General features: G+C 69.0%; 95 protein-coding genes (2 of these 95 running past the window's edge). 24 read left to right on the top strand and 71 right to left on the bottom strand.

What is annotated here, in order from left to right; all coding sequences use genetic code 11:
- Positions 1-1,125: the 3' portion of a sensor histidine kinase gene (locus ACQZ13_RS14880; protein ID WP_431053248.1), read on the top strand. The gene continues 474 nt to the left of window position 1, outside the view; the window shows 1,125 of its 1,599 coding nt (coding positions 475-1,599); the start codon falls outside the window, past its left edge; it ends in the stop codon at positions 1,123-1,125.
- Here ACQZ13_RS14880 and ACQZ13_RS14875 read toward each other — a convergent pair.
- The 4 genes from ACQZ13_RS14875 to ACQZ13_RS14860 all read right to left on the bottom strand — a co-directional run bounded on the left by ACQZ13_RS14875 (position 1,094) and on the right by ACQZ13_RS14860 (position 10,337).
- On the bottom strand, positions 1,094-6,370 hold the full coding sequence (locus ACQZ13_RS14875) for a hypothetical protein (protein ID WP_431045651.1): 5,277 nt from the start codon (positions 6,368-6,370) through the stop codon (positions 1,094-1,096). The genes ACQZ13_RS14880 and ACQZ13_RS14875 overlap by 32 nt on opposite strands.
- Before the next feature lie 307 nt (positions 6,371-6,677).
- Positions 6,678-7,817 (bottom strand): hypothetical protein, encoded by a 1,140-nt coding sequence (locus ACQZ13_RS14870; RefSeq protein WP_431045649.1) that lies wholly within the window; start codon positions 7,815-7,817, stop codon positions 6,678-6,680.
- A 261-nt stretch (positions 7,818-8,078) separates the two neighbouring features.
- Positions 8,079-8,783 (bottom strand): hypothetical protein, encoded by a 705-nt coding sequence (locus tag ACQZ13_RS14865; protein ID WP_431045647.1) that lies wholly within the window; start codon positions 8,781-8,783, stop codon positions 8,079-8,081.
- 9 nt (positions 8,784-8,792) lie between these two features.
- A complete protein-coding gene (locus ACQZ13_RS14860) occupies positions 8,793-10,337 on the bottom strand; it encodes a helix-turn-helix domain-containing protein (RefSeq protein ID WP_431045645.1) in 1,545 nt (514 codons plus the stop codon).
- Between the two features lie 479 nt (positions 10,338-10,816).
- Here ACQZ13_RS14860 and ACQZ13_RS14855 point away from each other — a divergent pair, with 479 nt between their 5' ends.
- The 9 genes from ACQZ13_RS14855 (at position 10,817) to ACQZ13_RS14815 (ending at position 18,946) form a co-directional block, all read left to right on the top strand.
- The gene (locus ACQZ13_RS14855) at positions 10,817-11,536 is read left to right on the top strand and encodes a GNAT family N-acetyltransferase (RefSeq protein ID WP_431045643.1); all 720 of its coding nucleotides are present in this window, start codon (positions 10,817-10,819) and stop codon (positions 11,534-11,536) included.
- A 3-nt stretch (positions 11,537-11,539) separates the two neighbouring features.
- Positions 11,540-12,661, top strand: a complete 1,122-nt coding sequence (sctU, locus tag ACQZ13_RS14850) for a type III secretion system export apparatus subunit SctU (RefSeq protein ID WP_431045641.1) — start codon at positions 11,540-11,542, stop codon at positions 12,659-12,661.
- Positions 12,658-14,724: a type III secretion system export apparatus subunit SctV gene (sctV, locus tag ACQZ13_RS14845; RefSeq protein WP_431045639.1), complete on the top strand. Its 2,067-nt coding sequence runs from the start codon at positions 12,658-12,660 to the stop codon at positions 14,722-14,724. Before sctU ends, sctV begins: the two co-directional genes overlap by 4 nt.
- A gap of 62 nt (positions 14,725-14,786) precedes the next feature.
- A complete protein-coding gene (locus ACQZ13_RS14840; protein WP_431045637.1) occupies positions 14,787-15,587 on the top strand; it encodes a type III secretion HpaP family protein in 801 nt (266 codons plus the stop codon).
- The gene (locus tag ACQZ13_RS14835) at positions 15,584-16,708 is read left to right on the top strand and encodes a FliM/FliN family flagellar motor switch protein (protein WP_431045635.1); all 1,125 of its coding nucleotides are present in this window, start codon (positions 15,584-15,586) and stop codon (positions 16,706-16,708) included. The genes ACQZ13_RS14840 and ACQZ13_RS14835 overlap by 4 nt, the downstream gene beginning before the upstream one ends.
- Positions 16,686-17,345, top strand: a complete 660-nt coding sequence (gene sctR / locus ACQZ13_RS14830) for a type III secretion system export apparatus subunit SctR (protein WP_431045633.1) — start codon at positions 16,686-16,688, stop codon at positions 17,343-17,345. Before ACQZ13_RS14835 ends, sctR begins: the two co-directional genes overlap by 23 nt.
- Positions 17,346-17,355: 10 nt before the next feature.
- A complete protein-coding gene (gene sctS / locus ACQZ13_RS14825) occupies positions 17,356-17,619 on the top strand; it encodes a type III secretion system export apparatus subunit SctS (RefSeq protein ID WP_088404105.1) in 264 nt (87 codons plus the stop codon).
- On the top strand, positions 17,616-18,494 hold the full coding sequence (locus ACQZ13_RS14820) for a hypothetical protein (protein ID WP_431045631.1): 879 nt from the start codon (positions 17,616-17,618) through the stop codon (positions 18,492-18,494). The genes sctS and ACQZ13_RS14820 overlap by 4 nt, the downstream gene beginning before the upstream one ends.
- A complete protein-coding gene (locus tag ACQZ13_RS14815) occupies positions 18,491-18,946 on the top strand; it encodes a CesT family type III secretion system chaperone (protein ID WP_088404103.1) in 456 nt (151 codons plus the stop codon). The genes ACQZ13_RS14820 and ACQZ13_RS14815 overlap by 4 nt, the downstream gene beginning before the upstream one ends.
- Positions 18,947-19,154: 208 nt before the next feature.
- Here ACQZ13_RS14815 and ACQZ13_RS14810 read toward each other — a convergent pair whose 3' ends face one another.
- From ACQZ13_RS14810 to ACQZ13_RS14640, 35 genes are all read right to left on the bottom strand, one after another.
- On the bottom strand, positions 19,155-19,466 hold the full coding sequence (locus tag ACQZ13_RS14810; RefSeq protein ID WP_431045628.1) for a hypothetical protein: 312 nt from the start codon (positions 19,464-19,466) through the stop codon (positions 19,155-19,157).
- A gap of 13 nt (positions 19,467-19,479) precedes the next feature.
- Complete coding sequence (locus ACQZ13_RS14805; protein ID WP_431045626.1) at positions 19,480-23,952, bottom strand: polymorphic toxin-type HINT domain-containing protein; 4,473 nt, start codon at positions 23,950-23,952, stop codon at positions 19,480-19,482.
- Positions 23,953-23,975: 23 nt separating this feature from the next.
- Positions 23,976-28,922 (bottom strand): choice-of-anchor D domain-containing protein, encoded by a 4,947-nt coding sequence (locus ACQZ13_RS14800; RefSeq protein WP_431045624.1) that lies wholly within the window; start codon positions 28,920-28,922, stop codon positions 23,976-23,978.
- A 512-nt stretch (positions 28,923-29,434) separates the two neighbouring features.
- Complete coding sequence (locus tag ACQZ13_RS14795; RefSeq protein WP_431045622.1) at positions 29,435-29,956, bottom strand: hypothetical protein; 522 nt, start codon at positions 29,954-29,956, stop codon at positions 29,435-29,437.
- Complete coding sequence (locus tag ACQZ13_RS14790; RefSeq protein ID WP_431045620.1) at positions 29,953-30,666, bottom strand: hypothetical protein; 714 nt, start codon at positions 30,664-30,666, stop codon at positions 29,953-29,955. The genes ACQZ13_RS14795 and ACQZ13_RS14790 overlap by 4 nt, the downstream gene beginning before the upstream one ends.
- A complete protein-coding gene (locus ACQZ13_RS14785; protein ID WP_431045618.1) occupies positions 30,650-32,290 on the bottom strand; it encodes a GspE/PulE family protein in 1,641 nt (546 codons plus the stop codon). Before ACQZ13_RS14785 ends, ACQZ13_RS14790 begins: the two co-directional genes overlap by 17 nt.
- Before the next feature lie 114 nt (positions 32,291-32,404).
- Entirely contained in the window at positions 32,405-33,655 is a 1,251-nt protein-coding gene (locus ACQZ13_RS14780; RefSeq protein WP_431045616.1) for a type II secretion system F family protein, read from the bottom strand.
- A 20-nt stretch (positions 33,656-33,675) separates the two neighbouring features.
- On the bottom strand, positions 33,676-34,197 hold the full coding sequence (gene gspG / locus ACQZ13_RS14775) for a type II secretion system major pseudopilin GspG (protein WP_431045614.1): 522 nt from the start codon (positions 34,195-34,197) through the stop codon (positions 33,676-33,678).
- A gap of 14 nt (positions 34,198-34,211) precedes the next feature.
- Positions 34,212-34,673, bottom strand: a complete 462-nt coding sequence (locus tag ACQZ13_RS14770) for a type II secretion system protein (RefSeq protein ID WP_431045612.1) — start codon at positions 34,671-34,673, stop codon at positions 34,212-34,214.
- The gene (locus tag ACQZ13_RS14765; protein ID WP_431045610.1) at positions 34,660-35,043 is read right to left on the bottom strand and encodes a type II secretion system protein; all 384 of its coding nucleotides are present in this window, start codon (positions 35,041-35,043) and stop codon (positions 34,660-34,662) included. Before ACQZ13_RS14765 ends, ACQZ13_RS14770 begins: the two co-directional genes overlap by 14 nt.
- A 14-nt stretch (positions 35,044-35,057) precedes the next feature.
- Positions 35,058-35,618: a type II secretion system protein gene (locus ACQZ13_RS14760; protein ID WP_431045608.1), complete on the bottom strand. Its 561-nt coding sequence runs from the start codon at positions 35,616-35,618 to the stop codon at positions 35,058-35,060.
- A gap of 2 nt (positions 35,619-35,620) precedes the next feature.
- Positions 35,621-38,071 carry a secretin N-terminal domain-containing protein gene (locus tag ACQZ13_RS14755; RefSeq protein ID WP_431045606.1) on the bottom strand — a complete coding sequence of 817 codons (2,451 nt, stop codon included), beginning with the start codon at positions 38,069-38,071 and terminating at the stop codon, positions 35,621-35,623.
- Between the two features lie 12 nt (positions 38,072-38,083).
- Positions 38,084-38,701, bottom strand: a complete 618-nt coding sequence (locus ACQZ13_RS14750; protein ID WP_431045604.1) for a hypothetical protein — start codon at positions 38,699-38,701, stop codon at positions 38,084-38,086.
- A gap of 10 nt (positions 38,702-38,711) precedes the next feature.
- Positions 38,712-39,461: a hypothetical protein gene (locus ACQZ13_RS14745; protein ID WP_431045602.1), complete on the bottom strand. Its 750-nt coding sequence runs from the start codon at positions 39,459-39,461 to the stop codon at positions 38,712-38,714.
- Between the two features lie 412 nt (positions 39,462-39,873).
- Positions 39,874-40,215, bottom strand: a complete 342-nt coding sequence (locus ACQZ13_RS14740; RefSeq protein WP_431045600.1) for a hypothetical protein — start codon at positions 40,213-40,215, stop codon at positions 39,874-39,876.
- A gap of 14 nt (positions 40,216-40,229) precedes the next feature.
- A complete protein-coding gene (locus ACQZ13_RS14735) occupies positions 40,230-49,475 on the bottom strand; it encodes an Ig-like domain-containing protein (protein ID WP_431045598.1) in 9,246 nt (3,081 codons plus the stop codon).
- A gap of 302 nt (positions 49,476-49,777) precedes the next feature.
- Positions 49,778-50,629, bottom strand: coding sequence for a hypothetical protein (locus ACQZ13_RS14730; protein ID WP_431045596.1), 852 nt, complete (start codon positions 50,627-50,629; stop codon positions 49,778-49,780).
- Positions 50,629-50,838 carry an Imm1 family immunity protein gene (locus ACQZ13_RS14725; protein ID WP_431045594.1) on the bottom strand — a complete coding sequence of 70 codons (210 nt, stop codon included), beginning with the start codon at positions 50,836-50,838 and terminating at the stop codon, positions 50,629-50,631. Before ACQZ13_RS14725 ends, ACQZ13_RS14730 begins: the two co-directional genes overlap by 1 nt.
- A 2-nt stretch (positions 50,839-50,840) precedes the next feature.
- On the bottom strand, positions 50,841-51,374 hold the full coding sequence (locus tag ACQZ13_RS14720; RefSeq protein WP_431045592.1) for a hypothetical protein: 534 nt from the start codon (positions 51,372-51,374) through the stop codon (positions 50,841-50,843).
- Between the two features lie 73 nt (positions 51,375-51,447).
- Complete coding sequence (gene sctT, locus ACQZ13_RS14715) at positions 51,448-52,398, bottom strand: type III secretion system export apparatus subunit SctT (protein ID WP_431045590.1); 951 nt, start codon at positions 52,396-52,398, stop codon at positions 51,448-51,450.
- Positions 52,395-52,928, bottom strand: coding sequence for a hypothetical protein (locus ACQZ13_RS14710; protein WP_431045588.1), 534 nt, complete (start codon positions 52,926-52,928; stop codon positions 52,395-52,397). The genes sctT and ACQZ13_RS14710 overlap by 4 nt, the downstream gene beginning before the upstream one ends.
- 16 nt (positions 52,929-52,944) lie before the next feature.
- Positions 52,945-54,294, bottom strand: coding sequence for a type III secretion system ATPase SctN (gene sctN / locus ACQZ13_RS14705; RefSeq protein ID WP_431045586.1), 1,350 nt, complete (start codon positions 54,292-54,294; stop codon positions 52,945-52,947).
- A 66-nt stretch (positions 54,295-54,360) separates the two neighbouring features.
- Entirely contained in the window at positions 54,361-55,104 is a 744-nt protein-coding gene (sctL, locus tag ACQZ13_RS14700) for a type III secretion system stator protein SctL (protein ID WP_431045584.1), read from the bottom strand.
- Positions 55,098-55,739 carry a type III secretion protein HrpB4 gene (locus ACQZ13_RS14695; protein ID WP_431045582.1) on the bottom strand — a complete coding sequence of 214 codons (642 nt, stop codon included), beginning with the start codon at positions 55,737-55,739 and terminating at the stop codon, positions 55,098-55,100. Before ACQZ13_RS14695 ends, sctL begins: the two co-directional genes overlap by 7 nt.
- Complete coding sequence (sctJ, locus tag ACQZ13_RS14690; RefSeq protein ID WP_431045580.1) at positions 55,736-56,635, bottom strand: type III secretion system inner membrane ring lipoprotein SctJ; 900 nt, start codon at positions 56,633-56,635, stop codon at positions 55,736-55,738. Before sctJ ends, ACQZ13_RS14695 begins: the two co-directional genes overlap by 4 nt.
- Position 56,636: 1 nt before the next feature.
- Entirely contained in the window at positions 56,637-57,029 is a 393-nt protein-coding gene (locus ACQZ13_RS14685; protein ID WP_088404093.1) for a hypothetical protein, read from the bottom strand.
- A 9-nt stretch (positions 57,030-57,038) separates the two neighbouring features.
- A complete protein-coding gene (locus tag ACQZ13_RS14680; RefSeq protein WP_431045577.1) occupies positions 57,039-57,494 on the bottom strand; it encodes an HrpB1 family type III secretion system apparatus protein in 456 nt (151 codons plus the stop codon).
- A gap of 123 nt (positions 57,495-57,617) precedes the next feature.
- On the bottom strand, positions 57,618-58,865 hold the full coding sequence (locus ACQZ13_RS14675) for a hypothetical protein (protein WP_431045575.1): 1,248 nt from the start codon (positions 58,863-58,865) through the stop codon (positions 57,618-57,620).
- Positions 58,866-58,920: 55 nt separating this feature from the next.
- A complete protein-coding gene (locus ACQZ13_RS14670) occupies positions 58,921-59,136 on the bottom strand; it encodes a hypothetical protein (RefSeq protein WP_088404090.1) in 216 nt (71 codons plus the stop codon).
- Between the two features lie 69 nt (positions 59,137-59,205).
- The gene (locus tag ACQZ13_RS14665; protein WP_331613472.1) at positions 59,206-59,403 is read right to left on the bottom strand and encodes a hypothetical protein; all 198 of its coding nucleotides are present in this window, start codon (positions 59,401-59,403) and stop codon (positions 59,206-59,208) included.
- Positions 59,404-59,578: 175 nt separating this feature from the next.
- Positions 59,579-60,013 (bottom strand): hypothetical protein, encoded by a 435-nt coding sequence (locus ACQZ13_RS14660; RefSeq protein ID WP_088404089.1) that lies wholly within the window; start codon positions 60,011-60,013, stop codon positions 59,579-59,581.
- Positions 60,014-60,031: 18 nt separating this feature from the next.
- A complete protein-coding gene (locus ACQZ13_RS14655; RefSeq protein WP_297524110.1) occupies positions 60,032-60,295 on the bottom strand; it encodes a hypothetical protein in 264 nt (87 codons plus the stop codon).
- The gene (locus tag ACQZ13_RS14650; protein ID WP_431045574.1) at positions 60,295-61,359 is read right to left on the bottom strand and encodes a hypothetical protein; all 1,065 of its coding nucleotides are present in this window, start codon (positions 61,357-61,359) and stop codon (positions 60,295-60,297) included. Before ACQZ13_RS14650 ends, ACQZ13_RS14655 begins: the two co-directional genes overlap by 1 nt.
- A 60-nt stretch (positions 61,360-61,419) precedes the next feature.
- Positions 61,420-63,558: a type III secretion system outer membrane ring subunit SctC gene (sctC, locus tag ACQZ13_RS14645; protein ID WP_431045572.1), complete on the bottom strand. Its 2,139-nt coding sequence runs from the start codon at positions 63,556-63,558 to the stop codon at positions 61,420-61,422.
- 30 nt (positions 63,559-63,588) lie between these two features.
- Complete coding sequence (locus ACQZ13_RS14640) at positions 63,589-63,780, bottom strand: hypothetical protein (protein ID WP_431045570.1); 192 nt, start codon at positions 63,778-63,780, stop codon at positions 63,589-63,591.
- 415 nt (positions 63,781-64,195) lie between these two features.
- Here ACQZ13_RS14640 and ACQZ13_RS14635 point away from each other — a divergent pair, with 415 nt between their 5' ends.
- Both ACQZ13_RS14635 and ACQZ13_RS14630 read left to right on the top strand, forming a co-directional pair.
- Positions 64,196-65,020: a lytic transglycosylase domain-containing protein gene (locus tag ACQZ13_RS14635; protein WP_431053093.1), complete on the top strand. Its 825-nt coding sequence runs from the start codon at positions 64,196-64,198 to the stop codon at positions 65,018-65,020.
- 94 nt (positions 65,021-65,114) lie between these two features.
- Positions 65,115-65,813 carry a winged helix-turn-helix domain-containing protein gene (locus ACQZ13_RS14630; RefSeq protein ID WP_431053091.1) on the top strand — a complete coding sequence of 233 codons (699 nt, stop codon included), beginning with the start codon at positions 65,115-65,117 and terminating at the stop codon, positions 65,811-65,813.
- Between the two features lie 212 nt (positions 65,814-66,025).
- Here ACQZ13_RS14630 and ACQZ13_RS14625 read toward each other — a convergent pair whose 3' ends face one another.
- From ACQZ13_RS14625 to ACQZ13_RS14565, 13 genes are all read right to left on the bottom strand, one after another.
- Complete coding sequence (locus tag ACQZ13_RS14625) at positions 66,026-67,258, bottom strand: hypothetical protein (RefSeq protein WP_431053089.1); 1,233 nt, start codon at positions 67,256-67,258, stop codon at positions 66,026-66,028.
- Positions 67,259-67,327: 69 nt separating this feature from the next.
- Positions 67,328-69,958: an ATP-binding protein gene (locus ACQZ13_RS14620; protein WP_431053087.1), complete on the bottom strand. Its 2,631-nt coding sequence runs from the start codon at positions 69,956-69,958 to the stop codon at positions 67,328-67,330.
- A 397-nt stretch (positions 69,959-70,355) separates the two neighbouring features.
- Positions 70,356-71,264, bottom strand: coding sequence for a hypothetical protein (locus tag ACQZ13_RS14615; protein ID WP_431053085.1), 909 nt, complete (start codon positions 71,262-71,264; stop codon positions 70,356-70,358).
- Between the two features lie 94 nt (positions 71,265-71,358).
- A complete protein-coding gene (locus tag ACQZ13_RS14610; RefSeq protein ID WP_431053246.1) occupies positions 71,359-72,570 on the bottom strand; it encodes an ABC transporter substrate-binding protein in 1,212 nt (403 codons plus the stop codon).
- 149 nt (positions 72,571-72,719) lie between these two features.
- Positions 72,720-73,646 carry a carbohydrate kinase family protein gene (locus ACQZ13_RS14605; protein ID WP_431053083.1) on the bottom strand — a complete coding sequence of 309 codons (927 nt, stop codon included), beginning with the start codon at positions 73,644-73,646 and terminating at the stop codon, positions 72,720-72,722.
- On the bottom strand, positions 73,639-74,904 hold the full coding sequence (locus ACQZ13_RS14600; RefSeq protein ID WP_431053081.1) for an AGE family epimerase/isomerase: 1,266 nt from the start codon (positions 74,902-74,904) through the stop codon (positions 73,639-73,641). The genes ACQZ13_RS14605 and ACQZ13_RS14600 overlap by 8 nt, the downstream gene beginning before the upstream one ends.
- A 42-nt stretch (positions 74,905-74,946) precedes the next feature.
- Positions 74,947-75,936, bottom strand: a complete 990-nt coding sequence (locus ACQZ13_RS14595; protein ID WP_431053079.1) for a LacI family DNA-binding transcriptional regulator — start codon at positions 75,934-75,936, stop codon at positions 74,947-74,949.
- A 113-nt stretch (positions 75,937-76,049) separates the two neighbouring features.
- Entirely contained in the window at positions 76,050-76,658 is a 609-nt protein-coding gene (locus ACQZ13_RS14590; RefSeq protein ID WP_431053077.1) for a hypothetical protein, read from the bottom strand.
- Positions 76,655-77,434 (bottom strand): DeoR/GlpR family DNA-binding transcription regulator, encoded by a 780-nt coding sequence (locus tag ACQZ13_RS14585; RefSeq protein ID WP_431053075.1) that lies wholly within the window; start codon positions 77,432-77,434, stop codon positions 76,655-76,657. Before ACQZ13_RS14585 ends, ACQZ13_RS14590 begins: the two co-directional genes overlap by 4 nt.
- Before the next feature lie 111 nt (positions 77,435-77,545).
- The gene (locus ACQZ13_RS14580; protein ID WP_431053073.1) at positions 77,546-78,349 is read right to left on the bottom strand and encodes a hypothetical protein; all 804 of its coding nucleotides are present in this window, start codon (positions 78,347-78,349) and stop codon (positions 77,546-77,548) included.
- Positions 78,350-78,627: 278 nt separating this feature from the next.
- Entirely contained in the window at positions 78,628-79,098 is a 471-nt protein-coding gene (locus ACQZ13_RS14575) for a CesT family type III secretion system chaperone (protein ID WP_431053071.1), read from the bottom strand.
- An 83-nt stretch (positions 79,099-79,181) separates the two neighbouring features.
- Positions 79,182-80,186, bottom strand: coding sequence for a Bug family tripartite tricarboxylate transporter substrate binding protein (locus ACQZ13_RS14570; RefSeq protein ID WP_431053069.1), 1,005 nt, complete (start codon positions 80,184-80,186; stop codon positions 79,182-79,184).
- Positions 80,187-80,392: 206 nt separating this feature from the next.
- A complete protein-coding gene (locus ACQZ13_RS14565; protein ID WP_431053067.1) occupies positions 80,393-81,466 on the bottom strand; it encodes a tartrate dehydrogenase in 1,074 nt (357 codons plus the stop codon).
- Between the two features lie 165 nt (positions 81,467-81,631).
- Here ACQZ13_RS14565 and ACQZ13_RS14560 point away from each other — a divergent pair, with 165 nt between their 5' ends.
- Positions 81,632-82,576 (top strand): LysR substrate-binding domain-containing protein, encoded by a 945-nt coding sequence (locus ACQZ13_RS14560; RefSeq protein ID WP_431053065.1) that lies wholly within the window; start codon positions 81,632-81,634, stop codon positions 82,574-82,576.
- A 40-nt stretch (positions 82,577-82,616) separates the two neighbouring features.
- Here the strand turns inward: ACQZ13_RS14560 and ACQZ13_RS14555 are convergent, their stop codons facing one another.
- Entirely contained in the window at positions 82,617-82,979 is a 363-nt protein-coding gene (locus tag ACQZ13_RS14555) for a hypothetical protein (protein WP_431053063.1), read from the bottom strand.
- Positions 82,980-83,282: 303 nt separating this feature from the next.
- On the opposite strand from ACQZ13_RS14555, the gene ACQZ13_RS14550 reads away from it, so the two are divergent.
- Both ACQZ13_RS14550 and ACQZ13_RS14545 read left to right on the top strand, forming a co-directional pair.
- Positions 83,283-84,785, top strand: coding sequence for a serine hydrolase domain-containing protein (locus tag ACQZ13_RS14550; RefSeq protein WP_431053061.1), 1,503 nt, complete (start codon positions 83,283-83,285; stop codon positions 84,783-84,785).
- A 178-nt stretch (positions 84,786-84,963) separates the two neighbouring features.
- A complete protein-coding gene (locus ACQZ13_RS14545) occupies positions 84,964-85,164 on the top strand; it encodes a hypothetical protein (RefSeq protein ID WP_431053059.1) in 201 nt (66 codons plus the stop codon).
- Positions 85,165-85,208: 44 nt separating this feature from the next.
- Here ACQZ13_RS14545 and ACQZ13_RS14540 read toward each other — a convergent pair whose 3' ends face one another.
- The 3 genes from ACQZ13_RS14540 to ACQZ13_RS14530 all read right to left on the bottom strand — a co-directional run bounded on the left by ACQZ13_RS14540 (position 85,209) and on the right by ACQZ13_RS14530 (position 88,557).
- The gene (locus ACQZ13_RS14540; protein WP_431053057.1) at positions 85,209-86,318 is read right to left on the bottom strand and encodes an S-(hydroxymethyl)glutathione dehydrogenase/class III alcohol dehydrogenase; all 1,110 of its coding nucleotides are present in this window, start codon (positions 86,316-86,318) and stop codon (positions 85,209-85,211) included.
- Positions 86,319-86,417: 99 nt separating this feature from the next.
- Entirely contained in the window at positions 86,418-87,071 is a 654-nt protein-coding gene (locus ACQZ13_RS14535; protein WP_431053055.1) for a response regulator, read from the bottom strand.
- The gene (locus ACQZ13_RS14530) at positions 87,061-88,557 is read right to left on the bottom strand and encodes a sensor histidine kinase (protein ID WP_431053053.1); all 1,497 of its coding nucleotides are present in this window, start codon (positions 88,555-88,557) and stop codon (positions 87,061-87,063) included. Before ACQZ13_RS14530 ends, ACQZ13_RS14535 begins: the two co-directional genes overlap by 11 nt.
- Before the next feature lie 248 nt (positions 88,558-88,805).
- On the opposite strand from ACQZ13_RS14530, the gene ACQZ13_RS14525 reads away from it, so the two are divergent.
- The gene (locus tag ACQZ13_RS14525; protein WP_431053051.1) at positions 88,806-89,768 is read left to right on the top strand and encodes a hypothetical protein; all 963 of its coding nucleotides are present in this window, start codon (positions 88,806-88,808) and stop codon (positions 89,766-89,768) included.
- Positions 89,769-89,868: 100 nt separating this feature from the next.
- Here ACQZ13_RS14525 and ACQZ13_RS14520 read toward each other — a convergent pair whose 3' ends face one another.
- Positions 89,869-90,747: a c-type cytochrome gene (locus ACQZ13_RS14520; RefSeq protein WP_431053049.1), complete on the bottom strand. Its 879-nt coding sequence runs from the start codon at positions 90,745-90,747 to the stop codon at positions 89,869-89,871.
- A gap of 176 nt (positions 90,748-90,923) precedes the next feature.
- Here ACQZ13_RS14520 and ACQZ13_RS14515 point away from each other — a divergent pair, with 176 nt between their 5' ends.
- From ACQZ13_RS14515 to ACQZ13_RS14505, 3 genes are read left to right on the top strand one after another with little or no spacing between them, the layout of a single operon-like run.
- The gene (locus ACQZ13_RS14515; protein ID WP_431053047.1) at positions 90,924-91,298 is read left to right on the top strand and encodes a c-type cytochrome; all 375 of its coding nucleotides are present in this window, start codon (positions 90,924-90,926) and stop codon (positions 91,296-91,298) included.
- Between the two features lie 11 nt (positions 91,299-91,309).
- Entirely contained in the window at positions 91,310-92,365 is a 1,056-nt protein-coding gene (coxB, locus tag ACQZ13_RS14510) for a cytochrome c oxidase subunit II (RefSeq protein ID WP_431053045.1), read from the top strand.
- Entirely contained in the window at positions 92,362-94,860 is a 2,499-nt protein-coding gene (locus tag ACQZ13_RS14505; RefSeq protein ID WP_431053043.1) for a cbb3-type cytochrome c oxidase subunit I, read from the top strand. The genes coxB and ACQZ13_RS14505 overlap by 4 nt, the downstream gene beginning before the upstream one ends.
- Positions 94,861-94,971: 111 nt before the next feature.
- Here ACQZ13_RS14505 and ACQZ13_RS14500 read toward each other — a convergent pair whose 3' ends face one another.
- The gene (locus tag ACQZ13_RS14500; RefSeq protein ID WP_431053041.1) at positions 94,972-96,420 is read right to left on the bottom strand and encodes an NAD-dependent succinate-semialdehyde dehydrogenase; all 1,449 of its coding nucleotides are present in this window, start codon (positions 96,418-96,420) and stop codon (positions 94,972-94,974) included.
- A gap of 220 nt (positions 96,421-96,640) precedes the next feature.
- Between ACQZ13_RS14500 and ACQZ13_RS14495 the strand changes: the two genes are divergently transcribed.
- Together ACQZ13_RS14495 and ACQZ13_RS14490 are read left to right on the top strand one after the other, a co-directional pair.
- Positions 96,641-99,130, top strand: coding sequence for a mechanosensitive ion channel domain-containing protein (locus ACQZ13_RS14495; RefSeq protein ID WP_431053039.1), 2,490 nt, complete (start codon positions 96,641-96,643; stop codon positions 99,128-99,130).
- 74 nt (positions 99,131-99,204) lie between these two features.
- A complete protein-coding gene (locus tag ACQZ13_RS14490) occupies positions 99,205-99,843 on the top strand; it encodes a flavin reductase family protein (protein WP_431053244.1) in 639 nt (212 codons plus the stop codon).
- Between the two features lie 14 nt (positions 99,844-99,857).
- Here the strand turns inward: ACQZ13_RS14490 and ACQZ13_RS14485 are convergent, their stop codons facing one another.
- The 8 genes from ACQZ13_RS14485 to ACQZ13_RS14450 form a co-directional block, all read right to left on the bottom strand.
- Positions 99,858-100,955 carry a porin gene (locus ACQZ13_RS14485; protein WP_431053037.1) on the bottom strand — a complete coding sequence of 366 codons (1,098 nt, stop codon included), beginning with the start codon at positions 100,953-100,955 and terminating at the stop codon, positions 99,858-99,860.
- A gap of 156 nt (positions 100,956-101,111) precedes the next feature.
- A complete protein-coding gene (locus ACQZ13_RS14480; RefSeq protein WP_431053035.1) occupies positions 101,112-102,215 on the bottom strand; it encodes a Bug family tripartite tricarboxylate transporter substrate binding protein in 1,104 nt (367 codons plus the stop codon).
- Positions 102,216-102,343: 128 nt separating this feature from the next.
- Entirely contained in the window at positions 102,344-103,909 is a 1,566-nt protein-coding gene (locus ACQZ13_RS14475; RefSeq protein WP_431053033.1) for a sensor histidine kinase, read from the bottom strand.
- Positions 103,906-104,571 carry a response regulator gene (locus tag ACQZ13_RS14470; protein ID WP_431053031.1) on the bottom strand — a complete coding sequence of 222 codons (666 nt, stop codon included), beginning with the start codon at positions 104,569-104,571 and terminating at the stop codon, positions 103,906-103,908. The genes ACQZ13_RS14475 and ACQZ13_RS14470 overlap by 4 nt, the downstream gene beginning before the upstream one ends.
- A 73-nt stretch (positions 104,572-104,644) precedes the next feature.
- The gene (locus ACQZ13_RS14465; protein ID WP_431053029.1) at positions 104,645-104,812 is read right to left on the bottom strand and encodes a hypothetical protein; all 168 of its coding nucleotides are present in this window, start codon (positions 104,810-104,812) and stop codon (positions 104,645-104,647) included.
- Positions 104,802-105,218, bottom strand: coding sequence for a hypothetical protein (locus ACQZ13_RS14460; RefSeq protein ID WP_431053027.1), 417 nt, complete (start codon positions 105,216-105,218; stop codon positions 104,802-104,804). The genes ACQZ13_RS14465 and ACQZ13_RS14460 overlap by 11 nt, the downstream gene beginning before the upstream one ends.
- Before the next feature lie 192 nt (positions 105,219-105,410).
- On the bottom strand, positions 105,411-106,826 hold the full coding sequence (locus ACQZ13_RS14455; protein ID WP_431053026.1) for a DUF2325 domain-containing protein: 1,416 nt from the start codon (positions 106,824-106,826) through the stop codon (positions 105,411-105,413).
- Positions 106,827-106,914: 88 nt separating this feature from the next.
- Entirely contained in the window at positions 106,915-107,247 is a 333-nt protein-coding gene (locus ACQZ13_RS14450; protein ID WP_088404446.1) for a hypothetical protein, read from the bottom strand.
- Positions 107,248-107,602: 355 nt separating this feature from the next.
- Between ACQZ13_RS14450 and ACQZ13_RS14445 the strand changes: the two genes are divergently transcribed.
- On the top strand, positions 107,603-108,019 hold the full coding sequence (locus ACQZ13_RS14445; RefSeq protein WP_431053242.1) for an organic hydroperoxide resistance protein: 417 nt from the start codon (positions 107,603-107,605) through the stop codon (positions 108,017-108,019).
- A 134-nt stretch (positions 108,020-108,153) separates the two neighbouring features.
- Here the strand turns inward: ACQZ13_RS14445 and ACQZ13_RS14440 are convergent, their stop codons facing one another.
- Entirely contained in the window at positions 108,154-109,170 is a 1,017-nt protein-coding gene (locus ACQZ13_RS14440) for a penicillin-binding transpeptidase domain-containing protein (protein ID WP_431053024.1), read from the bottom strand.
- Positions 109,171-109,290: 120 nt separating this feature from the next.
- On the opposite strand from ACQZ13_RS14440, the gene ACQZ13_RS14435 reads away from it, so the two are divergent.
- Positions 109,291-110,199: an MBL fold metallo-hydrolase gene (locus ACQZ13_RS14435; protein ID WP_431053022.1), complete on the top strand. Its 909-nt coding sequence runs from the start codon at positions 109,291-109,293 to the stop codon at positions 110,197-110,199.
- Here the strand turns inward: ACQZ13_RS14435 and ACQZ13_RS14430 are convergent.
- From ACQZ13_RS14430 to ACQZ13_RS14415, 4 genes are all read right to left on the bottom strand, one after another.
- Positions 110,156-111,538: a heavy metal sensor histidine kinase gene (locus tag ACQZ13_RS14430; protein WP_431053020.1), complete on the bottom strand. Its 1,383-nt coding sequence runs from the start codon at positions 111,536-111,538 to the stop codon at positions 110,156-110,158. The genes ACQZ13_RS14435 and ACQZ13_RS14430 overlap by 44 nt on opposite strands.
- Positions 111,535-112,254, bottom strand: coding sequence for a heavy metal response regulator transcription factor (locus tag ACQZ13_RS14425; protein ID WP_431053018.1), 720 nt, complete (start codon positions 112,252-112,254; stop codon positions 111,535-111,537). Before ACQZ13_RS14425 ends, ACQZ13_RS14430 begins: the two co-directional genes overlap by 4 nt.
- Before the next feature lie 114 nt (positions 112,255-112,368).
- On the bottom strand, positions 112,369-112,752 hold the full coding sequence (locus ACQZ13_RS14420; RefSeq protein WP_431053016.1) for a CzcE family metal-binding protein: 384 nt from the start codon (positions 112,750-112,752) through the stop codon (positions 112,369-112,371).
- Between the two features lie 134 nt (positions 112,753-112,886).
- Positions 112,887-114,302 (bottom strand): MFS transporter, encoded by a 1,416-nt coding sequence (locus ACQZ13_RS14415; RefSeq protein ID WP_431053014.1) that lies wholly within the window; start codon positions 114,300-114,302, stop codon positions 112,887-112,889.
- 155 nt (positions 114,303-114,457) lie between these two features.
- Here ACQZ13_RS14415 and ACQZ13_RS14410 point away from each other — a divergent pair, with 155 nt between their 5' ends.
- Positions 114,458-115,343, top strand: partial view of a methyl-accepting chemotaxis protein gene (locus tag ACQZ13_RS14410; protein ID WP_431053012.1) — the 5' portion only. It continues 683 nt past the right edge of the window; only the first 886 of its 1,569 coding nucleotides appear in the window; it begins with the start codon at positions 114,458-114,460; its stop codon lies off the right edge, out of view.

Raw genomic sequence — 115,343 nt, 5'->3', positions numbered from 1 at the left:
CTGGGGGAGGCCCACGACCGGCTCGCCGGGCTCGACGCGACCGGCAACGCGCTGCGCGCGGCCTTGTGGTCCATCGCCATCGTGGCGCTGCTGTGCCTGGCGGCGGGGCTGATCGCCTTCGGCCTGATCACGCGCCCGCTGCGGCGGCTCGCAGAAGCCGTGCGCCGCTACGACATCGATGACAGCAACGACGGCAGCGACGCGTCGGCGACGGCGCCGGATCTGCTCGTCGACCAGCCATCGTCGGCCGCGCCGGGACGCGACGAGATCGCCGTGCTGCGCGCGGCGTTCTCGCAGATGGCCGCGCGCATCGGCGAACAATGGCGCCGGCTCTCCCGCCAGGACGAGCAGCGGCGCGAGATGGTGACCACGATCTCCCACGACCTGCGCACGCCGCTGTCCTCGCTGCACGGCTACCTCGAGACGCTGCTGCTCAAGGACGGTCAGCTCGACGCGGCCCAGCGCCGCCGCTACCTCGAGATCGCGATCGAGCAAAGCACCGCGGTGGGCGGTCTGGCGCGCTCGCTGTTCGAGCTCGCGCGGCTGGAGCAAGGGTTCGTGGAGCCGCAGTTCGAGTCGTTCCAGCTGACCGACCTGGTGCAGGACGTCTTCCAGAAGTTCGAGCTGATCGCCGCGCAGCGCGAGGTCACGCTGAGCGCGCAATTCGACGACGCGGTCCCGCCGGTGGAAGCGGACCTCGGACTGATCGAACGGGTCCTGACCAATCTGCTGGACAACGCGCTGCGTCACACGCCCGCAGGCGGCGAGGTGCGCGTGACGCTCGACAGGACCGCACCCTCCGCGCAGATGCCGGGCCACGCCACCGAGCAGAGGCTCTCACCGGCCGCCGCACAGGTGCGCGTGCGCCTCGCCGACACCGGCCCGGGCATCGACCCGGCGCGACGCGCGGACCTCTTCCAGCGCCCGTTCAACGTCGACGGTGCGCGCCGGGGCGGCGGCCTGGGCCTGCGCATCGTCCACCGCATCCTGGCCCTGCACGGCGCGGAGATCCGGCTGCTGGACGCGCCGGGCGCCGCGTTCGAGTTCGCCCTGCCGCAAGCCCTGACCCCGACGCCAGCCCCTGGCGCCGGCCTCACACCCGCACCGGCTGCGCATCGATCGTGATCAGGTCCCGCCCGCCGTGGGCGGTATTGATCTTCCCGCCTATCGTGATCTTGCCCCCGGCGAGGAGCTTCTCGGCCATGCCCTGCGGGCCGGCCTCCTTGTCCGCCGCCGACTTCGGCGTCGCGCGGAACTCGCCGGTGGCCGCCGACGCGTCCTTCGCGCGCTGATTCGACTCGTTGACGAACAGGCGGAAGGGCTGCCAGCTGGCCTCCGCCTCCACGTGCGCCGCGATCTGCTTGTGCAGGTCCTTGACCTGCGCCGCCGCCCCCGCGTCCGCGGGCGCCCCCGGGGCGGGCGGCCGCTCCAGCGCCTTGATCCGGTCCAGGCAGGCGTTGATCGTCTCCGCCGCCTCCGGCGTCAGGCACTTGCGCTCGATGAACAGCCGGTTGTTGCCCGGCGGCAGGTTGACCATCTGCTGGACGAAGCCCTTCAGCGCCTCGTCCCCGCCGCGCAGCACGCCGTCCGGACCGCGCTGGCCCAGCCGCGCCTGCCATTCGCCGCTCTCCTTGTTCACCAGCTTGATGAAGTCGTCCTGCACGGCGTACTCGCGGTGCTTGTAGGAGATGTTCGGCTTGACCTTGCCGTCTTCCGTGGTGATGCGGACGAAGCCGTTCTTGGCCTGGATCACCAGCTCCGTCTCCACGCCGACCTTGTGCCGCGCGAAGACGCCCACGTCGGGCTGGTTGTCGCGCTTGATGGTCGGATGCGACACGCCCACGCTGGCCGTCGCGCCCAGCGAGGTACGCGACCCGCTGCCGGCCTGCACCGTCTGCGTCGCGCCGGCTTCGTCCTTGGCCTTGCTACGGTTCATGAAGGTGTGCCGCAGCGCCACGCCCGCCGTGCCCGAGGCGCCGAAGCCCTTGCCCAGCTTGCCGCTGCCGCTGCCGTCGGCGCTGAGCGAGCCGTTGACCTGGTGCGACTTGCCCTCGTTCCAGCCGAAGGAGATGTCGCGGTAGTCGCCGACCTTGCCGACCATCTGCGCCCACATCTCGCCGCCGTTGGCGGGACGCGCCGGCGCGTTGCCCGGCCCGCCGGGGCCGTTCTGGGCGGCGAGCTCGAAGATCGAGTCCACCGTCTTCTCGCTCATGCGCTTCCAGCTGCCCTCGGGCGCCCGCATGGCCGCCGACTGCGCGGGCGTCAGCGAGGCCGTCAGCTCCTGGTGCTCCACGCCCGACTTGTTGGTGCGGATCATCAAGCCCTTGCTGAACAGGTGCGCGCCGCCCAGGCGCGCCATCGCCTGCACGTTGCCGCCCAGTTGACCCACCTGCGCGCCCACGCGCACGCCGCCGCCCAGCATCTCGGTCACCTTGGTCTCGTTGCCGAGGAAGATCACGCCGGTGTTGGAGGCCACGCCCGCCTTGAGCACCGCCGTGCGGCTGTGGTCGACGTTGAATTCGCCCACCGGCGTGACGCCGGTCGTCAAGCCGCCTATGCCGTCCACGCTGGCCACGCCGTAGCCGAACATGCCGCCCAGGCCGAACTTGCGCCCGTCGCTGTAGTCCGTCATGTCGCCCCCGGCGACGACGGTGACCAGCACCTTGCGCAGGATGTCCTGCCGGGCCTGCGGCGTGGCGGCATTGAAGTCGCGCTGCAGCTGGTCGAGCTCGCTGTCCATCGCGGCCTTGCCGCGCAGGACCTTCAGGTCCGTCTGCAGCGTCTCCACCGCCGTCGAGATCTGGGCCGCGGTCGCGGTCGGCGTCGCCTGCGGCATCGTGCCGGGCGCGCCGGACGCACTCAGCTGGCCTGCCTCCACCCAGTCGTTCAGCGTGCCGGGCAGCAGCGTCTTGTCCGCCTGCGCGGCGACGGCGGTGTCGATGAGGCGCTGGGTCAGCACGGGCGGCGCCACGGGCGGCGGCGCGGCCGCTCCCGGCGCCGGCGGCGGATTGGAGATCTCGTGGTTGACGCGGGTCACGGCCGCCTCGATCTCGGCCTTGCTCAGCCGCAGCCCCTGCGTCAGGTCGATCAGCGGATCGGCGCCCGGCGGCACCTTCGCGTGCCACGCATCCATCATCGCCAGCCGCATCACCGCGTCCGTGCGCTGGTCGACGGTCATGGCGCCGGCGTTGGCCCGCACGTCGTTCATCAGCAGCGTCTTGCTGCGGTCCAGCGCGCCCTTGAGCCGCTTGGCATGCTCGCCCGGCACGGTGCCGATCTCCGAGCCCAGCGGTCCCGCCTGCATCAGCGTCTTGAGCGGCGTCTTGTCCTTGCCCACCATGCGCCGCATCGAATCGCCCGGATGAAGCACGGCATCGATCTGCGTGCGGAGCGAGTTCGACACGCCGGGCCCGGCGACCTGCGTCTTGCAGGCGAGATCGATGTACCGGCAGAACTTGTGCAGCCGCTTGGCCATCAGGTGGAAGTCGGTGCCGGAGCCGCTTTCGGTGAAGCCGTTGCGCAGCGCGACGTAGGCGGGCTTCATCGCCGTGTTCACCTCCGGCGTACCCTGCGCGCGGTTCACGTTGTCCGCGGCGTAGAGGAAGGCCTGTGCGGGCAGCGTGGACCGGGGCTCCGGATCGCCGCGGCGCATCGTGCCGCGACGCTGGTTGCCGGTGCCCAGGCGCGCGGGGTCGACCAGCTTGGCGTGCTCGGCTTGCTTGGCCGCGGTGGCGCCGGCAGGCGGCGTCGTGATGGCGGTGCGGAAGTCGGCCTGCGTCTGGTTGCCGCCGACCTGCAGACCCTGCGCGAGCAAGGCGCTCTCGGCGCGCAGGCCGAGCTTGTAGTGCTCGACCGCGCGCTCGGCATGCTGGCGCGTCTGGAATGCGGTCAGCGCCGTGGCGTGGGCGGCCTGGGCCGCGGGGGTCGGCGTGGGGCCGAGTGCCGCCGGCATGGGAGCGGCCGGCGGCAGCGACAGGCCCTGCAGATCCATCAGGGCCTGCATGCCGCCGGACGTCGCGGCGAGCGCGCGTCTGGCCTCGTTGGCGAGCCGGGGCACCTCCGGCCCGGCCGGCGCCATCGTGACGCCGGCCAGCGGCGACTGTGCCGGGGCACGGGGAACGGTGCCCGACGGCGTCACACCGCCGCCGCCGTTCCAGAGCGCGTTGTAGACATGCGCGGCGACGACGGGATCGTCGGTGACCGTGCGCAGCGTCGTCGCGATCAGCAGCGCCTGCTCGTGACGCAGCGGATGGCCGTCGGGGCGGCCCGCCGGGTCGGGATTGGGATGGTTGAGCAGCGCCTGCGCCAGCGTCGTGCCGAGCGGCGTGGACTCGGTGGCGTGCGTCCCGCTCGCAAACATGCGGCCGACCTCGGACGAGAAGGCCTCGGCCTTGCCGAAGGCCGCGGGCGTCTCCGCGGGGCGTTTGGTCCGGATGGACGCGTCCGTCAGCAGATTCGCCGCGCCGCCGGCGGCGACCTTCACGTGCGCGTCGACCCGCTTCAGGGCGCCGTCGCTCAGCACCGTGTCGGTCGGTGTGCGGGCCGGTGGAACGCCGTTGTTGAACTTGGTCGGCGCCGTGCCGCTCGTGGAGCCGGTGATCGATCCCAGCGCGAAGTCGACCTTCACCGGCGCCATGCGCCGCTCCACCGCGGCCAGCGGCCGGCTCAGCAGGTTGTCCTTGGCCACGCCCACCCGCGTGCGCTCGTCCGGATGCGGCGGCGCGGGTTTGGGACGGATCTCCTCGCACAACGCGTCGATCGCGTGCTCGATCTGATGCTGCGCCTGGTCGGCGGCGGGCTTGAGCGCATCGCGCGCCCCGGCGCTGGTCTGCGCGGCGGCGTCGGCGTTGTCGGCCGCGGTGCGGTGTTGATCGCGCTGCAGATTGGCGGCGGTTTCGAGCGGCCCGCTGGCCGCCACGGCCTGCTGGCGCGCGATCAGGGCGGTGCGCTGAGTGTTGGCCTCGGTGAGCAGCTGTCCCACCACCCCCGCCTGCGTATTGAGGGCGGTCTGCGACAAGGTCCGATCGTTCAGGGCCTGCTGCAGCGCCCGGCTGTTCGGGGGCGGTGGCGACCCCGGGACTGGCTGCGGCATCGCGTTCTGCGCGGCGGTCACCGCCTGCTCGCAGTTCTGATGGTGGGTGTGCAGGTCGCCGCCGTTCTGCAGCCGCGCATCCGCCTGCGCATGGGCGTTGTCCGCCGCGGTGCTGATCGCCTGCTGCTTCGTCAGCGCGTCCCGATCCGTGGCGGCCGTGCGGGTGCGCTCCGCCGCCTCGGCCGTGGATTGGGCCAGCGTGCGATGGGCCTGCGTGGCGGCAGCGGCATCGGGCACGGCCGCTTGCGCCGCCGTGGCATGGGCCTGCAGGGCCGTCTGCTGGGGCGAGTTCGCGGCGGTCAGCGTGGTCAGGGTCGCGCTCGCGGTGTTGAGCCGCGTGACGGCCGCGTTGGCCGCCGTCAGCCGCTGCTGCGCAGCGTCATCCGCGGCGATGCCCGTGCGCTGGTTCGCCTGGGCGGTTGCGAGTTGCGTCCTGTGCGCGCCGATGGCGGTGTTGTTCTGGTCGCGTTGGGTCTGCGCCGTGGTGACCGCCTGACTCAAGGGCTGGAAGACCGCGTCGGCGGCATCGCGGGCCGCGGTCGCCGCCGCGATCCGCTGGTCGCGGGTGGGGCCGGGAGGAGGCCCGCCGGGGGCTGCGGGCTGCGCCGGCGGCGTCGGATCCGGCGGCGAGTTCTGTTCGCGTTGAAGGGCGCGTTGCGCGTTCTCCAGGGTCGTCCTTGCCGCGGCGAGGGCGGGATTGTTCTGGGCGTTGCGCACGGCGGCGTCGAGCCCGGGCGCCTGCGCCAGTGCGGTGTCCAGCGCGGTCTGGTGGCCGTCCACGGCCGTCTGGAGTCCGGGCAAGGCCGCGGAGGTCAGGCCGGCGAGCGTGTGCGCGGCGGTCTGCTCGTTCTGCCGGAGCGTCGCTTCGGCCGTTGCGGCCGTGGTCGCGGCGGTGCCGCGCTGCTGGAGATCCTGGATCGATTGCTGGCGCTTGCCGAGCGCGGCGTTGGCCGCAGCCTCGCCGTCGACGCGCGCCGCCACCTGGCCGTGCGCGCCGTGGGCTTGCGTCATCGCGGTCGCGATGTCAGGCAGCACAGGGGGCGTCTGGGGCTGTGCCTGCGTCTGCGCGGCGCCGGACCGCCCGAACAGGTTGATCCGCGGCCGCGGGGTCTGCCGGGTGGCCACGGTGCCTGTCGTCGTCGGGGCCAGGCCTTGCAGCGCGCCTTGCGGGGGCGCGTTCTGCGTCGTCGTGGCCTGCGTGCCGCCGGTGGTGGGCGGCGGCGTGGTCAGGGGCGGCGGCGGCAAGCCGCCGCGATTGCGCGCGAAGAACTGGACCATCGACCGTCCCCTGAATGTGTTTTTTCAACACTGTGGGACGCGGTCCGTTCGGGCTATCGCCGCGAGCCGAAGCGCTGGTCGATGAAGCGAAGTCCTTCGGGGAGGCGCTGGCGCGCCGAAGCTGGTTGACTGCCGAGTCCGCTGGCCCTCACCCCTGCCCTCTCCCGCAAGCGGGAGAGGGAGCAAGAAGGGAGCCATGCGGTGGGCTCGGTGCATTCTCACTCCCTCTCCCGCTTGCGGGAGAGGGCGGGGGTGAGGGCCAGCGGCGGTGGCAGGAATGAAGCAGCGACGGCTGCCGACGCTGCGGTCAGGTCCGGGGCGGCAGGTCGGTCAAGACCTCGCGCAGGCGGTGAATCGCCTGCTCGATCGTGGCAGCGGCCACGTCGGCGGCTTCGCGTTGATCCTCGAAGTGCCGTGCGCTGGTCTCGGCGCGCTGGTCCGCGTGGGCCGCGGCGCCGCGCCGCGCAGACCGGTTCTGGACCGCAGCCGCCTCGGCGCCCTGATGACGCATCAGGTCGTTGCGCCGCATCACCACGACGATGTGCTCCGCGTCGACCTCGCCGGCGCGCCGGCGCAGCTCGACCCGCTGCACCGCGATGGCCGCGCCGCAGTCCTGCGCCTGCCACTGCAGCCGCGCCCCGGGCGAGATGGCGGCCATCGCGTCGGCGTGCGCCTGGACGCTGCGCGCGTGGCGCGTCTGCTGTGCCGTGAACGCGTCGTGCGCGGCGTCGGTGTGGCCGATGTCCTCGACCACGCGCGCCGACGCGGCGACCGCGCGTCGGTGCTCGGAGAGCGCCGCCCGCGCATGCTCCAGTGCGGTCCCGGCCGCGCTGCCCAGCGAGGCCAGGGCCAGCGAATGCATGCGGGCGGTCCGGCTCAACGCGACCATCGCGTCGCGCAGCCGCATCTCCGTCTCCCGCGCCGCGTCGCGGCGCGCCAGCGCCGCCGCCTGAGCCTCCCGGTAGGCCCCAGTCGCCCGCGCCAGCGCGACAGCGTGCTCCGACAGCCCGGGAGAGCGCTTGCTCATCCGCTCCTCGCTGCGCCTCAGGCTCCCGATGGCGTCGTCCAGCGCGTCCTGGGCCCGGTTGCTCGCGGCCTGCCGCGCGGCCAGTTCAGTCCCGGCGGCGCCCAGCGTGGCCGTCACCTGCTGCTGGATCCCGAGGATCGCGGCCTCGCATTCGGCCTGTGCGGCTTCGGCGGCCAGCACCTGGTCCATGCGCAGCGGCAGCGCCTGACGGGCGTCCTGCATCGCCTCGATGGCGGCGGCCAGTTCCTTCACGCGCAAGGCCTTGCGGGCCTGCACCAATTGCGCCGCCTGTCGCGCACGCAGACGGGCGCTGACGGCCGGCTGCGGCGTGTTGGATGTAACAAAGAGACCCGCGGCGTCGTTCATCGCCAGGCCGCCCGATATCGGCAGCACCGGCACCCTCCCCTGGACATCGAACATCAACGTTCCTCCTGATACGTTTTCACACCACTGTGGATGGATTCGCATCGGAAGGTAACAGCGGAACGAAGCGTCCTTCGACCATGCGAAGGGGGCGCGCCGTCCCTTGATCCTGGCTCACGACAGGCCGCTGGCCCTCACCCCAGCCCTCTCCCGCAAGCGGGAGAGGGGGAAGAGGAGGCGACGCTGCGAGTGGACCCGGTCGGGCCCCCTCTCCCGCTTGCGGGAGAGGGTGGGGGTGAGGGCCAGCGGACGTGGCAGTCAACGGGTCTCCCCGTGCTGGGGAGTGCTCTCCCCGCCCGCATCGCCGGAGGATTGCTGGGGCGCGACGTCCAGCCAGCCCGCCGCGATCATCACGACCAGGGCGCCAATCGCCGCGAGCACCGCGCCCCAGCTGGCGATGCGCATGCGCGGCGAGCGGCCGACGCGTTCCATGGCCTCCGGCCGGACGCCGTCGATGCGCGCGGCGCTGCGACGCGGCTGGACGCGCGATTCGGGACCGACGATGCGGCCCGCGCCGTCGGCCGCATCGACGCCCTGCGCCCACACGTCGTCTTCGGGCGGCGCGGCTCGATGCGCCGACGACGCACCGCGGCGCGTCACCGGTCCGGGCAATCCGCGCTGAGGCGCCTTGCTCTTGCCACCGCCGCTTGCCGCCCGCGCACCCGCTTTCGCGGCGCTCTTCCCTGCGCTCTCAGACCCGTGGGCCGACGCCGTCTGCGCCGTCCCAGAGCTCACGTCGCGCGACGACTCGCCGGTGACGCGGTCCTCCTCCTCGTCCAGCAGATGGCGCGTCACCGCGCCCATCAGCCGGCTGGCGGAAGCCTGACGGCGACCGCTGGCCTCGTCGCGTCGACGTGCCGACGGATCGCCCGGCAGCGGCCGGACCTCGTCGGCGGATCCCGTGGAGGACGTCGACGCCGCCGCCGCGGGTCGCGTCGGCAGTCGAGGCGGATCGCCGCGCATGGCGCGGCCTCAGACGCCGTCGACGGAGAACTCGCGCCGGCTGGTCTCTGCGACCGCGGCGACGGCCACGATCCCTGCGCCCGCACCGCCGGCGACCGCCGCCGCCACCGTCGCGGCGATCGACGGCAGTTCCGCGAAGCTCGGCAGGCTCGCCGTGGCGCTGGGGGTCTCGCCGAACTGCTGGCGGTAGTTGTGCGCCAGCGTCGAGCGGTTGGCCATGCCCCAGCGCGCCGCGACCGCGAGCACGCTGTCCCGACCCGACATCTGCTGCAGCTCCGTCCGGATGCAGGCCATGCGCAGCTTGCGGATCACCTCGGCCGGGGTCAGGCCGAGGTTGGCGCGGAAGGCCATCTGCAGCGCGCGCTCGGTGACGTCGATCTCCGCGGCGATGCGGCGCACCGACAGCGCGCGGTCGTGCAGGTGGTCCAGGATGTATTGATAGGCGCGGCGATAGCGCGGCGGCAGTCGCAGCTGATCGGCGTCGGCCTGCTCGGCGCGTTCCTGCTGCTCCAGGAAGCGCGAGTACGGCACCCGGGTCAGCTCGAAGCGCAGCCGCGCCAGCGACAGCTGCGCATGCTGGCGATAGCAGCGCAGCGCGTCGGAGTGGCGGCCGTTCATCGCATGCAGCTTGGACGCGCAGTAGCGCAGCTCGATCGCATGGCGATGGTGGAGCTGGCGCGCATCGTCGATGGCCAGCGGTCCGAGGATGTCGTAGGCGGTGCGCGCCTGGCCGCGGTCCAGCAGCGCCAGCGCGGCCTCGACGCGCGCGCGTTCCTCCATCGGGGTCAGGCGGCGGTCGCGATACCAGCGCACGCCGTCGAAGAGGCCGTCCACGCCTTCCGCGCCGACCAGCGCCGGCTCATGCGCCACGAGCGCGAGCAGGAACTCCAGGCGCGCGACCACGCCCGGCAGCGCCGCCAGCGCGATCGCGGACGAGCGCAGCGCGCCGCGCACGTCGCGGTCGCGCGGCAGCTCCGCGGCGGCGACGTCGTCGTAGTGACGCAGCGCGCGGCAGACCTGCAGCTCCAGCTCGATCGCCGTCAGCAACGGCATCATCAGGCGCGGCGCCGAGCTCGTCTCGGCCAGCGCCATCGCGAAAGCCAGCGTGCGCGCGGCGCGGCGGTGCTCGCCCATGGACTGCATCGCCTGCGCCATGCCGGCCAGCGCCTCGACCCGCAGCGCCAGCGGCGCGTCGTCCGCATCGGCGATCACGTTGAAGGTCTCGGCCGCGCGACCGGGCTTGTTCAGGTGCAGGAACAGGAAGCCGCGGTCCATCGACGACAGCCAGCGCACCTGCGCGCGCGGCAGGCCTTCATACAGGCGCAGCTGCTTCTGGAAGAGTTCCTCGGCCTGCTCGTCGCGGCCCGCCACCAGCAGCGCCTGACCGAGCACCTGGCCCAGCGCCGCGAGCCGCTCGGGATCGCCGCCTGCCCCACGATCGAGCCGGCCCAGTCCGAGACGCAAGGCCTCCTGCACATCGCCGCGCGCGACCGCGTCGGCGACGTCCCCATCCTGTTCAACGAGTCTCAGACTGCCCAGGGTCAGCAACAACATGTGAACTCCTCTTCCATGCGTATCGAGTGCGTAGTCGGATACATCCGGATGCGTGTGAGCGTGCATTGATCACGGTTTCATCGCGGAGGCATCGCCCGCCGTGTTCGTTTCGGCGTTGGCTCATGCTAGGCAGACGACCGCTTCGGCAGCCTCATATCTTCACGATGACATCCTCAACAATCCTCAACACGAAGTGCCCGGAAGAGGGAGGGTCAGGGCTTGCGTACTTCCACGGCCGCTAGCCCTCACCCCCACCCTCTCCCGCGGTGCGGGAGAGGGAGCCACCCCAGTGCTCCTGCTCCGAATGGCTCGGTGCACTCTCACTCCCTCTCCCGCACTGCGGGAGAGGGCGGGGGTGAGGGCCAGCGGCAGTAGAAGTAAGACGGCCTCGATTTCGCCTCCGCGCAAATCGCTTCGCCCCCTCCTCGCCCGTCGTCATCGCCCGCAGGGACAGTGCGCCTCAACCCCGAGGAGCCCCCGTGTCCCTAGCCCTGCCGCTCGCCGAGAACCACGCCCCCGCGGCGTCCGCCCCGAACGCGGACGTCATCGCGCTGCGGCCCGCGACGACGCGGGACGCGGCCGCGGTCGCGGCGATCTACAACGCCTCGCTGCGCACCCAGCCTTATCAGCCCGAAGGCGTGAGCGAGGTCGAGGCCGCACGATGGCTCGCCGCGGAACTCGCGCTGGTCAAGGACAAGGACGCCGTGCGCCACACCAACTACGTCGGCCCCATGAGCGTGCCGATGGCCAGACTGCAGATCGAGCTGCACCAGTTCCACAGCCGCCCGATGATGGTCGCGACGCAGCGCGGCGAGACCGTGGGCTGGCTCGGTTCGCTGGGCCTGCACGACAGGCCCGGACTGGGCGGACTGTTCGAGCTCGCCTACTACGTCGCGCCGCGCTGGCGCGGGCGCGGCGTCGGCTCGCAGCTGATCCGGTACCTCGTCGACAACGCGCCGACATGGCGCGTGGACCGCCTGATGGCCATGGTCTGGAGCGACAACGCGGCCAGCCTGTCCGTGCTGCGCCGGGCCGGCTTCGACACCTGGGGCGCGCTGCCCGGCGCGGTGACCGCCTTCGGCAAGCGCCGCGACATGGTGCTGCTGGGCATGACGCTGGCGGACATTCCACCGGACTTCGAGGACACGCAGCCGGCCCCGGTCGATGCCATGACCACCACGCCCGCCTCCGCGCCCTGAGCCATGGGTGAGAAGACCGAACAGCCCAGTCAGAAGAAGCTGGACGACGCGAAGAAGAAGGGCCAGTCGCCCAAGAGCCAGGACATCAACGCCGCGGCCGGACTGCTCGTCATCACCGTCTGCCTGAGCGCCGCCAGCGCCACCGCGCTCAGCCACCTGGAGCGGCTGTTCTCGCTGGCCAGCGGCGTCGGGCTGCAGGCCAAGACCGACAGCGACGTGTTCGCCGTCGCCTACGACATCGCGATCGAGGGCCTGTGGATCGTGCTGCCCTTCGTCGTCGCGGCGATCTTCGTCGGGCTGATCGCGTCCTTCGCGCAGGTCGGCTTCAACATCACCTTCGAGCCGCTGACGCCCAACTTCGACAAGGTCAACCCGGGCTCCGGCCTGAAGAAGTTGATCTCGATGCGCTCCATCATCGAGTTCATCAAGACCGTGTTCAAGGCCATCCTGGTCGGCTGCGTAATCGCGATCATCACCATGGGGCTGGTCCCGCTGATGGTCGGCGCCGCGACGCAGACGCCGATGGGCGTGGCCACCGTCGCGTGGACGGCGATGCTCAAGCTCTTCGTCGCGGCGGTGATCGCGCTGGTCGTGCTCGGCCCCGTCGACTTCGCGTTGCAGCGCTGGCTGTTCATCCGCGACCAGCGCATGGACAAGGACGAGCTCAAGCGCGAGTACAAGGAAATGGAAGGCGATCCGATGGTCAAGGGGCAGCGCAAGCGCCTGGCCTTCGAGATGGCCAACAGCGATCCGAAGAAGACGGTGCCCAACGCGACCGTGGTCGTCACCAACCCGACGCACTACGCCGTCGCGCTGCGCTACCAGCCCGGCGTGACGCCGCTGCCGCTGATCGTCGCCAAGGGCGCGGACGCGCAGGCGATGGAGATCCGCCGCATCGCCGAGGCCTCGGGCGTGCCCATCGTCGGCGATCCGCCGCTGGCGCGCGCGCTGTTCAAGATGCCGGTCAACGAGACGGTGCCCGAGGCGCTGTTCGAGGCCGTCGCCACCGTGCTGCGCTGGGTGGCGATGCTGGACGGCGTGGGCGGGAAGCCCGCAGGCGGCGGTGGCGCCGGTGGTGGCGGCAGTAGCGGCGGCAGCGCCAAACCAAGCGGGAGCAAGGCATGAGCAAGGCACTGGGTGACAAGAGCACCCTCGGCAACGACCTGGCGATGAGCTTCCTGGTGGTGGCGATCGTCGGGCTGATGATCCTGCCGCTGCCCACGGTGCTGATCGACAGCCTGCTGGCGGTCAACCTGGCGGTGAGCGTGCTGCTGCTGATGACCTCGCTGTTCATCCCGAACGCGGTGGCGCTGTCCTCCTTCCCGTCGCTGCTGCTGTTCACGACGCTGTTCCGGCTGTCGCTGAACATCGCGTCGACCAAGTCCATCCTGCTGCACGCCGACGCCGGCCATCTGATCGAGAGCTTCGGCGAGCTGGTCGTGGGCGGCAACCTGGTGGTCGGCATCGTGGTGTTCATCATCATCACGGTGGTGCAGTTCATCGTGATCTCCAAGGGATCGGAACGGGTCGCCGAGGTCGGCGCGCGCTTCACGCTGGACGCGATGCCCGGCAAGCAGATGAGCATCGATGCCGACCTGCGCGCGGGCCTGCTCACCGGCGACGAGGCGCGCCGCAAGCGCGCGCTGCTGGGCATGGAAAGCCAGATGCACGGCGGCATGGACGGCGCGATGAAGTTCGTCAAGGGCGACGCCATCGCGGGCCTGATCATCACGCTGGTCAACATCCTGGCGGGCATCGTCGTCGGGATCATGTACCACGGCATGACCGCGGGCGAGGCCGCCAACCGCTTCGCGGTGCTGTCCATCGGCGACGCGATGGTGTCGCAGATCCCGTCGCTGTTCATCTGCGTGGCCGCCGGCGTGCTGATCACCCGCGTGGCCGACGAGCATCAGAAGAAGCCGCGCTCGCTGGGTCAGGAGATCGTCGCGCAGATGACCGCCAACGTGCGGGCGATGTACCTCGCGGCCGGGCTGACGGTGGCGTTCGCAGCGGTGCCGGGGTTCCCGGCGATCCAGTTCCTGGCGCTGGGCGTGGGCCTGGCGCTGGCGGGCCGGTACCTGGCGCGCCAGCGCAAGAGCGGCGAGGCGCAGAGCGTGTCCGCGCCCATCGCCGCGCTGCAGCGCGAAGGCGCCAAGGGCGACGCGCCGTCCATCATGCAAGAAGCACCGCACTTCTCGCGGCCACTGGCCGTGCGCATGTCGCCGGCGCTGGCCGAGCTGCTGCTGCCGCACATGCTCGACCAGGCGGTGGAGCGTGAACGGCTCCAGCTGCAGTCGATGCTCGGCGTGCCCTTCCCCGGCGTGTGCATGTGGGTGGAGGCGACGCTGCAGGACCTGCGCTTCGAGGTGCTGATCAACGACGTGCCGGTGCGCCACATCGAACTGCCGGGCCGATTGATGCTGGTGCCGGCAGCGCTGGCGGGCGAGCCCTGGGCGGCCTCCGCGGCGACGCACGGCGCGCTGCTGGACCAGCCCGATTCGCGCTGGCTGCCGCCCGCGCAGATCCCCGAGACCGAGCGCGCGAAGTGCCTGGACATCGAGCAGGTCATGGCGCGGCAGGTGATGCTGCTGCTGCGCCGCAACGCCCACCAGTTCATGGGCGTGCAGGAGATCCAGTGGATCGTCGACAAGGCGACGGCGGACTATCCGGGCCTGGTCGCCGAGGTGCAGAAGATCCTGCCGGTGCAGCGCATCGCCGAGGTGATGCGACGGCTGCTCGAGGAGCAGGTGCCGATCCGCAACGTGCGCACGATCTTCGAGAGCCTCATCACCTGGGGCCCGAAGGAGAAGGACATGCTGCTGCTGACCGAGTACGTGCGCGGCGACCTCGGGCGCTATCTCGCGTTCGAGGCCAGCGCCGGACGCAACTACGTGTCGGCGATCCTGCTGGACGCGGGCGTCGAGCAGGCCATCCGCCAGTGCATCAAGCCCACGCCCACGGGCAACTACCTGGCGATGCCGCCGGAGAGCGCCGCGGCGATCACCGAGAAGGTGATGCGCATCGCCGGCGAGGCGCCCGAGGCCGGCGTGGCGGTGATCACGTCGATGGACATCCGGCGCTACGTGAAGAAGATCATCGAGTCGCGCCTGGAGGGACTGCGCGTCTACTCCTACCAGGAGCTCGGCAACCAGGTCGAGCTGCGGCCGCTGGGCCGCGTCGCGGCCTGATCGGCCGGTCCTGAAACTGACGTGACGATCGTGACCGCCTTCCCGACCGTGACCGGTTCGCCATGAGCGACGAAGAGATCCGCCGCATCCGGCGCCTCGTCGTCGCGGATCCGCAGATCCCGCCGCTGCCCTTGCCCGTGGACGCGCGCCAGGTGGAGCGCTTCCATCGCGCGCTCGGCGCCGTGCGGCGAGCGACCTCGACGACCGACGCCGCGCCTGAGGCGCCGGGATCGGTCCCGCCGCCTCCCCCGGAGTCCGCCTCGTCCCCTCGTCACGAGGCGACGCACGCATCGATCGTGGCGGTGCCCTCGCCCACGCGCGAGCGCACGGATCGGGCGGATCGGGCGGAGCGCCAGGATCGACGTGAGACCGGAGCCTCCTCACGCAGGAAAGAGTCGTCCCGCCACGACGACGCCCTCCTCGTCGACGGTCATCGACCACGTCTGCCCGTGGCCGCCTCCGCGGGCGCCGAGGCGCGCGAAGCCGGCCAGGCGCAGGAGGCGGACGCGGAGCAGGCGGCGATGCTCGACCAGACCGTCACCGCGCCGCCGATGCCGATCCCGCATGTGGCGTGGACGCCGCTGCCCGAGGGCTGGGAGCGTGAGCTCGCCGACACCGTCGCGACGCTGTGCCGCAGCAGCGAGCCCGCCTTCCACAGCTGGACCATCCAGGTGCCGGTCGACGCCGAGACCCTGCCCCACACCGAGCTGCGCCTGTCGTTTTCGCCTCACCAACTGGCGCTTCGCTTCAGCACGCAGTCGACGCGCTCGCTCGCCCTAATTTCGGCCCACCAGTCGCAGCTGCGCGCGTTGCTGGTCCGCGCGCTGCCCGGCGACCGGCACATCGAGATCGACATCACATGAACCGGCCGACCTCCTCCGCCTCTGCCGCCCTCGCGGAATCCGCCGCGTTCGCGGACTCCGCCGACGCGACGACGCTCGTCGGACGGCTGCCGTCCATGAGCAGCGACGACGCCTCGTTGTCCCGCGTGGCGCACGATGCGCGCTTCGTCGACTGGCTGCGCGGCACGCTGCAGCACGCGGGCATCGGCATCGCCCGGCAGCGCGAGGCGATGCCGTGGCGGCTCACGATCGAATCGACGCATGGACGATTCCAGATCGGTCTCGACGCCGTCGACTCCCCCGCGCTGCAGCTCGCCTGCGCGCACCAGCCGCGCGACACCGCCTGCGCGATCGTCACCCTGCTGCTCGCAGGCTGGGCCGATGCCTTCGCGCCGCTGCTCGGGACGCTGCGCGTCGTCGACATCGAGCCGCTGGACCCCTCGATGCCAGAGGCGGTCGCGACGACTGCCGCTTCGACACGCGACGGCGCGACCGCATCGCCGCGCCTCGTACCCCTCGTCCTCGGCGGCGCGATGCCCATCGCGCTGCTGGACGCCGATCCGGCGGTGCTGGAGCGCGTCCTTTCCACCGTTGGCGCCTCCGGTGTCGACCTGAGCCCGCTGGCGCATCTGTCGATGCGTCCGGTGATCCGCCTGTTCGCCCGGGCGCTGCCGCTCGAGGTGCTGCGCGGACTGCGTCCGGGCGACACCGTGCTGGCCGGCGGCCCGCCGGCGCTGCTGCGCTGCGGCGTCGGGCGCGCGCTGCGCGCCTCCCTTCACATCGATCCCCAGGAGTTCACCGTGCACCTTGCCGAGCCGCCCGCCATTTCCGACGACCCGGCCGCCTACGAGGCCGCGCCCTCCGCGGAGAGCGCCGAAGCGCCGCAGTCCGCCGGCTCGCTCGACCAGCTGCAGCTGCCGGTGGCCTTCGAGCTGGACACCGCGCGCGTCAGCCTGGCCGAGCTGGCCAGCATGCAGCCGGGTTACGCCGTCGAGCTCGACGTGCCGCTGCGCGAGGCCACGGTGCGCCTGGTCTGCCACGGCCGCACGCTGGGCACGGGGCAGCTGATCGCCATCGGCGACCACCTCGGCGTGCGCATCACCCGGCTGGAGTTCGCGCATGACGCCGCTGCAGCACGCTGATCCGATTGCGCTCTTCCTGGTGCTGCTGGCGCTGGCGGCGCTGCCGTTCGCGGCCATGGTGGTCACCTCGTACACCAAGATCTCCATCGTGCTGGGCCTGCTGCGCAACGCCATCGGCGTGCAGCAGGTGCCGCCCAACATGGTGCTCAACGGCGTGGCGATCATCATCTCCTGCTACATCATGGCGCCGGTCTTCATCGACGCGACCAAGGGCATGAGCGCGGCGTCCGCGGGCGGAGGCTCCAGCACGCAGACGCTCATGGAGGCGGCCGACTCGGCGCGCGAGCCCTTCCGCAAGTTCCTCGACAAGCACGCCGAGGAGCGCGAGAAGCAGTTCTTCCTGAAGTCCGCCGCCATCATCTGGCCGGCCGACAAGGCCGCGGCGCTGAAGAAGGACGACCTGATCGTGCTGGCGCCGGCCTTCCTGCTGAGCGAGCTGACGGCGGCCTTCCGCATCGGCTTCCTGCTGTACCTGGCCTTCATCGTGATCGACATCGTCATCGCCAACGTGCTGCTGGCGATGGGGCTGTCGCAGGTGACGCCGAGCAACGTCGCCATCCCGTTCAAGCTGCTGCTGTTCGTCACGCTGGACGGCTGGTCGCGGCTGGTGCACGGGCTGGTGCTGACCTACCGATGAGAGCCCGCCCATGAACTACGACGTGGTGGTGCAGCTGACCTCCGAGGCGCTGATGATGTGCGTGCTGCTGTCGCTGCCGGCAGTGGTGGTGTCGGCGCTGATCGGGCTGATCGTGTCCTTCTTCCAGGCGATCACGTCGCTGCAGGATTCGAGCATCTCGCAGGGCATCAAGCTGCTGGCGGTGACGGGCGTGGTCGTGGTGACGGCGCCGTGGGCGGGGTCCACGCTGATGAAGTTCAGCGAGAACCTCTTCACGGCGGTGTTCCAGAAATGAAGCTCGACCGCGCGCGTCAAGGCGCCGAGGCCCAGCAGGCGCGGGAAGCGCAGGAGGCCGCGGGCAAGGGGCAGACGCGCGGCGGCGGCTCGTCCGGGTATGCGGGCGGGATGCACAAGGGCAATGCCTACCGGCATGCGCCGCGGGCGCAGGTGCCGGCGCGGCGCAACACCGGTCCGGCGCCCAAGCCGCGACCGCGTCCGCCGTCGAACGGCGCGCAGGGCGCGCATCCCGAGGACGAGCATCCGCAGATGCCGATGGACGATCCGCGGCAGATGGCCATGGGCGGGGCCGGCCAGAACACGATGCGCCCCGTGCAGGGCGGCGGCGCCAAGCCGCAGCAGCAGGATGTGGGCGAGCGCCAGGAGAAGGGCTCGATGAGCTCGCCGCCGCGCGCGCGCATGCCGCCTCCGCCGCCCGAGGTCCGCGAAGGCGCGGCCTTGCGGCGGAGCGCATTGCCGGCCGCGGTGATGCTGCGCGCGACGCCGACGCCGGAAGGCAAGCCGCCGGCGGTGCTGCTCGATGCGCTGGCCTCGCTTTACTTCAAGGGCGGTGGCGGCGGCATCGCCGTCGGCGCGATGCGGCTCGCCGCGATGACGGCCGTGGCGCGGCATCTGCCGCCGGACGCGGCGCCATCGCTGTCGGTGGTGAAGGCCGCGGCGGTCGCCTGGTGCGCGGCCAACGGTCCGCCGCCCTCCGCGACCGAGGCGCAGCGCAACGCCAACCTGCTGTTCCCGCTGAACGGTCTGCGCGCCCTCTTCCGCCCGATCGACGCATTGCGCGACGGCGCGGAGGTCCGCAGCAGCCAGCTGCAGCGCGCGTTGACGCCGACGGCCGCCGTCGAGGCGTTCCTCAACAAGGGTTCCCCAACATGAGCGTCGAGCACTACCAGCACCTGATCGTCGGCCTGTGCGAAGCGGTCGGTCTGCCCGATGCGGAGACCGCGCTCGCACGCAACGCGATCGAGGTGGAAGGCTTCGAGGTCCTGCTCGGCTACTACGACAACGACCCCGAGGCGATGTACCTGAACTTCACCTTCGGGAGCGTGACCTCGGGACGGAGCCTGCGCGTGTACCGGCTGATGCTGGAGGCCAACCTGAGCCTCTACGCGCAGGACCAGGCGCAGCTCGGCCTGGACGCGGATTCAGGCGTGGTGCTGCTGGTGGTGCGGGTGCCAATGCTCGACGGCGTCGACGGGGCCTACCTCGCCGACACCATCAACCACTACATCGAACACGGCCGCTACTGGCGCGAGAACATCCTGCTGGCGGAGGACGAGATGTTCGAGAGCTTGTCGCTGGGGGAGTACACGTGGATGAGGGCGTGAGCGCTGCCAATGACCCCGTTCCGCGATTGCGCCTTCCTTTGCTGCAACGACCATGCCGCCGTTCATGACCAACTGGTTAACTTGAGAGACGCATTTGATTGCGATGGGGAAAGTCGGCGAGCTCAGGAACGAATGACAACCCCGCGTTATGACAAAGCCAATTCATCACAGCTGAGATATTACCAACAGGGATCAAACTATCGTTTGATCAATCCGTAATACCCGGAATGTCTTCAATCCATGCAGGCGTGCTATCGGTCACTGCATAGTGAATGATGAACTCAGCCACCGTCCGACTGCTCACCCTTTTCTTCTTGAGAAAGGCCAGCAAGTTCTCGATATCGTCGCGACCAAGCAAGTACTCATAACCAGAGTCCTTCACAGACTGCGGTACGCGGTAATCGTCCGTCAATTCAACGAACATTGCCTCAGCGCCCCACGTCAGCGGCGGTTTTGCCACAAGGACGCTGCCCTCCGGCATCTCCGACACCTTCTTCAGCATATCTTCGACATTCGTCATAATTCACCCTCAGTTACCAACCGCGGCCCCATTGCGCAAAACCGCCACTGCCGCCGGGATGCAATACATCCTGGAATATCGATCCCGACGTGTGCTGCACTTCCGGCACTAGTTGCATAACGCCGGGGCGATCGGGGGCGTGATGCCACCTAAATCCTCCTGGTGTACCGCTACCGCCAATCGGCTTGACATTCATCGACGAAAGCATTCCCGCGAATTCCTTATCTGACATCGCGGCCGCCAGATCTCGATTCGCGAGAGCTTTATGTGCATCGCGGGTTCCCGCACCTGTCTTCGCGATCGTCGTCTCAAACACCACGGAGTGCGCACCCGGCTTCGCAAGTCCCTTTGCCGCAACGGAGCACGCACACATATTGTGCACATACGCCCAAGCCTCCCCAGCAAAGAAGGTATGGAAGTCCGCAACGGTCAGGTTGTACGTCGGCTCGGTGCGACCGAGGGGTTCCACATTCACCACCGTCAATAGCCGGCCGTCGAAGGTGGGCACCTTCATACCGCGCTTCAGATCTGCGGAATCAACCCAGCCCGTACCCTCCACCCAGAACGGATGATTGTCTGAAGACTCGACTCGCGTCGCTCCACCGTTCTGCTGCAGGAACGTGAGGCCGTACAGAGCTCGACCCTCAGTGCGGATGACCTCCGTGACTGCCTTGAGCGCGGTCGCACCGGTCTCAGGATCGCGAGACTGGACCAGCGTGCCGATCTCGATCTTTTCGATCGGCACATTGCCTTCGGCGGTGAGAACCGGCGTACTGCCGACGAAGCAGCAGGCGCAATGCGCAGCGGCATTCACGACGCGCTCCACCGCCGTGCCCTCGGCTCTCAGCAGTCTTGCCAACCTCGCCGCAGCCGCCCCTTCTCCGAGCACCGGCACCATCGTCGCCAGCGACAGACCCGCGCTGATGTAGTCGCCATCCACGATGTCCCACGCCGCAGATCCCAGCCCGCTCACGGTCTGCAAGCCAGGGATGAAACTGGATACCGTCAAGGCGTTCTTCGCCCAGTGCTTGAAGCTCGGTTCCTCCCCTCGTCCTCCGTTCAACAGATGACCCGACGGCTGCGCCACGGTCTGGTTGGCCGCACGCGGTCCGCCACTCCCTGCGTTCACCGATGGAATGCCTGATCCCAGAGGCTGCCCCGGTTGGCCGGTCGGTGCCTGACTCAAATGGTCCTTGAACGAAACGCCGTCCACGACGATCGCGTCACGCGGCGCCACTGCGCCCGGCCCGGCCAACTGCTGACCGTTCATGACGTACGTACAGCCATTCGCATCGACATACACGCTCGATCCGTAGAAGACGCCTCTGCCCGGAATCACGGCGATTACACCGGCGGAGGTACCTGGCAAGGACCCGATCGTCCTGCCCGATCCAACGCCGGCCCCGCCGGAAGAATCGCCCGACTCTTGCTGTTCGTAGGCCCTGGGTGCATCGGAATCGTCGTCCCGGAAGCCGCTCGGATCGGTGCAGGTCAACGGGTTGTTCCTGCAGTAGGCGTAGCGGTGATAGGACTGAAGATCCGACGGGTCGCTGACCAACGGATCCGCCTGCATGAACTGCGCCGTCGCAGGATCGAACAGGCGCCCATTCATGTGAATCAAGCCCAGTTCGTCAAGATGCTCGTGCCCAGTAAACCCGCGCCGCGTCCCTGTGTTGACCGCGACACCCCAATTCACCACCAGCGAATTGGTCGGGTCGACATTGCCGTCGACAAACCGGCGTTTACCGAATGGATCGTAGGAATACCGCCCGGTGACCGCTCCGACGTGATCGGTCGTCGTGGCCACACTGCCTTGATGGCTCTTGTGCCAGTACTCCAGCTTGACGACCTGCATGTTCGCGTTGGCAGCCGGTGCCAACGCCCCATTGACGACTGCCGGAATCGAGCCCTGAGTGATCACGACGCCGACCGTCTGCCCACCCGCCGTCAGGAAATGGCGATTGCTCACCTGACCTGAGGACTCCTCGCTTTCAAAGCTGAGCGCTCCTGCGTTGTCCGGGTGGACGTACCACGTCGTTCGGAGCCCGCTGCTGTCCGTGCGCGCCTCCTTCACCCGACCATAGTTCTCATCGTACTGCCACACATAGCGGCTCGCCCCATTGGGACCGACGATGCCCTGCTGGGAATCCGGCAGATTGAAGCTGTTGTAAGCAATCGATCTGAACTTGGACTGATCGCCCGAAGTCACATTGCCGTTGACGTCTCTCACGTAGGTCATGGACCCGCTCACGCCATCGACGAAACGCAACGCATGCGGCTGAACCTCACCCGGCCCTTGAGCGCCATAGCTGAAGTCGCCCACATCGCTCTTCTGCAGCAGCATGCCGAGCGCGTTGTACTTGAGTGTCACTGTCCTGCTCAGGTCAGGAATGGAGGCCCCGAAGACCGCATATTTCGTCAGTCGAGAGACATTGCGAGTGGGATCCGCACCGTCCCCGTACTCGAAGTTCTCGACCAATCCGTAGCTGCCATCGGCATTGATCTCTTCGCGTCCTGTCATGTGGCCGAGGCTGTCCCACGCGTAGCGTTGATTGAGAACCTCCTTGCCGCTGCTCGAACCCGCCGAGCGCTCCAGCAGTCGACCCGTACCGGGATCGACCACCTCACGTTCGACCACGCCATTCCCGTAGGTCTGGGACTCAATGGCACCCCAAGCGTTTTCGCTCGAGGCGGACCACAGCACTGCATTGGCCGGCAGTTGCACGGCGGCTCCTGCAGCGCCGCCCGGCGTGGACGGCAGCGGCGTCACGTTCGCTTGCGTTGCGAGCAGCAGTTGCTGAAGCTGACGTCGACCGCTCGTGTAGCGATAGGCCACTTGCAGGCCCGTCGGGTAGGTCACGCTGGCGACCTGACCAGTGACTGCGTCATAGGTGACCGAATGACCGAACGACGGTCCGTTCAACACGCTCATCAAGCCGCTGACTGGCCGCCCGATTGCGTCATACGCGTACTTGCGCGCCAAGCCATTGCTGGTACGGCTCTCGCAGAGCTTTCCGATGCCCTTCAAGCAGCTCGACTGATCTGCATAGCGGTCGTACGTCCAGCTGCTCTGGTACTCCGCGCTCTCCGCACGGGAGATCAGACGGCCCAACGCGTCATACGCCATGGAGGTGGAAGAACCGCGGGCCAGCTGCAAGGCGTTCTGCTGCCAGACCAGCTCTCCGATGGCGTCGTAGCGATAGCTCACCTGACCGCCGTCCGGGTCCGACAGGCTCAGCTTCCGCCCCAATCTGTCGTAGCTCATCTGGACGACGTTCTGCAACGCATCCTTCGTTGCGACGAGATTGCCGAACGCGTCCCGCTGATGGAGCAGTTGAGCCCCCGAAGGATCGGTCACCCGCAGCGACTGCCCGATGACCGTGCGCTCGTCCACCTGAACCTGACCCTTGTCGTTGGTGATCGTGATCTTCAACGCCGCATAGGCATAGGTGTCGACCGCAGCCTTGCGTGTTCCGAAGTCGCCGAACGCGACCCCGTCGGTCCCGCCTGCCGGATCGCTGCGATAGACCTTGATCGGCCGCCACAGCAGGTCATGATCGACGCGTCTCAGACCGACGTCGCCGGCGCCGCTCGTCGTGCTTGAGCGACTCGTCAGGAAGTAGGGTTGCGTGGCGATCGTCAACGAGCCCATGGCGTCGTACACCTGATCCACCGCGATCAACTCGTTCGCATTGGCCTGCTGGGGACCGTCGAAGTTCTCCGTGATCCTCCGCAAGGGCCGCCCCAACCGGTCCCAGTAGATGCGGACAAAGCTGCCCATCTTCCGCCCGGTGCTGTCCCAGACCTCGCGATGCGAAAACGAGGCCGCCCCGACAGGAGCTTCAGAAGTGGACGGAGCCGGGCAAGCGATCGGATCCCCGGCCGCCACGCTGCTGTTGCTGGCGTCCGCAGTGTCCACACCGGCGTCCGACAGACTGCAATAGGCCACCACGGTGCTGGTTCCGTCGGGCGCCCGCATCCTGCTCGGCCGACCAAGATCGTCGACCGTCCAATGCGTCGTCAACCCATTGGCGTCAGTGCTGTCCAACACCGATCCGAAGCGCGGGTCGTACAGCACGTTGACTGCGTGCCCCAGCGTGTTGGTGTAGATCGTCGGGAAACTCCCCGCCGCAACGGCAAGCGACACCCCGCCGGCTACCGCCGTCTGCGCGTTGAATTGCAGTGCGTCCAGACGCGTCGCGAACTGCACGGCGGCAGGCGCCTGCGCGCAGTTCCCCGTGGTGATCTGGTTCTTGTTGCCAAAGGCGTCGTACGCGAAGCCCTTGGTCGAACACAGCGAAGGATCGTCCGGCTCGACCGTCTCGGTCGCCAGGAATCCCGCCTGCGGTCCGCTGGCGATGTAGGTGTAGCCGGTGGTCCGACTCGCGGTATAGGCATCCGCGAAGGCCGGAAGCACCGGCGACATCAGCACGAGGGCGGCGGAGCAAAGCCCGAGCCAACGTGCGGTGCGCGACTTCGTCATCATGGAATTTGCTCCCTCTACCGATCTCAAACGCACTTGCCGGATGCGTTACCGGCCGTGGCAGTGAAACTGAGTGCCGGGAAGTTGATGCCGCTCAGCGTCACCGTCCCCGCCAGCGAGCCGGCGTTGCAGGTCGCGCTATAGGTGACGGTGATCGAGCAGCTGGCGCCCGGTGCCAGCGACGAGCAGACGTCGCTCGAGTACCTGCCTGCCGTGTTCGACGCGGGCGACACGCTCGAGCTCAAGCCCAGAGCCGTGCCGGTCCCCGAGTTCGTCACCGTCAAGCTGCGACTCACGATGAGTCCTCGCGACACAGTGCCGAAGGCAATGGTGGAGGCGCTGAGAGACAGGGCCGGCGCCTTGACCGAGCCCGACACCGACGTTGATGCCTGGCCCGTGCTTCCGCCGCTGGCAACCAAGGTCTGCGGACCTTGCGCGCCGGCGCTGATCGGCGTCATCGTGACGGTGACCGAGCACGTGCCACCGGCAGCAATCGCGCAACTGGCCGGACTGACCGAGAACGCGCCACCGAGACCGCTCATGCTCAGCGTCGTCGGCGCATTGCCGCTGTTGGCGAAGGTCACCGATCCTGAGGCACTGCTGTCGTTCAGCGTCGCGCTGAGGCCGGTCGCCGAGTTGGAGACCACCGAGATCGCCGAGCCGTAACCGTTCCCGGAGACCGGCACCGACAAGCTCACCGAAGTCCCGACCGGCTTGGAGGGATCGACGACCCCACCGGTCAGCCGCGCATACCCCCCGGAAACCGCCACGGCCGCGCTCACGCCGTTCACGATGGCGGTCGGCGAGAAGGTCACATTCACCGTGCAGGTAGCGCCTGCGCCGAGGGCGCTTCCGCAGTTGTGCGACAGCCCATAGGAGGCGGGACTCGCGCCGACGAGGGAAATCGACAGGTTGAGCAGCGATCCCCCGTTGATCGCGTTGTTGGTAAGCGTGAAGCTCTGCGGTGCGCTGGTTCCGAACACAGTCGCATTGCCGAACGCCAAGGTCCCCACGTTCACGGTCGACGTCGCCATGCTGAAGCTGTAGCCCTGCTGCACGGTGAATGTCGTGGCAGGGGCATTCACCGCCTGGTAGGCGATCTGATTGGCCACGCCATAGCTGCCCGACGTGACGGTGCCTGTCCCGAAGAAGGTCTTGCAGCTAGCGCCCGGCGCGAGCACTGTCGATCCGACCAGACAGTAGCCGGCGTCTGAGATCCCCTGCCAGGCCCACATGCCGGCGGGCCCGGAAACGACCGAATGCCCGACGATCCTGACCGATACATCGCTGCGATTGGTGACCGTCAACCAATCCCCCGAATCGGACGCCGAACCGACCACGCCCCAGTTCGTCGATTGCGGCGTGATCACCGCCGTCGGCGCGACGCCTGTCGCGGACACGGCCGATGATTTGGTCCCACCCCCGGTGGCGACGCTGACCGATCCGCCATACGCGGACAAGGCCGTGGGCGCCACGCTCACGGTGATGGCGCAGCTCTCCCCTTCCTTCAAGCTGGCGGGACAATTGTTGCCGATCAACTGCACGTTGGCGCCGGACACGGCGATGCCGCCTTGCGCCACCGCCAGCGCTCCCCGTCCAGAATTGGACAAGGTCGCCTGCCCAGACTTCGCGCCGCCGACGGTGATGTTGCCCAGCACGACATCACTCAGACTGGCCGAGGAACGCAGTGTGGTCGCCAGAGCATTCGGTCCCGTCCCGGCCGAAGTCCCGATGTCGTTGATGTTGTTCGGAACGCTGTTCGTGACCGTGCGACGGCTCAATCGACCCAAACTCCAGTTGTCAGCATCGACGGTGGGTGGCTCGTACTGGCTCACCGTCGTCTGGCTGAATGTCTGGGAGATCCCCGCGGCGATGCCGGTCGTCGACTTGGTGGAGCTGGTCGTGTCACCGAACCCGTTCACCGCACTGACCACGGTGGTCACCGGCAACGCTTCGCCGTTGAGTTCCCAACCGGATTCGACGGTCTGACGGACGTAAGGGCGGCGAAGCTTGGCGCTGCTTGCGCAGAACTCCGCGGCCTCGGTGCTCGTCTGGTCGCAATAGCTGGCGACAACGGATCTCAGGCGGTTCGAGCTGGCCTGGCCATCAATCGTGCTGGCGAAGATCTCGGTGCGGCTGCGCAGGCCGATGTACGGATAGCTCTGCGAATACTCCTCCCTGACCGACAACGGCGCGCCCGTTCCTCCCAGCCCTTGGTTCAGGCGTTGCCGGAAGCCAAGTACCCCTCGTCCGTTCAACGATGTCTTGAGGCCTCGATACGCATACTCGGTCTGATTGGTCGTCTTGTTGCCGACAGTCCCGACACCGGAGTCTTCGATCAGGGTGGTGACCACCTGAATCGACGTCGTCAGGTCCACATCCGGATAGACCGCGGCGTTCGAAGTCCCACGATCGGAGAGATAGCGGATGCCTGCCGTATCGGCGGCGATGTGACTTAGCGGCTGGGAGATCCAACGCGTCTCCCGGCCGGCCGGCGTGACCACGCGCCACAACTGATCGGCCGGCGTCGGATCCGATTTCACGTACAGCTGGTGACTGCCGTTCTTCAAGCGCAGCAACTCCGTCTGCCCGTATCCGGTGAAGTTCCCGGCAATGAAGGAGATGGTCCCTGCCGAGTTGCCCAATTCGGCATCGATGCCGCTGATGTTGAAGGTGGTCGAAGGAACGAACGTACCGTCACCCTGGCTCAGGAACAGCTTGTTGTCGCCCCCGTCCTTCCAGCGGAGCAAGTCGTCCCGTCCATCGCCGTTGAGATCGAGGATGGCGATGCCGATTCCGGTGCCGAAAAGGTCAGCCCCCGCCGTCTTTAGATTGGTGTTTCCCGTCGCGAAGCTCATGCCCGTCCCGTCGCCCCATTGGAGAGAGATCAAGGACGATGCGGCGCCCAGGACCTGCAGACAGTCGTTCACGCCGTCTCCATTGAAGTCGATGGAATAACCGCAGAATTGGGCGTCTGTGGGCGCGTCAAAGGTCCCGTTGCCCAAGGAGCGGTATGAGCCGCCATTGGTGCGCACGATGTCGTAGAGACCGTCGCCGTCAACATCGATCACATGCGTGGGTTGACCGACGGCATTCAGTGTGTCCGGCGCGGAATACATGCTCAGATTCACTGAAGCGGCAGGAGTGATATCGGTAAAGCCTCCCTGCCCGTCACCCTTGAGGATCCAAGTGCATTGGATCTGCGGGCATGGATCCTGCAGGCTGTCCGTCGGTCGCGCGCCCGGGAGCTGGGCGGCGACAATATCCATCTTCCCGTCGCCGTCGACATCGAGCATGTAGAAGGTGTAGCCCGGCGTCCAACCCCGCTTCACTCCGGGCTCTGTACACAGCGAGGTCGCCACCGACTGGACCGGATGAATGCAATCCGTGGTCGCCTTGCTGACGACCCGATCCAGCTGCGTGAGCCCGGTCAGCAGCTTGGGCGCGGAGAAGGAGCCGCCGCCCTGGTTGAGGTACAGATAATGATTGCGCGGCACGGGACAGCTCGCTCCGGAACTTGTGGAGGAGCCTGCAAACCTCAGCAGATCAGGCAGGCCATCGCCATTGAAGTCGGCCACCACCGTGTAGTAGCAGCCGTCGGATCGGCCAAGGTTCTGATCGGTGATGTTGAACTGCCCGGCGCCAGATCCGACCGGCACCGGCTGGAAGGAGCCGTCGCCTCGACTCAGGTAGAGCCGATTGGACGCGGGTGTATCGGACCAGCGAAGAATGTCGGTCTTGCCGTCCCCGTCGAAGTCTGCGGCGAAGACGCCCGTGGTCCCTGAACTGTTCCGGAGGTCCTCTGTCTGCAGATTAAAGCCGCTGCTCCGGACGTAAGCGTCCCCGGAACCGTCCTTGTAGTCGAACGATGTCGGCTTGAAGCAGCGAGACCCTGCGCCATTGCATGCCGTGATGGTCTTGAGTCTGCTGCGACCCGTGAGCACGCCGCTCTCGTAGGCGAGGATGAATTTCTTGACAGCCGTACCGCCACCACCATATCTGGCTCCCTGATATGGCGCATTCACGTAGGTGGTCACCGCTTTCAGTCGAGCGACCTGTACCGACTTGATGCCCAGATGAAATGCCTCGTTGGCGTCCAACGGAGAGCCCCCGCGCGTCGGCCTGTCCTCGTACTCGAACACGACGCGGTTGGTCGGCGCCTGGGATGCGTTGACGTTTCCGGTGTACTCGATTTCGTCCAGACGCCATTCAATGGCGGGCAGAGGCGAACCGGCCGATGCCCCCGACCCCCACGACACCGTGTTCTGCCGATGCTTGAAATCGATGTAGTTGCCGGCCTTGTCGGAGATTCTGGCCACTGCCCAGGCCACCGCCGCTCCGCTCGAACCGGCCGTCAACAGTGCGCCGCTGTTGGCGTCGGCCGACGGGCCCGTCCCAAGCTCGAAGATCTGCCCTGCTTTCGTCCAGACCTTGAAGTAGGCTGGGCCGTTCTTGACGTCGCCATTCGCCGCGCCGTAGGCACGGATGCGCGCATAGGAGTCGATTTCGGAGCGGAACTCGCGATAGCCGGACGTCAGTCCCTGACTGTCCCCTGTCTGAGGGAATGGCAACGGACTGCCATTGGCATCAGTCTGAATCAGGCGCTTTCCGTCGAGACACAGCTTATCCGTAGCGATGTTCCGAACAGGAGCCCTCGCGCCGTCAGTGGCGAACGTCGCCGCGCAACGTCCAATCGTGGATCCCACGGCCAGATGCCAGCCTTCCCCTGCGATGCCCTGCGGCGCGCCGTCGTATTGCAGCGTCACGTCAGGCAGCATGTCCCGGACGCCCGGTGGCACTTCGATTTGGTATCGATAGACGGACTGGCCCATTTGCGACACATCGAACTGCGCCAATGCCTGGCCCGGATGCAGCAGGGCAAGAATCGACGACACGACAGCGAGGCTTGACCCTGCCGCCGCCAGTCTCCGGCATCGGCGGAAGGCGTTCAGCAAATCGGAGATCTGAGGCATGAGGCAGCGCATGTGAGCTTTTCCAGTCCATGCGGAGGGGGAAAGCTCTGGGCGACTCAGGCGTCTGCAAACGGCAGCACGCCATGCCATTGCGTTGACCGCAAGGCACTGCCTCGATCTCCTCCCTCGCATGAGAATTGCGTTTCTTCTATGGCGAGATTTGCCGTATCTCTGAACGGCAGCGACGGAGCATATGGAGGCACACCCGCGTAGGCGCGATGGTTAACCCTCGTTCTTCGGTGACACCAGCGCCTCCGGTGCGAACTCGAAATTCGGTGCAAACGAGGCGCTAACGCAAGTGAGATCTAGGACTGTGCAGCGGTAGCCATCAAATCATCCCTGCGGTCACTGCAGCGCGAGACTCGGTACCCCCACGACCGCATGGCGTCGACCAGCAGGAAGATCAGATCCATGTCGGATTCCCATCTAGATCGGGCGTTCACGCCCCAGGTACGCGATGGTCAATGGGGTCGCCGTGCTGGTGGCGAGCTGAGGCAGTCCCTACGCAGGCCTCACGGCCAGTTCGACCGGATCACCGCTTGCCGCCTCGCGCCTGCCGCCTCGGCCCGCACCAGCGTCCAGCGCTGCACGCTCTCGCCTTCGTTGAGCAGCTCCAGGTAGGTCAGCAAGGCCTTGTAGTCGTCGAACTCCAGCGTCACTTCGGCGGCGCCGCGCGCGGCATTGAGTTCAATGCCGCCGACGCGCACGCCGTCGACGGCCACGGTCTCCAGCGAGCGAAGCACCGCCTGCATCGGGAACGCCGCCGTGCGCGCCACCGTCAAGGCATCGCGCGCATACGACGGAGGCACGGCGTCGGCCGACGCCTTGTCCGCGCGCATGCGAAGCATGTCTCGCAGTCTTGCGATCTCGGCGACATCGGCATCCGTGCGCGCCACGCGTGTCGTACGCGCCTCCCATGCCTGCCAAGCGACGAAGCCCAATCCCGCCGTCGCAGTGGCGCAGAGCGCAACCCAGATCGCGAGCGCCACGACAGGCCGCCGTGTCGGCGCGAAGTCCACCTTCAACGGTCTCATGCCTGGACCTCCTTGCGGAATGGCAACGCGGCATCGACCTGCTGCCCCGGTAGCGCATCGGCGTCGAACTCGATCAGCTCGATCCCACCCGCCGGGACGTCGTGCGTCACCAGCGCCCGATTCAGCACGGCCGACGCCGACTCTCCGTCCAGCGGATAGGTCTGCGCCACGCGGTAGGTGTCGCCATCGGCGATCAGCAGGACGAGCTCGTCGCTGTCCGCCACCGCCAAACCGGTGGCGGTCGCTGCGTTCCCTGTGCTCGTCGACTCGATCGCCAACGCCCACCACGGGCGCACGCTCGCCAGCGATCGGCCGCCGAGCGCGACGAGCGCGTGATGCCACGCCGCATCGATGGCCACGGCCATCCGGGGCGACGCCTGGCCGCCATCCAGCCACACCGGGCTGCCAGGCGGCAGTCCGGCGCGGTCCTCGACCATCGACGCCGCGATCGCCAGCCAGTCGGCCGCTTCCGTCACGCCTGCCACCTCCGGCAACAGGAACGGGCGGCACACCGCGCCGCTCACCGTCACCCGCAGCGGCGTGCCATGCGGCAGCTCGCGGATGCCGGCGGCCAGGGCCGCCAACGCGGCTTCCCTTCCCTCGACGTCCACCGCCACCAGCAGCGCCCCGCCCAGCGACAGGCGCACCGCGCGCTCGCCCGCATAGGCGATCGCCGTCCGCGCCGATGCGCGCTTACCAGCCCACCACACGCTTGATCTCCTCCGCGCTCGATTCGCGCCGGCTCACCATGTCCGCGCCCAGTTGCGACAAGGTCCGGATCCCCTGCCGATAGACGTGCTCACGCAAGGCCGACACCGGCGCGCCGGTCGTGACCAGGTCGCGGAAGCCGTCGTCGATCGTGTGCACCTCCGCGATCACTCGGCGGCCCTTGTAGCCGGTGCCGCCGCAGCGCTCGCAGCCCACGGGCAAGGGCATGGTCTCCGGGCGAGCCAGCCCCATGTCGACGAACCACTGCTGCTCGCGCGGCTGCGCCGGACGGTCGCCCACGCAATGCGGGCAGATGCAGCGCACCAGCCGCTGCACGATCACGCCGTTGAGCGCCGCCATGAAGCCGAACATGTCCAGGTCGAAATGCTTGAAGCGCCCCGTCACGTCGAACACGCTGTTCGCATGCACCGTCGTCAGCACCTGGTGCCCGGTCAGCGCCGACTGCACCGCGATCTCCGCCGTCTCCGCGTCGCGGATCTCGCCGACCAGGATGCGGTCCGGGTCGTGGCGCAGGATGGACCGCAGCCCCTTGGCGAAGGTGAGTCCCTTGCGCTCGTTGACCGGCACCTGCAGCACGCCGGCGAGCTCGTACTCGACCGGATCCTCGATCGTGATGATCTTCTCGATGCCGTTGTTGACCTCGGACAGCGCCGCGTACACCGTCGTGGTCTTGCCGCTGCCGGTCGGGCCCGTCACCAGCAGCATGCCGTGCGGCAGGCCGGCCAGCTCGCGGATCATCGCGGCGCCCGCGGCATCGAAGCCGAGGAGGTCCAGCGACACCTGGTCCGCCGGGTCGCGCAGCTGCGCCTTGTCCAGCAGCCGCAGCACCGCGTCCTCGCCGAACACGCTCGGGATGACGGACACGCGCAGGTCGATCTCCGCGCCGCCCAGCGCGATGCGGAAGCGCCCGTCCTGCGGCAGCCGCCGCTCGGTGATGTCGAGCTGCGCCAGCACCTTGATGCGGGAGATCGCCTCCTCCGCGCCGCGCGCGCCTTCCAGCCGGCCGTGCGGCATCAGCACGCCGTCGCGGCGCAGGCGCACCGTCACGCCCTGGCGGTCGCATTCGAAGTGGACGTCGCTGGCGCCGACCTCGTACGCGCGACGCAGCGCCTGATCGACGAAAGCCACCACCGGGCCATCCGCGGCAGTCGCCGCCTCCTGCGCGCCGGCGCCCTGCCCCGTCGCCGCGGCAGGCGCGCCGCACCAGGCCTCCAGCCGGGCGCGCGTCGCGGCGATCGCGGGCATGCGTCGCCCGGCCGACTGCGTCACGCGCCGCTGCACGACTTCGTCCCAGGGATCGGCCATGGCCAGCCGAACGCGGTCCGGATCGCCGTCCAGACGGACCGGCACCGCGCGCAGCTGGCGGGCCAGCGCGGCACCGCCGGCGCCCAGCAGCGTGAGATCGGCGACGGCGTGGTCCGCGGCGGCGCCGTCCAGCATCTCCATGCCGCCCGTCTCGCGCAACAGCGCGGCCAGGTCGGCGCCCCAGCCGCCGCGTTGCAGGTGGTCGAGCACGGCCTCCGCGCCAGCCTGGGCGGCCTGGCGACGCGCGGCCTGCAACGCGGCGCGGAAGTCGGCGCGGGAGTCCGGGAGGGAAGCATTCATCGGCTGACAGCGCTCATCGGCAAGGAGGTCGGCGAGATCGACGGCATCGGCGAATGGAGCGGAAGCGACGAGGGCGACGAAGTCGGCGGATGGAGGAAGGTCGGCATGTGTCGTTCAGCGGATGCTGCTCGCGATGTCGAAGATGGGCAGGTACATGAGCACCACGATGCTGCCCACCAGCAGCGACACCAGCAACAGCATCACCGGCTCCACGATGCGCGTGGCGCGGTCCATGAAGGCGGCGAAGTTGCCGGCGTGACGCTCGGCGATGGTCTGCAGCACGCGCTCGAAGTTGCCGGACCGCTCGCCCACGGCGAGCAGCCGCTGCGTCACGGTGTCGGTCAGCCCGTGCTCGGAGAAGGCGCTGGACACGCGCACGCCGCGGGTGAGCGCGAGCCGCGCGTCGCGCATCGCGTGGTCCATGTCGGCACCCAGCGCCAGGCCTTCGCAGCGCAGCAGCGTCTCGTCCAGCGTGTAGCCGCCGCGGAACATCACCGTCATCGAGTGGTAGAGCTTCGCCAGCCGGAACTCCCGCAGCGCGCGCCGCACCGGCGGGATCACCGCGGCGGCGCGCATCGCCGCGCGCTGGATCGCGCCCTGGCGCCACGCCACCACGCCCAGCGCCGCCAGCGCGGCGGCGGCGGCCAGGATGCCGAGGCGGTGCTCCCGCACGAAAGTGCTGGCCACGGTCAGCAGATGGGTGGACCAGCTCATCTCGCCGCGCAGGTCCGCGTACATCGAGGCAAAGCGCGGCAGCACGACGATGATCAGGAAGCCGCTCACCAGCAGGCCAAGGCCCAACACCAGGCTGGGATAGATCGCAGCGCTGACGACCTTCTTGCGCAGCGTCTCGACCATCTCGTGATACCGCAGGAACTCGGACAGCGCCTCGGCCAGCGAGCTGCTGCGCTCGCTCGCGCGCACACTGGCCACCAGCACCATCGGGAAGCGGCCCAGCGCCTCCATCGCGACCGACAAGGCCTTGCCCTGATGCAGCTGCGCCAGCAGGGCCGCCTGCAGCTCGGCGCGCGCACCGTCCGCGCCCGACTGCGCCTGCAGCGTCTCGATCGCCTCGACGACCGTCATCCCGGCCACGAGCAGCGTGCGCAACTCCTGGCACCACCAGGCGATGTCGAGCGCGCTCGCCCGCGCACCGACGGCCCCGGCGCCTGCAACGCCAGCAGCGCCGGCAGCGCGGGAAGTGCCGACTGCACGCATCGTGGCGGGCTCGCGCACGGGCTCCGCGGCGAGCACCTTGCGGCCGTCGGGCAACTGCGTGCCGAGCGACTCGCGCGACGCCACCTCCATCAGCTCCTCGCTGACGGACAGGCGCACGGGGTCGAGCAGACGGACGCGGAGCTTCATGCCGAAATCAGTTCAAGCGCTCAGAGCTGGACATCGGCGGCGTCGCCGGTCCCGCCGGCGACGCGGTCGCTGCCGAAGCTGAACAGCTCGTAGTCCTTGCCGGGCTGCTGCGACGGGATGCGGTACTGATAGGCCATGCCCCAGGGGTCGTTGGGCAGCTCGCCCTTCAGGTACGGACCGCGCCAGCGCGGGTCGTTGGCGTCGCTGCGGACCAGCGCCGCGAGGCCCTCGCCCGTGTCCGGGAAGCGGCCCATGTCGATGCGGTAGGCCTGCAGCGCCTTGTCGATCGCGTCGAGCTGCGCCTTGGCCGTCGTCACCTCCGAGCGCGAGATCTGCGCCAGGAAGCGCGGGCCGACGATGCCGGTCAGCAGGCCGATGATCAGGATCACCACCAGCAGCTCCAGCAGCGTGAATCCGCGCGATTGACGGGAACGGCCGGCAGCAGCGGCAGCAGCACCACCAGCGTCAGAACCGGTGCGGCAGGTGCGGCCGATGCGGCGGGCGTCAACGGGGGACGGCGAACGGTAGGCGATGGGGGTCATGTTGCTCTGGTCTCTCATTTCTCGGAGTCCACGACGAACTTCCAGTCCGAATAGCGTTGGGCCGGCTGCAGCAGCAGACCGGGGCGGCGCACGGCGCCGGCGATCAGGGGCGTTTCCTCGCTGAGGCTCTGGACGCCGCGGATGCGGCCGTCCTCGCCGCGCACGACGTTCCAGCGTCCGGTGGCGCCGACGGGATCGGGATAGAGCCGGCGCAGGTGCCGCACGGTGCCGACGAAGCGCTGGTCCAGCAGCAGCTCCTCCAGTTCCTGCGGCAGACGCTTGTCGGTGCCCGGCGAGCTGCGCCGGTAGCGCTCCAGCGCCTGCACGTACAGCGCGCCGACGCGCAGCAGCTGCTGTTCCTTGTCGCGCCGGGCCGCATCGGCCCAGGACTGCGCGGCCACCGACAGCGCCGCCGACGTCAGCGCCACCAGCACCAGCACCGCCACCAGACCGAAGCCGCGATCACCACGAGGCATAGCTGCTCCCGTCCGCGGCGATCTCGCGCGCGCCGCTGCGCACGTCGAAGACGCCCTCGCCGTCGGCGTTGCCGGCGCGCGGCGGCACGGCGACCCAGGTGTCGGCGCGGCTCGTCACCGGGTCGACGGGAATGGCGCGCAGGTAGCGCCGCTCGACCAGTTCGGGCAGTTCCTTCGGATAGCGGCCCTGGTCGCTGTAGAACTTGTCGATGGCGTCGCGCATCGCATGCAGGTTGTGGCGCAGCGCGGTGTCGCGCGCGCGGTCGACGTGCTGGACGTACCGGGGAGCGGCCACGCTGAGCAGCAGCGCCAGCGCGGCCAGCACCACCAGCAGCTCGATGACGGTGAAACCCTGCGCGGTCCGCTTCATGATGTCGCGCGCCCTCACCATTGCTTCAGCGGCACGCCGTTGAGACCGGTCGCCGGGGACTTCGAATACACGTCGTAGACCTCCGCGCCGGGCTGGGGGTTGTCGGCATCGGACTGGTAGCCGCGCAGGCCCCAGCTTTCCTCGGCGGACACGCCGGGCTCCGCGAACGGGTCGCGCGGCACGCGGCGCAGGAAGCGGATCGTCTGGCCCTGGTGCTCGGTGCGCGCGTCGGCGACCTCCAGCGTCAGGCTGCGCAGCGTCTCGGGATACGGCGGCCGGTCGCTCGGGCCCAGCACCGCGCCGGACTCGCGCGCGACGCGGTAGGCGTCCAGCGCATCGCGGATCTCCCACAGCGCGCGCTTGAGTTCGCGCTCCTTCTCGCGCTGCGCCGTCATCTCCGCCATGGGCAGCGCCAGCGAGGCGAGGAAGCCCAGGATGCCCAGGCACACCAGCAGCTCGATCAACGTGAAGCCGCGCCCCTTCCGACGCGCGGTCGCTCCGACGCCAGCCACGCCAGCGACGCCACCGACACGGCGGCCGGCGGCGGCGCAAGCAGGCGCGCGATGCGACCTCATCGTCACTTCACCTCGATGACGGCGGGCGCCGGCAGCGTGGGCCGTTCGCCGTTGGGTTCGAGCGAGACCGGCTGCGCGGTGCCCACACGCACTTCGGCGCGACCGGCGGCCGCGGTCCTGAAGCGCAGCTTGAAGACGCTGCCCGCGCCGTCCGCGGCCGTCGCCTGGTTGCGCAGCACGCTGAGGTTGACGCGGCCGGATTCGACGCGCTTGCTGAAGCTGGTGACGGCGCCGCCCTTGCGGAAGTAGTCGTCCTCGTCGGCGTCGACCAGCGTCAGCTTGTCGGCGCTGTACTGCAGCTCGGTCATGAGGCCGCGCAGGTTGGCGTCGCGCAGGTCCAGGCGCACCTCGACAGTGTCGCCGACCTTGGCCTGCGGTGGCGCGATCAGCGACAGCGCCGGCATCTTTCGCATCGATGGATCCGCTACGCCGGCGGCGCCGGGCTGACCCGGTGCCGACAGCGCACCGACCACGCCGGACGGTCCGGCGACGCCGGGTGTTCCCGGCGCGAGGACTCCTGGCGTTGCCGCCGCCCCGGCCGCACCGGGTGCAACCGATGCACCTGACGCGCCCGGCACGCCCGGCACCGCCGGCTTCGCATCCACCTGCGGCGTGTTGAACTGCAGTCCGCCGACCTGGCGCAGCTTGGGCGAGGCTTCGGTGCCGACCCACATCTCGGACTCGCTGGCGTTGAGGCGCTTGACGTTGCGCAGCACGCGCGGCGTGATGGCGAGCAGCAGTTCCGAGCGCTTGCCGTCGTCGAGCTGGCTGGAGAACAGCCGTCCGAGCACCGGCAGGTCGCCGAGGCCGGGCACGCGGCTGGAGGTGGCGCGTTCGTCGCGGCTGATGAGTCCGGCCAGCAACTGGGTTTCGCCGTCGCGCAGGCGCAGCAGCGTCGTCGCGTTGCGGGTGCCGATCTGGTACGCGATGGAGCCGGCGGAGGTCTTGATCGACGTCCCGAGCGAGCTGACTTCCAGGGCGACCTTGATGGCGACCTCATCGTCGGCGAAGACGGTGGGCTCGACGTCGAGCTTGAGGCCGACGTCGAGGTAGCTGATGTTCTCGGAGACGAAGCCGCCGGTGCCGGTGGTGGTGGACACGACCGGGATCTTGTCGCCGATCATGATCTTGGCCTTCTCCTTGTTGCGCACGCGCAGTTTCGGATTGGCCAGCGTGGAGCTGTCGCCGACCTCGCGGCGCAGGTTGACCAGGATGTTGCCCGGGTTGAGGCCGACGCCGATGCGGTTGCGGCCGAGGTTCTCGAAGTCGGCGAGCGTCAGCTGCGAGCTGTCGCCGGTCGGCAGCGGGGTCAGCGAGAACGAGGTAGGCAGCTTCACGCCGAGCTCGGTGAGGCGCGTGGCGTTGACCTCCAGCACCTCGACTTCGAGCAGCACCTCGGGTTCGGCGCTGTCGAAGACGGCGAGCAGGCGTTCGGCGAGCTGGATGTTCTCGGGCGAATCGCGCAGCGCGAGCAGGTTGGAGCGTTCGTCCACGAAGGGTTCGCGGATCTTGAGCATCGCCTTGAGGAAGGCGGCGGCGCCCTTGGGATCGCTGTTGGCCAGGTTGAACACGCGCACCAGCTGTTCCTGGTACTCGCGGTGTTTCTCGGCGGTGTTGGGGTAGATGACGATGGTGCGCGGATCGATGACCTTCTTGGCCAGCTGGTTGCTGGCGGTGATCAGATCCAGCGCGTCCTCGACCTTGGCCTGGCGCAGCAGCACGGTGACGCGGACGTCGGCGCGCACGTCGCGGTCGAGTACGAAGTTGATGCCGCTGTGGCGGGTCACGACGTCGAGCACGGTGCGCAGGCTGGCGTCGCGGAAGTCGAGCGAGATCGGGCGCGACTCGGTCAGCGCGCCGTTGAGCGCCTGGACCTGCGCGCTGCGCTGGTCGCTGAGCAGCCGGCGCTGCAGGTCCTGCAGGCCGCCGTGGCGGGGGTTGTCCTTGAGCGCCTGCTCCAGCACGCGCAGGGCGCGGTCAGGCTGCCTGGCCTCGACCCACTTCTGCGCGACGGCGAGGTCCGCGGCGCCCTTGCGTTCGAGCTCCATGTCGGAGAGCAGCGCCTGCACGCGGGCGTTGGTGGGATCGAGCTCGAGCGCCTGGCGCAGCGTGGCGGCGGCATCGTCGAACTGGCCGGCGGCGCGCTGCGTCAGCGCCTGCGAGATCAGCCGCATCTGCGCTTCGGAGCGCGCCTGCAGCAGCGTGGTGCGCAGGGCGGTGCTCTCGGGGTAGTCGCGCAGGCCGTTCTCGAGCGTGCTCATCGCCTCGCGGTACTGGCCGCCGGCCATGGCCTTGCGGGACTCGTCGCGGATGCGGTTCTCGGCGCAGCCGGCCAGGAGCAGCAGGAGCGCGAGTGCGCCGGCGGCGGTGCGGGCCGTCGAGGCGGAGCGCCGGAGCACGCCGGAACGGTTGGAACGATCGGAGCGATCGGGGCTGACGAGACGTTGGAACATCGGGCGGGCGGATCAGGGTGACGGCGCGGCGGCGGGAATGCGGATCACGGCGCGCTGCTGGAGGGGGTCGTGGACGAGACGGATCTCGTCGTCGGTGATCGCTTCGACGCGGTAGCCCTCGTCGAGGCGGGTGCCGGCCTCGACGAGCAGCTCCTTGTCGGGCCGCGCGAGGTAGACCTTGCGCTGGCCCTGGGGATCGATGAACTGGCCGAGGTAGCGGTAGTTCAGCGGGGGCGCCTGCGGCGGGGGAGGAGGCGGCGGTGGTGGAGGCGGCGGTGGCGGCGGAGGAGCCGGCGGCTGCGGGATGGCGAACGGGTCGCGGTCAGCGGGTTCGAGCGGCTGCTCGGCCAGGCGGCCGGGGACGGCGGCCAGGGCGAGCGGCTGTCCGGGTCCGACACCGCGCGCGGTCGTCGGCATCGGGGGTCGCGGCGCGGGCGAGCTCGGACCGCCCTGCCCGGCCGGTGCCGGCGTGGTGGCGGCGACGACCGGCAGATCGGCCGGAGCGAGCATGGCCCAGACGCTCGCGACGGCGCTCACGCCGAGCGCCCAGCGCAGGCCGGGGCGAAGGCCGGGCGTCGCAGCGGACGTCGCGGTGGACGCCGTGGTGGAGGTCGAAGCGCGCTTGAACATCGATGCGCCTTCAGCGAGGGGTCGACAGCGCGGAGGCCGGCGATGCGGGGGACGCAGGCAATGCCGGTGATGCAGGCGATGCATGTGAGACAGGCGATGCGGCGTCCGCCAACGGTCGGCTCAACCAAGTCGCGACGACACGGGCCTCCAGATCGCCGCCGGCGAAAGCGGCTGGCGTGCGTGCCGCGTTCATCGTGTTCATCGCATGTGCCGCGTTCATCGGTGCGAAGCCGCCGGCCGTATTCGGAGCGGCGCCGGTCGCGCGACGCAGCGAGATCTGCTGCAGCACGGCCTGCTGCGCGTCGCGCGTGAGGAGTTCGGCGAGCACCGTCTTGATCGCGGCGTAGCTGCCGCGCAGGTTGACGTCCAGGCTCATGCGTCCGAGCGTGTTGGCGGTCGGCGCCTGCTGGGCGGTGGAGATCGCGGTGACGAGGACGGACTGCGACTCGGCGGCCTCGCGCAAGTGCGTGACGGCGCGGGCAGACGATTGCGTCAGCGGCAGGCGCGCGGCGAAGGGAGAGACGTCGGCGGCTGGCGCAGCGGCGGCTTTGGCGCGCAGCGCGGTCAGCTCGGTGCGTGTGGCCTGCTCATGCGCGAACGCGCGGTGTTCGGCCTGACGGGCGAGGACGAGCAACGCTCCCGCGACGAGCGGCGGCACGAGCGCGGCAACGACCCACACGGCAGTCGGCGCGTGCGCGAGGCGCAGCTTGAGCGTGCCCAAGTCCGTCAGCGCACGCCAGTCGATGGCAGTCAGACGCATGACGAGCTCGACGCGAAAACGGAACGGTGGAATGCGGCCAGAACTGCTGCCGAATGCATGACAGGCTCCGGGCTATCCGAGCGACTTCGAAGCAGGCGCAGCGCGCCGCAGCGCGTCAGATGCGCGCACGACAGAAAACTTCATGGGTTCCTCCCTGATCCGCGGCGCTGGGCGCGCCGCGCGGCCTGATTCATTCTTTTGGCCGGACGCGACTTTACCGTGACGGGACGGCGGAAGGTCCGAGGCGGTGCGGGAGGTGGGTAGAGGATTGCCCTAGGTGCGCGGGGCGCGGTTTCGAGCCTGAGTCGGGCGGACCGACCAGCCCCTGCAAGCAGGCTCATGAATATATCAACAATTAGACCGATAAAACCTAACAGGCCGAACGGTTGACGACTTAGATCAACTCAACTTCCTATTCATTCCCTTGCTCAACTCGAGCAAGAAACATACCCTGAAGATCTCCGCCCAAATCTCGCCCACCGACACGCAACTCAATCAGCTCCCCCGCTCCATCAAGATAAGATGAACCGTCGATTATTCCCAAAACATTGGAAACTGTATCAATCGCCGTCTGCCGCAGCATATTAAGCAACACCTGCCTCTGGTCCGCAGACAGGGTCCAAAACAACGCATTCGAATCATTCCAGTAGCGATCACTAGATTTTATATTTTTCTCAAGAAGATCGCGATATGAAATCGCATTTTCTTCGACAACAGAAATCATAAGACCATCAACGAATTCTTCTGGCGTCATTTCATTCACTCCAATCAAAAGGATCCAGGATACGCTTCTTTATTCATTTTGATCAATTTTTGAAGCGACGAATTTGGGACATCTTGATAGACCCGCCTCAGCTCCCTGATATCACGAGCGAGTACATCCCGAGGCGTTGTCAAGCCTTCGACGCTGCGAGACAGAATGCCATTTGGCCCTCGAAGAGTGTGACCAATCTTAGGAACTAAAATTGCAGGCGCTGTCAGCGGATCATAGCCAGGAATTAGTTTCCCCAAAAGTGCTTTTTGCCCAACATGATGTGCATCTAGACCTTTAACGACCCCTGCCAACTCATTGTATTGCCCAACGCTATATTTCCCCAGATCCTTCACAGCAGTCCGCTCTATGCGAAGCACAATCGCAGCGAAAGACATTGCCTTGAGAGGTATTGCTATATTTTCTATAATTTCTTTATCAAAATTTCCAATAGCCTGTTCTTGTGCCCTAATAGAGTAATCAAGGCGAATTGCATCCTGACAATCATTCCGAACAACAAGGCATTCCAAGGCATATTTGCGCAATGCAAGTCGTGGTGGCGCGCCCAAAACACCGAAGAAGTGAGGCTGGGATTGTTCTGCGCTTCCTTCGGAAGTTTCGCTCGACGAGGAGTACATATTCTCCTCACAGGTCCTGCGAAAATGACACTCAATCGTCCTTGAAATAGAAGGTGGGCGGTCCCACAATTTTGAGTTCCCGCTAGTCGGGCTTAGCCCTGTCGGATCCGTAAACGCCAGCGCATTGTTCAGCACATAACTGTACCGATTGAGCCCCTGCCCGTTCTGCGGATCCGGTACGGTCGGATCGGCACTGGTATGCCTACCCAAGATCGGGTCATACAGGCGCGCGTTCATGTGCACCAGCCCCAACTGATCCAGGTGCTCGTGCCCCGTGTAGCCGCTGTTGTCCTGGTTGTTGGCGATCGTGCCGAGGCTGGCCCAGTTGTCGTCAACACCGTTGGTCTGGCGGCGACGTCCCCAGGCGTCGTAGCTCATCCGCTGAAGGACATTGCCGCTGCCGTCCACCACGCCCAGTACCGAGCCCAGGTGATCCTTCAGATGCATGCGCACGACACGTGTCCCTGCCGCAGCAAGGTCCGCCGAAGTGCCAGGCAGGCGCTCCTCGATGTACCCCAGACCCATCGGCAGTTGGGTTCTCACGATCGTGACGTTCTGTGCCGCCTCGATCTGCCTTTCCTGTGCACCGGCGTAGTAGATCGTCGTGGTCGCCGCACCCGGCGTACCACCCGACATCGGCTGCACCGTCTGCAGGCGACGCTCCTGGTCAGGCCCGTAGACGAACGACGTCCGCTCGACCGATACACCTCCGGACAGACGATCGATGGTCCGCGGAACGTCCCCGGCCATCCACGTGTAGCCGCGATTCAGTCCCTGAACAAGGTTGCCGTTGTCGTCGTAGCTGAACGTCGGGTTCTGAATGCCGGCCACGGTCCCCGCGATGCTCGTCACAGCATGCGGTCTCACGCTTCCCGCACCAGAAGCCGGATAGCTATAGGTGCCGACGTTGCTCTTTGACGAAAGACTTCCGATCTCGTCGTATCGCGTGCTGCTCACGACGCCGTTGAGCGTCACATCCTCCAGTCGGTTGAGAGCGTCGTAGGTGAAGTTCTCCTGAAGCAGTGAGCCCGAGTCCGTCATCTGCGCGCGATACCGCAGATTTCCGATCGTGTCGTAAAGGTAGACGTCGTTCTGATGCGTCGCATTGGGCGCACCCAGTCGCGTCGGCGTGCCAGTGATGACACTGCTCAGGCGTCCCGTGAACGACGAGTATCCGGTGTGCTGGATCAGCCCTCCCGAAAGAAACTCCTTCGTGTCGTTTCCTTCCGCATTCCGCGCCACCCCTTGCCACACCGTGGTGTTCAAGCCACCGCCGGCAACGCTCACGCTCGCTGCATAGCCCAACTCGTTGTAGTGCAGGCCGATGGTGTTGGTCGCTCCACCGGTACCGCCTCGCGCCGAACGACGGTAGACCGTGCCGGCGGGTCGACCGAAGGTGTCATAGCGATAGACCTCCTGGTAGTCCCCGTCCAATTGGAAGGTCTGACTCTCCGGTCGGCCTTTCGCGTCGTACGTGAACACGTGTCGCGCGTCCTTCGTACTATTGGCCCAGTTGTACGACTCGTCCAATTTCCCTACGCCATTGAGCGCGGTATCGAAGACCCAGCGACTGTCCTGATCCGGCGCAAGGCGCCTCGTGGTGCGATTCAGGTCGTCGAACTCGAACAGCGTTGTCTGACCCTTCGCATCCGTCTGCGAATAGGTTCGACCCAAGGGATCGACCTTGTAGTTCCAAGTTCCCAGATCGGGATCGCGCAGCACCGTCTTGCGCCCCAGCCGGTCGACCGTCACGTCGATCACATTCGACTTCGCGTCGGTCACCTTCAGAAGGTGGCCGAAGCCGTCGTAGCCGTAACGCGTCGTCCGTCCCAGCGCATCGACGACGCGCGAGACCTTGCCCAACGCATTCGCCACCCGCGTGGTCGTTTGCTGTTTTGCGTCCGTCTGCTTGATTTCCAACCCGTTGTACGCGTAAGTCGTGGTCGCCTCGACACCGTCGTCGTCAGGCGCGCGAAGCGACTTCAGGCGTCCGATCGCATCGCGGTCTCGATGTGTCCACACAGGCGCTGCGCCCGCGTAGTACGGACGGCTCAAGGACTGCAGATAGCCGCTGGTGTCGTAGCGGTTCTCCGTCAGCACTTCGGTTCCGGAGAAGCCCCAGCTCCGCGTCAGGACCTTGCGGTTCAACGCATCGAAGAGCTCCTCGACAGGCGTGGCCGTCTGCTGCGTGCCTGTCCATTGCTGCGTCACGATGGTCGAGATCGCGTTGTTCAGACAGCCCGCCACACATGAGCGATAGGCCCACGACGTTGCCGTCCCATCGGGTCGCGACTCGCGCGTCTTGCGCCCCCAAGCGTCGTAGGACCACTGCGTCAGCTGTTGATTGACGTCCGTGTGCAGCAACGGTTGTCCGTGCGCCGCGTCAAACACGCGGCGCTCCACGTGCGCCTTGGCGTTCGTCGCGACTTCAGGGAAACGTCCCACGGCGTCGTACTCCGTCGTCTCGACGACGAGGGATCGATCTGTCGGCGTTCCCGGAACCCGCCAGGTAATCGTCTTGGACGTGACGCCGCCATGAATCGGATGTCGACCCAACTCAGTGATCACCCTCAGTTCGGGCGCATCCGGTTCCACTGTCTCGCGCCAGACACCGCCCAGTGCGTCGTACTCGCGCGCCGTGGTCCGGGTCACCGCCACCGCTCCCGGCGCCGTCGCCGTTGTCGCCTCCGTCCGCATCTGTCCGATCAGCCACCGATCCTCCAGCGTGTCGAAGGTGCGCGTCGTCGACGTCACATAGCTCACGCCAGGTTCGAGCGCCGACGTCATCGTCTGGACTATCGACTTCACGTTACCAAACGCATCGATGCCGCCGTCTGGCACCTTCACCGTGTTCGCGAGCATCGCGGCGCCGTTGAGGTCCGTGGTCGCTTGCATGGTCGAACGCTGGAACACATGCTTCGTAGCGCCCCCCGCGGTGGTGGCCATCGACTCCCACTCGACGCTGCGCGACGACATCTCCACACCATTGGTGTGCGTGATCGTTTCCGCAGTCACTTGACCGATGGTCGGGTAGTCCTGGCTGTAGACGCTGCGCGTCTTCAGCCCCTTCAGCGTGTCCGTCCGCTCCGTTGCCGCGAAGCCCAAGGAGCCTCGGCCGGTCAACTCGGCACGCATGCCTTCATAGCGATAGGTCGTGACGTGGGAGCCGCCCTGGCCGTTGCCCACCTGGAGGCGGGTGACCACAGGCGCACCGCTCTGGACGTTGCGCTTCGGATACCCAGGATCGCCCCCTTGCGCGTGCACGGTGGCATCGTTCAACGCGCTATAGCCGAACGTCGACGTCTGCCCCACGCCGTTGGTCACCGAGGTCATCAGATCCGGCACAGGTGCTGCACCCGCCAGATAAACGCCCCAGGTCTTCGCGTCCGGGTTGTACTGCGCGATGTCCATCCGGCCATCGCCGTTGAAGTCGCCATACACCGTGGTGGTGTGCTGCAGCGTGAACGCGCGGCTTTCGCAACGCAGTTGCCCGCCGGCGATACGGCACAGGCGGCCATTTGCGCCGATGCCCAACAGCTCTGGTCGCCCGTCTCCGTCGATGTCCGCCACCGTGGAGAAGGCATGCTCATCGGGCGTCGCGCCGTTGGTGTAGTCCCGGCAGTCCGTTCCGCCCGCGCCGTTGCCGTAGCAAACCTTGAGCACGGTCGCATTCTTCAACCCGCTGAGCGCGAAATCGGTGATGCCATCGCCGTTGAAGTCGCCGGTCATCGACGCGCCCTGCCCCGCAAAGCCGGTATCCAGGCCAAGGTTGGCCACCGCCGTGCGGCATCCATCCCCGCTGGCGCTGCACATCTGGAAGCTGTTGTCCGGCGTCGTTTCCCACATGCGCGAGCAGTTGGGGTTGTAGACGGTCGCAGTCAGCGCATCCGTCTTGCCGTCGCCGTTGAAATCGCCCATGAAAGGACGCCAGCGCGTGAGGCTGATCGTGCAACTGGCTTCAGTCGGCGCCTCGAAGTAGCGATATGCATAGGGATCGAAGAACCCTCCCGCGCCACCCGTGTAGGTGCAGGTGAAGTTCGTACCATCCGACAGGCACGGACCGGTTCCTCGCACGACGACGTCGTCCCGTCCGTCGCCGTTCGCGTCCGCCACCACGAAGTTGTTGGTGACGCCAAACTGCGCCACGTCAGGCGTGGGCGAAGCCGGGAATCTCGTCGAGGGCTGGCAGTTGAATCCGGTTCCGGTCGACAGGCACAGCAGGGATCCTGCCGTGCCGCTCGACGGCTTCAACAGGTCGGTGCGACCGTCGCCATTGAAATCGCCCGTGACCAGCTGAGACATGAGCGCGTCTGGACCCGTCCACGTGCTGCAAGAGAATGCGGAGCCGGTCGACAGGCATACCTGCCAGGACGTTCCGCCCAGGTGCTGCAGCAAGTCGCTCTTCCCGTCGCCGTTCAGATCGGCGATGGACATCACTTCCAGCAGCTTGGGCAGCCCCCGTTGAGCGGGGTTCTTGAACAAGACCTCCGGTCCGCCTGCCCACGTGCCGCCGGTGAAGGTGTTGTCCGCCGCGCTGCGCTTCGAGTACTGGAAGCTGGTGGCCGGCAGGCATTCGGCCGGTCCGCAGTCGGAGACGGACTGCACGAGGCTGAGCCCCGTCGTCGTGCTGGTCTCATACGCGATCGCCCAACGACGCGCCAGCGCGCCGCCCGTGCCGTCGCCCGCGATACCCGTCCAGGTGGACAGACCCGTGAGTCGCTTCGTGATGACCGTGCGAGCGCCCGCGAGATACGCGAATGACGGATCGGGACGCGCCGCGTTGTCGTACTCGAAGCGCAACGCCGCGTATGGTGCGAACGCCGTGCCGTTGCCGGTGTAGCGGATCGCCTTCGGCAGATGCTCGCCAGTCCCGCTGTCCTTGAAGTAGTCGTAGGCGATGTAGTTGCCGCGTCGGTCCTCTTCCCGGCTCAGCGCCCAGAACAGCGCCTTGCCCGCGGATCCCGGCGTGTCGACGAACGAATCCGGCGTCGTTCCGAAGTGCTGGATGTCGCCGGACTTCAGTTCGACCTTCCACGAATCAGGTCCACGCTCGGCGTCGCTGCCGTAGGACGTGATCCGCGAGAAGTGATCGATCTCGGTGCGGTAGGTCGCGCTGGCGCCCTCCACGCCGCTGACCACGATCAGGCGCTGGCCGTCGAGGCAATAGCGCGTGTTCTTGTCCATTCGAGCGCGGTTGCGCTCGCCGTCCGTGGCAATGGTCGCCGCGCAGCGCGTGATGCGCGAGAGTCCGCTGACGTCCCAGCCCAGGCCGGAGAGGCCTTCCTTGGCCTGGCTGTCGTAATGCAGCGTCACGCTCGGCACCTGTCCCGCAGTGCCCGGAGGCAAAGCGATCGGCAGCTCGTAGGTCGCGGATCCCTTGGAGGACACCGAGGCCTGTCCCGCCGCAGTTCCCGTGATGCCGCCCGCCAGGTTCGGCGGAACGATCGTCACCGCGACGGGATCGGTATGGGTCACGACGACCGCCACCGCGGCGGAAGTCGCCTGACGCCCGTCCCCGTCCGTCGCTCGCGCGGACAGGACATAGGCGCCTGCGGGGCGATCCGGCCAGGAGAACTGGTACGGCGCGGCCGTCAACGTCGCAATGACGCTGTCGCCTGAGAGGAACTCCACCTTCTGGATGCCGGAGTCATCGGTCGCAGTGGCCGCCAGCGTGATGGTGGACGTGGGGCCCGGATGGACCGCGCCAGCCGTGGGAGACGTCAGCGTCACGTTCGGCGGCGCGTTGACCCGCACGGAGATTTCTCCGGACGTCGTCGATCCGCCGACGTTGTCGATCGCGCGAGCAGCCAGACGATGCGCGCCCGGCGCCGGCGTCGGCCAATCCCACGCAAAGGGCGAAGACGTGGCCGTGCCGGCCACTTGACCGTCCACCAGGAACTCGACGCGCGCAATGCTGCCATCCGGGTCGCTGGCCGTGGCCGTCAGACGCCAGGGCGACGAGTTGTCCGCGAGCACGGCGCCACTGGCCGGAGCAGTCAAGCTCACCGTCGGCGAGGCGTTGACGATGATGGAGACGCTTGCGGAGTCCCGGATCCCGCCATCGTTGTCCACCGCTCTCGCCACGATCGTGTAAGCCCCTGCGCCGACACCGCTCCATGTCATCGCGAACGGTGCCGAGGTGCTGGTGCCGACGTGGGCGCCGTTGGCGTAGAACTCCACACGTTGGACACTGCCATCGGCATCGGCCACGTTGACGGCCAGAGGCACCGACGCCGGACCGCTGATGAACACCTGATTGTTGGCAGGCGACGTCAGCGCTGCGGACGGCAAGGCGTTGACGCGGAAGGAGATCGCTGACGAGTCGCCGATGCCCCCGTCATGATCGACAGCCCGGGCGATGACCGCGTAGGTCCCTGCGGACAGCCCGCCCCAGGTCATCTCATACGGAGCCGCGGTGGCGCTGCCGATGGGCACGCCGCCGGAATAGAACTCCACCCGCGCGATGCCCGTATCGCTGTCCGAAGCCGACGCCGTCAAGCGCACGCTGCTGCCGGCCACGACCGTCCCGTTGGCGGGTCCCGTCATGGACGCGGTCGGCAACGCATTGACGCGCACGTACACACCAACGGAATCGCGATATCCGCCGTCGTTATCCACGGCCCGCGCGATGATCGTGTAACCGCCCGCTCCGACGCCCGGCCAGCTCATTGCAAACGGGGCGGACGTGCTGGTGCCGATGTGCGAGCCGTTGGCGTAGAACTCGACGCGCTGCACGCTGCCGTCGCCGTCACTCGCCCCGGCCGAAATCGCGATCGACGCTGTCGGCCCCGAAAACACCTGGTTGTTCGCAGGCGAAGCCAGGGTGACAGTAGGCAGCGCGTTGACACGGAATACCGTCGGTGCCGATGTCGTCACGCCGCCGTCGGTGTCGACCGCGCGCGCCACGACGCCGTGTGTGCCAGACGGGATACCCGGCCAGATGAACTCGTACGGCGCTGCGGTGGCCGTCCCGATGTGGGGGCCTGCCGTGCTGTAGTACTCGACCCGGCCAATGCCGCTCGAATCACTGTCGGAAGCCGCCGCTGTGAGCCGGACTGATGTGGTCGGTCCTGCCAACACCGCGCCATTGGCCGGCGACGCCATGGACACCGCCGGCAGCGCATTGACCCGCAAGGAGATCGGCGACGAATCGCCGATGCCGCCGTCATGATCGACCGCTCGGGCGATGACCGAGTAGGTGCCCGCGGACAGCCCGCTCCAGGTCATCTCGTACGGAGCGGCGGTGGCGCTACCGATGTGCGCTCCGCCGGAGTAGAACTCCACTCGGGCGATGCCTGTATCGCTGTCCGATGCAGACGCCGTCAGGCGCACGCTGCTGCCAGCCAAGACCGTGCCGTTGGCCGGGCCTGTCATGGACGCAGAGGGCAGCGCATTGACGCGCACATAAACGCCGGCGGAATCGCGAACACCCCCGTCGTTGTCGACGGCTCGCGCCACGATCGTGTATCCCCCTGCACCGACACCTGGCCACGTCATCGCGAATGGCGCGGACGTACTGGTGCCGATGTGCGAGCCGTTGGCATAGAACTCGACACGCTGCACGCTACCGTCGCCGTCGGACGCCCCTGCGGAGAGAGGGATTGATGCCGTCGGTCCCGCGAACACCTGGTTGTTCGCCGGAGAGGCCAGCGCGACAGAGGGCAGCGCATTCACACGGAAACGCACCGCACCCGATGTCGTCATGCCACCGTCGGCATCGACCACTCGGGCCACGACATCGTAGGTTCCGGGCGCGACGCCTGACCAGACGTACTCGAACGGCGCTGCAGAGGCACTGCCGATGTTGCTTCCGGAGGTCGTGAGGTATTGAACCCAGGCGATTCCGCCGGAATCACTGTCCGAAGCCGTTGCGGTTAGACGGACCGAGCCGGACGGCCCCGCAATCACGCTGCCGTTCGCGGGCGTGCTCATGGCAACGGAGGGCGAAGCGTTCACTCGGATGGTCGTCGTCGCCGAATCGCTCCACGCGCCGTCCGAATCGTAGGCCCTCGCGAAGAACCGATGAACGCCCGCGCCCACGCCGGGAATGAACACGCTGAACGGAGACGCCGAGGCCGTTCCGGCAAGATTGCCGTCGGCATAGACCTCGATGCGCTGGATGCCGGCGTCATCTGAAGCGGTGCCTGATACGGCAATGTCGGCGGGCGATTGAGCGATGACCGAGCCGTTGAAGGGAGGACCGATCCCGACACTGGGCGGCGCATTCACCCGCACCTGGATCGGCACTGACATGGTCGTCCGGCCACCGGCGTCGTAGACCTTGCCCCGGAACGTATACACGCCCGGCGCGAGACCGCTCTGCGTGAAGGTCGCGTCTGCCCGCTTCGTGTTCGGGCTGAACTCCTGCAAGGCGATGGGGACATCATTGCGGTGGAGTTCGACGCGATAGATCAGCTGCAGCGTGTTCTGCGAGTCTTCCGATCCGAGTACCTTGATCTGGAAGCTTCCCCCCGCCGGTGCCACGGCGCCTCCCGGCGCGGAGATGGTCGCGTAAGGCCAGGAGCAGATCGTCTCGCGACCGTCCTTGTAGCAGCCCGCCTGTGCCTCACCCACCACGCCGGCGAGCATCGCCGCGCCGACGAGACTTTTCCACAGCGCGGCCATGACACCGCGCGACCAAGCGGCCGCCCTGACTCGAAGCATCCCGAAATCCTCCCTGCCGGCAGGTGGGGGACACGATGCCGTGGTCGCGGGAGCGCCTCGACAGTGGGCGTTCTCCGCAAAGGCGCGGAGCATAGGACCACCAGTTCAGCAGTTCAGGAGGGGCAAACCATGATTCGAAAAGGCAACCTCTCCGGATCGGAAAAAGCGAACCACCGACCACGACTGCGGCTGGCGCCTTCGTTTGTGGACGCGCACGGTTCAACCATCTGCATGCGGGCGTCGAACGGCTTTAGGGACGACTGCTATTGGGCCTTCGGTTTGTCACTGCATTCGTTCTTTTCGCGAAACGCAGCCAACCGTGAGCCCAGTACGCGGCTCTTTATATTCGCCGCAACGTCAAGCCTCCCCCGCTTCTCCTCGGACTGAGCAAGAACCAGACTCATGCCTGTATCGTCGATCAGATCATCATGAAAGTAGGCGTCCCCCAAAATCTCAAGACCTCGGTCGAGAATTCGAGAGGCCGCCTGAACATCTTTCCGATCGAGCGCGGCAAGACCATTTCTATAGGCCGCCCATGCTTCAGCGCAGATCTGGCCTGCTGAGCGGACATCAACGCCTCTCAAGCCTTTCCGCGCGGCGGAGCGCCAGAACTCCGCTTGTTCAGGATCTGGTTTGCCGCTGGCCAAGGTGCCGTCGTACCACTGGATGAGCAGCTCCATCGCGTTCAGGTCGCCCTTGTCCGCGGCTCGCTTCAGAGCGGCCAACGCCGTGTCCGGCGCGTAGTACCGAGTCGACTTGAGAAGATAGAGATTTCCCGCCTCGAGCCAGCCTTCATCCAACGCGTTTGCTTCCTGGATCAGCCCGTGCAGCTCCTCTACCGCTGCGTCCCCAGGAGGGTCGCTCAACGCTGAGAGCTTGATGAAGAAAAGCACGGTGGCCGCGCGACTGCAGCGGTGCTGGACCGCGCGCTGCAATCCACGGAGTACCGCAGTCTCTTCGTCATCGGTAAGCGGGCTTGCCTTCTGATAGAGCTTGAGGGTGTCCACGTAGGCGATCCTTTCAGCTTCGCCGCCCAGCCCACACGCCAGCACGGGGTCAGGCGTTGCGAACGCGGCCGTCAACGGGAGCATCAAGGCCAACGCCGCAATCTTCATCAGTCCTCCTGCTGTTCCCAGTTCAGAAATGCATCCAGTTCGCCCGTCCGGAGGAACGTTTGGGCCGCCTGCAACGTCTGCAATTGATCGATGACTTGCCGAAGCGGGAAATCACCTTCCTGACCGCCTGCATTGAGAAGAACAACCTCGTGGACATGGTCCTTCGAATCATCCACAAGGTTCCAAGACTGGCCATCGGGACTGCACACCCTCAGACCTCCACCCAGAATAACGACCCATCCGCCTCCCCGACTGCATGAGCCACTTCAGCCAGCCATTCTTCAGGGATCCAGCTCACGAGCACCACGGCGTCCAGCCGAGAGGGCTCCCAGGGGTTCCCGGAGCCGCTCGCCGAGTCGACATACAACGCGAACCAGAACGCTTTCGCGGGCTCGTTCGTGACTGTGAAGAGCCCCTGCGATTCCCGCTCGGCGATGCCGTCCTGGGTGGAGAAGAACGGACTGAAGGCCAGGAAGCGACCTGAGCGCGAATCAGCGCGACCGGCATGGGCGCCGTCCTGCGTCGACCTGGCCGCCACCACACTGGCGACCAACCGGCGCATGTGGTTAACGATGGCGTTGAAGCTGTCGACCGTGTTGCCGCCGACGATCAGGTCCACCAGTGACCCGGCGGGAAGTCGATGCTCCAGTTCCAGCAGCTCTTCGAGGCTCTTGCCTTTCAACTGCGCCGCGAGGACATCTGCAGCAGTCCGCATCGACACCCGATCGCTCTTCGACAATTGCACTCGTGAGATCCCCGCTCAAGCGTTGCGCTGACGGATCTTGTCGACTGCGTCGATCCCCGCGATGTCGCGGATGTTAATCCGGCTGCGCCCTCACAGAATCTGCCGGCGTCGCCGCTCCCTCCGACGCCGCCGCGGCTGGCGCATCCACCGTCGTCGAAGCCGCGGCAGAAGCCGCCTTCGGCGCCTCCGGCAGCTGCTTCGCCACCTCCGCCGCCCTCGCCCACTTCGCCATCTCCGCCGACAGGTTCTGCATCGACAGCGCCGGCCGCACCTGCTCGAAGAACACCGCCACCAGCAGCGACAGCAGCGCGATCGCGACCGCGCCCTTCACCGGCTGCGCCAGGTTGTTGGGCTCCAGCTTCTCCGCCGTCTTCGACAGGATGCCGAAGCCCAGGTCGATCAGCATCAGCACCAGCAGCGCCGGCGCGGCGATCTTGATCATCAGCTCCAGGTAGTGCCCCGTCTGCACGCGCACGAAGTCCTCCAGGATGGTCGACCACGCCGGCGACAGGCTGCCGATCGGCCACCAGTGGAAGGAGTCGAACAGGATGCCCGTGAGCATCAGCATCCCGCCCAGCAGGTAGAACCCGCTGATCGCCAGCTGCGACAGCAGGTTGCCGATCGGCGTGCTCTGCTCGCCGCTGAGCGGGTTGGTCTGCTGGACGTTGTTGTAGCCGGCCTGGTTGTCGATCAGCACCCCCACGCCCTCCGCCACCCAGAACACCGTCGAGGCCGCGAAGCCGAGCACCACGCCGATCAGCGCCTCCTTGGCGATCGTCGCCACCAGCTGGACCATGTCCATGCCGTGCACCAGCCCCGCCGGCTGCCCCCACGCGATGAACAGCGCCAGGCAGATGCACACGCCGTTGCGGATCGGCCCCTGCAGCACCTGGTCCGTCGTCGCCGGCAGCACCAGGAACACCGCGTAGACGCGCAGCAGGCACACCGCCAGCAGCATCACGCCGTCCTGCAGCGTCGTGCCGAAGCCGATCACCCCGGCGAAGGTGTTGAACATCTCGTTCATGCGCCCGCCTCCGCGCTCAGCGCCCGCGCCGCCGCTTCGGTCGCGCGCCGCTGTGCGACGCGGCGCGCGACCGCGGCCTCCTCGCTCTCTTCGTCCTGCGTGTCCTCCGCCTCCTGGTCGATCTCGACCAGACGCTTGCGGCGACGCTCCTCCAACTGCTCGATCTGCTGCTCCGCGCGCTGCAAGACCTGCTTCGCGGCCAGCACGCGGGCTTCGGCCTGCGCCACCTGCGCGGCGGCTGTCCGCACGCCCTCCTCCGCTTGCCTGACGAGGTCCTGCAAGCCCTCGCGGACATAGGTCAGCGTGACCGCGTCCTGAGGATTGAAGGATTCGGAGGTCGCGAGCGCCTCGATCTTGGCCGCACAGGCTTCCTCGTCCGCGACGCAGCCCTCATGCCGCGCCACCGCGGCCTGATGCGCGCCCACGGCCGCATCGCGCTGCGCGCTCTCGGCCTTGACCTGCTGCTCCATCGGCTCGAGCCGACGACGCTTGGCCCACAGCAGCAGCTTGAGCGAACGCAGATCCTTCATCAGCCGAGGCCCTTCATCAACCGTTCACCAGAGCCTGCAGCTCAGCCACCGTCTGCTCGATCGGCCGCAGGTCCGAGGTCGCCTGGTTGAGGAAGTCCCGGATCGCGCCGTGCTTGCGCACCGCCTCGTCCGCGAAGGCGTCGTTGCCGGGCTTGTACTCGCCCATCTGGATCAGCAGCTCCATCTCGTCGTACTTGGCCATCAGCTTGCGCAGCCCGCCGTTGGCCGCCTGGTGGTCCTTCGGCACGATCTGCGACATCACCCGGCTCAGGCTGCCCAGCACGTCGATCGCCGGGTACTGGTTGCGCGCCGCGATCTTGCGCGACAGGATCAAGTGGCCGTCCAGGATGCCTCGCACCTCTTCGGCGATCGGGTCGCTGCCGCTGTCGTCCTCGGCCAGCACCGTGTAGAGCGCGGTGATCGAGCCCTTCGCGCCCATGCCCGTGCGCTCCAGCAAGCGCGGGATCTCCGCAAAGACCGACGGCGGATAACCGCGCCGCGCCGGCGACTCGCCAGCCGCCAGGCCGATCTCGCGCTGCGCGCGGGCGAAGCGGGTCAGCGAGTCCATCATCAGCAGCACCCTCAGGCCGCGATCGCGGAAGTACTCGGCGATGGCCGTCGCGACGTGCGCCGCCTTGGCGCGCTCGATCGAGGAGCGGTCCGAGGTCGCGCACACCACCACGGAGCGCGCCATCCCCTCCTTGCCCATGATGATCTCGATGAACTCGCGCACCTCGCGGCCGCGCTCGCCGATCAGCGCGATGACGCTGATGTCGCACTGCGTGCCGCGCGCCAGCATGCCCATCAAGGTGCTCTTGCCGACGCCCGCCGGCGCGAAGATGCCCATCCGCTGGCCTTCGCCCAGCGTGATCATCCCGTCGATGATCTTCACGCCGGTCGGCAGCGGGTGCTCGATCATCTCCCGGTCCATCGGGCTGGGCGGCATCGCGAAGACCGGCCGGCGCTCCTCGCAGACGATCGCGGGACCACCGTCCACCGGCTGCCCCAGGCTGTCGACCACACGCCCCAGCAGCTCGTCGCCGACGGCGATGCTCTGGATCTCGCCGAGCCCGACCACCTGCGTCTGCCCCGCCGCCACGCCCAGGATGGAGCCGAACGGCGACAGGATGGTCTGGCCGTTGGAGAAGCCGATCACTTCCGCCACCTGCAGCAGCCCGCCGTTGGCGTCGAGCAGGTGGCACATCTCGCCGAGCTTGGCCGACAGGCCGCTCGCGCGCACCAGCGTGCCGATGACCTCGACCACCTTGCCGGTGCGGTTCAGCGTCTCGGCGCCGGCGAGCTCCAGCTCCATCCAGCGGCCGAGTTCGTCGAGGTTCATCGCAGGGAGACGGTCAGGAGCGTTCATCGCAGTAGCGGTCTCTGGGGGAAGCACGGAGGGATGAACTCGAAACGATGCGCAGCCGGACGAAGCTCAGCTCTCGGCGACCGCGCGCTTCACCGCGCGCGACATCGCGGACCGCAGCGCGTCGAGCTGCGTCTTCAGGCTGGCGTCGACCACGCCCATGTCGGATTCGAAGAGGCAGCTGCCGGCCGGCAGCGCCGGATCGACGATGACCTCGACGGACAGCCCGGCCGATTGGAGTTCGGGCACCGCGGCGATGCCGTCGCGCGCGGCGTCGAAGTCGGCGCTGCTGACTTTCAGCGTCAGCGCCGTGGCCGACCGCGACAGCGCCTGCACGCTGCGGAGCGCGCGCTGGTACAGCGCGGCGCGGCCCTCGGTCTGCACGATGCGCTCCACGGCGCTCGTCACGACCTCGGCCATGCGTTCATGCAGGCCGCGCACGGCGTCGGCCTGATCGACCGCTCGCCCGGCCTGGCGTTCGTGCCACGCGACCGCGGCCTTGCGCTCGCCTTCGGCGTGGCCGGCCTCGCAGGCGGCGTCGATCTGGGCCTGTGCGTCGCGCAGCAACGTCTCCGCCCGCGTCTGCGCGTCGGACACGATGCGCTCCGCTTCCGCCTGCGCCTGCGCGATCAGCGCCTCGGCGCGCGCGGTCGCCGCCTGGCGGATCTCGTGGTCGTGCCTCAGCAGCGTCACCTCGTTCGCGCGCAGGATGCCGTACGGCGCGCCGGCGGCGGACGCGTCGTCCATTTTCGACGGGATCGGCTGCGAGGTCTGCGTCGGCAGATGTGTCGACGTCTTCCACCAGATCAGCATGGCCACTCCACTTCGGCTTCGGCGAGTGCCGCGATCGACACGGCCACGTTGCGTTCCGCCGCCACCGGCGCGGCGGCGAGGACGTCGTCCACGGCGGCGCGCGGCAGCGACCAGCGCACGAGTTGCCGCACCGTCTCATCGTCCGGGGACAGCGCCGCGGACCAGTCCGAGAAACCGACGCACGCCCATTGCACCGGCGACCACGCAGCCTGCTCGGCCTCGACGGGCCGGCCTCGGGCGCTCATCGCGGCCAAGGGCGCGAAGTGATCGCCGAGCGCGCGTTGCAGCGGCGCCCGGACGCTGCGATCGATGCAGCAGCGCAGCACGCCGGGACGTCGCGCCAGCGCCAGCGTGCACAGGCGTTGGAGAAGTTCACCGCGCGGCAGCAGTCCGAGTCGGGGCAGCGGATCGGCGAAGCGGCCCAATGCCGGCAGTCCACCGACCGGCGCCATGCGATCACGCCACAGCCGAGGCCACAGCGCCGCGGCGCTTTCCGGCGGCAGCGCGTCCAGGAAGGACCACGATCCGAGCAGCTCGTCCTGCCAGCTCGCGTCGAGGTCGTCGACCAGACCGCGCAGCTTGCCGTCGAAGCTGACGGCCCAGGCCGCGAGCTGCTCCGCCGCGGCCATCGTCATGCGCCGGCTTCGGCCACCGGCACGGCGGCGCCCGCGGCACCGGGCGCCAGCCGGCGGCCCAGCGCCTGCGGCAGCAGGCCCGGCTTCTTCCAGGCGATCACGCCGATCGCGCCGCCCACCAGCAGCAGCACCGCCAGCAGTCCGCCGGCGACCCACGCCCAGGTGGCGTCGGCCACCGCATGCCGCGGCGAGGTCGGCAGCATCGCGCCCGGCACCAGCGTCACCGTGACGTTGTCGTAGGTCAGTCCCTCGACGCTGCGCGCGACCATGCTCTTGATCGACGGCGCCAGCTGCGGCACGTCGATCTCGGGTCGGTATTTGACGAACACCGACGCGCTCGACGGCTTCACCGTGGTGGCCATCGGGTCGTTGTTGGGCAGCACGATGTGGACCTTGGCCACGATCACGCCGTCGATCTTGGACAGCGTGCTGGAGAGCTCCTGCGACACGCCGTGGATGAAGCGCACCCGCTCCTCCGTCGGCGTGGAGATCAGCCCTTCCTTCTTGAACATGTCGCCCAGCGACACGTACTTGTCCGACGGCAGGCCGTTGGCGCGCAGGATGTCCAGCGCGTTCACCACCTCCTGCTCGTCCACGGCGACGTTCCAGGTCTTGCCGCCGTCGCCGCTCTTCTTCTCCGCCTCCACGCCGCGCTGCAGCAGCGCGGCGACCATGTCGTTGGCCTCCGCCTCGGTGCGCTTGGTGTAGAGGTCGGTCTTGCAGCCCGCCAGCAGCGTGATCAGCAGGACCAGCACCAGCATGTAGAGCACGTGGCCCGGCGCCCACGGCAGGTCGCCGCCGGTCCGGTCGACACGTACGGCCGCACCGGCTGAGCCGGCCACGACGGCCGCAGAGGTCGCACCGCCGCGGGGATCCGCAAGAGGATGGGTGCTCATGTCACTGGTTCTTCATCAAGGTCTGCAGGCCGTTCTTGCTGCTCTGCGCGACCGAGGTGCAGGCCGAGAACTGCAGGCCCTGCGTGGCGACCTGCAGGTTCAGCTCCATGGAGCGCGCGGTCAGTTCCTGCAGATTCATGTTGGGGGCGTCGGCGACGTAGCGCTGCATGTCCGCGGTGACCTGACGCGAGGCGTCGTCCAGCGTGTGCAGCGTCTTGGACATCGTCGAGTCCGTGTGGCCGATCGCGTTCGCATGCGCCGCCGACGGATCGGGCTGCGGTTCGCGCGCCATCAGTTGCTCGAACTTCTGCGTCTGCGCCTGGAGATCCGGCGTGGGCGTCGCCGCCTGGCGGATCATCTCGTGGGCGGAAATGGCTTGGATCGGATCGGTCATGGCTGCTCCTCAGGCCCGCATGTAGGCCATCTGCGAGAGGTCGATCGTCAGCGCGGGCGGCGCGGCGGCGTCAGACTCGTCGCCGGCGGCTTCCGCGGCGGCCTCGTCCGGGTTCAGCAGCGAGCGCACCATGTCCAGCGCCTCGGCGTTGGTGGAGGTGTGCAGCACGTCCTCGGCGGTCGCACGCCAGGCCGCGTCGCCGGTGGCGAACTGGCAATAGGCGAGGAAGGCCTTGGCGGTCGACCACTCGGGCGCGGTCGCGTCGAGGTTGCGCAGCGTGCGCATCGCGTCGGTCCAGTGGCCGCGCTTCATCGCGATCCAGGCTTCGAAGAAGTCCAGCTGCGACACCTTGGGGCGCAGCAGGCGCACGGCGCCCAGGAGGGTCTCGGCGTCGTCCAGCAGCTCGCGGTCCACCGCCAGGCTCACCAGGCCGACCAGGCCGGAGACGAAATCTTTGCGTTGCAACGAGGAATCGATCATGTCTGCTCCATCACACGTGCCAGGCACGGCGGGCTTGGGGGAATGGCCGCATTGAAAGGAAATCGGAAGAGCCCCCGGCCGGGCGGACCGCCCGGGGGCCCGGGCTCATCAGCCTCGAGCGAGCGTCTTCTCGAGATCGCTCTTGGAGTACTTGTTGTCGCCTTGCTGGTTGAACTTGCCGTCAGAGGTCTGCTGAGCGACGTCCGTGCCCTTGTTGAGCGCGGTGTCGTTGATGAACTTCTGTGCGGCCTGCTGCAGCTCGAACGACGGCAGGATGCCGTTGGGCATCTGCTTGCCCTGGGCGACGTCCTTCATCGTGTCCAGGTCGAAGGTCTTGCCGTCCTTGGACAGCGCGTCGAAGTTGTTCTTCAACGTCGAGATCGTCGAGTGCTGGTCGGCGTTCAGACCCTGCTTCTGGATGGACGCGGTCAGATCGCCGATGCCGATCTTGTCGTCGCCCTTGCCCTTCAGGCCGATGCCGAACTTGCTGAGCGCGTTGTCCGCGTCGGCCGTGTCCAGCTTCTTCATGGTCTTCTCGCCGGCGTCGCTGCGCAGGAACTTGGCGGCCTGCTGGAACTCAGGCGTGAAGTCCTGGGGACGCATGCCCTTGGGGCAGATGCCGTTGGCGGCGTCGTCCAGTTCCTTGCCGCTGATCATCTTCATGCCCGAATCGGTCATGGCCTTGAACAGCGCGCGTTCCGCGCGGTTGCCGTCCATCGGACCGGTCTCGCCCTGCGGGCTGATCGATCCGCCCAGCGGCGAGGCGCCGCCTGCACCATTGGCACCGGCGCCGACCAGCGAGCCCGCCGCGCCCAGCGCGCTGCTCAGTCCGCCGATGGCCTGGCTCAGGCCGCCCAGCAGCTGATTCGCGCCGCCCAGGCCGCCACCCAGTCCGCCGGCGGCCTGGCCGAGGCCGCCCGCCGCCTGACCGAGACCGCCCAGGGCCTGGTTCAGACCGTTGAGGCCTTGCGACAGGCCGCCCAGCGCGCCCAGCGCACCGGCGAGCGGGCCGCCCTGGCCGCCCTGCAGGGCGTTCAGGCCTTGCGTCAGGCCGCCGAGCGCCTGACCGATGCCGCCCAGGCTCTGGCCGATGCCGCCCAGCGCCTGGCCCAGTCCGCCCAGCGGCGAATTCGCCAGCTGGCCCATCTGGCCGATGGCCTGGCCGATGCTCTGGCCCGCGCCGCTCAGCGCGGCCTGGATCGGGTTCTGCATCAGCTGCTCCAGCGGCCGCAGCAGCTGGGTCAGGCCTTGCAGACCTTGTTGAAGTCCCTGCAGCGCCTGCTGGATGCCGGCCAGCGGACTTTGCAGTCCCTGCAGCGGATTCAGCGGCGATTGAGAGAGGAGTTGAATGCTCATGTATTTCGCTCCGACAGAGGTTGGATGCGGTGACGCGTCGTGCGCGCAGCGCGGTTCACACCAGTCCCTTGACGCTGTCGCCGCCGGCCTTGAACTTCTTGCCCAGCGCTTCCGACATGGCGGCCTGCTGGCTCATGCGGCCCATCTCCAGGTTGTTGGCGATGGTCTGCTTGCTTTGAGCCTTGAGCTCGTCCATGAACATCCGCGACGACGCGGAAGCCTCGGCCGACTGGGACTGAACCAGGGGCGCTCCCGGAAAGGTTGCGGACATGGGGTTCTCCTTGCGGGGCACGGAGCGGCCGCGACGGACCCGGAACGGGCGGTCGCGGCCGCCGTGGCGTCAGACCAGGCCTTTGACGCTGTCGCCGGAAGCCTTGAACTTCTTGCCCAGCGCTTCCGACATGGAAGCCTGTTGGCTCATGCGGCCCATTTCCAGGTTGTTCTTCATCTGCTCGGCGTTCTGGGCGCGCATTTCGCCCATCATCTGGTTCATGTCAGCCGACGAACCAGCGCCTTGGGTGCTCACGTTGTTTGCCATGGTTTCTCTCCTGATGGTTTCCGGAAGTCGACTTCCGGAATGAAAGTGCACGAGGCACTGTTTGCCCGTGGGACGAACCCTTCGCCCCATCGGATCCTGGGATCGACCGCCTCGCACACGGCGAGCCGGTCGACGTCATTCATCGACGCTCCATCGAGCGTCATTGCCGCTTCATTCACTGCAGGGTCGCGGCGTACTCCAGCACGCCGTTCGCGGCCTGGCGCACGTTGTGGTCGGCGCTGGTGGCCAGCACCTCGTCGAGCACGCCCTTCCAGCGCGCGTCGCGCGCCAGCAGGAAGGCCGTGGCCAGCGCGACCTTCGCGCCCTCGTCCTGCGGGTGGTCCTCGACGTGCTGCACCAGCGTGGCCGACGCGTACTCCGCGTCGCCGCCGATGCTGTGCGCGATGGCGCGGCAGATGCGGAACGGCGACGGATCGGCCATCGTCAGTTCCACCGCCGCGCTCACCACCGCGGCGTCGTCGCGGGCGCGGTACACCGCGCCCAGCAGTCCCACCGCCATGAGGTTGCGGTAGACCAGCGGGTAGCTCGCGGTCGCTCCGGCGCCGGCGGCGGCGTCCAGGGTCGAGGCATCAATCGGCAACGCGGACATCGAGGGCTCCTTGTGCGCTCAGGCGGGCAGCGACGCGGTGTGGATGGTTTCCCACACGTGCCGCACGATGCGCTGCGAGGCGCGGAAGCCCTCGATCAGCTGCGAGCTCAGCTGACGCTCGGCGTCGGCCAGCGGCGTCTGCAGGTGCGCCTCGGTGCTCTGCGCGACCTGGTCGAAGTAGCTCAGCATCGCGCGGGTGCGCTCACCGCTGAGGTCGTCGGTCAGGGTCTTCTCGATGTGCGCGAGATCCGCGAACACGGTCTGTTCCAAGGGGTTGTCCATCACGGTTCTCCGGTGGGGGATGAGGAAGACGGATCCCCGGCGGCGGCGGTGCCGTCGTCCACGGGAGTCCGGAGCGAAAGGTGCTTGGTGCCGTCGGCCGTCTGCACGTACTGCAGGCCGTCGCCGGCCAGCATCGAGCCGACGCGCACGCGCGCGGTCGGCAGCGTCTGCTCGACGGCCACGTCCACGCGGCGCACCAGCGGGCCGATGTCGGCGGCGATGCGGCGGACCTCGTCCTGCAGTTCGGCGGGATCGGCGGCCTGGCCTTCGACGGCGAACACGCCCTGGCCGCGGTGGACGACGCGCACGCCGGGGCGGTTCAGCGCGTCGCCGATCTGGCGCACGATGTCGGCGGCGGAGGCGTAGCGGTGCAAGAGCTGACCCTCGCCGAAAGGCTGCAGCGCGGCGCGGGCGCGGGCCATCTCGGCGCTGCCGGGCAGCAGGCCCTCGACGACGAGACGGCGGTCGACGCGGCGCACGACGAGGCCGTCGATGCCGGCCTGCTGGAGGGCGCGCGTGACCTGCTCCATCGGGCTGACCGGCGGCGCGGTCGAGGCGGCGGTCTGGGTGCTGAGCACCGACGCGAGCGCCGCGACCATCGCCGCGACGGCGACCAGCGCGCTGAGCTTCAAGCCGATCGCGGCCTTGCCGCGCGGCGCGTTGGCGACGACGGCATCGGCGCCGGCTGCCGCGGTGGCCTTGAGCTTGGCGACGGGCCGCATCAGCGCGTCCATCAGCGCCATGTCGCTGGGCCACGGCGCGGCATCGGGCGAGGTGTCGGGACCGGCGCACAGCACGATGTCGCCGAAGCGCCGGGGCAGGAAGTCCTCCAGCAGGCCCAGCGCGCCCGCCGTCGTCCTGGCGGGCGTTCCGTCGTCGGCGATGAGGTGGAGCGCGGGAGACACGTCGGAGCCTTCTTCCTCGAACGTCAGGATCAGCGGGGCGTGGGCCCAGTCGCTGATCTGGAGGTCGGCGTCCTCATCGCTGGCGATGCGGTACTGCTGACGGGTCAACCGTAGCTGGACCCCGGCATGCAAGCCTGTGAGGATGCGAAGCTGCTTCATGGTTTGCGAATCCCGAACTTCTTTGTCGCTTCGTGGGTGACCCGAGGCCGGCGCCGCGGCTCAGCCGCCGCCGCCCTGCAGGAAGGATTCCGGCGTGGACGACGACGGCGCGCGGGGCGCCGGCAGGGTCGACGGGCCGTTCAAGGCGGGTTGCGACGGCGCCTGCGCCGGCAAGGGCGATCCCGACGACAGCCCCGACGAAAGACCCGATGACGACGGCGATTGCGGCCGTCCGTCCGCCGTCATCGCGACCGCGCCCGAGGTCGCGGCCCCGTACGGGCCGGCCGGGAAAGTCGGCTCACGGATGATCCGCGGCGAGATGAGGAACAGCCGTTCGGTCTGCCCGGCGCTCTGGCTGGTGTGACGGAACAGGCCGCCCAGCAGCGGCACGCGGCCGAGCACCGGCACCTCGTCGCGCTGCGAGGCGGAGCTGGTGGTGGTGATGCCGCCGATGAGCAGGCTCTCGCCTTCGCCCACGTGGGCCTCGGTCATGATCTCGGTGCGCTTGACGATGGGGACGGTGTCGACGACGCGGTCCTCGAAGCTGCCGTCCTCGATGTAGAGCGAGAGCTTGATGCGGCGCGACACGCCGCCGTTGTCGGGCACGGAGGTGATCTGCGGCGTGACCTGCAGCAGCGTGCCGGCCTCGACCTGGAAGAGATTGGCCTCGAGGTTGCCGGCGACCTTGACGGTGACGACGCGCTTCTCGCGCATGACCGCGGGGCGGTTGGCCACGCCCAGCACCTTGGGCTTGGCGATGACGCGGGCCTTGCCGCGCGCGCTGAGCGCGTCGATGCGCGCCATCAACTCGCGGCCGGCGTTGGACCACAGCGTGCTCAGCGTGAAGGTGCCGGCGCTGTTGGCGGTCGACGGCTGCGTCACGCCGAAGCTGCCCTTGCTGCCGCGCACGCTCCAGTCGATGCCCAGCGAATCGATGCTGTCGCTGCTGACGTCGATGATGGTGGCTTCGAGCTCGACCAGCACCGGCTGCACGTCCAGGCGGCGGATCAGCTCGACGTATTCGTCCATGCGTTGGGGGCGGCCGTGGATGATGACGGTGTTGGTGCCCTCGTCGGCCTGGAAGATGGGCGGCGCGTCGTCGTCGACGGGGCTCTGCAGACCGCGCGCACTGCCTTGCGGCGAAGCGCCCGCGCCCGGCTTGGCCGACTGCCCGGCGGTGACCTGCGAGGGCTTGCGCGCGACGATGTCGGCGAGCCGCGTGTCGCGACCCATCACGCCCTGCAGCGCGGTGAGCTTGCCCGGATGGATCTCGCCCGCCGACGTCGGCGTGTCCTCGTCGCCCTGCGCGCCGCTGGTGGTGCCGCTGTAGAGCGAGGTCAGCACCGAGGCGATGCCGCGGATGCGCGTCTGGCCGAAGGTGCGGTCGCCGGCGGAGGCGAAGCGCAGCGGCACCACGCGCACGGCCTTGCGGTTGCGCTCCATCGCGCCGACATCGAGCGACTCGACGGCGGCGGCGATCAGCTCGACGTGACGCGGCGGGCCGTAGACCAGCAACGTACTTTCGGCGGCGTTGAAGCGCAGCGGGAAGCGCGCGTCGCCGAGCTGCAGCGAATCCAGCAGGTCCGTGACCTGCTCGCGGCGGAAGCCCTTGAGCCGGAAGAGCCGGCTCTGCACGGCGCCCGCCGGATAGAAATACAGGGCGGTGCCGTCGTGGTACCAGATGACGCCGTAGGCCCGGTTCATCGAATCGAGGAACTTGTCGGGCGTGGTGTCGAAGTTGGCCTGCACCATGCCGTCGATGCCGTCGGCGATCACGGCCGGCAGGCCCTGGCTCGCGGCGAAGTCGAGCAGCACCTCGTTCACGCGCTTGCCCTCGGCCTTGTAGACGAAACGCGGGCTGCGCCATTGGCGCGAGACGTTCTTCGTCGCAATGCGGTCGGACTTGACGGTCTTCGCGGGTGCGGGCGTCGTCGCGGTCGTCGCTGTCGTCGAGCCGGGTGACGGTGTCGACGTGGTCTGCGTCAGCGTCTTCGCCGGCGGTGTCGCCAGCGGCGCGGCGATCGGGCTCACACTGGATCCGACCGCGGGACTGCTTCCCGATGTCGAAGGCGTCGCCGGCGGTGCGGATTCGCCGACACGCGCCGACCAACTGAGCGGCGCCGCGGCGCACAGCATCAGCGCCACCGGCAGACGACCGATCCGCAAGCTGCGGACCGGGGAACGAGGACGTCGGGACATGAGGTTCACAGTGCGGGACGGCGGCTTGGCTTACTCGTCGTCCTGCATGGACGCCTTGATCTGGTCCGACACCTTGGTCATGGACTTGGTCATCGCCTGCTGACCCTGCTGGAAACCCAGCATCATTCGCTGGGCCATCATCGATTCCATCTGCTGCATGTCGGTCGGTCCCGTGGCGGCAGCCGGCGCGGACGCGGGGTTGGCGGCGATGGGAGTGGTCATGTCAGGGCTCCGTGGATGAGATGGAGCGGAACATAGGGACCGGCCGCCCGGCAGCATTGAGACCATGCGAAGGCGGTGCGTGGGATGCGAAGGCTGTAGTACTTCCCCCGCCGCTGGCCCTCACCCCCGCCCTCTCCCGCAAGCGGGAGAGGGAGTCCGACCGACTCCGCTCGCCGCGTCTGCTCCTCTTTCCCCCTCTCCCGCTTGCGGGAGAGGGTTGGGGTGAGGGCCAGCAGCCTCCGCAGTCAGTTGTGCTGTCGAGATGCAGCGGGATCGACTGATTCCACGTCGCATCACTACAACTACCTCTGAAGAGGAGCATTCGTTCAGTCGTCGCGCACTTCGCATCGAGAAGCATCGCCCTCCCCTTCAACCTCTAGCGTCGCGCCCTTCGTTGTCTTCGTTGGAGCGCCGCATGAACGATCGTTCGTTCGTTTCCTTCCTCCGCCTGGTCGCGGTGACGACGCTCGTCGTCCACGCCGCCGGCGCGAGGGCGCAATCCATCGGCGCGACGAGCGTGGCCAGCGCCGCGAGCTTCAGCACCGCGAACGAGCGCCCCGCCGAGCAGGTGACCCGCTATCGCTGCACGCTCATCGACGGCAGCACCCGGCTGCTCATCGAAGATCCCCGCGAACGCCATCCCGGTCTGGCCGAGGACTGCACGATCGTGCGCGTGGCCGTGGCGCCGCTGCGCCCCGGCGCGGCCGACGACACGCCGCCCTGGGTCGGCTTCGCCGCCCGCCTCATCCAGGGACCCCAAGGACTTCCAGGCGCCGGCGGCGCCTTGCCCGATCTCACGTCCTTCCTGCGCGACGCCGCACGGCCGATGCCGGCGGAGATGGCCTCGCTGGTGCGCGCGGCGAGCGATCGCCACCGCCTCAATCCCGCGCTGGTGTCGGCACTGATCTTTGTCGAATCGCGTTATCGCGCCGACGCCCGCTCCCCCAAGGGCGCGATGGGCCTGATGCAGCTGATGCCCGCGACGGCCGCGCGCTACGGCGTCTACACGCGCGCCGACCTGCTGGACCCGCGCGTGAATGTCGACATCGGCGTGCGTCACCTGCGCGCGCTGCACGACCGCTACGACGGTCGCGTGGACCTGATCCTGGCGGCCTACAACGCGGGCGAAGGCGCCGTGGAACGCTTCGGCCAGCGCGTGCCACCCTTCCCCGAAACCGAAGACTACGTTCGTCGGATCACAACCTTGGTTGGCATGCCTGAAACCGCTTTCACCCCCTGAACGAGGGGGCATAAATGAAAATGAATGTTCCGTAAAGGACATGAAACGCCGGCGTTGGCGACAGTGCGGTCGTCCCCCGGTTTTCAAGGTCCACGTGAAAGTCGCCACCCTCTGCCCTTCCCGTTCGCTGGAGCACTTCGCCGCCGCCGCGCTGCGCGATGCCGGCTACGACCCTCAACCTCACGCGCATGTCAGCACGCTGATCGCGGCGCTGCGAACGCCGGACATCGACGCGGTGCTGCTGGAGGACCACGACACGCACATCGACGCCTGGCTGGCCGCGCTGCGGCTGCATGCGGGGCGCAGCGTGCCGATCGTGGTGCTGGGGCTGGGCGATTCGGTGGGGATCTCGCGGGCGCTGCAGCGCGGCGCGGATGACTACGCGGTGATCGCCGACGGCGCCGGACCGCTGATCCATCGGCTGCGCGCGCGCATCCAGACGCGCACCGAAGGCGTGCGGGCGACGTCGCTGCGCGCGGGGCCGTATGCGCTGCATGCGTCGACGCAGAGCCTGTACACGGGAGCGCGGGAGGTCAGCCTGACGGCGCGGGAGTTCGCGCTGGCGTGGACGCTGTTCGAGAACCTCGGCCGCGTGGTGAGCATGCAGACGCTGTCGACCGAGATCTGGGGGCGCTCCAGCGACATCGGCAAGCGGACGCTGGAGCAGCACGTGTACAAGCTGCGACTCAAGCTCAACCCCGGCGGCCCGCGCTCGCGCGCCCGCACGATGGACGGCACGCCCGTGCCGCGGATCCAGACGGTGTACGGCGTGGGGTATCGGCTGGACGTCTGAAAGACAAAGACCGACTGCGGTCCTGCCACGGCCGCTGGCCCTCACCCCGGCCCTCTCCCGCAAGCGGGAGAGGGGGAAAGAGGAGCAGGCGCCTCGAGTGGAGTCGGTCGGGCTCCCTCTCCCGCTTGCGGGAGAGGGCGGGGGTGAGGGCCAGCGGCCTCGGCAGTCAACAAGCGCCTCGGGCTCTCCCGCAAGCGGAAGAGAGTCAGCGATCAGGGCTGCGCGCCTTGCGCCGCGGCGCGCTGCTCGGTATTGCGGCTGCGCACCGTGTCGTTGATCTGATATGACGCCACCGTGAGCGCCAGCAGCGCGCCGCCCACCAGTCCCGTGACCGCCGCATGCACCCCGGCCTGCGCGGCCTCGCGCCCATCGTCGCCGACGCCGGGCTGGCTCAACGTCGACTCCAGCGCCTGCGCCACCCCCAACGCGATCAGCATCGGCACCATGGTGTTGAACACACGCGCATCGGCGCGCTCCGCCTGCCGGCCGAGCTCGTTGCGGTTGAACGGGTTGCGCAGATCCACCCGGACATGGCGCACGTGCGACGGATGCGTCTGCTGCATGCGGCGCGCCGACGCCGTGTCGAGCAGGTGATCCTCCACCGAGGAGGTCAGCATGTTGCCCAGACCGGCGATCGCGCCCGCGCCGATGGCCAGGCCGCGCGCCGCCTGCCAGGCCGGCTGACCGACTAGCATGCGTTGCATCGCCACCTGGGTGCCCAGGTCGATGAGCGCGGCCGCGATGCCGAAGGTGCCGCGCATCGTCCACGAGACGTCGGACCGACGCAGGTTGCGCCCTTCCGGCGGCTGAGGCACGTTGAGGTCGCCGTTGCCGACGTGCACGGTATTGATCGCCGGCCGCAGCGCCTCGCGGAGCTGCGCCTGCAGATGCGCGATCACCTGGATCGCCGCCGCGGCCTGCGCGACGCCGGTCAGCGCCGGGTTGCTGCGCGCGGCGATCGTCAAGGCCAGCGCGGCGAAGTCGCCGCCCGCGATGCCGGCCGACTGCACGCCCTGCCAGAGGCGGCGCGGCAGGCTGTTGTCGCGCTGCGCCGCATCGCCCGCAAAGGCCTGGTTGGCGACCTGCGCGCTGCGTTCGCTGTGGATCTGCGACACGATGCGCCGCCCCAGCGAACAGGCCGTCAACGCGACCTGCGCCGCCAGCGCCGCGTCCGGGCGCGAGGCCACGGCCCGCGCCAGCTCGGGCGCGATGACGCCCTGCACCACCGTGCGCACGCCCGCCACCGGCAGCGCGTGACGTACGTTCTGCATCAGGAAGAACAACGCCGCGCCCGCCTCGCGCGGTGCGGGCGTGGCGGGTGTCGGTGCACGATCGAGCTGATCGGGTTGATCGGGTTGATCGGGTTGATCGGGTTGATCGAGTTCGATGGCGTCGACGCCGGTCGTCAGAGGCGGCAATCCGGCCGGCGGCGTGGTGATCGTCATGGGCTCGGAGCGGTCCTGCAATGAACCGCTGCGCTGCCTTCAGTGGCCCTCAGCGGCCGTCAGTCGCCGTCAGTCGCCGAACGAGGCCGCGACACCTGCCGTGCGCGCGAGCGCCGCGACCATCGCGCGCGGTTCGTCCCAGCGGTTGCCCTCGTCCTGCAGCCGCGCCATGGAGAACCCGTCCAGGCGCGCGCGCATGCGCTGCACCACGCTGCCCCACGGCGGCAGCGGATCCGAGCGGATCGGCGAGTACGCCTGCCCCGCATATCCCGTCAGGCGCGCCGCGTCCTGATCGCGCCCTTCCTCGAACGCGAGCCAGGCGAAGACCGGCAGCAGACGGTCGAACGCCTCGCTCTGGGTGTCGCTCTGGCTCTGGACGTCGACCAGAGTCGACGTCCGACCGTCAGTGCGCGCGTCGCTCCCTGCATCGACGCGACTGTCGCGGAACGCGGCGCGCGACGACCTCGGCGCGACGATGCCGGTCAGGACGTCGCGCGCGTCCTCGGTATGTCCCTCGGCCAGCAGCACGGCCGCCAGGCAGCCGAGCACGCGTTGCAGGAACTCGCCGTTGGCCGTGTTGATGCCGCTGGCGCGGCTGGCGCCGTCCTCCCACTGGCGCACCAGCGCCGCGGAGCGCAGCGGCGCGCCGTGCCCGACCTGGAGCTGCATGAGCCGATGCAGATCGTCCAGCACCCATCGGGACGCGCCGATCTCCTGCGCCAGCTGCAGCGACGCGCACATCGCCTCGTCGGCCTCGTCCGCCTGACCCTCGACGCGCCACACGTGCGCGCGCGCCGCCAGTCCCCACAACTTCAGCCGCGCCGCGTGCGCGCCTTCGCAGCGGCCCGCTAGCGCGACCAGCTCGCCCATCGCGTAGCGCATCGCCGCCTGGCTCAGTTCGCGGTCCTCGACCACCTGCCGGCACAGCGCGAGGTAGCGCAGCGCGGGATCGTCCGCCGTGCGCGACACCGTGACGCCGCGCCGGTACCAGATCGCGGCACGCTTCGGATCGTGCGGCGCCAGCAAGCCGGCGTGATCGATGCAGTAGCGCGCCAGCACCGCCGGCGGCAGCTCGGCCGGCAGTTCGGCCTCGTAGGCCGCATGGCGCCACGCGGTCTCGGGCACCAGCGACAGCAGCTCGAACAGGGCGCGCGAATGCGCGAGCAGTCCCAGCCCCCTCACCGGCTCGTGCTCCAGGCACCAGTCGAGCGCCGTGCGCACGTTGCCGAGCTCGGGCGAGAACTCCGCGATCCAGCGCGCGTCCGGCATCATCTGCAGCGCCCGCTCGGCGCGATCGAACAGCTGGCTCATCGCGCGCGCATGCTGGCCGCGAGCGATGTCGACCTCGCCGGTCTCCTCCAGCAGCAGCAGGCCGTAGGCGCGAATGCCGTCGAAGAGCCGATAGCGCGGGCGATCCTCCGCATCGACCTGGACCAGCGAATGGTCCACGAGGCCTTCCAGCGCCTCCGCCACGGTCCACGCGTCGAGCTGACGGTCCGACAACGCGGCCGTCGCCATCTCCAGCGTGAAGCCGCCCTCGAACGGCTCGAGCCGCCGCAGCACCAGTTGCTCCACATCGTCCAGCAGCGCCAGGCTCGCGTCCATGCAGGCGCGCAGCGACTGGTGACGACGCGGTCCCGCCTGCGTCCCGCGCGTCAACAAGCGGTAGCGATCGCTCAGCCGCTCGCACAGCTGATCGATGCCGAACATCGCCAGCCGGCCCGCCGCGAGTTGCAGCGCCAGCGGAATGCCGTCCAGCCGGCGGCACAGCCCCGTCACCTGCGCCACGTTGTGCGCGCCCAGCGCGAAGGGCTGCCCCTGCGCACGCACCTGATCGACGAACAGCGCGACGCTGCCGTGCATCAGCGACTCGTCCACGCCCGCGCCGGGCGGCGGCACCGACAGCGGCGGCGTGCGCAGCACGCGTTCGCCGGGCACGCGCAGCACCTTGCGGCTGGTCACCATCAGCGCCACGTCCTCGGTGTTCTCCAGCACCGCGTGGCAGAAGGTCGCGGCGCGCGCGCCGGCGATCTCCGCGTTGTCCAGCACCAGCAGCAGCGACATCGGCCGCAGCAGCGCCAGCAGGGTCGGCAGGTCGGTCCCCGGATCCAGTCCCAGCGCGGCCGCCACGGCCGGCAGCGGATCGGAGGGATCGTCCCCGCCCAGCAGATCCACCCACACCGCGCCGTCGCGCGCGGCCTGGCGGCGTTCATGCGCGCAGGCCAGCGCGAGCGTCGACTTGCCGACGCCCGGCGCGCCGACCACGGTGACCAGTCGATGACGCACCAGACGGCTCAACAGCGCCTGCAGATCGGCGCCGCGGCCGTGCATCGCGACCGGCGCGGACGGCAACGCGCGCGGACGGACGATCGGGGACGCCGGCATCGCGGACCACGAGGCCCCGACCGCCCGGTCGGTCGGATCGAGGGACGCGTCCTCCTCCTGCCGCAGCGGCAACGCAAATCGATAGCCCTGCCCGGCCACCGTGGCGATGGCTTCGCGGCCCAGCGTGCGGCGCAACGCCGACACATGCACGGCGGCGTTGTTCTCCTCCACGGCCTGACCGGGCCAGACCCGATTCAGCAGTTCGTTCTTGGACACCACCGCGCCGCGGTGCGCGACCAGCACGCCGAGCAGATCCAGCTGCCGGCCGCTGAGCGGCACGGGCACGCCCTCCGACAGGAGGACGCGCGAGGCCATGTCAAGCACGAACCCTTCGAAGCGAAAACGACTCGTCACTTCAGCTTGCCCTTCATGGCTGTCACCGACGGCAGGACCCTGCACGCCGTACGCCATCGCACCCCTTCAACACCTCGCCTTTTGCGAGGAAGGGGTCACGAAAGTGGGCGCGAGTTTAAGGGTGCGTCATGACAACGTCCAGGGAACTCGGGACGTTCCCGAAGGGGGTCAGGACTTGACAGCGCTGACTGTCGTGCACATGTCCGCGGCGTGACGATCGAGGCCGCGAAAGGCGTGCGGATTCCCGCACAGCTGTCAGGAGGATGTCAGAGCGATGGCGCGCAGAAGGCCGCGGATCTGCGTGTTCATGGGGCATCCGGGCCATCGGGTGCGCGCACGTGGTGCAACTTTGGTCATGTCAGCGCGGACCGCCGAGGTCGTAGTTCCAGCGCAACTCACGACCTGCGGGAATGTCCTCCGACGCGCGGAACGCGTGGATGCGTGCGGTCCAGCCGTGACGCAGGCGCACCGCGAAGGCTTCGCCGCGCACGTTGTAGCCGGCGGCCGGATGGCCGCAGGGACGGCCTTGCGCGTCGAAGAGAAACAAGGTGTTCATCAGCGACAGCAGGTTCTCGCCGTTGACGGCCACCGAGCCGATCGGATCGGACGCCGACATCAGGTAGCGGTCGTCGTCGAGCAGGAACAGGTCGACCTCGTCGAGCAGCTGGCCGCCGTACACGCCCAGGCAGGTGCCGGCCGCGATGTCGCGGCGCGCGAACAGCCCGCGTTGTCCGATGAGCGCGGCTTCCTGCGGCGAGCGCAGGTCGGCGGCCTCGATGAGACGCGGTTCCAGAAGGCGCAGCGCCTGCTCGGCGCGGGCGCGTCGACCGACGCGCGCATCGGTGTAGGGGTCGATGTCGGCGAACGCCTCCGCGCGATCGAGCACGTCCACGACGTGGACGACGCCGTGGTCGGCGTCGCGGAACGGCGCATCGCCGGCCTGCCCGGCCGCGTACTCGCGTCGCGCGACGCGGTCGCGATGGCGCAGTCGCACCTGCGCGAGCAATGCGAGCCAGCGCTCGGTGCCGTAGGACATCAGCGCGAGCTGGCGCGCGCGCTCCTCCGTCGACGAGTCCTCGTCGTCCTTGGGCATCAGCGCGAGCACGCGATGCTGGGAGTCCAGCACATGGGCCATGTGCGCGCGACGGCGACGCGGCGAATCGGGCATCGCGTCGATGCGCCGGTAGCCGTCCCACAGCCAGCGGTCCACGTCCGCGCGGTCGGCGCGGTCGTGGGGCAGGACCGTATCGATGAGCACCTCGTCCATGGGGTCTCCGGAGGATGGAGGACCGAGTCTGGACCTCCCCCCGCCGGAGATCGCCGCGAAGGCGAAGCGAACGCCTCGCCCCCGAAGACGTCGCTTACTGCGTCTTCGACGCCGTCACCAGCCGATCCATCGCCTGGGCCGGCGTGATCGAGTCGCTGTTCCAGAACTGGCTGACGACGTCCTTCATCGCGCCTTCGGCCGATGCACGGACGGCCATGCCGTGCGCGATCGAGGGCAGCAGCGTGTTGGCCTTGCCCGCTTCGGCGAAGTCCGCGGCCGAGGCCTTGGCGCAGTCGTCGTACTTGGCCAGGCTCACGCCCTTGCGCACGGGGATCGATCCCTTCTCGAGATTGAAGGACTCCTGCACCGCCGGCGACAGGATGGCCGAGGCCATGTCGCGTTGCGCCTGCTGGTTGGCGTCGCCCTTGACCTTGAACATCGCGAACGAGTCGACGTTGAAGGTGTAGGACTTGGCCGTCCCCGGCGCGGGCACGCACAGGAAGTCCTTGCCCGCCGTCTTGCCGGCGGCGAGGAACTCACCCTTGGCCCAATCGCCCATGATCTGCATGGCCGCCTCGCCCTTCATCACCATCGCGGTGGCGAGGTTCCAGTCGCGGCCCGGCGCGTTGCGGTCGGTGTAGGCCTTCAGGCGGCGGAAGGTCGTCAGCGACTTCTCCATCGTCGGGCTCTTCAGGCTGGCGGGGTCGAGCTGGATCAGCGCCTTGCGGTAGAACTCCGGCCCGCCGGTGCCCAGCACCACGGTCTCGAAGGTGGTGAAGTCCTGCCAGGACTGGCCGCCGTGCGCCAGCGGCGTCACGCCGGCCTTCTTCAGCGCGTCGGCCGCGACGAAGAATTCGTCCCAGGTCGTCGGCGGCTTCACGCCGGCCTTGCGCATCACCTCGGGGTTGATCCACAGCCAGTTGACGCGGTGCACGTTGACCGGCACCGCGATGTAGTGGCCCTTGTACTTGACGATGTTGCTGATCACCGGCAGCAGCAGGTCGTCCCAGTGCTCGGCCTTGGCGACGTCGTCGATGTTGGCGAGCATGCCCTCGGCCGCCCAGTCCTGCAGCAACGGGCCCTTGATCTGCGCGGCCGTGGGCGCGTTGCCCGAGATGGCGCGCGACTTCAGGACCGTCATCGCCGCGTCGCCCGCGCCGCCGGCCACGGCGAAGTCCTTCCACTTGTGGCCCTTGGCCTGCAGCTGGTCCTTCAGGCCGGAGATGGCCTTGGCTTCGCCGCCGCTGGTCCACCAGTGCAGGACCTCCAGGTCGCCGGCGTGCGCGGGGCCGGCCGCGACCGCCATCGTCGCCAGGGCGGCGGCGGCCAGCAGGGCGCGGCGGGTCCACGGGGTGTTCGTCGTCTTCTTGATCGATGTCTTCATCGTTGTCTTCATCGTTGTCTCCTCTTGTCTCCGGGGATGGAGTGGTTGTCGTTGATCGACGGGATGGAAGGTCAGGCAACCCCTTCCGCTTGAAGCTGGTCGAACAGGCGCTGCACGGTCGCCGCCTCCGGCGGCGTGGCGCCGCGATGCAGGCAGGCGGCGGAGCCGGCCGCGAGCGCCGCGTGCAGGTGCGCGCGCAACGGACGCTCCGGATGCCGGTGCAGGCTGTGCAGCAGTCCCGCGACCGCGGCATCGCCCGCGCCGACGGTGTCGGCGACGGTCACCGCGGGCGCGCGCGCCATGCAGGCCGCGTCGCCGCGCGACAGGTAGGCCACGCCGCCGCCGCGTGTCAGCAGGTACAGCGCCTCCGGATTGAACGCGCGCAGCCGCGTCATCGCGTCGTCGAGTTCGAATCCGGGGAACAGGCCGCGCAGGTCGTCGTCGGACACCTTGATCACATCGGCCAGCGCACACATGCGGCGCAGCGTCGGCTCATAGCCCTGCGCCATCAGGTTGCGGAAGTTGGGGTCGTAGCTGATGGACACGCCCTGCCCCTTCAGGCGCTCCGCCAGCGCGACCAGCCGCGAGGCCAGCGGCTCGCGCGCCAGGCTGATGCCGCCGAAGTGCGCGCGCTGCGCCTGGCCGGACCAGCCGGCGGGCAGCGCGTCCGGATCGAAGTGGAGATCGGCGCTGTCCCCGCCGACGAAGAAGTAGCGCGGCGGCTCGCCCTGCTCGACGATGGCCAGCAGCGGCGCGCGGTCGACCTGCTGCATCAGCCGGGTGTCCAGGCCGACGGCGGCGCTCGCACGCACGAGTTCGTCGCCGAACAGGTCTCGGCTCACCGCACCGGCGAAGGCGGTGCGCCCGCCCAGCGCCGCCAACGCGCGCGCCACGTTCCAGGTCGAGCCGCCGACGCGGCTGATCCACTGGTCGGGCGCCTGCTGCAGCATGTCGGTCAGCGCCTCGCCGATGCACAGGAGTTCGGGCGCGTCACGCATGATCCGCACCCCGCATGCCCACGCCGTCCAGCACGTCGACGATGTCGTAGCACGCGCCCATCGTGTGGTAATCGACCTTGCCCGCCGGGCTCTTCTCGTCGCTGTACTTGCGGTTCTCGCCGTCGAGGATGCGGTACCACGCGCCATGCGCGTGGTCGACGAAGTGCGTCCAGCTGTAGGCCCACAGGCGCTGGTACCAGTCCCAGTAGACGGTGTCGCCGGTGCGCGCGGCCAGCCGCGCGGCGGCCGCGGCGCTTTCGGCCTGCACCCAGAAGTACTTGTCCGCGTCGCAGATGCTCAGGTCCGGCGCCAGCGAATAGCACAGCCCGCCGTGTTCGGCGTCCCAGCCGCGGCGCACGGCCACGAGGAACAGTTTGGTCGCCGTCGGCAGCACCCAGCTCAGGTCCTGGTCGAGGTGCTCGCTGCGCGCTTCGAGTTGAAGCAGCAGCTTGGTCCACTCGGTGAAATGGCCCGGCTGGTAGCCCCAGGGACGGAAGAGATTCGCCGGGTCGTCACGGTTGTAGAGCCAGTCCGGCTGCCAGTGCGCGTCGTAGTGCTCCCAGACCAGGCCGCCGCAGCGTTCCGCCTGGCGGCGGGTGATGTGCTGCGCCACCAGCGCGGCGCGCTCCAGGTAGCGACGCTCGCCCGTCGCGTCGAAGGCGGCCAGCAGCGCCTCGCACGCATGCATGTTGGCGTTCTGGCCGCGGTACGGCGACAGCACGTGCCACTGCGGGCTCGCCTCGTCGGCGTAGAGGCCGGCGGCCTCGTCCCAGAAGCGTTCCTCCATCAGCGCGAAGGTCTCGGCGATCCACGGCCGCGCCTCGTCCACGCCGGCCATCGCCGCATGCGCATAGGCCAGCAGCACGAAGGCCAGGCCGTAGGCATGGCGCGTCGCGTCCAGCACTTCCGCCTTGCCGTCACGCCAATCCAGCAGCCAGGCGTAGCCGCGCAGCGCGTCGTCGAAATGCGCCTCGCGCAGGAAACGCACGCCGTGCCTCACCCCGTCGAGGTAGGCCGCGTCGCCGAAGCGCCGGTACGCCATCGCGTAGGTGAAGACGTAGCGCGTGCTGCTGACCAGGTGGCGCTGATGCGCGTCGTAGACGGTGCCGTCGTCCTTGAAGAAGTGGAAGAAGCCGCCGCTCGGGTCGATGGCGCGCGGATGGTAGAAGTCCATCGTGTGCCGCGCGTGGGTCAGCAGCACCGCGCGGGAACGGAAGTCGGGCAGATCGCGCTTCACTGAAGATGGGGTCTCTGTCATGCGATGAGGGGATGGGGAGAGGGGAAAATGGGGAGATGAGGGTCAGTCGTTGCTGCTGGTGCTGTCGCGCACGATCAGCTCCACGGGCAGCGTGAGTTCGAGCGGCTCGTCCGCCGGCGTGCCGAGCAGCAGCTCCACACCCTTGGCGCCCAGCGATTCCTTGTCGACGCGCACGGTGCTCAGCGGCGGATGGGCGACGGAGGCGCCGCCGATGTCGTCGAAGCCGACGACGGCGATGTCTTCGGGAATGCGCAGTCCCTCGTTCAGGCACTGACGCATCGCCACCAGCGCCGCGCTGTCGTTGAAGCAGACGACCGCGTCGGGCCGCTTGCGGCGTTCGAGCAGCACGCGCATCGCGGCGATGACGCCGGCTTCGCCGTCGCCCAGCTGCGGCGCGATGACCTCCAGATCGGGATCGGCCTGGACCTGCGCCTCGAACAGCGCGCGCCGGTAGCCGCGGGCGCGCTGCTCCAGGCTGTAGTGGGCCGGCGATCCGGAAATCAGCCCGATCGTGCGCCGGCCGCTGCGCAGCAGGTGGCTGGTCGCGAGGAAGCTGCCGTGCTGGTGGTCTGGATTCACCGAGGTCATCCCGCGCCGGTGCAGGTCGACCAGCACCGTCGGCTTGCCGCTGCGCTTGAGCGTGTCCAGCACCTCGGGCTCGAAATAACCGACGCACAGGAACGCGTCCAGCTGGTGCCCGCGGGTCTGCTCGACGATCGGCTGGCCGGGACCGGCGACGATGAAGGACAGCGACAACCCCTCGCGTCGGCAGACCTGCTCCGCGCCGTGCAGCACGGCGGAGAAGAACGGGCTGGACGCCAGCGTGTTGTGCTGGCTGTGCAGCAGGAAACCGATGCGGCGGACCTTGTTCTTGCGCAGCTGCGCGAAGTCGTAGCCCAGCCGGACGGCGGTGTCGCGGACGACCTGGCGGGTCTCCTCCGACAGCCCGGACTGGTTGCGAAGCCCGCGCGAGACGGTGCCGATGGACAGGCCGGACGCCTTGGCGATATCGCGGATGGTGATGCTGCTCATGGGTTGCGGCGATTCTTGGAGGGCCCTTTTCAGGGGTCAACAAAGTCCCGCGAGTTTCCCAAGTGTTTAGGCCGCCGCGCTAAACATCACCTTCCCGACCTCGATCTCCGTGTTCAGCGCCCCTGCCCTGGCGCCTCCGGCAGATAGGGCCACGCCACCACGACGGCGATCATCATGGGCGCGGCGACCAGCGCGGCCGCCAGCGGCGGCTCGAAGCCGACCGCCAGCAGTCCCGTGGTCACGAGCGCGCCGCCCGCGCCCGCGAAGCCATAGATCGCCCGGAGGGCGCGCGTGCAGCCCTGGCGGATCGACACGGCGAGCGCCTCGGCCGACGCCTGCATCGCCACGTCCAGCGCGCCGGCGACGACACCGGCCATGAACAGGCCGGCGGCCAGCAAGGCCGGGGATCCCGCGAACGCCACCGCGGGCGGCAGCAGCGCCGCCCCCAGGCCGGCGACGAGCACCTGCCGCCGCGCGCCGATCCGGGACCATCCGGCGCCCAGGCCCCGGGCGCCGAGCCACGCGCCCGCCGTCAGCGAGAGCACGGCTGTGGCGAGCTCCGCCGCGTCGAGTGCCAGGTGATGCGCCAGGCAAGGCAGGAGCGCCAGGACGCTGGCGATCCCGCAGCCGGCGACGATGAAGGCCAGGCGCACGGCCAGTCGCGCTTCCGGCCGATCCCCGGCGGACTCCAAAAAGGACCAGCCGTCGTCCAAGGCGCTCATCCCGCCGGATCGACCGGCAGCACCTCGGCCCCGCCCTTGCGCAGCGCCTTCAGGACGCCCGCGCCGGCATCGCGCTCGATGACGATCGTGTGCAGCGCCTCCAACCCCGCGACCCGGTGGGCCGCCGCTGCCTGCAGCTTGTCGCTGGTGACCAGGCCGACGACGTGGCGGCTGCGCTCGACGAGCGTGCGCTTGAACGCGGCTTCCCGGAAGTGCGTCGTCAGGATCCCGTCGCTCATCGACAGCGCGCACACGCCGACGAAGCCGCGATCCACGCGCAGACGCGACAGGCTGTCCACCGCCGCCGCGTCGACGCAGCCGCCCAGATGCGGATCGACCTCCCCGCCGATCATCAGCAGGCGCAGGTCCTGACGCCGCAGCACGGCGGCGGCCACGTCGACCGCATTGGTCGCGACCGTCAGATCCGCGTCTTCCGGCAGGAACTCGACCAGCGCGAGGTTGGTGCTGCCGGTGTCGAGGAACACCAGCTCGCCCGGCCGGACGGTGGCCGCGCCGGCCCGCGCCAATGCCGACTTGCGTACCGGCGCCTCCTTCATCCGCGCCGCGAGCGGCCGGTCGTTGGCCGCGATCGGCACCGCGCCGCCGTAGACCCGCCGGCACAGGCCGTCCGCGGCCAGCGCGCGGAGGTCGCGGCGGATGGCGTCCTCGGACAGGGTGAATTCGGTCGCCAGATCGGCCGCGACCACGGCCTGACCGGCGGAGAGCCGCTCCGCGATGACGCGGCGGCGGGCGTGAGGAAGATCGGCGAGCGACATGGCGTCCCAGCAAGGTGAAACGCGATTTTGCACGTTTTCAATCGTTCATGCACATTCATGCACGATTTTCAATATTCGCCGTCACCGACGGCGACGCCTTCAGTTCCGTTTTCAGCTCCGCCCTGGAGCACCGTCGCAGTGGTGAAGCACGTGCCGATGGAACTGGTCGTGCAGGTTCATCGCGCTGCTCCCCGCGATGCCGTCGAAGTGGTATCCGACGCCCACACCGTGCAGGCCCGGCAGCAGGCCTCGCAGGCCCGCGACGGGATCGCCCGTCGGAGAAAAGCTCTGCACCAGGTCCTTGGCGCGTGCCAGGTTGCCGGGCGGCAGCTGCTTGACCAGGCGGTCGCTCAGATGGGCCGGACAGAACGCCGTGACCGGCACCGGCGTCCCGGCGCTCAAGGCGGCGTACATCGCTTCGCCGCCGCCCTTGGAATGACCGACCACACGAACGGTGAAGCCCTGGAACGCCGGATTGCCCGCCGCCAGTTCCTGCACTGTCGCCAGCAGGGTCCGGGCCTGGCGATAGCTCTTGGGCGTGCCGCCGAGACCGGCGTAGAGATTCGCACCCCATTGCGACAGCGTCGACATGAAATTCCGACCGGGCCTGGAGCGTTCCGACAGCGTCGAGCCGGTCTTCTTGCCCGCCGTGGTGCCGCCGAACGAGAGCACCAGCTCGCGCTGGCCGCGGTTGTGGAACAGCACCGCCGCCAGCCCGCTGTCGCGGTCGACGATGGCTCCGGAACCGGCCTGGACGCCGGCGTTCTTGAGGCCCATCTGCTCGCGCAGCGACGCGGCCGTGTCGTCCGCAAGCACCCAGCCGTCCGTCAGTGCCTTCTGGTCGCGGTGATAGGGATAACTCGCCAGCAGCGCGTCGCTGCGCAAGCGGGCCAGCGAGATCGGGTCGGTCGGCATCTCGCCTCGCTCGTAGTGTCCCGTCCGGGGCAGGGGCGGCTGCTTCAACGTCTTCAGGGGAGCGGCGCCCGGCCGTGCGCCATCGCGCCGGCGGATCGCCCCCCGACGATGGAGTCCGCCGACACCCTCTGAGGCTCCACCGCCTTGGCGCAGACCTGTCAGTCCCGAGGAAGTCTTCGACGGCGACGATGACTGCGACCACGCCCGGGGTCGTTCGCTGTCGGGCGCGGTCGCCGTGGGGGTCCAGGCGACGTTCGACGTGGAGGACGTGACGGCACTCATCGCGCACCCCGGCTGGCGCGCAGCAGCAGCGCGGCGGTTCCGGCGCCGAAGGACCGATCGCCGGCGGCATCGGAGCGCACGATCGCCGCCAGGTCCATCAGCGCCTCGATGCGATCGGCCAGCCCCTCCGCGTCGTCGTCGAGCGGGTACTCCCGGATCAGCACGAACTGGCGCCGCAGCCCGTCCGCGGCGATCACGGCGCCGTCCAGCGCCGCGCGGTCCGCATTGAAGCGCAGCAGTCGCAAGGCCAGCGCGCCGCCCGTGTCTTCCTGCGGGATGGCCATCACCCGCGCCACCAGGACCACCGAATCGCCGGCCTCCGACATCTCGGCGACGAGCTGGACGGCCTCCCCCGCATCGATCAGGACCAGCAGCCCGTCCCGGGCTTCGAGCGGCGTGGCGGTGCGTTTGGACAGGGCGGCGAGAAGTTCGCTGAAACGCCCGGAGCTTGTGGACGGATCGGTCATGGCGAGGCTGCAGGGTGGAAAACCGTGTCAGTCGCCAAGCTCCCCGGGATGTTCTATGAGCAGGCCTCCCCTCTATTTGCGTTTCACTCGATCTGCACGTTCGCTTCCTTGACGAGCTTCGCGAACTTGCCCGTCTCATTGCGGATCTGCGTCGCCAGCTGCTCGCTGGTGCCGCCGGTGGTCTCGGCGCCTATCTCCTCCATGCGCTTGCGGAACTCGGGCGCCTGCAGGACCTTGACCATTTCGGTGTTCAGCTTCGTCACGATGTCCTTGGGCGTGGCCGCCGGCGCGAGCACGCCGAACCAGGTGCCGATGTCGAAGCCCTTCAGGCCGGCCTCCTCCAGCGTGGGCACGTCGGGCAGCGCGCTGGAGCGCCGGGCCGTGGTCACCGCCAGCGCGCGCAGCTTGCCGGCCTTGATGTGCGGCAGCACCGGGGTCACGGTGTCGAAGGACATCTGGATCTGGCCGCCGAGCAGGTCCGTGGCCAGCGGCCCGCTGCCCTTGTAGGGCACGTGCAGCAGCGTCGTGCCGGTGAGGTTCTGGAACTGCGTGCCGATCAGGTGCTGCGCCGTGCCGTTGCCGTTGGAGCCGTAGGTCCACCCGCCGGGCTTGGCCTTGAGCTGCGCGACCAGTTCCTGCACCGTCTTGGCGGAGGTCTGGCTGGCGTTGACGACCAGCACGTTGGGGACCAGCGCGATGCCGGTGATGGGGACGAAGTCCTTCTGGAAGTCGTAGGGCAGCTTCTTGTAGACGCTGCTCGCGATGGTGTGGTGGACCGCGCCGATCAGCAGCGTGTAGCCGTCGGGCTTGGCCTTGGCGACGTAGTCGGCGCCCAGCGTGGCGCCGGCGCCGGGCCGGCTTTCGACGATCACCGGCTGGCCCAGGCTCTGCTGGAGTTTCTCGGCCAGCGCGCGGGCCAGGACGTCCGTCGTTCCACCGGCCGGGAACGGCACGATCAGGGTGATGGGCTTGGCGGGCCAGGGTTGGGCGAGCGCCGGTGACGCGATGCCGAGCGCGCCGGCGGCCGCGGCGATCGCCGAGGCCGCGATTAGCAGCCGACGGCGGAAGGAGGTCGGAACTTGGCTCATGGTTTGTCTCCTGGTCGATGGCTCTGACGGCCATTCGAAGGGTGGTACTGCGTGAGACCGCAGCCCTCACCCCCGCCCTCTCCCGCAAGCGGGAGAGGGAGTGAGAATGCACCGAGCCATTCGACTCAGGAGCACTGGGGTGGCCCCCTCTCCCGCTTGCGGGAGAGGGCGGGGGTGAGGGCCAGCGGCGGTGGAAGTCAGGAGCGTCAGCGGGGTTGGCGAAGCGCCGCCACGACGGCGGCGGTGACGTCGGTCGTCTTCGCCTTGCCGCCGAGGTCGCCGGTGTGCAGCGCGGGATTCGCCGTGACGGCCTCGATCGCGCGCATCAGCCGTCCGGCGGCGTCGTGCTCGCCGAGGTGCTCCAGCAGCATCACCGCGGACCAGAAGGTGCCGACGGGGTTCGCCAGGCCCTTGCCCATGATGTCGAAGGCCGATCCGTGGATGGGCTCGAACATCGACGGATAGCGGCGTTCCGGATCGATGTTGCCGGTGGGCGCGATGCCCAGGCTGCCGGCCAGCGCCGCCGCGAGGTCGCTGAGGATGTCCGCATGCAGGTTGGTCGCGACGATGGTGTCCAGCGTCGCGGGCTTGTTGACCATGCGCGCGGTCGCCGCGTCGACCAGTTCCTTGCCCCAGGTCACGTCGGGGAAGTCCGCCGCGACCTGCGCCGCGATCTCGTCCCACATCACCATCGCGTGGCGCTGCGCGTTGCTCTTGGTGATCACCGTCAGCAGCTTGCGCGGCCGCGACTGCGCCAGCTTGAACGCGTAGCGCATGATGCGTTCGACGCCGGTCCGGGTCATGATGGACACGTCGGTGGCCGCCTCGATCGGATGGCCCTGGTGGACGCGGCCGCCGACGCCGGCGTATTCGCCTTCCGAGTTCTCGCGCACGATCACCCAGTCGAGGTCCTTGGGCCCGCAGCGCTTGAGCGGCGCGTCGATGCCGGGCAGCACGCGGGTCGGGCGCACGTTGGCGTACTGGTCGAAGCCCTGGCAGATCTTCAGCCGGAGGCCCCACAGCGTGATGTGGTCGGGGATGTCGGGATCGCCGGCGGAACCGAACAGGATCGCGTCCTTGTCGCGCAGCGCCGCCAGGCCGTCGGCCGGCATCATCTCGCCGTGCGCGCGGTACCAGTCGCCGCCCCAGCCGAAGTCCTCGAACTCGAAGCGGAAGCGGTCGGTCGTCGCGGCCAGCGCCTCCAGGACCTCGCGGCCCGCGGGGATCACTTCCTTGCCGATGCCGTCGCCGGGGATGGTGGCGATGCGATAGGTCTTCATGGGGGTCGGTCTCCAGGTGATTCCAGGTGATTCCAGGTGATTGCACGTGATTGCAGGTGATGTCGGGAAACTGCTGCACCGACTCTAGGAGGGCCCTGCCTGCCGGATCGCGGCTAAAGTCAACCCGTCTTCAACCTGGATTCAACAATCCGCAAGGCCCCTGCCATGGCTTCAAGAACCTCGCCGCGCGTCGCCGCCGCCGACGCCATCGCGCCGGCGGACCTGGGCTTCTTCTCCACGCTGTGCAGCGCCGGCAGCCTGAGCGCGGCGGCGCGCGAGCTCGGCGTCACCACGGCGGCGGTGAGCAAGCATCTGACGCAGATGGAGAGCCGGCTGGGCACGGCGCTGCTGAGCCGGACCACGCGGCGGATGAGCCTGACGCAGGAAGGCGAGCTCTACCTGGAGCACGCCCGGCGGATCCTCGCGTCCATCGACGATCTGCAGGAGGTGATGAGCGCCAGCGGCGGCACGGCCAGCGGCCTGCTGCGCGTGAACGCGACGCTGGGATTCGGGCGGACGCACATCGCGCCGCTGATCTCGGCGTTCGTGCGCCAGCATCCGAAGCTGCAGGTGCAGCTGCAGCTGTCGGTCAATCCGCCGCCGCTGCACGAGGACGCCTTCGATGTCTGCATCCGTTTCGGACCGCCGCCGGACGCGCGGGTCATCGCAAGGCGGATCGCACCGAACCGGCGTCTGCTGTGCGCCTCACCGGCCTATCTGAGCAAACACGGGACGCCGAAGACGCCGGCGGAACTGGTCCGGCACGACTGCATCGGCATCCGTCAAGGCGAGGAGGCGTACGGCCTGTGGCGGCTGTCTTCCAAGCGCGGCCGCAAGACGGTCACCGAAGCGGTGAAGACGCGCGGCGCGTTGACGACGAACGACGGCGAGATCGCGGTGAACTGGGCGCTCGACGGCCACGGGATCCTGATGCGCGCGGAATGGGACATCGCGCGTTATCTCGCGAGCGGTCGATTGGTCCAGGTCTTGCCGGAGTGGGAGACGCCCGACGCAGACATCTATGCGGTCTACCCGCAGCGGGTCCAGGGCACCGCGCGGGTGAGGCAGTTTGTGGCGCATCTGGCCAAGGCGTTGGGCAAGCCGGGTTGATCGGCTCCCCGCCCGCCGCAGCGACGCGGATCATCGGCGTTCAACCATGCAGGCGCGTCGTGATGAGCGGCGCTATCGCAACGATGACGGTGACGCCCAGCGTAGCCAGGCTGACCGCCATGCCGATCGACCACTTCATGGCGCTCGCGATCATGACCCGCATGTCGACGCGAAGGTCGCCATGGGTCTTGTACATATCGGCGCGGAGAGCGCCGAGGCCCTCCTTCATTTCCGCGCGCAGCTCGCCGAAGCCTTCCTTCATTTCTCCGCGAAGCTGCTCCAGCTGGGCACGAGTGGCCAGCGTCGGCAGGACCGCCTCGATCGCCTGGACACGTGCCGCCATCTCGGTATCGGTCCTTGCGACGCGTTCGGCGGCGCCGCTCTCATAGGGATTCATCTGCATCATCTTTTTCCTCGATCAACAGCGGACCCCCGCCCGCCATGGAGAGCCACTCTGCCACCGCCGATCGCGCCCAAAATCGAAAACGGACCCTCTTCCCCCATCAGTCGGTCTCAATCTGGAATCTCGTTGCGGCGCGTCAAAGGATGGCGAGAAAAATCATCCGGATGGGGGTGTGAATCGCTCGCGACGGTGGCCCCATTGGGGGATGGAGGCAACGCCTGGCCCCGTCCTACACTCGTCTGACACACGGTCCTCGGCCCCAGCAGGTGGCGTCGGAGGGACCTGCATCCAGGGAGCCCTCACATGCCCAAGATCACGCGTCGCGCCGGCTTGCGCGCCTCCGCGGCACTGGCCACCGCAGGCCTGTCGAGCCCATGGCGCGCCTTCGCGCAGGCATCGTCGCCCGCGCCCTCCGCTGACCGAGCGGCAAGCGCCGCCGTGGCCGCCGTGGCCGCCGTGGCCGCCAGCACTGCAGCGGCATCCACTCGCGATCAGCCTCAGCACGAGGGCCCTGAAGGCGCCCTGCTCGCCGAACGGCTGAAGTACGAAGGTGTCGCGCTCGCGGCGATGCGCATCCGTGACGGCGTGACCATCTTCAGCGGCGCCAGCGCCCGCGGGCCGGTGCCGGATCCGCAGGCGCTGTTCGAGCTGGGCTCGATCACGAAGACCTTCACCGCGTTGCTGCTCGCGGACGCGGTGACCCGCGGCCTGATCAAGCTCGACGATCCCGTCGAGGCCGCCCTGCCCGACCGTCTCCGGCTGCGCGACAGCCAGGACACGCCGCTGCGCTGGGTGGATCTGGCGACGCAGCGCTCGGGACTGCCGCGCCTGCCGTCGAACCTGATCGTCCGTCCGGACGACGGCAACCCCTATGCCGCCTACGACTGGACGCAGATGGCCGCGTTCCTGTCGGACTGGAAGGCCACCCGGCCACGCGACACCGCGTACGAGTATTCGAACCTCGGCTTCGGCCTGCTCGGCCAGGCGCTCGGCTTCCTGCAGCAGCGCGACTACGCGGCGCTGCTGCGCGAGCGCGTGCTGGTGCCGCTGGGCATCGCGGACCAGATCTTCCTGAGCCCGCCGCCCGGCCGGCGCTTCCTCGACGGACACGACAAGTCCGGCAAGCCGGTCGACCACTGGACCTTCCGCCCGGCGATGGCGGGCGCGGGCGCGCTGCTCGGCAGCACGCGCGGGGTGGCGCGTTATGCGCAGGCAGCGCTCGGGCAGTTCGACCATCCGCTGAAGGAGGCGTTCGCGTTGTGCCTGCGCCGGCACGGCGCGCGCGACGTCCCGGGTGCGGGCATCGGCCTCGCATGGAACGGCGGCGTGCTGCCCGGTCGCATCGCGTTCAATCACGACGGCGCGACCTTCGGCTTCAGCAGCTCGCTCTGGCTGGATCCGGCCAAGGGAAACGCCTCGGCGGCGCTCGCGAACGCAGGCATGGGCATCGCGGACCTGGCGCTGCATCTGCTGGAGCCGGCCATCCCGCCGGCGGACATGTCCTTGACGCGCCAGGCCACGGTGACGCTGACGCCCGAACAGCTCAAGCCGCTCGAAGGCGTGTATGTGCTGTCGCCGTCGATGAAGATCACCGTGCATGCCGAAGGCGAGCGGCTGTTCGCGCGCGCGACCGGGCAGCAGGGCTTCGAGCTCTTCGCGAAAGCGCCGCTGGTGTTCTTCGCCAAGGTCACGCCGCTGGAGATCGTGTTCGATCCCGGAAAACCTGGGGAAGGCGACGACCGCAGGGCGCCGGCGCTGACCGTCAGGCAGGCGGGCAGAAACACCCGCGCACCGCGGGAGCCGTGAGTCTGTCCGGCATCCCTCCGCTGCATCCTGTGAGCCCCGTCGGACGGTCTGTCGCACGGCCTGGGCGATGAGGCATCGCGCGGGCTAAGGTGACGTCGTGCCGCGTGGATCGAACACGATCGTCTCCGCCACCTTCTCCCTCGCTTTCTGCGTCACCCGCTGCATCAAGGAGTGCGTCATGGGCTTCGTCGGCCTGCTGTTCTGGTTGCTGCTCTTCGTGTTGTGCTGGCCGCTGGCCCTGCTGGCGCTGGTCCTGTGGCCGATCGTCTGGCTGCTGACCTTGCCGTTCCGCCTGATCGGCCTCAGCGTGGAAGCCGTGTTCGCGCTGCTCAAGGCGATCCTGTTCCTGCCGGCCCGGATGCTGGGCGGACGTCCATGACATGAGCGCCACGCGCGGCCACGACCGTCCGAGCCCCCGTCGACTCAGTAGTGCACGACGGAGCGGATCGACTTGCCCTCGTGCATGAGGTCGAAGGCGTCGTTGATGCCGGTGAGCGGCATGGTGTGGGTCACGAACGGCGCGAGCTGGATGTCGCCGCGCATGGCGTCCTCGACCATGCCCGGCAGCTGCGAGCGGCCCTTGACGCCGCCGAAGGCCGTGCCCTTCCAGGTGCGGCCCGTGACCAGCTGGAACGGCCGCGTCGAGATCTCCTGACCCGACCCCGCCACGCCGATCACGATGGACTGGCCCCAGCCGCGGTGCGCGCATTCGAGCGCCGCGCGCATCACGTTGACGTTGCCGATGCATTCGAACGAATGGTCCACGCCCCAGCCGGTCATCTCCACGATCACCTGCTGGACGGGCTTGTCGAAGTCCTTCGGGTTCACGAAGTCGGTGGCGCCGAAGACCTTGGCCAGCTCGAACTTCGACGGGTTGGTGTCGATCGCGATGATGCGGCCGGCCTGCGCCAGCTTCGCGCCCTGGATCACCGCCAGGCCGATGCCGCCCAGGCCGAACACGGCGACCGAGTCGCCCGGCTGCACCTTGGCGGTGTTCTTCACCGCGCCCAGGCCGGTGGTCACGCCGCAGCCCAGCAGGCAGACCTGCTCGGGGTTGGCGTCCGGGCTGATCTTGGCCAGCGACACCTCGGCCACGACGGTGTACTCGCTGAAGGTCGAGCAGCCCATGTAGTGGTAGACCGGCTTGCCCTCGTAGGAGAAGCGCGTCGTGCCGTCGGGCATCACGCCCTTGCCCTGCGTCGCGCGCACGGCCACGCACAGGTTGGTCTTGCCGGACTGGCAGAACAGGCACTCGCCGCATTCGGCGGTGTAGAGCGGGATCACGTGGTCGCCGGGCTTGACGCTGGTGACGCCCTCGCCCACCTCGACGACGATGCCCGCGCCTTCATGGCCGAGCACCGCGGGGAACAGGCCTTCCGGATCGTCGCCGCTGAGCGTGAACGCATCCGTGTGGCACACGCCGGTGTGGGTGATCTTCACCAGCACCTCGCCCTTGCGGGGCGGCTCGACGTCGATCTCGACGATCTGCAGCGGCTGTCCGGCGGCGAACGCGACGGCGGCACGGGATTTCATGGGGTGGGCCTTTCAGGAGAATGGGAATGCGGACGCGTCCGCAAAGGACGCGTCGGTTCGAACCAGTCTATCGCGAGCGCTCCGGCGCGTGCGCGCTCTTCAGACGCCGCGCTCCGCGTCGACATGACGGCTGGCGAGCAGCGCCGCCTCCACGCGGCTGCGGACCTGCAGCTTCTGCAGGATGTTGGTCACGTGGTGCTTGATCGTCTTCTCCGACAGGAACAGCGTGTCGCCGATCTCGCGGTTGGTCTTGCCGCCGCCGATCAGCGACAGGATGCGGCGTTCCCGGTCGGTCAGTTCCTGCAACGGATCCGGCGCCTTGCGCTGGGTCAGCGACACCAGCATCTCCGCCGCGATGGTCGGCGACACGTACACCTCGCCGGCGACGGCCGCGCGCAGCACGCCGGCCAGTTCCTTGCCCGAGACCCCCTTGAGCACGTAGCCGCGCGCACCCGCCTTGAGCGCGGCGAGCAGCTTGTCCTTGTCCTCCGACATCGTCAGCATCACGATCGCCGTCGCCGGACAGGCCATCGCGATGCGCTCGGCCGTCGTGATCCCGTTCCAGCCCGGCATGCTGATGTCCAGCAGCACGGCGTCGGGCAGCAAGGCCTGCGCCAGCGCCAGCGCCTCCTCGCCGGACGCCGTCTCACCGACGACCCGGAATCCCGGATCCAGCGCCAGCGAATGCACCACGCCCTGGCGGAACAGCGGGTGGTCGTCGACCACCAGCACCTCGATCGCGTCAGCGCTCATCGTTCGTCCTCGTCATGTTCCTGCCGTCCTCGCCACCGGGACGTGCCGTCGACGGCAGGTCCACCCGGATCCTCGTGCCCTGCCCCGGCGCGCTGCTCACGCCGAAGGTGCCGCCCTGCGACTCCACGCGCTGGCGCATGCCGCTCAGGCCCAGGCGCCGATGGGCGCGTGCCTGCGCGGGATCGAAGCCCGGACCGTCGTCGTCCACGGCGAGCCGGATGCCGCCCGCATCGGTGCGCAGCTCGACGAGGCAGCGGCTGCCGCGTGCGTGCCGGAACACGTTCGCCAGCGATTCCTGCAGCAGGCGGTACAAGGTCGTCTTGATCCGCAGCGGCGCCGGCTGGTCCGGATCGACCGCCGTCTCCAACGTCACGATCACGGCGCCCCGCGTCTTCGCCTCGAAATCGCGGACCACGCGCGCCGCGACGGCGTCGAGCGCCAGCGGCTCCAGTTCCGGCAGTTCGAGGTCCGCGGAGATCGCCCGCAGGTCCCGCATGGCGGCCTGCACGGCGTCGCTGATGCGGTCCAGGTCCGGCAGGAGCGCGGCGCCGACGGATGGCCCGAAGGCTCCGGCGACATCAGCGTCAGCGCCGCCCACGGCGGCGTCCGTCTGCGCATCGCGCAGGTTCTTGATCTGCATCAGCGCGAACCCGAGGTCCTGACTCGGACCGTCGTGCACGTCGGCCGAGACGCGCTGCAGCAGCGCCTCGTGGGTCGAGATCGCGTCCTCGGCCGCGCGTCGCACGCGGGCGTTCAGCGCGTCGTTCTGCGCATGCATCGCGGTCAGCTGCATCAGCCGCTCGCGCAGCTCGTTGCGCTGGTTGACGATGGTCTGGCTGCCTCGGCGCACGAGCAGGAACAGCAGCAGGTAGGTCGCCAGCATCGTGCCCGCGACGATCAGCCAGCCGCGCCGCTGCGCGCTGCCCGCTTCGCGGTCGATCTCGTCGGGCATCTGGTAGAACTCGGCGATTGCACCGATGTGCCCGCGCCCGGCGGTGTGGATGGGCGTGTAGGTCTCGATCATCCGTTCCAGCGGCTGGCCGTGATCGGTCTGCCGGCGGCCGCGTCGCACGCTGATCTCGGAATAGACGCTGCCGGCCGCGGCGATCTCCAGTCCTTCGTCGATCTCCAGCTTCTGGCCGACGCCTTCGCCGTCGCTGCTGAACAGGACGACGCCGTCCGGGCGCCAGATCCGCAGCGAGACGATGCGTTTGGCCCAGTCCGCGTCGACGACCAGCGACTCCAGCGCGCGGCGGTCCGCATCGCCGATCTGGCCCGTGCGATGGAGACCGTCGAGATGCGGCGCGATGAAGCCGTCCACGTACAGCGCGGTGTCGCCGCCGATGCGGTGCACGACGCTTTCCTCGACCTGCTTGCCGACCCACCAGCCGATGACCAGCGTGGACGCGAGCAGCACGGGGAAGCTCACCAGCAGGAACTGTTGCGACAGCGACAGCGGCAACAGGCGCGACCACAGCCGCGACAAAAGCCGCGACAGCCACCGCGTTCGCGACGGGGGCCGTGGCGTCTGGGGCGGGGCCGGTGAACTCATCGGGCGGCACTGTAACAGCGTGCTTCCGGCCCGCCCATGGACCAAGGTCCCGACCGGTCGCGACCTTGGTGCCGACGCAATCCCGCCTTTGTGCCCTGGGCGCGGAGGCCGCGCATTCCTAGCATCGCGCTGTCTTCCAACCCCTTTCAACCCCCTTTCGCACCACCTTCAGGGAGCTCTCCATGACCTCGACCTCTTCTTCCTCGCTGCGCCGCGGCCGCGCGCTGCTGACGGCCCTGGCGCTGACCGCCGCGAGCGGGCTGGCGATGGCCGCCTCGTCCAAGGGCTGCGACGGCGGCGGCTTCCGCGTCCTCGGGCTGAGCGGCAAGGCCAACCAGACCGTGGCGGCGGGCAGCGTGCCGGCGCGCTTCCTGGTGCAGGGCAAGTACGTGCAGTTCGAGGTCGACGCCGCCAGCTTCGGCATCCGCGACTACGTCCTGACCGGCGCGGCCAATCCGCTGGACATGACCGGCGGCGTGCCCACGCCGGTCTTCGCGTCCAAGCTGCCCGACCATCGCGGCGCGGTGCTCACCGGCGGCGTCGACGTGGACCTCGACACCACCGACATCGTGCTGATGCGCGAAGGCCCGCAGGTCGCGATGAAGATCCAGGCCAAGGACTGCGCCAACGGCGGCGTCTTCCAGATGGAGGTCGCGCGCACGGACGGCACGTCGACGGTGTTCACGCACGTGCTGGCCACGCATCCGTCGAATCCGAGCCTGAACGCCTTCTACTTCGACAACCGCAACTTCCGCAACCTGGAGGGCGACGCCGTGCCCTACAAGGACACCACCGTCGTCGTGACGCCGCGGGTGAACTTCGGCAACGACTACTCGGCGCGCTTCGTCGGCCGCGATAGCCCGCAGGTGGCCACGCGCATCAACGACGCGGCCTGCGTGAACGCGATCGTCAAGCGCGACGGCACCATCGCCAAGGTCAGCCATTGCGGCCTGACCTCGCGCTGGGACGTCAGCAGCGGCGGCCGCATGGGCATGGTCTTCGGCGAAGACGCGACCGAGGTCGCGCCGCCCGCCACCATCTGCACCCACAAGTGCCAGGCGCAGAACCAGGTCAAGGGCCAGGCGCGCTCGCTGGGGTCGCCGTTCCCGGTCGCGCCGGCCGACCGGCTGCTGCCGCGTCAGTGATGAGGTCGACGACGCCCCGTTGATGAGGCCCGTGATGAGGCCCCGTTGAAGAGGCCGTCGTGAGGGGCCATCGGCGACCCGCCCCGCGCGGTCGCCGATGTCAATCCGTGAGCAGATAGCGCGCCATGAGGCGCGCCTGCGTCTCGCTGACGCCCAGCGTCGGCATGGCGTTGTGCGCGTCGATCGCCTGCGGATCGCGGATCCAGGCGGTCAGGCCGTCTTCGGTCGGGAAGGCCTTGCCGCCGATCCGGTCGCGTCCCGCGAGGCCGCTCAGACGAGGGCCGTTGGACGTGTCCGGCCCGACCACGCCGGGGATCGTGTGGCAGGCCGTGCAGCCGTGCTGGCGGAACGCGCGCTGCGCGAGTTCGACCGTCGCCAGCGGCGGCACCAGCGGCGCAGGCGCATCGACGATGCCGTCGCAGCGCGCCGCCGCCACCCCTTCGACTTTCCCGACCGACACCGGCGACTTTTCCGACGACTGTGCCGGCGACGCCGTCAGCGCCCGGTACTGATCCGGCGTCATCAGCGGCAACGCGTCGAGGAAGGCGACGATGGCCCAGAGCTCGCCCTCTTCCAAGCGGTACTCCCAGGCCGGCATGCCGCTCATCTTGATGCCGTTGCGCGTGATCCAGTAGAGGTCCTGCGGACGCCAGTGGCGCGTGGCCTCCACGAGCGAGCTCGGCACCGGCTGCATGCCGAGCGAGAACGCCTGCGGCGCCACGCCCGGCGCGCCGTGGCAGGCGACGCAGCGGTCGCGGAAGCAGGCGGCGCCCTGCACCACGCGCTCGCGCGTGAGCAGGTCGCGCGGCGGCGGGTGGGCGTCCGAGCGTCGCTGCACCGCGCGCTGCAGCGCGATTTCCAGCAAGGAATGCACCGGCTGCAGATGCGGCCCGGTCGCCGACACGTCGTAGACGCCGAACCAGACGAAGGCGGCCGCGCCGGCCGCCCCGAGCACGCCGGCCGCGGCAAAGGCGGCCATCACGGCTTTCACAGGGGAAACGCTCGGGGAGAGACGACGCTTCGGCTCGGTCATGGCCGCAGCAAGGCAAGCGCGATGCCGGGTCCGCGGCGATCGCCGGCGCTCCGGCGGCCTCCTTGTCGACGACTCGCGAAAACCCGAAGCGGGGCGGGCACTTCGTGTGCCAGGGAGCGCGCATGACGCGCCCTCGCCTCCTGTCGATTTCCCTGGGTCTTCTGCTGTCGGCCTGCGGTCCGGCGCCGGACGAGCCGCTGCGGCGCTGGCAGGTGGACGCCGCCGATATGGAGCGCGGCCGCCATCTGATGACGCAGTTCCAGTGCGGCAGTTGCCATGCGGTGCCCGGCGTGCCGGGCGGCGGGCAGCGGGCGCCGGCGCTGGAGCGCTTCGGACGACGCGCCTACATCGCCGGTCAGTTGCCCAACTCCCCCGAGGTCCTCCAGCGCTGGTTGCTGGACCCGCAGGGCCTGCTGCCCGGCACCACGATGCCGCGCCTCGGACTGTCGGAGCGCGATGCGCGCGACATCGCCGGCTACCTGCTGTCGCTGCGATGAGCGCGGGCGGCATGCTCCGACCGGCCGGTCCGCAGGCGGAAGCGCTGGCCGGCGTCATGAACACGACGCTGATCGTCTGCGCCTTCGCGTTCGTCTTCGCGATGGTCTGTCTGGCCGCGGCGCTGTGGTGGAAGGGACGTCGGCCCGTCTCGACCGCGCTCTGGCTCTGGGGCGGCGGCCTGGTCCTGCCCGTGCTGGTCTTCGGCGGGCTGCTGCTGCACGGCGACCGGCAGGCCTTCGGTTTGGACGACCCTTCGCCGCCCGGCGCCATGCGTGTCGCCGTTACCGGGCATCTGTGGTGGTGGTCGATGCGATATGAGGCTGAGCCGGACGCCCCCGCGTTCGCGACCGCCAACGAGTTGCGCGTGCCGGTCGGCCGGCCCGTGACGCTGACGCTCGCCTCGGACGACGTGATCCACAGCTACTGGGTACCGGCGCTGGGCGGCAAGGTCGACATGGTGCCCGGGCGGCTCAACCGGCTGACCTTCACCGCGTCGCAGCCGGGCGTGTTCCGCGGGCCGTGCTCGGAGTACTGCGGCACCCAGCACGCGGCGATGGTGCTGCAGGTCGTCGCGATGCCGCCGGACGAGTTTGCGCGATGGCGGCTGGCGCAGGCGGGTGCCGCGCCGGAGCCCGTCTCGCGCCAGGCCTTGCGCGGTGCGGCGCTCTTCCGCGAGAACGGCTGCGCCGCCTGCCATGCGGTACGAAGCACGGTCCGTGGCGGCGATACGGGCAACGCGGGCGGCTCCGGATCCGCGAGGCAAGACCTGGCCCATGCGCCGCCGCTGGGGCCTGATCTGACGCACGTGGCGAGCCGCCTGTGGCTGGGCGCCGGCGCGCTGCGCAACCGCGATCCGCTCGGCGATCCGCGGACGGCGCTGCGGCAGTGGATCCGCGACGTGCAGCAGGTCAAACCGGGCGCGCGCATGCCCGCCTACCGGCATTTGAGCGCCGAGGAGATCGACGCGATCGTGGAGTTCCTGGCCGGACCGCCGGTGGCGGGCGGCGGGTCCGATCGCCCGCTGGTCGCGGCTTCTCCATCGCGCCATGACGGCCCGACGCCATGACGCGCCCCGACAACCGCCGGCCGCGGCCTGACGGCGAACTCGACCGCCTGCGCGCCGCCTGGGAACCGCCCAAGGGCTGGCGCGTCGTCGGCAGCGTCAACAACGTCTTCATCGGCAAGCTCTACATCGCCACGGCCTTCGTCTTCCTGCTGCTGGGCGGCGTGCTGGCGCTGCTGATGCGGGCGCAGCTGGCCGCGCCGGACCAGACGCTCTTCAGCGCGCCCATCTTCCAGCAGCTGTTCACCATGCACGGCACGGTGATGATGTTCCTCTTCGCCGTACCCATGGTCGAGGCCATCGCGGTCTTCCTGCTGCCCAACATGCTGGGCGCGCGCGACCTGCCCTTCCCGCGCCTGTCGGCCTACTCCTACTGGATGTACGCCATCGGCGGCCTGGCCTTCTATGCCACGCTGTTCTGGCAGCTCGCGCCGGATTCGGGCTGGTTCATGTACCCGCCGCTCAGCAGCGCGAAATACTCGCCGGGGCTCAACGCGGACTTCTGGCTGCTGGGCATCGGTTTCATCGAGATCTCCGCCATCGCCGGCGCGATCGAGCTCATCACCGGCGTGCTGATGACGCGCGCGCCCGGCATGACGCTGGGCCGCATGCCGGTCTACGCCTGGGCCATGCTGGTGGTCGGGGTGATGATCGTGCTGGCCTTCCCGGCGGTCATCGCGGGCACCGCGCTGCTGGAGATCGAACGCGCCTTCGACTGGCCCATCTTCGACGCCACGCGGGGGGGCGACCCGCTGTTGTGGCAGCACCTGTTCTGGTTCTTCGGCCACCCGGAGGTCTACATCATCTTCCTGCCGGCGGCGGGGCTGGTCTCGACGATGGTTCCGGCGCTGGCGCGCACCTCGCTCATCGGCCGCCACGCGATCAGCGCGGCGCTGGTCGCGATCGGCGCGGCGAGCTTCCTGCTGTGGCTGCACCACATGTTCACCGCCGGCCTGGGCGGGCTCGGGCTGAGCCTGGTCTCCATCTTCAGCGTCGCGATCGCCATTCCCGGCGCGCTGCAGATCTTCGCGTGGATAGGCACGTTGTGGCGCGGCCGGCTGCAGTGGACGACGGCGACCTGGTTCCTCATCGGCTTCCTCGTCACCTTCGTTGTGGGCGGGCTCACCGGCGTGATGCTCGCGCTGCTGCCCATCGACTGGCAGGTGCACGACACCTACTTCGTCGTCGCGCATTTCCATTACGTGCTCATCGGCGGCATGGTGCTGCCGATGTTCGCGGCCCTCTACCACTGGATCCCGCTGTGGAAGGGCCGAGCGATGTCGGAGCGTGCGGGCCGCTGGGTCTTCGGGCTGATCTTCGGCGGCTTCCACCTGACCTTCTTCCCCATGCACATCGCCGGCATGCTGGGCATGCCGCGCCGCGTGCACACCTATCCAGGGGGACTGGGGCTGGAGCTGCCCAACCTGCTTTCCACGGTCGGCGCCTTCATCATCGCCGCGGGCGTGCTGCTCTTCGTCATCGACCTCGTGCGCAGCCAGCGCGGTCCCGAGCAGGAACACAACGATCCGTGGCGCTCCTCGACGCTGGAGTGGCTGCCCAGCGAGACCTACGGCACGCGCAGCATTCCGCACGTCGAGCATCACGAGCCGCTGTGGCATCGCCCGTCCCTGCATGAGGAGGTCGAAGCCGGCGTGCACTGGTTGCCGGGCTCGATCACGGGAGGACGCGAGACGCTGCTGACCAGCCCCGTGCAGGCGCATCCGCTGCGCGTGGTGATGATGGCCGGCGACAGCCTGTGGCCGGTGCTGGCGGCGATCGGCACGGCAGCGTTCTTCCTGCTGATGACGGTGAAGCACGTCAGCGGCACGGTGGCGGGCGGCGTGCTGGCGATCGTCGCGATCTGGGCATGGCTGTGGCAGACCGACCGCGCGCCGCCGTTCGAGGAGGCTGAGGTGGCGGACGGCGTGATGCTGCCGATGGGGGTGACGGGGCGACAGGCGCCGTCGTTCTGGGGCGTGGTGATCCTGATCGTGGTCGAGGCGACGATCTTTGCGTCGATGGCCTTCGCGCATCTGCATGCGGCGATGAAGCTGGACGTGTGTCCGCCGCCGGGCGTGGGGCTGGCGAGCAGCGCGCTGCTGCTGCAGCAGACGCTGGGCTACGCGTTGAGTCTGGTCTTCGTCGTGTGGGCGGGGCTTGGTGCGTGGCGCGCGCCGGTGTCGAAGTGGCGTGCCGTGCTGCTGGTGCCGGCGTTCGGACTGGCTCTACTCGCGTTCTACAGCGGTTTGGAGACGGCGTGGCCGGCGGAGCGGCCGCCGACCCTGGATGCCTGGACGGGCACGTTGGCGGCACTGCACAGTCTGCAGGGATTGCAGCTGGCAGTCGCGCTGATGCTGGCGCTGTATTACGCGGCGCGGATCGGATCGGGGCTGGTCCGGCCCCGACAGCATGCCACGCGGGAGGTGGTGGTGATGCTGTGGGGGTGGATCTGCGTGCAGGGGGTGATCACCGTGTGGTGGCCGCGTCTCGTCGCATGAATTCGAGGTCAGCGAGCGTGTGTGGGGCCGGAATGGGGCTTGGGGTTCGCGGACGCGAGGCCCCATGCCCCGTGGAGAGCCCGCGCTTGGCCAACCGGAGTGATCTCCCGCTCAAACGCCGAGGATGGAGACTGCCTTGGTATTGAGGTAGGACTCCAGCGCTTCCGGCCCGCCTTCGGAGCCGTAGCCGGAGTCTTTCACGCCGCCGAACGGCATTTCTGCGGAAGGAGTTGCGGGCTGGTTGACCCACAGCATCCCGACTTCCATGCGTTGGGCCAGCAGGTGGGCGTTCTTGATGGACTTCGTGAACGCGTACCCGGCGAGTCCGAATGGTAGCCGGTTGGCTTCCGCGATGGCTTCCTCGAGCGAATCGAAGCCGCGCACGGCCGCGATCGGTCCGAAGGGTTCGTCGTTGAACACGGACGCGTCGAGCGGCACGTCGGCCAGCACGGTGGGGGCGAAGAAGTTGCCGGCGTTCCCGACGCGTTCTCCGCCGGTGGCGATCTTGGCGCCGCGTTCGCGGGCTTCGGCGACGATCTTGGACATGGCGACGACGCGTCGTTCGTTGGCGAGGGGTCCGAGGGTGGTGCCTTCGGCGAGGCCGTCGCCGAGTTTGAGTCCTTGCGCGTGCTTGACCAGTGCGGCGGTGAACTCGTCCTTCAGGCTGTTGTGGACCAGGAAGCGGGTGGGCGAGATGCAGACCTGTCCGGCGTTGCGGAATTTCGCGGCGCCGGCGGCCTTGACGGCCAATGCGACGTCCGCGTCGTCCGCGACGATCACCGGGGCGTGGCCGCCGAGTTCCATCGTCACGCGCTTCATGTGCGCGCCGGCCATTGCGGCGAGCTGCTTGCCGACGGGGGTGGAGCCGGTGAAGGTGACCTTGCGGATGATCGGGTGCGGGATCAGGTAGCTGGAGATTTCATGCGGGTCGCCGAAGACGAGGCCGACGGTGCCGGGGGGCACGCCCGCGTCGACGAAGGTCTGCAGCAGTGCCGCGGGCGACGCCGGGGTTTCCTCGGGCGCCTTCACCAGGAAGGAGCAGCCGGTGGCCAGCGCCGCGCCGAGCTTGCGCACGATCTGGTTGACGGGGAAGTTCCACGGCGTGAACGCGGCGACGGGCCCGACGGGCTCCTTCAGCACGAGCTGCTGCGCGGCCAGGTTGCGCGACGGCACGATGCGGCCGTAGACGCGACGGCCTTCGTCGGCGAACCACTCGATGATGTCGGCGCCGGCGAGGACTTCCACCTTCGCTTCGCCGACGGGCTTGCCCTGTTCCTGGGTCAGCAGCTTGGCGATCTCGGGCGCGCGTTCGCGCAGCAGCGCGGCGGCGCGGCGCATCGTCGCGGCGCGCTCGTGCGCGGACACGTTGCGCCAGGCTTCGAAGCCCTTCTGCGCGGCTTCCAGCGCGCGGTCCAGGTCGACCTTGCTCGCATGCGCGACCTTGCCGATCACGGTGCCGGTCGCGGGGTTGCGCACATCGATGGTCTTGCCGCCGGCGGCGTCCACCCATTCGTTGGCGATCAGCAGGCGGGTGTCGGGATAAGAAGCGGAGGTGGTCATCGTGGAGTCCTCGAAGCCGGGTGGAAAGGGGATGGCTCACTCTACCCGCTCACTGCCGGCGGGTGCATCACGCCCGGCCATATCCGACATCACGCGACGGCATACCTGGCGCAGCGCGTCCGGATGGGTCGCAGAGCGCCCGGAAGCGCCCTGAGGTGCCGCGATGGACCCGGGACCGCCGCTTGCCGCCCAGGCGGCACCCTGTTTCCGCGATGCATGGATGACTGTTTTCCCGACTTCACCGAGTTCCCTGCCCAGCCGCCGCGCGTCGCCGCCTCTGCGGAGGTGGCTCCTGTGCGCGCTGATGCTCTGCGCGGCGGCCCTGGCGATGCCCGCCTTCGCGCAAGACCCGGCGCCGGAGCCGACCGATCCGGCGAAGCTGCTCGACCTGGCGAAGGCTGAACTCAAGGCGGCCCAGCCCAAGCCGGGGAAAGAGCTGACGAACGAGGACCTGAGCGACATCAAGAACAAGGTCGAACGCGTGAAGTCGCGCATCGACCAGGCCCGCTCCGCGCTTCAACCGAAGCTGGACGATGCCAAGAACCGCCTGACGCAACTCGGCGCGACCCAGGCGGACGTCAAGGAGACGCCCGAGGTGGCGCAGTTGCGCGCGCAACTGGGGCGGGAGGTCGCCACGATCGACGGACAGATGAAGGTCGCCAACGACCTTGGCGGACAAGCCGACAGCACGCTGCGCAACGCCAACGCCGCCCAGCGCCTGCAGTTGAGCGCCCGGCTCGGCGAGCGCGTGCCGTCCCTGCTTCAATCGGGATTCTGGCGGGCCCTGGGCAGCGATCGCGCGGCTGACATGGAACGCGCCCGCGTCTTCGGCATCGAGTTCCGAGCGCTCTGGTCCTCCGTCCCGGCCACCGCCTGGGCGACCTTCGTCGCAGCTGTCGCGGCATGGCTGCTCCTGTGTCTAGGCGCCCGGAGATTGACCGCGCGCCTGTGTGCGACGCGCATCCCGCCTGGGCGGCTGCGCCGGTCGCTGTTCGCGGTGAGCGAGGTGATCCTGCGCACCTTGCGACCTGGCCTGATCGCCCACGGTCTGGTGCTGACCTTGACGGCCAGCCTCGTCGATGGCGCGCCGCAGGGTCCGGACTCGCTCGCCCAGTGGCTGGACACGGCCGAGATGATCGTCTGGTTCGGGGGCTTCATCGCTGGGCTGGGTGCCGCGCTGTTGATGGCGCGCAAGCCGTCGTGGCGGCTGCTGCCAGTGCCCGACGTCGCCGCCTCGCGGCTTGCCTGGCTGCCGCGCACGCTCGCGGCGGCTGTCGTGCTGGGTTGGCTGTCGTCCCGCACCGCGGCGACGCTGGATCTGAGCGCCTCGAGCAGCAGCGCCGTGCAGACGCTCGCATCGCTGACCTTCGTCGCGGTGCTCGGCTTCGCCATCGCACAACTGCGGCGACACGCCGGCGGTGCGACGCAGGACGGCGCCGACCTCGCCGACGCCGGCACGGGGAAATCTCCCGAGCTCACGATCCGCCCGCTCTGGCTGTCGGTGCTGCGCGCCGTTGCGTGGTTGACGCTGGTCGGCGCGACGCTGTCGCTGTTGATCGGCTTCGTGTCGCTGGCGATGTTCGTGCTCAACCAGATCGTCTGGGCGCTGATCGTGATCGGCGGCGCCTATCTGCTGACGGTGCTGGTCGACGACCTCTTCATGACCCTGCTGGCGCCCTCGCCCGCCGCGCCATCTGGCGACGGCAAGGGTAGCGCGGGCGCAAAACCCGGCGCCTCCGCGTCCCCGACCGCCTCCGCCGACGACGGCCCCGCTCCGCCCCGCACGCGCGAGCAGACCGCCCTGCTGCTCTCCGCCGTCTGCCGCCTGTCCATCGTCTTCTTCGCGCTCCTGTTGTTGCTGGCCCCGTACGGTGAAGGCCCAATGGACCTGGTGCGCCGGTCCGGCAGCCTGCAGGACGGCATCACCGTCGGCACCTTGCAGCTCAATCCGATCAAGCTGCTGCAGGCGCTGACCGTCCTGTTCGTCGGTCTGGGCGCGGTGCGGCTGCTCAAGGGCTGGCTCACCGACAGCTACATGCCGACGACGCGCATGGACGTCGGCATGCGCTCGTCCACGACGACGCTGTTCGGCTACATCGGCACCGTCGTCGCCATCGCCGCCGCTTTGCGGGCGTCCGGTTTCAGCATGCAGAGCGTCGCCTGGGTCGCCAGCGCGCTGTCGGTGGGCATCGGTTTCGGTCTGCAGTCCATCGTGCAGAACTTCGTCTCCGGCCTGATCCTGCTGGCGGAGCGGCCAGTGAAAGTGGGCGACTGGGTTTCGCTGTCCGGCGTCGAGGGTGACATCCGCCGCATCAGCGTGCGGGCCACCGAGATCCAGATGGGCGACCGCTCGACGGTCATCGTGCCGAACTCGGAGTTCATCACCAAGATCGTCCGCAACGTCACCTACGGCGAATCGCTCGGCATGGTGCAGTTCAAGCTGCCGATGCCGCTGGCCACCGACACCGACCGCGTCAAGGCGCTGGTGCTGGAAGCCTTCCAGGCGCACGGCGGCGTGCTGGCCACGCCGGCGCCCAACGTGCAGCTCGACGGCGTCGACGGGACCAACCTGATCCTCAACGCGTCGGGCTTCGTGAACTCGCCGCGGGCGGCCTACGGCATCAAGAGCGAGCTGCTCTTCGCCGTCCTGTCGCGCCTGCGCGCCGAGGGCCTGCTGCCGGGACAGACCTCGCCGCCGGCACCGGTCTGAACTCCGCCTTGAAGCGCGATCCGGCGGCCACCGTCACAATGGCCGCCGCCATGAACACGTCCCTGACCGAACTCCTGAACCCGCATGTCGCGCCCGTTCCGCTGAACAAGGCCTACCGGCTGCTCAACCACGGGCCGACCGTGCTGGTCTCCGCCGCGCACGGCGGCGTACGCAACGCGATGGCCGCGGCCTGGTCCTGCGCACTGGACTTCCAGCCGCCCAAGGTGACCGTCGTCCTCGACAAGGCCACGCGCACCCGCGAGCTGGTCGAGGCCAGCGGCTTCTTCGTGCTGCAGGTGCCGACCGCGGCGCAGGCCGCGCTGACGCACCGGCTCGGCAACCGCAGCCTGCATCAGGATCCGGACAAGCTGGCGCACGCGGGAGCGCGGCTGGTCGACGTCGATCTGCCGGATGCCGAGCACGCCGAGGATGTCGCGGATGCCGCGAGTGCCCCAGGCGCCGTCCCGCTGGTGGACGGCTGCGCCGCCTGGCTGGTGTGCCGGGTCTTGCCCGAGCCCCGCAACCAGTGGATCTACGACCTCTTCATCGGCGAAGTCGTCGCGGCCTGGGCCGACGCCCGCGTGTTCAGCGACGGGCATTGGCACTTCGAGTCCGCGCCGCCGGAACTGCGCACGCTGCACTACATCGCGGGCGGCCAGTTCTACGCGATCGGGGAAGCTATCGTCGTGCCGGACACGCCCGCGGCGGGCTGAGGGGACCGCGCCGGTCAGAACCGGTGCTGGATCCCCAGGCCGACGCTGGACTGCGAATCGGCGAAGCCGTTGTCGTCGCGCGAGACGCTGACGACGCCGCCGTCGCCGGACTTCGCCGTGGACGCGACCGCGTACAGGCTGGTGCGCTTGGACAGCTCGTACTTGGCGCGCAGCGCGAAGAGCTTCGGGTCGTCGGTGCCGCTGGCGCCGCTGGAGATGTCCTGGAAGTAGACGGCCGGCGTGATGCTCAGCGCGGGCGTGGCCTGCCAGGTCGCGCCCAGCCAGGTCATCGTGCTCTTCGCGGCCGCGCCGCCGACGGCGAAGTCCTTCTTGTAGACGCGCTGCGCCAGGAACAGCTTGACCGGCTTCCAGTCGTAGGACGCGGCCCAGTGCAGCGCCTTCTCCTTGTCGTAGCGGCCGTTGGCGGCGATCGTCGCGCCGTTGCGCTGGTCGACCACCAGCGTCGCGGCGAACGGTCCCGCCGTGTACGCGCCGGCCAGCGAGAAGAAGCGGCCCGCCGAGTCGGAACCCGCCACCTCGCCCAGCGCGTAGGTCGCGCCGAGCTTCACCGGGCCGAAGGTGCCCTGGTACTTGATGAGGTTGGACATGCCCGTGATCATCCCGTCCTTGCGCGGCTGGGTCGCGATCTGGCCGCCGGACGTGGCCCAGGAGTAGAACGGCGCGTAGCCCATCGGATCGAAGGGCAGCAGGAAGTCGTAGGTCGTCGTGTACGAGCGCCCGGCGACGACGCGGCCGAACTCGCCCTCCAGGCCGACGTTGGCCTGGCGGCCCCAGAACGACGAGCCCGCCGCGCCGGTGTCGAAGCCGACTTCGGCCTCGAGCTGGAACACCGCCTTCAGGCCGCCGCCCAGGTCCTCGGCGCCGCGCAGGCCCCAGCGGGAGGTGTTCATGCCGCCCGAGGTCACGCCGAAGCGGTGATCGCCGGCGGCGTTCATGTGATCGCGGTACTCCATCAGCACGTCGGCGATGCCGTAGACGGTGACGGTGCTCTGCGCGAAGGCGGACGGCGTGGCGCACAGGGCCAGCAGGCCGGCGGCGCACAGGGTGTTCGGTCGGATCGCGGTCTTGCGGGAGGTGCGGGAGGTGATCAAGGGAGTCTCCTTGTTGTCGTTGAAGAAATTCGGACGCAGGGGCACCCGCGGTCCTCACGCGGTGAGGTCCGGGGCGGGGGAATGGGATGGGAGGGAGGCGGAGGTGCCGGTCGCGCTCAGCCGAATTCAGCCTTGCCTGCCGATGCTCGACGGCACTCAACGTCTGAGACCGAAACGCGTGGCGAGCGCGGCGTACTCGCGGTTCTGCCGGTCGATGACGGCGCGCAGCGCCGGGCCGGTGAGCGCGAGCGGGAACAGCCCGTGGCGCGCGCGGACCTCGTCGAAGGCCGGCGCGGCCATCAGCCGGTCGAAGGCGGCGGTCCAGGCGGCGACGTCGCCGTCGGACACCTTCGGGCCGACGTAGAAGCCGCGGATCGCGGGCCAGACGATGTCGACGCCCTGCTCCCGCGCCGTCGGCACGCCGGCGAGCGGTCCCGGCAGGCGCTGCTCGGCGAGCACCGCCAGCGCGCGGAACGGACTCGCAGGGCCGAGCTTGTCGAAGACCTCCGACGCGTCGCCCATGTAGACCTGCACGTGCCCGCCCTTGAGCGCGGCGATCGCCTCGCCGCCGCCCTCGAAGGCGACGAAGCGCATCGACTTGTGGTCCACGCCGCCGGCCCCGGCGACCAGCGCCGACTTGACCCAGTCCTGGCTGCCGATGGTGCCGCCGGCGGCGAAGCTGATCCGCCCCGGATCGGCCTTCAGCGCGACGAGCAGCTCGGGCAGCGTCTTCCACGGCGACTGGCGGCCGACCAGCACCACGCCGTAGTCGACGCCGACGGCGGCGATCCAGCGCACGTCGTCGACGCTGCGCTTGCCGAAGCGGCCGTGCGAGAGGTTCAGCAGCGAGCCGCTGGAGAAGGCCACCAGCGTGCGCGGTTCCGCGGGGCGCCGCGTGACGATCTGGTCGAAGGCGATCGCGCCGACGCCGCCCGGCATGTAGCTGATGCGCATCGGCGTCGTCGTGAGGCCGGCCTGCTGGAACGCGGCCTGCGCGAGCTTGCAGCTCTGGTCGAAGCCGCCGCCGGGCTTGGCCGGGGCGATGCATTCGGGCGGGGCGTCGCCGCTGGGCAGCGGCGCCGCTGAAGTCGCCGTCACAGGCGCCGGGGCGCCACGGCCCGGCTGTGCCCAGGCCCCGGACAGCGCGACCACCCACGCGGCCGCGATCAGCGCGGCGCGGCGCGGCACGGTCCGAAGCCGTATCGGCGCGCGCGGGACGGCCCAGCGCACCCCCGTCCCCAAGGTCGGGATTGATCTCATGTCTTGTCTCCTCGCGGTGGTCTGTATCGCCGTCGGCCGCCGTCGACAGGCGATCGCTCGCGCCTCGACGACAGGGCCGCGCGGTCGCCCGCCACCTGCTTGTGCCGGACTCTAGGAAAACCGCGCTTTCAGCCGGCTTTCAGCGCGAAAGGAATTTCAGTCGGCGCGTGCAGCGGAAACCGCAGGGTGACGACGGTGCCACGCTCGAGGCCGTCGGCGTCCAGGCGCGCGGCGGCGACCGCCATGTCGCCGGCGTGGCGGCGGGCGATGGCCCGCACGATCGCCAGCCCCAGTCCCGAGCCCGGCAGGTCGACGTTGCTGCCGCGGAAGAATCGTTCGCCCGCGCGGGGCCGCTCGTCGGCGGGAATGCCGGGACCGTCGTCGACGACGCGGATCACGGCGGTGTCGCCGCGTGCGTCGCCTTCCTCAAGCGCCGGCCTGCGCTCCACCCCGACCTGCAGCGTCACCGCGCCGCCCCGCGGCGTGTAGCGCAGCGCGTTGTGCAGCAGGTTCAGCAGCGCCTCCCGCAACTGGCCTTCGTGGCCGAGCACGACGATGTCCTTGCTCCCATCCGCGTCCCCGTGCCCGTCCCGGTCCCCGTCTCCATTCGCGCACTCGAAGCCGAGGTCGATGCCCTGCTCCCGCGCCAGCGGCCAGGACTCGCGCGCGCAGCGGTCGGCCAGGCGGTCCAGCGCGAGCGGCGCCATCGCGATCTGCGCGGTGTCGGCGCGGGCCAGCGCCAGCATCTGGTTGGTACGACGCACCGTGTCGTCGATCTGGCCCTTGAGCGCGGTCAGCGCTTCGGCGAGGCGCTCCGGATCGCGCTCCCGCCGCGCGTAACCCACCATCGTGGCCAGCGTGGCCAGCGGCGTGCGCAGTTGGTGGGAGGCGTCGTCCACGAAGCGCCGGCGTCCGTCGATCAGTTCGCGCTGCCGCGCCAGGTGATGGTTGATCGCACGCACCAGCGGCGCCGCGTCGGCGGGCACGCCGGTCTCGTCAACCGGCGACAGGTCGTCGTCGGCACGGGCCTCGACCTCGCGGCGCAGCCGGTCCAGCGGCCGCAGCGCCCAGCCGATCACCAGCGCCAGCGTCCCCGCGACGATGGACACCGTCAGCAGGTCGCGCCACACCGCCTGCATCAGCAGCGCACGCGAGAACGCGTTGCGCGAGTTGGTGCTCTCCGCGACCTGGATGATCATGCGCCGCCCGGGGCGCTCGGGATCGAGCTCGCGGGCCCAGGCGCCGACGCGCACCGGGGCGCCGAAGTACTCGGCATCGATGAAGCGCGGCACGCCGGTCTTGAGCGCCTGGCCCGGCAACGGCAGGCCGGCGTTGCCGATCTCGACCAGACCGTCCTCGGTGCTGACGCGGAAGAAGACCTGGCCGCTGGCGGTCAGCTCGAAGAACTCCAGCAGCCGGTACGGCATCTCGACGGACAGGCCGCCGGTCTCGGTCGAGACGTTGCTGTCGATCGCCTTGATGGCGCCCAGCAGCGAGCGGTCATAGGCGGAATTGGCCGCCTGCAGCGCGGTGCCCCAGGTCAGCGCGAGCTCGATGCCCACGGCGGCCAGCATCACCGGCAGCACCAGCGCCAGCAGCGTGCGACGGACGCTGAAGCGGTGCCAGCGCGTCGGCAGCGAGGGCCAACGCAGGCCCGGACGCCTCGCCGGCAGGCCGGGCGAGGTGGCGCTCATGCCGCTTCCAGCACGTAGCCCAGGCCGCGCAGCGTGGTGATGCGGACCTTGCCCGACTCGATGCGGCGGCGCAGCCGGTGGACCAGCACCTCGACGGCCTCGGGTCGCACGTCCTGCTCGTCGGAGAACAGGCGCTCGAGGATCTCCTGCTTGGACATCGGCTCGCCGCTGTGCTGGATCAGGGTGCGCAGGACGGCGTGCTCGCGCGGCGACAGGGCCAGCGGCTCGCGGTCCAGGGTGAAGAGCTTGGAGGCGGCGTCGTAGACCAGCGGACCGCAGGCGAAGCGGGGTTGGTCGCGGCCGCGGGAGCGGCGGATCAGCGCGATCAGCCGGGCTTCGAGTTCCTGCAGCTCGAAGGGCTTGGCGAGGAAGTCGTCGGCGCCCTCGTGCAGCGTGCTGACGCGCTCCATCAGCGAGTCGCGCGCGGTCAGCACCAGCACCGGGACGCGGGAGTCGGCATCGCGCAAGCGCGCGAGCACCTCGTGACCGCCAAGGCCCGGCAGCCCGAGGTCCAGGATCATCGCGTCGTAGCGGGTGGCGGCCAACTGGCCGAGCACCAGCCGACCGTCATCGACCCAGTCGACGACGAAGTCGTTCTGGCCGAGGGCTTTCACCAGCCAGTCGGCCAGGGGTTTTTCGTCTTCGACGAGGAGGATCCGCATGGCGCGCGATGCTAGCGCGACGGTTTGCGATGGCGGCTAGTGTCTTTCCACATCACACCACCCGCCTGGATCCTCACGTCGCAGGTCGACCGGCGCTCGTGCCGCCAAGGTTTCCTTTCTCGTCGATGTCTTCCTTCAAGTCCAGCCAGCCGAGTTTGAACATGACGAAACCGGCCAACGCAAGGAGCGCCGCATAAACAACGCCGGCTGCAATCCAGGAAATCAAGAACTCACGCAACATGGAATGCCTTTGCAAAAAGAAAGTAATGCCCGTAGGCGTTGAAGATGACCAGCCACCACATCGTCAGGAAGCAAAGAATCTGGTGAAAACGCCCTTGAGCAGTTTTATCGCCAGCGGTCATGCGCGGCTCCAGCCAGCGGACGATGATCATCCAAATGGCCATGGACACGAAGATCAATGCCGGAACCACAGGCGGGAGCAGCGCCCTGACAGCTTCATTCGGCGTGTTGCAGACCAGATCCCGGATGGAGATTGCCGCCGTGCCGTCGAATACCAGGAAGAGCAGCGCCGAATCAGCGGCGGAACTCAACAGCGCCGCCCTGCCGCGAAGCGTCATATTCAGGATCCAAGTCACTGCGGGAGGGCAGATTCCAGCAAGCCAATAGGCCAATACTTCCGGCGTCATGGGAACTCCAAAGTCATCCGATGCGTCAGATGCTAGAACTACTGGAGATACCAAAAAACGACCCAACCCCGCGTTTTGCGAGGTTCAAGTCATCAAAACAGTGCAAACAAGTAGTCCAGCGCCAGCGCCGGACAAATCGGGGCTAGCGAACCGCGCCGGAGGCGTCGCAGATCGATGAAGAACGCGCTGTGATCAGCCGTGACGCAGGCAGAAGCGCGGACCGCCCTGCCCCTGGCCCGCGCCGTCTCCCGACGGCACGAGCTCCCGGCGCACTGCGGCCGCGAAACTCGCCAGGCTGGCGCTGCGCAGCGCCAGGAACGGCACCTGGTGCCGCTCGCTGAGCCGCTTGAGATTGAGCGCCGAATCGTGGTCGATGCAGTCGACCGGGAACACCACCAGGTCGGCGCGCGGCAGCAAGGCCGCCAGCAGGCCCTTGCGGGTTTCGAGGCCGCCGTCGTGGTGGAGGAACTCCCCGTCGCGGCCTTCGACGAAATCGCGGATCGCGGGCGTCGAACTGGGTCGGCCGCCCACGTAGAGGATGCGGCGTCCGGCCAGGAGCGCCGAACCGTCGCCGCTGGCGTCCGGCGTCCCGGCGCTGAGGCGTTGAAGCTCGGCCTCGGCGGCGGCGAGTTCCTCGGCTTGGGCGCGGGCGTGCGCCTGCACGCGCTCCAGTTGTTCTCTCAGGCTGTCCAACTGCCGCACGGCATCCTCGGACAGACGTTCCGCGCGCTCGCGACGCTCGGTCTGCAGCGCGACTTGCGCGAGGAGATCGCTCGTCGATGACGGCGAGTCGCCAGATCCCGCCTGTGGGAGGGTCGCGCGCAGTTCAGCCAATTGCCGCTCCGCGTCGAGCGCCTGCTCGCGGAGCTGCTCCGCCATGCGGTCACGCTCCTGCAGGGCCTCGTGCCGGCGCGCCTGCTCGCGCGCCAGACGGTCTTCCAATTCCGCGTGACCCTTCTCGAGCGCCACGAAGCGCTGCAGGTCGTGCCGGTTCGCCGACGCCATCAGGTGCGACAGCATGTGGACCTCGCCGAACACGGCCTGCCGCAACGTGACCGTCACCGCCTTGTGCGTCAGCAGCGCCCAGTAGGCGCCCTGGATCTCGCCGCGCCGCCAGGCCTCGCGCCAGGCGGCATCGAGCGCCGCCTCGTCCGCGGCCGCCGACATCGCCCGCACCGCGCCGGCATGCCGCTGGTCCAGCGCCTTGTGGAGGGCCTTGGCCACCTCGCCGCCTTGCGGCGCCAGGGACACCGCAGTGTGGTGGACGTCCAGGTCGCTCATGCCCGCGACGTCGACATGCCGGCTCATCAACCGGCGCAGCTCCGCCGTGCCGAGGCAGTTGCCGATCACCGAGCAATGCAGATGGGGATCGAGCTGGTGGAGCCGGCTCCGGTTCGCGACCGCGCCGTCAGGCGGGCTCCGGAACTCCGACGCCTGGTCGGATGCCGCTCCCGAGCCCGGCAACGACGCCGATGCCGTCGCCGGATCCTCGTCGCAGCATGCGAATGGCGTCAGTCGTCCCGGCGCTCCGGACACCGCCAGCGATCTGTCCGCGCCCGCGAGCGCGGCCAGTCCACCGGAACTGAGTTTGAAGGGAGGCTTGTGCATGGCGGGCAACGGCTGACGACGCTTCGCAATATACCGTTGAATATTACGAAGCGTGTTCCGTGGCCCGCCAGCGGCGGGCGAAGCCCGCTCAGGCCGAGAGGCCGCGCGTCGCGTCGATCGTCGCGATCGCCTCGACGGTGTCGCCGTGGCGGACCAGCCAGCTGACCTTCTCCAACTGGCGCAGATCGCGGGTGTTGTCCGGATCGCGCTGCGCCATCAACTGCCGGCGCGCGTCGCGCAGCAGGTGCATGGCGTTGTCCTGATGATCGCAGTAGAGCTCGACCTGCACGGCGCGCAGCTGCTGCTGGACCATCGCGCGGCGCTCCGACTTGCGCGCCATGTCGTCGGGATCCGTGGAGGCCTGTGCCGACGCCGCGGCGAATGCGGCGACCATGGCGAGGATCGGGGTGGACTTGCTCATGTGCATCTCCTGGAGGTGTTGCCCTGGGACGTAAGGTGCGCCCACCGAATTAGGGCGTGCTTAAGAATTCCCGGGAACAGGCGCTGAATGCAGCGTCACGGCGCTCCACGCCCCAGGTTTTACGCGGCGGCAACGTCGTCGTCACGGACCGTCACACGACGCGCCTGCATCGTCACGATCACGGTCATGACCGCCACGACGGCGCTGCGCTTTGTATGCCAGTGTGTCGGCGGCACGCCTCGACACGCGCCGCGTCAATTCGCCGGGGCCGTCACACACCGTCGATACATCGGACCGATGAAATGCGGGCCATGCAGCAGTTGACGCTGCCCCACTGGAGCCCGCCATGTCCACGATCACCGACCACGTTCAAGTCCTCTACACCGCCAACACCCGCACCACCGGCGGACGCGACGGCCGCGGCCAGTCCGACGACCAGCGCCTGGACGTCCAGCTCGGATCGCCCGGCACCTCGCGCCCCGGCACGAATCCGGAGCAGCTGTTCGCGGTCGGCTGGTCCGCCTGCTTCATCGGCGCGATGGGCCTGGCCGCCCACGCGATCGGCGTGCGCCTGCCCGCGGAGGCGGCGGTCGACGCCTCGGTCGACCTCAACAAGGGCGCCGACGGCTACTTCCTGAGCGCCAAGCTGCGCGTCAGCCTCCCCGGCCTGCCCCGCGACACCGCCTACGAGCTGATCAAGCGCGCCCACGACACCTGCCCGTACTCGAAGATGACGCGCGGCAACATCAACGTCGGGCTGGAGCTTGTCTGACGCCGCGGCCGCCCGGGAGTCCCGCCGTGAAGCGATGGCTGTTCGCCCTCCTCTTTCTCCTCGGCGGCGCGGCGCACGAGGTGCGCCATCCCTTGCCATGCACCGCGATCACGAGCGGCGCGGGCCCTGGAGGCTCACGACGCCGGGATCGGGATGTCCGGTAGCCGAAGGGCTTCGCGCAGCACCTCGCGCGACACCGGCGCGGCGATCTGCCCGCCGTAATAGCCCCCTTCGGTCGACTCGTCGATCAAGGTGGCCACGATCAGCCGGGGTCGGCTGATCGGCGCCATGCCGACGAACAGCGAGGTCAGGACGCCGAAGCGGCCGACATCCGAGATGGTGGCCCCTTCGAAACGGAGGCGGCCCGGGCCCGTGTCGAAGACGGTCTCCGGTCTCACGCGCCCCAGGTCCAGCGCCGTCGCCATCGTGATCGGCTTGGCGACCGATCCCGGTTCGATGGCGTCCGACGCGGCGCGGTTCCTGAGCTGCTCCTGCCGCCAATGGCGTCGCTCGTTCGGATCGAAGCTGGGGTAGTTCGCCATCGCGAGGATGTCGCCGGTCCGGGCATCGAGCACCACGACGCTGCCGGACTTCGCGAGATGGCCGTCCACGGCCTCCTTGACGCGGCGGAAGGCCAGCAGCTGGATGCGCGCATCCAGGGTGAGCCGGACATCGCGTCCATCCACCGCCACGACCGTCTCCGGCGCGTCCGCGACCGCTCGGCCCAGCCGGTCCTGCGTCACGGCGCGCACACCGTCGGTGCCGGTCAGTTCGGGATCGAAACTGCGCTCCACCCCTTCCTGCCCGCGATGGTCGACATCGGTGAAACCGACCAGCGCGGCGACGATCTCGCCGTCGGGATACCGTCGCTGGAAACCCTGCCCGGGCGCGCGCGGCACGCTCGTGGCGAGGACGGTGCCGTGCCGGTCCTGGATCTCGCCGCGCCGGGCCGCCAACGGCGCTTCGGCATGCACGCGCCGGTCGCCTTGCGAGGCATAGAAATCCTGGGCGAGCAGCTGGATCCAGGCCGCGCGTGCGGCCAGGCCCAGGAAACCCGCCAGCAACAGGAGCAGGACGAGCCGTTCCCGCCAGACCGGCAGCGCCGCGGCCAGGAGTTCGCTCTTGTGGAAGTGCAGTTGCTTGTCGGCCATCGCGGAGCAGCCTAGCGGCGCGACGCAGGCCCGCGAGCGCGAAGATCGGTTACGGCGGTTCCACCGGCATCGATGGGTATAGTGACTTTCACCGTCACCCCGCCGCGCGCGCCTCCGGCCATGAGCCCCGTTTCCTCAGACAGTTCCCCGGACCTGCCCCCCGCCTTCACGATCGCCGCCTTCCACGACGAACGGACCGGCACGGTCAGCTACGTCCTGGCCGATCCGGCGACCCGCCAGGCCGCGATCGTCGATCCGGTCCTGGACTTCGACCTCAAGTCCGGCCGCACGGCCACGATCCAGGCGGACCGCCTGCTCGCGCACGTCGCCGAGGCAGGACTCACCGTGCAGTGGATCCTCGAGACCCACGCCCACGCCGACCACCTGTCGGCGGCGCGTTATCTGCAGGCGCACGTCGGCGGCCGCATCGCCATCGGCGAGCACATCCGGGCAGTGCAGGCGGTGTTCCGCAAGCTCTACAACCTGGAACGCGATTTCCTGCCCGACGGCCGCCAGTTCGATCACCTGTTCCGCGACGGCGAGACATTCATGATCGGCGGCATCGAGGCGCAGGCGATGCTCGTGCCGGGCCACACGCCCGCCTGCATGGCCTACCGCATCGGCGATGCGGTGTTCGTCGGCGACACGATGTTCATGCCCGACGTCGGCACCGCCCGCGCCGACTTCCCCGGCGGCGATGCGGCGACGCTGTACCGCTCGATCCGCCGCCTGCTGGCGCTGCCGCCCGCCACGCGGCTGTTCGTCTGCCACGACTATCCGCCCGCCGGCCGCGCGCCGGCCTGGGAGACGACCGTCGCCGACCAGCGCGAGCGCAACATCCATGTCCATGACGGCGTGGGCGAGGCCGAGTTCGTCGCGCTGCGCACCGGCCGCGACGCGCAGCTGGAGGTACCGGCGCTGATCCTGCCGTCGATCCAGATCAACATCCGCGCCGGCCAGTTGCCGCCCGCGGAGGACAACGGCGTCAGCTACCTGAAGATTCCGCTGAACACGCTGAGCCGGCAGTGATCGCGAGTCCGATGCGCGTGACGCCCGCGGCGGAGGCCGCGCGGGGCTCGCCGCCGTGCATGCGCGCGACCGCCGCGACGATGGCCAGCCCCAGTCCGTGGTGGCCCTGCGGCTGCGCGCCGGACGATCGCGCGGGGTCCGCGCGGTAGAAGCGGTCGAACAGCCGCGGCAGGTGCTCGGCAGGAACCGGAGCGCCCTCGTTCTGGACCTCGAGCGCGATGCGACCGTCGCCCGCGGGCTCGATGCGGACCAGGACGGCGGACCCGGGCCGCGCATAACGCGTCGCGTTGCCCAGCAGGTTGGACACCGCCCGACGCATCAATCCCGCGTCGACGGCGGCGATCGCGTCCCCCCGCACCTCCACGGACAGTCCCGCGTCCTGGAGCGACGCCTCGTGGTAGTCCACCACGTCGCGAGCGAGCATCGCCAGCGATCCGGCCTCCCCGCGCCGCGCCGCGAGGCCGCGCTCCGCGTTGGACAGGAACAGCATGTCGGCCACGATGCCGGCCATGCGCCTCAGATCCTCGAGATTGGACGTGAGCACCTCCCGCAACTCCTCGACGGGACGCGGCCGCCTCAGCGCGATCTCGCAGCTGCTGATCAAGGTCGACAGCGGCGTGTTGAGTTCATGCGCCACGTCGGCGTTGAAGGCCTCCATCTGGCCGTACGCCGTCGTCAGCCGATCCAGCAGCGCATTGAACTGCCCGATCAACGGCTGCAGCTCCTCCGCCTGCGCGGCGCCGTCCAGGCGACGGTCCAGCCGCTGCGCGCTGAGCTGCGCCGTCTGCGCGACCAGCCCGCGCACGGGCGCGAGCCCCAGCCGCACCAGCCAGGACGCGCCCGCCGAGACGACCGCCGCGCCGCCGAGCGCCGTCAGCGCGAGGGTCCAGGCCAGCCGGCGCAGCAGGGCCTGGTCGCGGCCCAGGTCGAAGATCATCGTCGCCGTGCCCCGGCCGCCCAGTTCATCGGGCAGGCGCAGCGCGAAGTCGACGCCGCGCCGGTGCGCCGGCGCGGGCAGCGCGCGCGCCGTCCGGTAGAGCTCGCGCCCGTCGTGGGCGGCCACGATCAGCGAGAGCTCGTCATGCCCCGCCAGGAAATCGTTGAGCAGGTGCTGCACGTCGGCCGCGTCGTGGGCGCCGCGCGCCTCGTTCAGCAGTCCCTGGACGGCGGCCTGCTTCTGCGTCAGCGTCTCGTGCTGGCGCTGCGAGAGGGTCAACGCGATCACCAGATAGACGACGGCGCCCACAAGACCGAGTCCGGCCATGGTCTGCAGGGCCAGCCAGCGCGACAGCCGGCCGCGCAGGCTGACGGTCTTCGACGGGTGCCGTCTGTCCCTCATCGGGCCGGACCCGCGCCGGCGCTGACGTCGCTGTCCTGCGGACGGTCCTCCAGCACGTAGCCCATGCCGCGCACCGTGTGCAGCAGCGGCCGGTCGAACGGCACGTCCAGCTTGCCGCGAAGCCGCCGCACGGCGACCTCGACGACGTTGGTCTCGCTGTCGAAGTTCATGTCCCACACCTGCGCGGCGATCTCGGTGCGCGACAGCACCTCGCCCTGGCGACGCACCAGCAGGCTGAGCAGGCTGAACTCCTGGGCGGTCAGGTCCAGCCGCTGTCCGGCGCGGACCGCCTTGCGCCGCAGCAGGTCGACCTCCAGGTCGGCGGCGGTGAAGCGGGTCGACTCGACCGGCGTGCGCGCGCCGTGCCGGCGCAGCAGCACGTCGATGCGGGCGACGAGTTCGGCGAACGCGAAGGGCTTGACCATGTAGTCGTCGGCCCCGCCCTGCAGACCGCGGACGCGATCGTCGATCTGGCCGCGCGCGGTGAGCATCAGCACCGGCACGGCGCTGGACTGGCGCAGGGCCGCCAGCAGCGCGAAGCCGTCGATGCCCGGCAGCATCGCGTCGAGCACGACCAGGTCGTAGTCCCCGGTCGTCGCCAGGTGCAAGCCGTCGACGCCGTCATGCGCCAGGTCGACCACGTGCCCCTCCTCGCCCAACCCCTTGCGCAGGTAGGCCGCCAGCTTGAGTTCGTCCTCGACGACCAGCAGTCTCATCTCATGTCCGCGTGACTTGCAAAGGCGGCATCATGCCCGCCCGCGCGTTCGCTTTCATCAGCGGCGACCATCGGCGACTATCGGCGACCACGCAGGCGCTGGCGCGTCCGGCCCTCAGCTGCGTTCGCCGTCGTTGCGCTCGACGAAGACCCACAGCGGCTGGTCCGTGAAGCCGGCCGGCGCCAGCGTGCGCAGGTCCACCGCGCGATGGCCGACCGACTCGAACTTCCACGCGAAGGACTTGTCGCCGTTGCGGAACTGGACGGTCTCGCCGCAGACGATGTTCAGTTCGTCGGCGCCGGCCTTCGCGAGATCCACGACGCGGTCTGGTTGACCCGACGACGGCATGCCGTGCACCGAGCGGCCGTTGGCCAGCGAGGAGGACGAGGTGGATGCGCCTGACGCCGCCGAGGCGTTCGTCGTGGCGTGTGCACCCACGGCGGCCGTCAGGGCGGCGGCGGCGAGGACGAGGGACGGGAGGGAGAAGGAACGGGACATGGAGGACTCCTGCGGTCATCGCGACGCGTCCGGAGCCCCGGCGGGGCCGCGTCGGCACGCGTCTTGGAGATGGACTGTAGGAATGCCGGGCCGTCCGCCGGCTGGCGGGAAGATGACAAGCGCGTCATCTTCGGTCAGTGTCCCGCGGGGTGTCCTCCGCCGCCGTGCGCGTTGTCAGCGTCCGCCGCCACCGGGAACGGCGCCAGCCACGCCAGCACGATCGGCGGGATGGAGAACACCAGCACCCAGCCGAAGAAGCTCGCGTAATGCTGGCCCACGCCCGCGTACAGCCAGCCGCTGACGCTGCCCGTGGCCCACTTGGTCAGCGCCATGACGCCGGTGGCCATCGCGTAGTGGGTCATCTTGAAGGGCCCCGGGGCGATCTGCTGCATCATGTACAGCATGTGCCCGACCGAGCCCATGCCGAAGCCGAACTTCTCGATCGCGACCACCGCGCCAATCCACCAGAGGTCCGTCGGCAACGCGTGGCTGAGGTAGTAGTAGGTCAGGTGCGGCAGGTTGAGCGCGACCGCCAGCAGCAGGAACGAGCGCCGCAGCGTCATCTTCGACGCGATGAATCCGCCCAGGAACGCCCCCGCGATGAACGCGATCGTGCCGGCGCTGCCGTAGATGTGGCCCAGCGCCGCGTTGTCCAGCCCCAGCCCGCCCGCCGAACGCGGATCGAGCAGGAACAGCGGCCCGAACTTCTCGATGAAGCCCTCGCCGAAGCGGTAGAAGAACACCACCGCCAGCATCATCCAGATCGACGGCTTCTGGAACAGCGTGATCCAGGATTCCCGCAGCGACACCATCGCGCTGGACAAGTCCTGACCCTGCACCGCCGACGGCGCGCCGGGCGGCAGCACACGCAGGTGCCACAGCCCGAAGCCGCCCATCATCGCGGCCGCGCCCAGCATCACCGCCATCCAGCACTGCACCCAGGTCCAGCCCAGCGAGCCGTGCAGCCAGCCGGTCAGCGACACCAGCAGCCCCGACGCCACCACCGCGCCCAGGTTCCAGCACATGCCCTGCACGCCGGCGTAGCGCGCCTGCTCGCGCGGACTCATCGTCGTCATGAACACGCCGTCGGCCACGATGTCCTGCGTCGCCGAAGCGAAGCCGGTGATCCAGAAGAACGCCAGCGACGCGCGGAAGAAGCCGTCCAGCGGCAGGCAGAACGCGACGGCGCCGATCGACGCCATCATCAGGAACTGCATCGCGATCACCCACCAGCGCTTGGTCCGGTACGGCTCCAGCAGCGGCGACCACAGCGGCTTGAGCACCCACGGCAGGTACATCTGCGAGGTGTAGAGGGCGATGTCCTCGTTGGACACGCCCAGGTTCTTGTAGAGGATGGCCGCCACCAGCCCGACCAGCACGTTCGGCAGGCCCATGGCCAGGTAGACGGACGGCACCCAGGTCAGCGGGTGACGGGCGTGGGCCGCCGCTGGCTCGCCGCCCGACGCCGCGCCCGACGCCGCACCCGCCGGCGAATCTCCGGCTTGCGCAGGCGCGCCGCCACCGGCGACCTGGGACAGATCTGCACTCATCAACTTGTCTCCTCTTATGGGACCGAAGCATAGATCACGTTGACAACGTTGTCATATCCGGGCAATTGCGGAGTACCCCTTCCCGGACAGGTTTCTGAAGGCTGCCGGGCGCAACCTGCGTACACCTCTCGTAACACCCGGCCTCCCCTCCGGTCATGACCATGTCCCTCCTGCGCAATTTCCGCATCGGTAAACGCCTGGCACTGGCCTTCGCCGCCGTGCTGGTGCTGCTGTGCTTCATCGCGGCGTTCGGCATCCAGCAGATGCGCCGCATCAACGACAACGTCCAGGACCTGAACACCAACTGGCTGCCCAGCGTCGCCAAGCTGGCCGACATGCAGGACGCCGCCAACGAGACGCGCCGCCTGTCGCTGCGCGGCGCCCTGGAGGCCGACGACGCCGCCCGCGCCAAGCTGATCCAGCAGCATGACGCCTCGATCCAGGCCTTCGACAAGGCTGCGCGCGAGTACGAACCGTCCATCACCGGCGACAAGGAACGCGAGCTCTACGCCAGGATCCGCGACAGCTGGAAGGCCTACCTCGACGCCGACGCCGAACTGCAACGCGCCGTGGCCGGCGGCGAGGCGCAGCATGAGACCGCCCGCAAGCTGGCCGGCGGGACCTCGTCCGCCTCCTTCAGCGCGCTGGCCAAGGCGGTCGACAACGACGTGGCCTTCAACCGCGACGGCGGCGACCAGGCGGCCAAGGACGCCGCCGCCTCCTACGCCAGCGGCCTGCGCGTCACCCTCGCAGCCGTGGCCGTCGCGCTGGCCATCGGCATCGCCCTGGCGCTGCAGGTGACGCGCTCCATCACCACCCCGATCGCCCAGGCCGTCCGCGCCACGGAAGACGTCGCCGCCGGCGACCTCACCGTCCAGATCCACGCCGAGGGCCGTGACGAGCCCGCCGACCTCCTGCGCGCCATGGGTCGCATGGTCGAGCAACTGGGCCGCCTCGTCGGCCAGGTGCGTGACAGCAGCGAGAGCATCGCCAACGGTTCCAAGGAGATCGCCCAGGGCAACGCCGACCTGAGTTCCCGCA

The sequence above is a fragment of the Roseateles sp. L2-2 genome (assembly GCF_050613215.1).
Taxonomy (GTDB): Bacteria; Pseudomonadota; Gammaproteobacteria; order Burkholderiales; family Burkholderiaceae_C; genus Roseateles; species Roseateles noduli.
This window is presented reverse-complemented; position numbering and strand designations above follow the sequence as displayed.

Coding starts and splice junctions, on each gene's coding strand:
- ACQZ13_RS14875 (WP_431045651.1), bottom strand. CDS start 6,370: ATGGTCCAGTTCTTCGCGCGCAATCGCGGCGGCTTGCCGCCGCCGCCC.
- ACQZ13_RS14870 (WP_431045649.1), bottom strand. CDS start 7,817: ATGTTCGATGTCCAGGGGAGGGTGCCGGTGCTGCCGATATCGGGCGGC.
- ACQZ13_RS14865 (WP_431045647.1), bottom strand. CDS start 8,783: ATGCGCGGCGATCCGCCTCGACTGCCGACGCGACCCGCGGCGGCGGCG.
- ACQZ13_RS14860 (WP_431045645.1), bottom strand. CDS start 10,337: ATGTTGTTGCTGACCCTGGGCAGTCTGAGACTCGTTGAACAGGATGGG.
- sctU (WP_431045641.1), top strand. CDS start 11,540: ATGGGTGAGAAGACCGAACAGCCCAGTCAGAAGAAGCTGGACGACGCG.
- sctV (WP_431045639.1), top strand. CDS start 12,658: ATGAGCAAGGCACTGGGTGACAAGAGCACCCTCGGCAACGACCTGGCG.
- ACQZ13_RS14840 (WP_431045637.1), top strand. CDS start 14,787: ATGAGCGACGAAGAGATCCGCCGCATCCGGCGCCTCGTCGTCGCGGAT.
- ACQZ13_RS14835 (WP_431045635.1), top strand. CDS start 15,584: ATGAACCGGCCGACCTCCTCCGCCTCTGCCGCCCTCGCGGAATCCGCC.
- sctR (WP_431045633.1), top strand. CDS start 16,686: ATGACGCCGCTGCAGCACGCTGATCCGATTGCGCTCTTCCTGGTGCTG.
- sctS (WP_088404105.1), top strand. CDS start 17,356: ATGAACTACGACGTGGTGGTGCAGCTGACCTCCGAGGCGCTGATGATG.
- ACQZ13_RS14820 (WP_431045631.1), top strand. CDS start 17,616: ATGAAGCTCGACCGCGCGCGTCAAGGCGCCGAGGCCCAGCAGGCGCGG.
- ACQZ13_RS14815 (WP_088404103.1), top strand. CDS start 18,491: ATGAGCGTCGAGCACTACCAGCACCTGATCGTCGGCCTGTGCGAAGCG.
- ACQZ13_RS14810 (WP_431045628.1), bottom strand. CDS start 19,466: ATGACGAATGTCGAAGATATGCTGAAGAAGGTGTCGGAGATGCCGGAG.
- ACQZ13_RS14805 (WP_431045626.1), bottom strand. CDS start 23,952: ATGATGACGAAGTCGCGCACCGCACGTTGGCTCGGGCTTTGCTCCGCC.
- ACQZ13_RS14800 (WP_431045624.1), bottom strand. CDS start 28,922: ATGCCTCAGATCTCCGATTTGCTGAACGCCTTCCGCCGATGCCGGAGA.
- ACQZ13_RS14795 (WP_431045622.1), bottom strand. CDS start 29,956: ATGAGACCGTTGAAGGTGGACTTCGCGCCGACACGGCGGCCTGTCGTG.
- ACQZ13_RS14785 (WP_431045618.1), bottom strand. CDS start 32,290: ATGAATGCTTCCCTCCCGGACTCCCGCGCCGACTTCCGCGCCGCGTTG.
- ACQZ13_RS14780 (WP_431045616.1), bottom strand. CDS start 33,655: ATGAAGCTCCGCGTCCGTCTGCTCGACCCCGTGCGCCTGTCCGTCAGC.
- gspG (WP_431045614.1), bottom strand. CDS start 34,197: ATGACCCCCATCGCCTACCGTTCGCCGTCCCCCGTTGACGCCCGCCGC.
- ACQZ13_RS14770 (WP_431045612.1), bottom strand. CDS start 34,673: ATGCCTCGTGGTGATCGCGGCTTCGGTCTGGTGGCGGTGCTGGTGCTG.
- ACQZ13_RS14765 (WP_431045610.1), bottom strand. CDS start 35,043: ATGAAGCGGACCGCGCAGGGTTTCACCGTCATCGAGCTGCTGGTGGTG.
- ACQZ13_RS14760 (WP_431045608.1), bottom strand. CDS start 35,618: ATGAGGTCGCATCGCGCGCCTGCTTGCGCCGCCGCCGGCCGCCGTGTC.
- ACQZ13_RS14755 (WP_431045606.1), bottom strand. CDS start 38,071: ATGTTCCAACGTCTCGTCAGCCCCGATCGCTCCGATCGTTCCAACCGT.
- ACQZ13_RS14750 (WP_431045604.1), bottom strand. CDS start 38,701: ATGTTCAAGCGCGCTTCGACCTCCACCACGGCGTCCACCGCGACGTCC.
- ACQZ13_RS14745 (WP_431045602.1), bottom strand. CDS start 39,461: ATGCGTCTGACTGCCATCGACTGGCGTGCGCTGACGGACTTGGGCACG.
- ACQZ13_RS14740 (WP_431045600.1), bottom strand. CDS start 40,215: ATGACGCCAGAAGAATTCGTTGATGGTCTTATGATTTCTGTTGTCGAA.
- ACQZ13_RS14735 (WP_431045598.1), bottom strand. CDS start 49,475: ATGGCCGCGCTGTGGAAAAGTCTCGTCGGCGCGGCGATGCTCGCCGGC.
- ACQZ13_RS14730 (WP_431045596.1), bottom strand. CDS start 50,629: ATGAAGATTGCGGCGTTGGCCTTGATGCTCCCGTTGACGGCCGCGTTC.
- sctT (WP_431045590.1), bottom strand. CDS start 52,398: ATGAACGAGATGTTCAACACCTTCGCCGGGGTGATCGGCTTCGGCACG.
- ACQZ13_RS14710 (WP_431045588.1), bottom strand. CDS start 52,928: ATGAAGGATCTGCGTTCGCTCAAGCTGCTGCTGTGGGCCAAGCGTCGT.
- sctN (WP_431045586.1), bottom strand. CDS start 54,294: ATGAACGCTCCTGACCGTCTCCCTGCGATGAACCTCGACGAACTCGGC.
- sctL (WP_431045584.1), bottom strand. CDS start 55,104: ATGCTGATCTGGTGGAAGACGTCGACACATCTGCCGACGCAGACCTCG.
- ACQZ13_RS14695 (WP_431045582.1), bottom strand. CDS start 55,739: ATGACGATGGCCGCGGCGGAGCAGCTCGCGGCCTGGGCCGTCAGCTTC.
- sctJ (WP_431045580.1), bottom strand. CDS start 56,635: ATGAGCACCCATCCTCTTGCGGATCCCCGCGGCGGTGCGACCTCTGCG.
- ACQZ13_RS14685 (WP_088404093.1), bottom strand. CDS start 57,029: ATGACCGATCCGATCCAAGCCATTTCCGCCCACGAGATGATCCGCCAG.
- ACQZ13_RS14675 (WP_431045575.1), bottom strand. CDS start 58,865: ATGAGCATTCAACTCCTCTCTCAATCGCCGCTGAATCCGCTGCAGGGA.
- ACQZ13_RS14670 (WP_088404090.1), bottom strand. CDS start 59,136: ATGTCCGCAACCTTTCCGGGAGCGCCCCTGGTTCAGTCCCAGTCGGCC.
- ACQZ13_RS14665 (WP_331613472.1), bottom strand. CDS start 59,403: ATGGCAAACAACGTGAGCACCCAAGGCGCTGGTTCGTCGGCTGACATG.
- ACQZ13_RS14660 (WP_088404089.1), bottom strand. CDS start 60,013: ATGTCCGCGTTGCCGATTGATGCCTCGACCCTGGACGCCGCCGCCGGC.
- ACQZ13_RS14655 (WP_297524110.1), bottom strand. CDS start 60,295: ATGGACAACCCCTTGGAACAGACCGTGTTCGCGGATCTCGCGCACATC.
- ACQZ13_RS14650 (WP_431045574.1), bottom strand. CDS start 61,359: ATGAAGCAGCTTCGCATCCTCACAGGCTTGCATGCCGGGGTCCAGCTA.
- sctC (WP_431045572.1), bottom strand. CDS start 63,558: ATGTCCCGACGTCCTCGTTCCCCGGTCCGCAGCTTGCGGATCGGTCGT.
- ACQZ13_RS14640 (WP_431045570.1), bottom strand. CDS start 63,780: ATGACCACTCCCATCGCCGCCAACCCCGCGTCCGCGCCGGCTGCCGCC.
- ACQZ13_RS14635 (WP_431053093.1), top strand. CDS start 64,196: ATGAACGATCGTTCGTTCGTTTCCTTCCTCCGCCTGGTCGCGGTGACG.
- ACQZ13_RS14625 (WP_431053089.1), bottom strand. CDS start 67,258: ATGACGATCACCACGCCGCCGGCCGGATTGCCGCCTCTGACGACCGGC.
- ACQZ13_RS14620 (WP_431053087.1), bottom strand. CDS start 69,958: ATGGCCTCGCGCGTCCTCCTGTCGGAGGGCGTGCCCGTGCCGCTCAGC.
- ACQZ13_RS14615 (WP_431053085.1), bottom strand. CDS start 71,264: ATGGACGAGGTGCTCATCGATACGGTCCTGCCCCACGACCGCGCCGAC.
- ACQZ13_RS14610 (WP_431053246.1), bottom strand. CDS start 72,570: ATGGCGGTCGCGGCCGGCCCCGCGCACGCCGGCGACCTGGAGGTCCTG.
- ACQZ13_RS14605 (WP_431053083.1), bottom strand. CDS start 73,646: ATGCGTGACGCGCCCGAACTCCTGTGCATCGGCGAGGCGCTGACCGAC.
- ACQZ13_RS14600 (WP_431053081.1), bottom strand. CDS start 74,904: ATGACAGAGACCCCATCTTCAGTGAAGCGCGATCTGCCCGACTTCCGT.
- ACQZ13_RS14595 (WP_431053079.1), bottom strand. CDS start 75,936: ATGAGCAGCATCACCATCCGCGATATCGCCAAGGCGTCCGGCCTGTCC.
- ACQZ13_RS14590 (WP_431053077.1), bottom strand. CDS start 76,658: ATGAGCGCCTTGGACGACGGCTGGTCCTTTTTGGAGTCCGCCGGGGAT.
- ACQZ13_RS14585 (WP_431053075.1), bottom strand. CDS start 77,434: ATGTCGCTCGCCGATCTTCCTCACGCCCGCCGCCGCGTCATCGCGGAG.
- ACQZ13_RS14580 (WP_431053073.1), bottom strand. CDS start 78,349: ATGCCGACCGACCCGATCTCGCTGGCCCGCTTGCGCAGCGACGCGCTG.
- ACQZ13_RS14575 (WP_431053071.1), bottom strand. CDS start 79,098: ATGACCGATCCGTCCACAAGCTCCGGGCGTTTCAGCGAACTTCTCGCC.
- ACQZ13_RS14570 (WP_431053069.1), bottom strand. CDS start 80,186: ATGAGCCAAGTTCCGACCTCCTTCCGCCGTCGGCTGCTAATCGCGGCC.
- ACQZ13_RS14565 (WP_431053067.1), bottom strand. CDS start 81,466: ATGAAGACCTATCGCATCGCCACCATCCCCGGCGACGGCATCGGCAAG.
- ACQZ13_RS14560 (WP_431053065.1), top strand. CDS start 81,632: ATGGCTTCAAGAACCTCGCCGCGCGTCGCCGCCGCCGACGCCATCGCG.
- ACQZ13_RS14555 (WP_431053063.1), bottom strand. CDS start 82,979: ATGCAGATGAATCCCTATGAGAGCGGCGCCGCCGAACGCGTCGCAAGG.
- ACQZ13_RS14550 (WP_431053061.1), top strand. CDS start 83,283: ATGCCCAAGATCACGCGTCGCGCCGGCTTGCGCGCCTCCGCGGCACTG.
- ACQZ13_RS14545 (WP_431053059.1), top strand. CDS start 84,964: ATGGGCTTCGTCGGCCTGCTGTTCTGGTTGCTGCTCTTCGTGTTGTGC.
- ACQZ13_RS14540 (WP_431053057.1), bottom strand. CDS start 86,318: ATGAAATCCCGTGCCGCCGTCGCGTTCGCCGCCGGACAGCCGCTGCAG.
- ACQZ13_RS14535 (WP_431053055.1), bottom strand. CDS start 87,071: ATGAGCGCTGACGCGATCGAGGTGCTGGTGGTCGACGACCACCCGCTG.
- ACQZ13_RS14525 (WP_431053051.1), top strand. CDS start 88,806: ATGACCTCGACCTCTTCTTCCTCGCTGCGCCGCGGCCGCGCGCTGCTG.
- ACQZ13_RS14520 (WP_431053049.1), bottom strand. CDS start 90,747: ATGGCCGCCTTTGCCGCGGCCGGCGTGCTCGGGGCGGCCGGCGCGGCC.
- ACQZ13_RS14515 (WP_431053047.1), top strand. CDS start 90,924: ATGACGCGCCCTCGCCTCCTGTCGATTTCCCTGGGTCTTCTGCTGTCG.
- coxB (WP_431053045.1), top strand. CDS start 91,310: ATGCTCCGACCGGCCGGTCCGCAGGCGGAAGCGCTGGCCGGCGTCATG.
- ACQZ13_RS14505 (WP_431053043.1), top strand. CDS start 92,362: ATGACGCGCCCCGACAACCGCCGGCCGCGGCCTGACGGCGAACTCGAC.
- ACQZ13_RS14500 (WP_431053041.1), bottom strand. CDS start 96,420: ATGACCACCTCCGCTTCTTATCCCGACACCCGCCTGCTGATCGCCAAC.
- ACQZ13_RS14495 (WP_431053039.1), top strand. CDS start 96,641: ATGACTGTTTTCCCGACTTCACCGAGTTCCCTGCCCAGCCGCCGCGCG.
- ACQZ13_RS14480 (WP_431053035.1), bottom strand. CDS start 102,215: ATGAGATCAATCCCGACCTTGGGGACGGGGGTGCGCTGGGCCGTCCCG.
- ACQZ13_RS14475 (WP_431053033.1), bottom strand. CDS start 103,909: ATGAGCGCCACCTCGCCCGGCCTGCCGGCGAGGCGTCCGGGCCTGCGT.
- ACQZ13_RS14470 (WP_431053031.1), bottom strand. CDS start 104,571: ATGCGGATCCTCCTCGTCGAAGACGAAAAACCCCTGGCCGACTGGCTG.
- ACQZ13_RS14465 (WP_431053029.1), bottom strand. CDS start 104,812: ATGTTGCGTGAGTTCTTGATTTCCTGGATTGCAGCCGGCGTTGTTTAT.
- ACQZ13_RS14460 (WP_431053027.1), bottom strand. CDS start 105,218: ATGACGCCGGAAGTATTGGCCTATTGGCTTGCTGGAATCTGCCCTCCC.
- ACQZ13_RS14455 (WP_431053026.1), bottom strand. CDS start 106,826: ATGCACAAGCCTCCCTTCAAACTCAGTTCCGGTGGACTGGCCGCGCTC.
- ACQZ13_RS14450 (WP_088404446.1), bottom strand. CDS start 107,247: ATGAGCAAGTCCACCCCGATCCTCGCCATGGTCGCCGCATTCGCCGCG.
- ACQZ13_RS14440 (WP_431053024.1), bottom strand. CDS start 109,170: ATGGCCGACAAGCAACTGCACTTCCACAAGAGCGAACTCCTGGCCGCG.
- ACQZ13_RS14435 (WP_431053022.1), top strand. CDS start 109,291: ATGAGCCCCGTTTCCTCAGACAGTTCCCCGGACCTGCCCCCCGCCTTC.
- ACQZ13_RS14430 (WP_431053020.1), bottom strand. CDS start 111,538: ATGAGGGACAGACGGCACCCGTCGAAGACCGTCAGCCTGCGCGGCCGG.
- ACQZ13_RS14425 (WP_431053018.1), bottom strand. CDS start 112,254: ATGAGACTGCTGGTCGTCGAGGACGAACTCAAGCTGGCGGCCTACCTG.
- ACQZ13_RS14420 (WP_431053016.1), bottom strand. CDS start 112,752: ATGTCCCGTTCCTTCTCCCTCCCGTCCCTCGTCCTCGCCGCCGCCGCC.
- ACQZ13_RS14415 (WP_431053014.1), bottom strand. CDS start 114,302: ATGAGTGCAGATCTGTCCCAGGTCGCCGGTGGCGGCGCGCCTGCGCAA.